The 104,721-nt window shown below is 34.3% G+C and carries 93 protein-coding genes and 1 pseudogene; 56 read left to right on the top strand and 38 right to left on the bottom strand.

Annotation, left to right across the window (positions count from 1 at the left end):
- Nucleotides 1–92 precede the first annotated feature (92 nt).
- A complete protein-coding gene (locus tag ACNQGN_RS12930) occupies nucleotides 93–521 on the top strand; it encodes a fasciclin domain-containing protein (RefSeq protein ID WP_417988248.1) in 429 nt (142 codons plus the stop codon).
- 148 nt (nucleotides 522–669) lie between these two features.
- Here the strand turns inward: ACNQGN_RS12930 and pheT are convergent, their stop codons facing one another.
- Nucleotides 670–3,090: a phenylalanine--tRNA ligase subunit beta gene (pheT, locus tag ACNQGN_RS12925; protein WP_417988247.1), complete on the bottom strand. Its 2,421-nt coding sequence runs from the start codon at nucleotides 3,088–3,090 to the stop codon at nucleotides 670–672.
- 263 nt (nucleotides 3,091–3,353) lie between these two features.
- On the opposite strand from pheT, the gene ACNQGN_RS12920 reads away from it, so the two are divergent.
- The gene (locus ACNQGN_RS12920) at nucleotides 3,354–4,859 is read left to right on the top strand and encodes an aldehyde dehydrogenase family protein (protein WP_417988246.1); all 1,506 of its coding nucleotides are present in this window, start codon (nucleotides 3,354–3,356) and stop codon (nucleotides 4,857–4,859) included.
- Between the two features lie 74 nt (nucleotides 4,860–4,933).
- A complete protein-coding gene (locus ACNQGN_RS12915) occupies nucleotides 4,934–5,308 on the top strand; it encodes a DUF779 domain-containing protein (RefSeq protein WP_417988245.1) in 375 nt (124 codons plus the stop codon).
- Between the two features lies 1 nt (nucleotide 5,309).
- On the opposite strand, the gene ACNQGN_RS12910 is transcribed toward ACNQGN_RS12915, so the two are convergent.
- The 8 genes from ACNQGN_RS12910 to recG form a co-directional block, all read right to left on the bottom strand.
- Entirely contained in the window at nucleotides 5,310–6,233 is a 924-nt protein-coding gene (locus ACNQGN_RS12910) for an AraC family transcriptional regulator (RefSeq protein WP_417988244.1), read from the bottom strand.
- 74 nt (nucleotides 6,234–6,307) lie between these two features.
- Nucleotides 6,308–7,171: a bestrophin family protein gene (locus ACNQGN_RS12905; protein ID WP_417988243.1), complete on the bottom strand. Its 864-nt coding sequence runs from the start codon at nucleotides 7,169–7,171 to the stop codon at nucleotides 6,308–6,310.
- 27 nt (nucleotides 7,172–7,198) lie between these two features.
- Nucleotides 7,199–8,512, bottom strand: coding sequence for a TolC family protein (locus ACNQGN_RS12900; protein WP_417988242.1), 1,314 nt, complete (start codon nucleotides 8,510–8,512; stop codon nucleotides 7,199–7,201).
- A 2-nt stretch (nucleotides 8,513–8,514) separates the two neighbouring features.
- A complete protein-coding gene (locus ACNQGN_RS12895; RefSeq protein WP_417988241.1) occupies nucleotides 8,515–11,610 on the bottom strand; it encodes an efflux RND transporter permease subunit in 3,096 nt (1,031 codons plus the stop codon).
- 102 nt (nucleotides 11,611–11,712) lie between these two features.
- Nucleotides 11,713–12,771, bottom strand: coding sequence for an efflux RND transporter periplasmic adaptor subunit (locus tag ACNQGN_RS12890; RefSeq protein WP_417988240.1), 1,059 nt, complete (start codon nucleotides 12,769–12,771; stop codon nucleotides 11,713–11,715).
- A 316-nt stretch (nucleotides 12,772–13,087) separates the two neighbouring features.
- The gene (locus ACNQGN_RS12885; RefSeq protein ID WP_417988239.1) at nucleotides 13,088–14,473 is read right to left on the bottom strand and encodes a membrane dipeptidase; all 1,386 of its coding nucleotides are present in this window, start codon (nucleotides 14,471–14,473) and stop codon (nucleotides 13,088–13,090) included.
- A gap of 6 nt (nucleotides 14,474–14,479) precedes the next feature.
- Nucleotides 14,480–15,571: a fatty acid desaturase family protein gene (locus ACNQGN_RS12880; RefSeq protein WP_417988238.1), complete on the bottom strand. Its 1,092-nt coding sequence runs from the start codon at nucleotides 15,569–15,571 to the stop codon at nucleotides 14,480–14,482.
- 75 nt (nucleotides 15,572–15,646) lie between these two features.
- Nucleotides 15,647–17,755 (bottom strand): ATP-dependent DNA helicase RecG, encoded by a 2,109-nt coding sequence (recG, locus tag ACNQGN_RS12875; RefSeq protein WP_417988237.1) that lies wholly within the window; start codon nucleotides 17,753–17,755, stop codon nucleotides 15,647–15,649.
- A 134-nt stretch (nucleotides 17,756–17,889) separates the two neighbouring features.
- Here recG and ACNQGN_RS12870 point away from each other — a divergent pair, with 134 nt between their 5' ends.
- From ACNQGN_RS12870 to ACNQGN_RS12860, 3 genes are all read left to right on the top strand, one after another.
- The gene (locus ACNQGN_RS12870) at nucleotides 17,890–18,435 is read left to right on the top strand and encodes a DUF1697 domain-containing protein (protein WP_417988236.1); all 546 of its coding nucleotides are present in this window, start codon (nucleotides 17,890–17,892) and stop codon (nucleotides 18,433–18,435) included.
- Nucleotides 18,436–18,580: 145 nt separating this feature from the next.
- Nucleotides 18,581–19,003: a hypothetical protein gene (locus ACNQGN_RS12865; RefSeq protein ID WP_417988235.1), complete on the top strand. Its 423-nt coding sequence runs from the start codon at nucleotides 18,581–18,583 to the stop codon at nucleotides 19,001–19,003.
- A 247-nt stretch (nucleotides 19,004–19,250) separates the two neighbouring features.
- The gene (locus ACNQGN_RS12860; protein ID WP_417988234.1) at nucleotides 19,251–20,732 is read left to right on the top strand and encodes an aminopeptidase P N-terminal domain-containing protein; all 1,482 of its coding nucleotides are present in this window, start codon (nucleotides 19,251–19,253) and stop codon (nucleotides 20,730–20,732) included.
- Nucleotides 20,733–20,807: 75 nt separating this feature from the next.
- Here ACNQGN_RS12860 and ACNQGN_RS12855 read toward each other — a convergent pair whose 3' ends face one another.
- The gene (locus tag ACNQGN_RS12855) at nucleotides 20,808–21,545 is read right to left on the bottom strand and encodes a Dph6-related ATP pyrophosphatase (RefSeq protein WP_417988233.1); all 738 of its coding nucleotides are present in this window, start codon (nucleotides 21,543–21,545) and stop codon (nucleotides 20,808–20,810) included.
- Between the two features lie 101 nt (nucleotides 21,546–21,646).
- Between ACNQGN_RS12855 and ACNQGN_RS12850 the strand changes: the two genes are divergently transcribed.
- Nucleotides 21,647–23,710, top strand: coding sequence for a M1 family metallopeptidase (locus ACNQGN_RS12850; protein ID WP_417988232.1), 2,064 nt, complete (start codon nucleotides 21,647–21,649; stop codon nucleotides 23,708–23,710).
- A 7-nt stretch (nucleotides 23,711–23,717) separates the two neighbouring features.
- Here the strand turns inward: ACNQGN_RS12850 and ACNQGN_RS12845 are convergent, their stop codons facing one another.
- Complete coding sequence (locus tag ACNQGN_RS12845) at nucleotides 23,718–24,239, bottom strand: DUF7935 family protein (protein WP_417988231.1); 522 nt, start codon at nucleotides 24,237–24,239, stop codon at nucleotides 23,718–23,720.
- Between the two features lie 131 nt (nucleotides 24,240–24,370).
- Between ACNQGN_RS12845 and ACNQGN_RS12840 the strand changes: the two genes are divergently transcribed.
- The 3 genes from ACNQGN_RS12840 (at nucleotide 24,371) to ACNQGN_RS12830 (ending at nucleotide 28,264) form a co-directional block, all read left to right on the top strand.
- A complete protein-coding gene (locus ACNQGN_RS12840; RefSeq protein WP_417988230.1) occupies nucleotides 24,371–25,138 on the top strand; it encodes a sulfite exporter TauE/SafE family protein in 768 nt (255 codons plus the stop codon).
- 117 nt (nucleotides 25,139–25,255) lie between these two features.
- Nucleotides 25,256–27,592, top strand: a complete 2,337-nt coding sequence (locus ACNQGN_RS12835; protein ID WP_417988229.1) for an ATP-dependent helicase — start codon at nucleotides 25,256–25,258, stop codon at nucleotides 27,590–27,592.
- A 51-nt stretch (nucleotides 27,593–27,643) separates the two neighbouring features.
- On the top strand, nucleotides 27,644–28,264 hold the full coding sequence (locus ACNQGN_RS12830) for an L-threonylcarbamoyladenylate synthase (protein ID WP_417988228.1): 621 nt from the start codon (nucleotides 27,644–27,646) through the stop codon (nucleotides 28,262–28,264).
- A gap of 131 nt (nucleotides 28,265–28,395) precedes the next feature.
- Here the strand turns inward: ACNQGN_RS12830 and ACNQGN_RS12825 are convergent, their stop codons facing one another.
- The 3 genes from ACNQGN_RS12825 to ACNQGN_RS12815 all read right to left on the bottom strand — a co-directional run bounded on the left by ACNQGN_RS12825 (nucleotide 28,396) and on the right by ACNQGN_RS12815 (nucleotide 30,754).
- Nucleotides 28,396–29,229, bottom strand: coding sequence for an OmpA/MotB family protein (locus ACNQGN_RS12825; RefSeq protein ID WP_417988227.1), 834 nt, complete (start codon nucleotides 29,227–29,229; stop codon nucleotides 28,396–28,398).
- A 75-nt stretch (nucleotides 29,230–29,304) separates the two neighbouring features.
- Entirely contained in the window at nucleotides 29,305–30,291 is a 987-nt protein-coding gene (locus ACNQGN_RS12820) for a glycosyltransferase family 2 protein (protein ID WP_417988226.1), read from the bottom strand.
- A gap of 13 nt (nucleotides 30,292–30,304) precedes the next feature.
- On the bottom strand, nucleotides 30,305–30,754 hold the full coding sequence (locus tag ACNQGN_RS12815) for a type I restriction enzyme HsdR N-terminal domain-containing protein (protein ID WP_417988225.1): 450 nt from the start codon (nucleotides 30,752–30,754) through the stop codon (nucleotides 30,305–30,307).
- 91 nt (nucleotides 30,755–30,845) lie between these two features.
- Here ACNQGN_RS12815 and holA point away from each other — a divergent pair, with 91 nt between their 5' ends.
- Genes holA through ettA form a run of 3 tightly spaced genes read left to right on the top strand, consistent with a single transcriptional unit; the run spans nucleotide 30,846 to nucleotide 33,821 of the window.
- Complete coding sequence (holA, locus tag ACNQGN_RS12810; protein ID WP_417988224.1) at nucleotides 30,846–31,850, top strand: DNA polymerase III subunit delta; 1,005 nt, start codon at nucleotides 30,846–30,848, stop codon at nucleotides 31,848–31,850.
- Nucleotides 31,851–31,900: 50 nt separating this feature from the next.
- Nucleotides 31,901–32,083, top strand: coding sequence for a CAL67264 family membrane protein (locus tag ACNQGN_RS12805; protein ID WP_416858481.1), 183 nt, complete (start codon nucleotides 31,901–31,903; stop codon nucleotides 32,081–32,083).
- 43 nt (nucleotides 32,084–32,126) lie between these two features.
- Nucleotides 32,127–33,821, top strand: a complete 1,695-nt coding sequence (gene ettA / locus ACNQGN_RS12800; RefSeq protein WP_417988223.1) for an energy-dependent translational throttle protein EttA — start codon at nucleotides 32,127–32,129, stop codon at nucleotides 33,819–33,821.
- 64 nt (nucleotides 33,822–33,885) lie between these two features.
- Here ettA and ACNQGN_RS12795 read toward each other — a convergent pair whose 3' ends face one another.
- The 3 genes from ACNQGN_RS12795 to ACNQGN_RS12785 form a co-directional block, all read right to left on the bottom strand.
- Nucleotides 33,886–34,011, bottom strand: a complete 126-nt coding sequence (locus ACNQGN_RS12795) for a hypothetical protein (RefSeq protein WP_417988222.1) — start codon at nucleotides 34,009–34,011, stop codon at nucleotides 33,886–33,888.
- A gap of 75 nt (nucleotides 34,012–34,086) precedes the next feature.
- A complete protein-coding gene (locus tag ACNQGN_RS12790; protein WP_417988221.1) occupies nucleotides 34,087–34,503 on the bottom strand; it encodes a thiol-disulfide oxidoreductase DCC family protein in 417 nt (138 codons plus the stop codon).
- A 130-nt stretch (nucleotides 34,504–34,633) separates the two neighbouring features.
- A complete protein-coding gene (locus ACNQGN_RS12785) occupies nucleotides 34,634–36,799 on the bottom strand; it encodes an endonuclease MutS2 (RefSeq protein WP_417988220.1) in 2,166 nt (721 codons plus the stop codon).
- 113 nt (nucleotides 36,800–36,912) lie between these two features.
- Here ACNQGN_RS12785 and ung point away from each other — a divergent pair, with 113 nt between their 5' ends.
- Complete coding sequence (gene ung / locus ACNQGN_RS12780; RefSeq protein WP_417988219.1) at nucleotides 36,913–37,584, top strand: uracil-DNA glycosylase; 672 nt, start codon at nucleotides 36,913–36,915, stop codon at nucleotides 37,582–37,584.
- Nucleotides 37,585–37,613: 29 nt separating this feature from the next.
- On the opposite strand, the gene ACNQGN_RS12775 is transcribed toward ung, so the two are convergent.
- The 5 genes from ACNQGN_RS12775 to porX form a co-directional block, all read right to left on the bottom strand.
- Complete coding sequence (locus ACNQGN_RS12775; RefSeq protein ID WP_417988218.1) at nucleotides 37,614–37,994, bottom strand: DUF4258 domain-containing protein; 381 nt, start codon at nucleotides 37,992–37,994, stop codon at nucleotides 37,614–37,616.
- A gap of 36 nt (nucleotides 37,995–38,030) precedes the next feature.
- Entirely contained in the window at nucleotides 38,031–39,230 is a 1,200-nt protein-coding gene (locus ACNQGN_RS12770; protein ID WP_417988217.1) for an alanine dehydrogenase, read from the bottom strand.
- A 93-nt stretch (nucleotides 39,231–39,323) separates the two neighbouring features.
- Nucleotides 39,324–39,797 (bottom strand): GNAT family N-acetyltransferase, encoded by a 474-nt coding sequence (locus ACNQGN_RS12765; protein WP_417988216.1) that lies wholly within the window; start codon nucleotides 39,795–39,797, stop codon nucleotides 39,324–39,326.
- Nucleotides 39,798–39,804: 7 nt separating this feature from the next.
- Nucleotides 39,805–40,212, bottom strand: coding sequence for a tRNA (adenosine(37)-N6)-threonylcarbamoyltransferase complex ATPase subunit type 1 TsaE (gene tsaE, locus ACNQGN_RS12760; RefSeq protein ID WP_417988250.1), 408 nt, complete (start codon nucleotides 40,210–40,212; stop codon nucleotides 39,805–39,807).
- Between the two features lie 79 nt (nucleotides 40,213–40,291).
- On the bottom strand, nucleotides 40,292–41,845 hold the full coding sequence (gene porX, locus ACNQGN_RS12755) for a T9SS response regulator signal transducer PorX (RefSeq protein WP_417988215.1): 1,554 nt from the start codon (nucleotides 41,843–41,845) through the stop codon (nucleotides 40,292–40,294).
- A gap of 557 nt (nucleotides 41,846–42,402) precedes the next feature.
- On the opposite strand from porX, the gene ACNQGN_RS12750 reads away from it, so the two are divergent.
- From ACNQGN_RS12750 to ACNQGN_RS12665, 18 genes and pseudogenes are all read left to right on the top strand, one after another.
- A complete protein-coding gene (locus ACNQGN_RS12750; protein WP_417988214.1) occupies nucleotides 42,403–42,687 on the top strand; it encodes a toxin-antitoxin system YwqK family antitoxin in 285 nt (94 codons plus the stop codon).
- A pseudogene (locus tag ACNQGN_RS12745) lies at nucleotides 42,684–43,223 on the top strand (GNAT family N-acetyltransferase). Before ACNQGN_RS12750 ends, ACNQGN_RS12745 begins: the two are co-directional and overlap by 4 nt.
- A 32-nt stretch (nucleotides 43,224–43,255) precedes the next feature.
- Nucleotides 43,256–43,735 carry a GyrI-like domain-containing protein gene (locus ACNQGN_RS12740; RefSeq protein ID WP_417988213.1) on the top strand — a complete coding sequence of 160 codons (480 nt, stop codon included), beginning with the start codon at nucleotides 43,256–43,258 and terminating at the stop codon, nucleotides 43,733–43,735.
- Nucleotides 43,736–44,100: 365 nt separating this feature from the next.
- Nucleotides 44,101–44,895 (top strand): 3-keto-disaccharide hydrolase, encoded by a 795-nt coding sequence (locus ACNQGN_RS12735; protein ID WP_417988212.1) that lies wholly within the window; start codon nucleotides 44,101–44,103, stop codon nucleotides 44,893–44,895.
- Nucleotides 44,896–45,041: 146 nt separating this feature from the next.
- The gene (locus tag ACNQGN_RS12730) at nucleotides 45,042–46,271 is read left to right on the top strand and encodes an HD domain-containing protein (RefSeq protein WP_417988211.1); all 1,230 of its coding nucleotides are present in this window, start codon (nucleotides 45,042–45,044) and stop codon (nucleotides 46,269–46,271) included.
- Between the two features lie 40 nt (nucleotides 46,272–46,311).
- Nucleotides 46,312–47,355 (top strand): UDP-3-O-(3-hydroxymyristoyl)glucosamine N-acyltransferase, encoded by a 1,044-nt coding sequence (gene lpxD / locus ACNQGN_RS12725; RefSeq protein WP_417988210.1) that lies wholly within the window; start codon nucleotides 46,312–46,314, stop codon nucleotides 47,353–47,355.
- Nucleotides 47,348–48,736, top strand: coding sequence for a bifunctional UDP-3-O-[3-hydroxymyristoyl] N-acetylglucosamine deacetylase/3-hydroxyacyl-ACP dehydratase (locus ACNQGN_RS12720; protein WP_417988249.1), 1,389 nt, complete (start codon nucleotides 47,348–47,350; stop codon nucleotides 48,734–48,736). Before lpxD ends, ACNQGN_RS12720 begins: the two co-directional genes overlap by 8 nt.
- A gap of 85 nt (nucleotides 48,737–48,821) precedes the next feature.
- Nucleotides 48,822–49,607 carry an acyl-ACP--UDP-N-acetylglucosamine O-acyltransferase gene (gene lpxA, locus ACNQGN_RS12715; RefSeq protein ID WP_417988209.1) on the top strand — a complete coding sequence of 262 codons (786 nt, stop codon included), beginning with the start codon at nucleotides 48,822–48,824 and terminating at the stop codon, nucleotides 49,605–49,607.
- 53 nt (nucleotides 49,608–49,660) lie between these two features.
- Nucleotides 49,661–50,227 (top strand): elongation factor P, encoded by a 567-nt coding sequence (efp, locus tag ACNQGN_RS12710; protein WP_417988208.1) that lies wholly within the window; start codon nucleotides 49,661–49,663, stop codon nucleotides 50,225–50,227.
- A 69-nt stretch (nucleotides 50,228–50,296) separates the two neighbouring features.
- Complete coding sequence (locus ACNQGN_RS12705; RefSeq protein WP_417988207.1) at nucleotides 50,297–51,226, top strand: UDP-3-O-(3-hydroxymyristoyl)glucosamine N-acyltransferase; 930 nt, start codon at nucleotides 50,297–50,299, stop codon at nucleotides 51,224–51,226.
- Between the two features lie 2 nt (nucleotides 51,227–51,228).
- A complete protein-coding gene (locus tag ACNQGN_RS12700; protein ID WP_417988206.1) occupies nucleotides 51,229–51,591 on the top strand; it encodes a nuclear transport factor 2-like protein in 363 nt (120 codons plus the stop codon).
- Nucleotides 51,592–51,677: 86 nt separating this feature from the next.
- Entirely contained in the window at nucleotides 51,678–52,550 is an 873-nt protein-coding gene (gene sucD / locus ACNQGN_RS12695) for a succinate--CoA ligase subunit alpha (RefSeq protein ID WP_091207776.1), read from the top strand.
- Nucleotides 52,551–52,767: 217 nt separating this feature from the next.
- Nucleotides 52,768–53,190 (top strand): hypothetical protein, encoded by a 423-nt coding sequence (locus tag ACNQGN_RS12690; RefSeq protein WP_417988205.1) that lies wholly within the window; start codon nucleotides 52,768–52,770, stop codon nucleotides 53,188–53,190.
- A 137-nt stretch (nucleotides 53,191–53,327) separates the two neighbouring features.
- A complete protein-coding gene (gene fabG / locus ACNQGN_RS12685) occupies nucleotides 53,328–54,074 on the top strand; it encodes a 3-oxoacyl-[acyl-carrier-protein] reductase (RefSeq protein ID WP_417988204.1) in 747 nt (248 codons plus the stop codon).
- A gap of 64 nt (nucleotides 54,075–54,138) precedes the next feature.
- A complete protein-coding gene (locus ACNQGN_RS12680) occupies nucleotides 54,139–56,166 on the top strand; it encodes a hypothetical protein (protein WP_417988203.1) in 2,028 nt (675 codons plus the stop codon).
- Between the two features lie 31 nt (nucleotides 56,167–56,197).
- A complete protein-coding gene (locus ACNQGN_RS12675) occupies nucleotides 56,198–57,094 on the top strand; it encodes a LysR family transcriptional regulator (protein ID WP_417988202.1) in 897 nt (298 codons plus the stop codon).
- A gap of 76 nt (nucleotides 57,095–57,170) precedes the next feature.
- Nucleotides 57,171–58,148 carry a YeiH family protein gene (locus tag ACNQGN_RS12670; protein WP_417988201.1) on the top strand — a complete coding sequence of 326 codons (978 nt, stop codon included), beginning with the start codon at nucleotides 57,171–57,173 and terminating at the stop codon, nucleotides 58,146–58,148.
- Nucleotides 58,149–58,416: 268 nt separating this feature from the next.
- On the top strand, nucleotides 58,417–59,415 hold the full coding sequence (locus ACNQGN_RS12665; RefSeq protein WP_417988200.1) for a zinc dependent phospholipase C family protein: 999 nt from the start codon (nucleotides 58,417–58,419) through the stop codon (nucleotides 59,413–59,415).
- Between the two features lie 39 nt (nucleotides 59,416–59,454).
- Here ACNQGN_RS12665 and ACNQGN_RS12660 read toward each other — a convergent pair whose 3' ends face one another.
- Nucleotides 59,455–61,569: an LTA synthase family protein gene (locus tag ACNQGN_RS12660; RefSeq protein ID WP_417988199.1), complete on the bottom strand. Its 2,115-nt coding sequence runs from the start codon at nucleotides 61,567–61,569 to the stop codon at nucleotides 59,455–59,457.
- A 164-nt stretch (nucleotides 61,570–61,733) separates the two neighbouring features.
- Between ACNQGN_RS12660 and ACNQGN_RS12655 the strand changes: the two genes are divergently transcribed.
- The 23 genes from ACNQGN_RS12655 (at nucleotide 61,734) to ACNQGN_RS12545 (ending at nucleotide 87,717) form a co-directional block, all read left to right on the top strand.
- A complete protein-coding gene (locus ACNQGN_RS12655) occupies nucleotides 61,734–62,168 on the top strand; it encodes a thioredoxin family protein (RefSeq protein ID WP_417988198.1) in 435 nt (144 codons plus the stop codon).
- Nucleotides 62,168–63,154: an FAD:protein FMN transferase gene (locus ACNQGN_RS12650; RefSeq protein WP_417988197.1), complete on the top strand. Its 987-nt coding sequence runs from the start codon at nucleotides 62,168–62,170 to the stop codon at nucleotides 63,152–63,154. The genes ACNQGN_RS12655 and ACNQGN_RS12650 overlap by 1 nt, the downstream gene beginning before the upstream one ends.
- Before the next feature lie 14 nt (nucleotides 63,155–63,168).
- Nucleotides 63,169–63,381 carry a DUF4266 domain-containing protein gene (locus ACNQGN_RS12645; protein ID WP_417988196.1) on the top strand — a complete coding sequence of 71 codons (213 nt, stop codon included), beginning with the start codon at nucleotides 63,169–63,171 and terminating at the stop codon, nucleotides 63,379–63,381.
- 43 nt (nucleotides 63,382–63,424) lie between these two features.
- Nucleotides 63,425–64,852 carry a DUF3570 domain-containing protein gene (locus tag ACNQGN_RS12640; protein WP_417988195.1) on the top strand — a complete coding sequence of 476 codons (1,428 nt, stop codon included), beginning with the start codon at nucleotides 63,425–63,427 and terminating at the stop codon, nucleotides 64,850–64,852.
- 3 nt (nucleotides 64,853–64,855) lie between these two features.
- Entirely contained in the window at nucleotides 64,856–65,530 is a 675-nt protein-coding gene (locus ACNQGN_RS12635) for a response regulator transcription factor (RefSeq protein WP_417988194.1), read from the top strand.
- A 3-nt stretch (nucleotides 65,531–65,533) separates the two neighbouring features.
- Complete coding sequence (locus ACNQGN_RS12630; RefSeq protein ID WP_417988193.1) at nucleotides 65,534–66,913, top strand: sensor histidine kinase; 1,380 nt, start codon at nucleotides 65,534–65,536, stop codon at nucleotides 66,911–66,913.
- Between the two features lie 88 nt (nucleotides 66,914–67,001).
- Nucleotides 67,002–71,333, top strand: coding sequence for a CusA/CzcA family heavy metal efflux RND transporter (locus ACNQGN_RS12625; protein ID WP_417988192.1), 4,332 nt, complete (start codon nucleotides 67,002–67,004; stop codon nucleotides 71,331–71,333).
- 10 nt (nucleotides 71,334–71,343) lie between these two features.
- On the top strand, nucleotides 71,344–72,459 hold the full coding sequence (locus ACNQGN_RS12620; protein WP_417988191.1) for an efflux RND transporter periplasmic adaptor subunit: 1,116 nt from the start codon (nucleotides 71,344–71,346) through the stop codon (nucleotides 72,457–72,459).
- Nucleotides 72,460–72,470: 11 nt separating this feature from the next.
- Entirely contained in the window at nucleotides 72,471–73,589 is a 1,119-nt protein-coding gene (locus ACNQGN_RS12615) for a VIT1/CCC1 transporter family protein (RefSeq protein WP_417988190.1), read from the top strand.
- Between the two features lie 59 nt (nucleotides 73,590–73,648).
- Complete coding sequence (locus ACNQGN_RS12610) at nucleotides 73,649–74,104, top strand: hypothetical protein (RefSeq protein ID WP_417988189.1); 456 nt, start codon at nucleotides 73,649–73,651, stop codon at nucleotides 74,102–74,104.
- Nucleotides 74,105–74,441: 337 nt separating this feature from the next.
- A complete protein-coding gene (gene hisG, locus ACNQGN_RS12605) occupies nucleotides 74,442–75,299 on the top strand; it encodes an ATP phosphoribosyltransferase (protein ID WP_417988188.1) in 858 nt (285 codons plus the stop codon).
- 88 nt (nucleotides 75,300–75,387) lie between these two features.
- On the top strand, nucleotides 75,388–76,680 hold the full coding sequence (gene hisD / locus ACNQGN_RS12600) for a histidinol dehydrogenase (RefSeq protein WP_417988187.1): 1,293 nt from the start codon (nucleotides 75,388–75,390) through the stop codon (nucleotides 76,678–76,680).
- Nucleotides 76,670–77,725 (top strand): histidinol-phosphate transaminase, encoded by a 1,056-nt coding sequence (gene hisC, locus ACNQGN_RS12595; protein ID WP_417988186.1) that lies wholly within the window; start codon nucleotides 76,670–76,672, stop codon nucleotides 77,723–77,725. Before hisD ends, hisC begins: the two co-directional genes overlap by 11 nt.
- A gap of 16 nt (nucleotides 77,726–77,741) precedes the next feature.
- Complete coding sequence (gene hisB / locus ACNQGN_RS12590) at nucleotides 77,742–78,878, top strand: bifunctional histidinol-phosphatase/imidazoleglycerol-phosphate dehydratase HisB (protein ID WP_417988185.1); 1,137 nt, start codon at nucleotides 77,742–77,744, stop codon at nucleotides 78,876–78,878.
- Nucleotides 78,879–78,909: 31 nt separating this feature from the next.
- Nucleotides 78,910–79,491, top strand: a complete 582-nt coding sequence (gene hisH / locus ACNQGN_RS12585; RefSeq protein WP_417988184.1) for an imidazole glycerol phosphate synthase subunit HisH — start codon at nucleotides 78,910–78,912, stop codon at nucleotides 79,489–79,491.
- 39 nt (nucleotides 79,492–79,530) lie between these two features.
- Nucleotides 79,531–80,259, top strand: a complete 729-nt coding sequence (gene hisA / locus ACNQGN_RS12580; RefSeq protein WP_417988183.1) for a 1-(5-phosphoribosyl)-5-[(5-phosphoribosylamino)methylideneamino]imidazole-4-carboxamide isomerase — start codon at nucleotides 79,531–79,533, stop codon at nucleotides 80,257–80,259.
- Between the two features lie 30 nt (nucleotides 80,260–80,289).
- Entirely contained in the window at nucleotides 80,290–80,580 is a 291-nt protein-coding gene (locus tag ACNQGN_RS12575; protein ID WP_417988182.1) for an NIPSNAP family protein, read from the top strand.
- Nucleotides 80,581–80,602: 22 nt separating this feature from the next.
- Nucleotides 80,603–81,358 (top strand): imidazole glycerol phosphate synthase subunit HisF, encoded by a 756-nt coding sequence (gene hisF, locus ACNQGN_RS12570; RefSeq protein ID WP_417988181.1) that lies wholly within the window; start codon nucleotides 80,603–80,605, stop codon nucleotides 81,356–81,358.
- 47 nt (nucleotides 81,359–81,405) lie between these two features.
- Nucleotides 81,406–82,005: a bifunctional phosphoribosyl-AMP cyclohydrolase/phosphoribosyl-ATP diphosphatase HisIE gene (gene hisIE / locus ACNQGN_RS12565; RefSeq protein WP_417988180.1), complete on the top strand. Its 600-nt coding sequence runs from the start codon at nucleotides 81,406–81,408 to the stop codon at nucleotides 82,003–82,005.
- Nucleotides 82,006–82,144: 139 nt separating this feature from the next.
- Nucleotides 82,145–83,281: an alpha/beta hydrolase gene (locus tag ACNQGN_RS12560; RefSeq protein ID WP_417988179.1), complete on the top strand. Its 1,137-nt coding sequence runs from the start codon at nucleotides 82,145–82,147 to the stop codon at nucleotides 83,279–83,281.
- Nucleotides 83,282–83,356: 75 nt separating this feature from the next.
- Nucleotides 83,357–84,790, top strand: a complete 1,434-nt coding sequence (locus ACNQGN_RS12555; RefSeq protein ID WP_417988178.1) for a leucyl aminopeptidase family protein — start codon at nucleotides 83,357–83,359, stop codon at nucleotides 84,788–84,790.
- A gap of 3 nt (nucleotides 84,791–84,793) precedes the next feature.
- Nucleotides 84,794–86,008, top strand: coding sequence for an ATP-grasp domain-containing protein (locus ACNQGN_RS12550; RefSeq protein WP_417988177.1), 1,215 nt, complete (start codon nucleotides 84,794–84,796; stop codon nucleotides 86,006–86,008).
- 53 nt (nucleotides 86,009–86,061) lie between these two features.
- On the top strand, nucleotides 86,062–87,717 hold the full coding sequence (locus ACNQGN_RS12545; protein WP_417988176.1) for a M1 family metallopeptidase: 1,656 nt from the start codon (nucleotides 86,062–86,064) through the stop codon (nucleotides 87,715–87,717).
- A gap of 182 nt (nucleotides 87,718–87,899) precedes the next feature.
- Here ACNQGN_RS12545 and ACNQGN_RS12540 read toward each other — a convergent pair whose 3' ends face one another.
- The 15 genes from ACNQGN_RS12540 to ACNQGN_RS12470 form a co-directional block, all read right to left on the bottom strand.
- On the bottom strand, nucleotides 87,900–88,772 hold the full coding sequence (locus ACNQGN_RS12540) for a sugar phosphate isomerase/epimerase family protein (RefSeq protein ID WP_417988175.1): 873 nt from the start codon (nucleotides 88,770–88,772) through the stop codon (nucleotides 87,900–87,902).
- 22 nt (nucleotides 88,773–88,794) lie between these two features.
- Nucleotides 88,795–89,688, bottom strand: coding sequence for a hydroxypyruvate isomerase family protein (locus tag ACNQGN_RS12535; protein ID WP_417988174.1), 894 nt, complete (start codon nucleotides 89,686–89,688; stop codon nucleotides 88,795–88,797).
- 10 nt (nucleotides 89,689–89,698) lie between these two features.
- Entirely contained in the window at nucleotides 89,699–90,949 is a 1,251-nt protein-coding gene (locus tag ACNQGN_RS12530) for a nucleoside permease (RefSeq protein WP_417988173.1), read from the bottom strand.
- A 66-nt stretch (nucleotides 90,950–91,015) separates the two neighbouring features.
- Nucleotides 91,016–91,699, bottom strand: coding sequence for a 3-keto-disaccharide hydrolase (locus ACNQGN_RS12525; RefSeq protein WP_417988172.1), 684 nt, complete (start codon nucleotides 91,697–91,699; stop codon nucleotides 91,016–91,018).
- A gap of 21 nt (nucleotides 91,700–91,720) precedes the next feature.
- The gene (locus ACNQGN_RS12520; RefSeq protein ID WP_417988171.1) at nucleotides 91,721–93,187 is read right to left on the bottom strand and encodes a Gfo/Idh/MocA family protein; all 1,467 of its coding nucleotides are present in this window, start codon (nucleotides 93,185–93,187) and stop codon (nucleotides 91,721–91,723) included.
- A gap of 97 nt (nucleotides 93,188–93,284) precedes the next feature.
- Nucleotides 93,285–94,337 (bottom strand): sugar phosphate isomerase/epimerase family protein, encoded by a 1,053-nt coding sequence (locus ACNQGN_RS12515; protein ID WP_417988170.1) that lies wholly within the window; start codon nucleotides 94,335–94,337, stop codon nucleotides 93,285–93,287.
- A 32-nt stretch (nucleotides 94,338–94,369) separates the two neighbouring features.
- Nucleotides 94,370–95,533 (bottom strand): Gfo/Idh/MocA family protein, encoded by a 1,164-nt coding sequence (locus ACNQGN_RS12510; protein WP_417988169.1) that lies wholly within the window; start codon nucleotides 95,531–95,533, stop codon nucleotides 94,370–94,372.
- A 9-nt stretch (nucleotides 95,534–95,542) separates the two neighbouring features.
- Complete coding sequence (locus ACNQGN_RS12505; protein ID WP_417988168.1) at nucleotides 95,543–97,246, bottom strand: GMC oxidoreductase; 1,704 nt, start codon at nucleotides 97,244–97,246, stop codon at nucleotides 95,543–95,545.
- A 106-nt stretch (nucleotides 97,247–97,352) separates the two neighbouring features.
- Complete coding sequence (locus ACNQGN_RS12500; RefSeq protein WP_417988167.1) at nucleotides 97,353–97,913, bottom strand: gluconate 2-dehydrogenase subunit 3 family protein; 561 nt, start codon at nucleotides 97,911–97,913, stop codon at nucleotides 97,353–97,355.
- A gap of 526 nt (nucleotides 97,914–98,439) precedes the next feature.
- Entirely contained in the window at nucleotides 98,440–99,630 is a 1,191-nt protein-coding gene (locus ACNQGN_RS12495) for a hypothetical protein (protein ID WP_417988166.1), read from the bottom strand.
- A gap of 15 nt (nucleotides 99,631–99,645) precedes the next feature.
- A complete protein-coding gene (locus ACNQGN_RS12490) occupies nucleotides 99,646–100,476 on the bottom strand; it encodes a type 1 glutamine amidotransferase (protein WP_417988165.1) in 831 nt (276 codons plus the stop codon).
- 40 nt (nucleotides 100,477–100,516) lie between these two features.
- On the bottom strand, nucleotides 100,517–101,623 hold the full coding sequence (locus ACNQGN_RS12485; protein ID WP_417988164.1) for a carboxylate-amine ligase: 1,107 nt from the start codon (nucleotides 101,621–101,623) through the stop codon (nucleotides 100,517–100,519).
- A gap of 118 nt (nucleotides 101,624–101,741) precedes the next feature.
- The gene (locus ACNQGN_RS12480) at nucleotides 101,742–102,689 is read right to left on the bottom strand and encodes an ATP-grasp domain-containing protein (RefSeq protein ID WP_417988163.1); all 948 of its coding nucleotides are present in this window, start codon (nucleotides 102,687–102,689) and stop codon (nucleotides 101,742–101,744) included.
- 18 nt (nucleotides 102,690–102,707) lie between these two features.
- Complete coding sequence (locus tag ACNQGN_RS12475) at nucleotides 102,708–103,421, bottom strand: esterase family protein (RefSeq protein ID WP_417988162.1); 714 nt, start codon at nucleotides 103,419–103,421, stop codon at nucleotides 102,708–102,710.
- Between the two features lie 211 nt (nucleotides 103,422–103,632).
- Nucleotides 103,633–104,037 (bottom strand): glyoxalase, encoded by a 405-nt coding sequence (locus ACNQGN_RS12470; RefSeq protein ID WP_417988161.1) that lies wholly within the window; start codon nucleotides 104,035–104,037, stop codon nucleotides 103,633–103,635.
- Between the two features lie 68 nt (nucleotides 104,038–104,105).
- On the opposite strand from ACNQGN_RS12470, the gene ACNQGN_RS12465 reads away from it, so the two are divergent.
- Nucleotides 104,106–104,489: an acyl-CoA thioesterase gene (locus ACNQGN_RS12465; protein ID WP_417956631.1), complete on the top strand. Its 384-nt coding sequence runs from the start codon at nucleotides 104,106–104,108 to the stop codon at nucleotides 104,487–104,489.
- The last annotated feature ends 232 nt before the right edge of the window (nucleotides 104,490–104,721 follow it).

The following is a 104,721-nucleotide window of genomic DNA, read 5'->3' as shown; positions in this document are numbered from 1 at the left end:
TATTCATTCTTGCCAATAATCCTGCACTTATTCTTGCTGATTATCGTGCACTATTCTTGCCAATTATCCTGCACTCTTAATTGCCAAAAATCGTGTACTTTTATTTACCGTTCACAACATTGGTTGCAGCTGTAAAAGCCGCAGGTTTGGTTGAAACTTTACAAAGTAAAGGGCCGTTCACCGTTTTTGCTCCTACAAATGAAGCCTTTGATAAATTACCAAAAGGTACCGTTGAAACATTATTAAAACCTGAAAATTTAAAAATGTTACAAACAATTCTTACCTACCATGTAGTAGCAGGAAAAATGAATGCTGCTGCTATAGCAAAAGTTATAAAAATGGGAAAAGGAAAAGCAACACTGAAAACGGTTAGCGGTGGAACTTTGACAGCATGGATGAAAGGTAAAGATTTATATATTTCAGATGAAAATAGAAACAAAGCTAAAGTTACAATAGCGAATGTGAACCAATCAAATGGTGTGATTCATGTAATTGACGCAGTGGTATTGCCAAAAAAATAATTTTTTAATAAGAGGTTTGATTTTGTTAGTTGAAAAAGTCCTGCAATTTTGCAGGGCTTTTTGAAAAAAATCCCAATTCTAAATTTGTCTAAACTCTTGAGTTCAGTCTAAATTTAGAATCAGGATTTTTAATCTTTATAAAATAGGACTATCTCAAACTTGCTCCAAGCTCTGTTTCAAAATTATTTTGCAGTTTACTCATGATTTTATCTATTTGAGCATCAGTCAGCGTTTTTGAATTGTCTTGGATTGTAAAGCTTAAAGCGTATGATTTTTTACCTTCCGGCAGATTTTGTCCTTCATAAACATCAAATAAATTAATGTCTTTTAAGAGCACTTTCTCTGTTTGACGTGCAATATTGTAAATACTATCGTAGGTTACGTTTTGATCGATTAGTAAAGCCAAATCCCTGCGTACTTCAGGATACTTAGGAATTTCCGTATACTTTATTTTGGTAGTAATCAATTTCAGAATTAGAGCCCAATTAAAATCAGCAAAAAAGACTTCTTGTTTGATACCAAAATGTTTCAATATGGATTTTTTGACCACTCCTAATTCTACGATTATATCTTGATCACATCCAATTGCAATTCCTTCAGAAAACACATCCGAAGTTACCGGTAAATTTTGTGTCTTTTGAATTCCTAATCTTGAAAGTATTCCCGTTACATACCCTTTGAATAAAAAGAAATCAGAAGGCTTTTGAACAGAGGTCCAATTTTCCTGATTCCTGCTGCCAGAAAGGAATAAACTTAAATGCTTTTTTTCTTCATAACCAGAGAGATAGTTATGATACGTTTTTCCAAATTCAAATAATTTTAAATCGGCATTTTTACGATTGATATTGTAAGAAACTGCTTCCAGTCCAGAAAACAATAAGGATTGACGCATCGTGGCTAAATCTGTACTTAGTGGATTAAGCATTGTAACATTATGAGCTGAATTTAATTGATCAGAAAGTTCAGTATAAGATGCTGTAGTCAATGAATTGGCCATCATTTCATGAAAACCTTGTGAATTCAATTGTGTGGCAATCGTATTTTGTATTTTATAATCTTCGTTTCTGGGAGAATTAGAAACCGTAGCGTTTAGTTTTTTCGAAAAATTAATGTTGTTGTATCCATACACTCTCAGTATCTCCTCAATAACATCTATTTCTCTTTGTACATCAACGCGATAGGCAGGAATGATTAATCCTAATCCGGCATCTGAAACACTATTTACTTTGATGTCCAATGAAACTAATATTTTCTTAATTGTATCTTTCGACAATTCCTGACCAATGATTTTGGCTACTTTGCTGAAGCTTAAAAATACTGAAAAGTCCTCCATTTTCTTTGGATACACATCAATCACATCTGATGTTATTTCTCCACCAGCCACTTCTTGAATCAGTAAAGCAGCTCGTTTCAATGCATATTCAGTAATAGTTGGGTCAATTCCTCTTTCAAAACGAAAAGATGCATCGGTGTTCAATTGATGCCTTTTGGCTGTTTTACGAATACTTACGGGATTGAAATATGCACTTTCTAAGAAAATAGAATTAGTGTTTTCTGATACTCCTGATTTTTTTCCACCAAAAACGCCAGCGATACACAAAGCTCCTTTTTCATCACAAATCATTAGATCTTCTTCGTGTAAGGTTCTTTCAACGTCATCAAGAGTCGTAAATTTAGTTCCGGCAGCAAGTGTTTTTACAATTATTTTTCCATTGATTTTTGAAGCATCAAAGGCATGAAGCGGCTGGCCTAATTCATGTAAAACATAATTGGTTACATCAACTATATTATTCTTTGGATTTATTCCAATGGCTTTCAGTCGGTTTTGCAACCAAGCAGGAGAGGGTTTTACGGTAATTCCGGAAATGGTAACTCCACAATATCTAGGAGCAAGCTTAGGTTCTTTAACATCAATATCAATTTTCAGAATTCTTTTATCTACTCTAAAATTACTTACTGATGGTGTAATTAATTCTACACTAACACCGCTTTGCAACATTCCTGCTCTTAAATCACGGGCTGTTCCCAAATGACTCATAGCATCTGCACGATTTGGTGTTAGTCCAATTTCGAAAACTTCGTCATTTTCAATTTTAAAAACGGTTGCTGCTGGAGTTCCTGGTACTAAAGCATCGTCCAATATCATAATTCCATCATGACTTTCACCAAGACCTAATTCATCTTCGGCACAAATCATTCCGTGACTTTCCTGTCCACGTATTTTTCCTTTTTTTATCGAAAACGAAACTCCCTCTTTATCATATAATGTAGTACCTATTGTGGCAACAGGAACTTTTTGTCCTGCAGCAACATTACTGGCTCCACATACAATTTGTACAGGAACTCCGTTGCCTAAATCTACAGTAGTTATTTTTAGCCTGTCAGCATCTGGATGTTGAATACAAGTAAGAACATGTCCTACAACAATGCCTTCTAATCCGCCTTTTACCGATTGGTATTTTTCAACAATTTCCACTTCAAGACCTAAATCTGTTAGCAATGCTGCCGTTTCTTCGGATTTCCAATCTATTTTAATGAATTGTTTTAACCAGTTGTAAGATATTTTCATCTGTCAATTTTAATGAGATTGCAAATATAAGGATTGCAGGTTGGAGTAAAAACAATTTTTTTGGTTTTTTATAACTGATTTGTCACATTTCAGGAGTGTTTGAAATAGAGATTTAGTACTGTTTAGTATAAATATTTAGGAATTAAATAATAAAATTGCGTTAAAAAAACACATATGAAAATTTAATGCTATTAGTTGAATGAATTGTGCTATTGTAACGATAAATAGGAAACTATTTTTGATAAAATAAAATAGATAACACCATGGACAACATAGTAAAAAGACCTGAATTCAAGGCAACGTATGATAATTATATAGGAGGGGAATTTGTTGCACCAATCGGTGGACAGTATTTTGATGTTGTTTCTCCAATTGATGGAAAAGTATTTACAAGGGCTGCACATTCCACTAAAGTTGATATAGATGTGGCTGTTGACAAAGCGCATGAAGCTTTTCAAACATGGGGAAAAACGTCCGTTACAGAACGGAGCATACTATTGAATAAAATTGCACAGGTTATTGAAGATAATCTGGAGTATATTGCTACCGTTGAAACCATAGATAACGGGAAAGCAATCCGTGAAACTTTAGCTGCAGACATTCCTTTGGCAATAGATCATTTTAGATATTTTGCAGGGGTAATTCGAGCAGAGGAAAGTTCTATTGCTGAGCTGGATTCACAAACAGTTTCGATTGCTTTGAGTGAACCATTAGGTGTAATTGCCCAGATTATTCCTTGGAATTTTCCAATTTTAATGGCTGTATGGAAATTAGCGCCGGCATTGGCAGCAGGCAATACAGTGGTTTTAAAGCCAGCGGAAAGTACTCCAATTTCTATTTTGGTATTGATGGAATTGATAGGGGATATCCTTCCTCCTGGAGTAATAAATATTGTTAATGGTTTTGGTGCTGAGCTGGGAAGGGCTTTGGTAACGAATAAAAAAGTGTCAAAGGCCGCATTTACGGGTTCTACACCAACCGGTCGTTTAGTAATGCAATATGCTACGGAAAATATTATTCCCGTAACATTGGAATTGGGCGGAAAATCTCCCAATATCTTCATGAAATCTGTTGGAGATGCTGACGATGATTTCTTTGATAAAGCAGTGGAAGGTGCAGTACTTTTTGCGTTAAATCAAGGGGAGATTTGCACTTGTCCTTCTAGACTACTAATTCATGAAGATATCTATGATAAATTTATTGCCCGAGTAATTGAAAGAACAGCAGCCATCAAACTAGGAAATCCGTTGGATAGAACAACGATGATGGGAGCTCAGACTTCATTGGTTCAAAAAGAAAAAATTCTGTCCTATATTAAATTAGGAAAAGAGGAAGGTGCCGAAGTGTTAACTGGCGGTGAAGAAAACCATTTGAATGGAGAACTTGCTGGAGGTTATTATATCAAACCAACTCTTTTTAAAGGACATAATAAAATGCGTATTTTTCAAGAAGAAATTTTCGGGCCTGTTTTAGCGGTTACCACTTTTAAAACAACAGAAGAAGCGATAGCAATTGCAAATGATTCGATGTATGGTTTGGGAGCTGGAGTCTGGACCCGCGATGCACATGAAATTTATCAGGTTCCAAGAGCAATCCAGGCAGGTCGTGTTTGGATTAATCAGTATCATTCTTATCCAGCCGGTGCCCCTTTTGGTGGCTACAAACAATCAGGAATTGGTCGTGAAAACCATAAAATGATGCTTGGTCACTATCGTCAAACAAAAAATATGTTGATTTCTTACGATAAAAAGAAGTTAGGTTTCTTTTAATAGTGCAGAGTATTGGTTAATTTTAAACCTGACAGATTGTATTATTTGTCAGGTTTTATTTTAAAGCAAAAAAGATGATAAAAAGAATTGACGCAACGGAAAAAGCAATAGAATTAATCAAAATTTTGCAGGAAAAACATGGTGATTTGATGTTTTATCAAGCAGGAGGATGTTGTGAAGGCACACAGCCACAATGTTTTGAAAAGGGTGGATTCTACCAGAGAATGGGGGATGTATGTATCGGTACAATAGAAAACACTGAATTTTGGGTGGATAAGGATTTATTCGAATATTGGAAACACGCTCATTTTACTTTGGATGTAATTGATGCTTTTGGAGTAGGAGGGTTTTCTTTGGAAACACCGTTAAAGAAAACTTTTCGAATTGAATACCGGATTTTTTTGCCAGAAGAGGAGCATTCACTTGCCCCAGTTAAATTTATCGAATAATTTAATTTACATACAATAATTGGTACTGCTTCGGAGTAATTCCTTCGTGTTTTTTGAACAAGCGACTGAAGTAATTGGAATCCTCAAATCCAGATAAATAGCACACTTCATTGATTTGTATTGTAGGATTTTTGAGCAATTGTTTAGCGCATCTTATTTTTTCACTTATTACAAATTCTATTGGACTCATACCTACTTCTCTTTTGAAAAGTCTGTAGAATGATGCAGTACTCATACACGCCTTTTCACTCAAGTTTTTCATGCTTATATTTTCTTTCAGATTCAGTCTTATGAATTCTACTACTTGGGTAATTGGATTTTTTGGATCTGTATACAAACCGTCATCAATTGCTTTTACAGTTTGCGTTTGAATAATTCGAATTAGTAATTCTTGTAAAGTTAAATCTGCCAAAGCATCTTTTGTAATCGAAGTACTCATACATTCTTTGATTAACTTGTTGATGGTTGCAGCTAATTCTACATTGTTATAAAAAAAATAATTTTGATAATTTAACTGCCAGAATTGGGAATTGCCTTCTTTGGGATACCGCTCGTTTAAGAACTGTAATGTATCACTAATTTTAGTTTGATCTATCGCCAAAGCTAAACATTGTGTTGGATTGCTTTTCGTAGCTTCAGGAAAGTCTATTTTCATTTCCACATTTGAAGGAATAACAACCGTTTCACCTGGCAGATACTCAAAACTTGGGTCATCAAAAAGATGCATTACTTTTTTGCCTCTTAACATACTCGTCACCACAAAATCATTAAATTTCAAAGGAACCAGCGAAGAAGATTCGTAGGTTTCAAAAAGATTCAGTTCACAATGATTTAAGGAATAGACCGTTCTATTTTCTACTAATGTTTTTAACGATTTTTCGTTTGATAAATGCGGAGGGTTAATAAAAATACGATTACTATTCATAGGTTTCAAACTTAAAAAAGACAAAGCTTAAATTTAATGAAAATAATTAGAACCTGAACACTCTTTAACAAATTTTAAATTAATTCTTCGACGTTTTTTTTAATATTTTCTGCCATTTTATGAGTAGGCAAATCATTTTCGTCGCTTCCAAAAGGATCTTCTATTTCCTCGGCAATTAGCTCTAAACTTGCTAAAACATAAAAAATAAATACGACAACCGGAACCACATAATAACCCAAACTAAAAGAATATCCAAAAGGCAAAGTCATTACATAAAAGAAGATAAATTTTTTCAAGAAAGCACTGTAGGAGTAGGGAATAGGCGTATTTTTAATTCTCTCGCAAGCTCCGCAAATTTCGGTAAACGAAAGTATTTCGGCATTTAAAATGATTAATTGATCTCCTGTTATTTTTTTGGAATCGTATAAATCATTGATTTTATGAAACAACATTTTCGCTACCTGATTGGGTTTGTGCTTGTGATGGTCAACTTCCAAATCCACATCGTCAAACAACTGCATGCTGGTATCATTGTCGTTTAAATGTTTGTGTAAAATAGAGGCGTAACCCGGAATCATTTTACGAAAATAATTTCGATCTTTTTCATCCTGTAATATGGCCGATAATTTGATAGCAAGATTGCGGCTGTTATTGACTAAAGCACCCCACATTTTACGACCTTCCCACCAACGATCGTAGGCTGTATTAGTTCTGAAAACGAGCAATAACGAAATTACGAAACCTAACATTCCATGCATAATGGTAATGTTTTTCACATAACTAGTATCTGCTAATTTCCAATATTCAACTTCCAAATAACCTATAATTCCAGAATAAAGTCCAATGGCAAGCATTATTGGCATTAGTGTTCTGAAGGTATCCGCTTTATGAAAACGAAAAATAAATGTAAACCAGTCCTTTGTATTATATGAAATCATTTCCGCTAATTTTTTAGCAAAAATATATTAAAAATTTAGATTACCAGCTAATTCTCTAAGTGCAATTTCGGATAATTTGGCAAGAAACTGGGCGTTGCTGTACCGTACTTTGGCATTAACATAATTCAATTGCGCAGTTCTGAATTCTAGTGTTGTTATGGTTCCTATACGAAATTTATCTAAGGTGATATCCAAATTTTGTTTGGCGATAGCTTTGTTTTTTTCTTCTAAAGTAATCAGTTCTAAATTCGTCAAATACGTTTGATAGGAAGTGGCTAATTGCGTGTGTAATGTTAAATTTTGCTGTTCGACTGTCAATTTAGAATTCTCAATCTGAATTTTGGCGATTTTTTCGTTTCGATTTTGTGCAAAGCCATCAAATATATTCAAAGAAGCACTGAATCCGTAATTCAGTCCTCTGGATGAGGATTGCGAAACAAACCCAAGACTGGACTGGCTTTCAGAAAAATTGTATCCTGTGTTTACTTTTATCGTAGGATAGCGTCCCGCTTTGATTTGTTTTAATTCTAATTCGGCTACTTTTTTATTAATAATTTGCGCTTCCAATTGCGGATTTTGTTTTTCGGCTAAAGCGGTGAGTTCCGGAAGTAATAATTGCTTGTCAACTGCAACAGCATCAATCACTTTGAAATCAGTTGCAAGATCTCTGGCCAGTATTTGATTCAATAAAATTTTACTATTGGCATACAATTCCTTTTGTCTCAACACTGCAACCTGATCTGTATTCAGATCTACCTGTGCATTTAAAACCTCTAATTTAGACGCTTTTCCTATGGTGAACCTGTTTTGTGCCAAAGATAAGCGTTGGTTCGAAATTACAATTGTGGTATCTAGTGCCACTAATTGCTGCTGTTGCTGTACCAGATCGTAATAAGCTGCATGTACATCACTTATTTTAGTGATTAATGTTAGTTTTAGTTGTGCTTCTCCTAATTTTTGTAATTCCTTAAGCTGATCTAGTCTGGCAAACATACGCATGCCGTCAAAAATAGTCCAATCCAATCCAACACCATAATTCAAACTGTTGTTCTTAGCATTGTCTAACTCTGTTTGCGTTCCATCCTGACGAGTTTGTGAACTGTTTTGAACACTATTATTGTCTACAATTGTTGCAGTGACTTTTGGAAACATACCGGCATTTCCAATTGTTGCGTTTGTTTTTTCAATGTCTAAATTGTTTGTAGCAATTTTGATTTCATAATTGTTTTCTAATGCTATTTTTACAGCACTTTGCAATGTCAAAACTTCTTGTGCATTGGTTTTTGCAACACAAAACAAGAGTAGTATCAGACTTTGAAATAGTATTTTAAAATGTGTCATAATTAGTTGCTTTCTTTTTCATATTCTGCAATATGATCAAATTCAGGATAATGTTTTCGGGCTTTCGACCACATAAGGTACATGGAAGGAATTACAAACAAGGTTAACACCAAAGAGAAAATAGTACCTCCTACGATTACAACCCCCATTCCAATTCTACTCGTTGAAGCGGCTCCCAGAGACATTGCAATAGGCAATGCACCCAGTGAGATGGCTAAACTGGTCATTAAGATCGGTCTAAGTCGTGCTTCGGAAGCTTCCAATATTGCATCCGCTTTCGATTTGCCCTGTTCTCGCAGTTGATTGGCAAATTCGACAATCAGAATTCCGTTCTTGGTGACCAGTCCAATAAGCATTACGGTTCCAATTTGGCTAAAGATATTCCAAGTTTGATCGAAGAGCCATAGCGAAAATAATGCACCGGCAACTGCCATCGGTACAGTCAAAATGATAATAAAGGGGTCTATAAAACTTTCAAATTGTGCGGCCAGAATTAAAAATATCAATAATAAAGCCAAGCCGAATGCAAATGTAGTATTCGAACTGCTTTCAACAAAATCTCGTGATTCTCCACCTAAATCGGTGGTAAAAGTATCATCTAGTACTTTAGTCTTAATTTCGTTCATTGCGTCAATCCCGTCACTGATACTTTTACCGGGAGCGAGACCAGCGGAAATAGTTGCCGACATATATCTGTTATTATGGTACAATTGGGGAGGATTACTCTTCTCTTCAATAGTAACGACATTGTCCATTTGAATTAATTCCCCTTTGTTATTTTTTACATACATAGAGGTTAAATCAAGCGGTTTTGAACGGTCTTTTTGATCGAATTGACCAATCACCTGATATTGTTTTCCGTTTCTCATAAAATAACCAAATCGCTGACCGCTCAGCGAAAGTTGTAAGGTTTGTGCAATGTCAATTACTGATATTCCCAAACTTTCGGCTTTCTCACGGATGATGGTTACGTTAACTTCAGGTTTATTGAATTTTAAATTCACATCACTTACTGCGAAAGTTGGATTCTTGGCTACTTCATCCATAAATAATGGAATCTTTTCTTCTAGTTTTTTGAAATTTGTTGCCTGAATAATGTATTGAATTGGTAAACCACCACGTCTGTTTACCGCAATTGTAGGTTGTTCAATAACCGAAGTCTTTGCATCAGGATATCTTTTGGTCCATTTGGTTAGTTTCTCAGCAATTTCTTTTTGTGAATCCTCTCTTTCATTAGGTTCTACTAAGGAAACACGAATGAAACCACTATTTACCGAAGAGGATCCAAAACCTGGTGAAGTGATAACCAAACTTACTTTTTTTCCGGGAATAGAATCATCTACGAGTTTTGAAACTTCCTGCATAAATCGATCAGTATATTCATAGGAAGAGCCTTCGGGTGTGGACATCCGCATAACAAATCCACTTCGGTCATCATAAGGCGCTGTTTCTTTTTGCAAAAGATTGAAAAATAAATAAATTAATCCAAAACAGGCGATAAGAATAGGGAAACTCAACCATTTTCTTTTCATAAAATGTTGTAATGCATCGGCATAACCACTGTTTAGCTTTTGAAAATACGGTTCGGTTTGGATATAGAATTTTGATTTTTTTTGTTCACCGCCTTTCATTAAGTACGCATTCAGCATAGGTGTTAAGGTAAGCGAAACAAAAGCAGATATCAATACTGCTGCACCAATGACCACGCCAAATTCCCTAAACAATCGTCCAACAAATCCTTCGAGAAAAATCACAGGAAGAAATACAGCTGCTAAGGTGATTGAAATCGAAATTACCGCAAAAAAGATTTCATTTGAGCCTTTTATCGCGGCTTCAATTGGAGACATTCCTTCTTCTACTTTTTTATAAATATTCTCTGTAACTACAATTCCGTCATCAACAACTAGACCTGTTGCTAAAACAATAGCCAGTAAAGTCAATACATTTATAGAAAATCCAAAAAGCCACATAATGAAGAAAGTCGCTATGAGCGAAACAGGAATGTCAATTAGCGGTCTAAATGCTATTGCCCAATCCCTAAAGAACAAATAGATAATTAAAATTACCAGAATAATTGAAATCCCTAGGGTTTCCGCTACTTCAATAACTGACTTTTTTACAAAAACGGTAGTATCAATAGCTATGTTTAATTGGATGTCTTTGGGTAGATCCTTTTTTAATTTTTCAAATTCTTTATAAAAAGCAGTTGAAATATCTAAGTAATTAGCCCCGGGAAGAGGAACAATCGCTACACCAACTAATGGAGTTCCTGACTGGGTCATTTGTGTTTCTGTATTCTCAGGGCCCAAACTTGCTATTCCTATATCGCTCAATCGAACCACTTTTTCGCCGTCTGAACGAATAATTATATTATTGAATTCCGCTGCTGAGGATAGGTTACCAACAGTTTTAACCGTTAATTCTGTGTTTTTTCCTGTCAGTTTCCCTGAAGGTAATTCTACATTTTGCTTGTTTAGGGCTTCTCTAACTTCCGAAACCGTACAGCCGTAAGAAGCTAATTTCACGGGATCAATCCACAAACGCATTGCATATCTTTTTTGCCCCCAAATTTGAACCCCACTTACCCCCGGAATGGTTTCCAATCGTTGGGAAATTACATTTTCGGCATAATCACTCAATTCTAAGGCGCTTCTGGAATCACTTTGCACCGTCATTGAAATAATTGCTTCACCATTGGCATCAGCTTTAGAAACAACGGGAGGAGCATCAATGTCCTGCGGCAAGTTTCTGACGGCTTGAGAAACTTTATCACGGACATCATTTGCCGCTTCTTCCAGATCTTTATCTAAATTAAATTCGATAGTAATATTACTGCTTCCTTGCGCACTTGAAGAAGTTACATTTCGAATTCCATCAATGGAATTGATTGCTTTTTCAAGTGGTTCCGTAATTTGGGATTCAATAATATCAGCATTGGCTCCGGTATAATTAGTTCTAATCGAAACTTGTGCCGGATCAATTGACGGAAATTCACGAACGCCAAGAAAACTGTAACCAATGATTCCAAATAACACGATGGCTAAATTGATAACTATGGTAAATACGGGTCTTCTTATACTTGTGGTTGATATACTCATTTTGTTGAATTATAAATTAGTAGTTATGAATTATGAAAGTATTGGTTTTGAATTATAATTTTGATTGTAGTTGCAAAACGTATAATTCATCACTTAAATAACTCATAACTTTACTTTTACCTTCACAGGAGTTTCATTTTTTAAAGACATTACACCACTTGTTATAACAGTGTCTCCAGCTTTTAAACCAGAAAGCACAAGAATTGTAGCATCTGTACGCGTGGCAGTTTCTACCATAACTTCTTTGGCTTGACCATTGCTGGAGATAAAAACTTTCTTCCCATTTTGAACCGGAATAATCGCTTCAGTTGGAACTACGACGGCATCTTTAATAATATCTAAAGGCAATTCAACATTAGCAAACGTACCTGGTAATAATTTTCCATCTCTGTTTTCAGCAATGGCACGAACTTGTAATGTTCTGGTAGCAATTGCTACTTCGGGCTCAATTGCATATACTTTAGCAGTATATTTTTCATTTGATCCGGCAACCATAAAAGTCAAAATGGTATTTGTTTTTACCTGATTGGCATATTTTTCTGGAATTGAAAAAGTGATTTTCAATTTACCGGTATTAACTAATTTGGCAACTAAAATTGTTGGTGTAATATAGGTTCCTGGAGAAATGGAACGCAATCCTATTTTTCCTGAAAAAGGTGCTCTAACCGACGTTTTTGCAATCTGCGCTTTTATTAATTCACTTTGTGCTTGCGCCGATCTCAAATCTGCTCTTGCGATATCGTATTCTTCCTGGCTTATAGCTTCTTTTTGCAGTAGAAGTTTTGCTCTTCTTTCGTTTTCAGAGGCTAAACCCTCTTTTGTAGCAGTTTGTCGCAATTGCGCTTTTAATTCTAAATCGTTTACTTTGAAAAGCACTTGACCTTTGCTTACATTACTTCCTTCCTGAAAATAAATACCCTCAACAATTCCAGAAACTTCACTTCGAATCTCCACTTGCTCATTTGCTTCAATAGATCCTGAAAGTGAGAGGTTATTATCGAAAGTTTGTGGCGCAACAACAATTCCGCTTACATTCATGGCTTTATTCATTCCTTTATCTTTTGAATTTTCATTCTTTGCACTGTTTGATGAAATGCGATAAGCTATAAAACCACCAATTCCGACTAACAATAAGGTGTAAACAAGGTATTTTATTTTCATGTGTAGATAATATTTATTTTGTAATGAAATAGGAGTAAAACTAGAATTAATTGCTTCTTTTTTTTAGTGCTTTAACAAATTTAGGTTTTAGAATTGGGAATAATAGTTTTGTTAATTTTTTTTTAACGTTTGTACATACAAATATTAACATTAACATAAAAATTTAGATAATGAGAATCAAAAAAAAACAGACTAGCACTATGACTTTAGAAAAATGAAAAGGTTTAATCCATTAATTAAAAAAGAATAATTATTCAGCATATGTTAAAAAAAACAGATCAAATCTTTTTCAAGCAAAACCATTTTGGAGTTTGTTTTAGAATTTATCAGAATAAAAAAAATACAAGTTGTCATAACAAAATTGATTTACGATTGTTTCTGGAGTTACCATTTTATTATACTCATTTTTGAAATTATAATACGATAAAAAGTGCGCGGCTAATTGCAATAAATTATTTGCTAATTGCGGTAAATCAGAAGCGCTATAAATACCGGGTAAAGGGTTTATAGTACCATCAAAATCACTTCCTATACAAGTACAATTCCATGAATTCAAATCATTTTTATCTAAAAGAATTGCAATATGTTCTAAATGTTTCCATATGATTTCTGCTGAGGCAAACGCCTTGTTTTTTTGCGAATTTAATTTCTTCAAAATACTTTTTTTTACCAATCTCCTGCCATCGAGCTGAACTGCAAAAAGGCCATTACTTTTTGCTATTGCTACTAATTCTTCATCATAGAAATTAATATCTGTAGTACAGAAAATGGATTCGTCAACAAATAATTCCGGATTATCCCAGGAAGTTCCTGTCACCGCTCCATGACTTACAATAATGGGAATGTTTTTGTTTTTGAAGTTAATGTCTAAAAAATTGTAGTATTCTTTCCTGGATTGCAAACACATGTGCTTTAAATCCGGATAAATAATTTTACCGTTTTTATCGTCCAATAATGCCATTACAACCTTTAATCCTAAGTCTGTAAAACCATGGTTTAGCATTTCATTTTGATTGACTAATGGACCTAAAGCATCTAAACTTCTCGCATGACCGCAAAAATCATTACTGAAATTATGAGCAAAAGTGATAGTAATAGGAGTGATTTCCCAATTCTTAACTTTGTAAATATTTTCAAGAACTTCATTTTCCGCGGTTTCTCTTCCGTATTTTTTTAATCCGGAATTAAATACGTGAGCACCTTCAATTGCGAAGATTATAGCTGTTTTGTTTGCATCCTTAATTAATTTAAAATCTTCTGATTTTTTGGGGAAAAACAATTCGGTTTCACGATCCCGATGAATGGATTCCAATAAAAATGAATGTTCTTTTTCGAGGTCTTCAAAATAATTTATATGCTGCTGAATGTTTCTGATTCTGGAATAACTGATTCCGGTTATAATATCTGCAAAAAAAGCAGAAACAAAACCACTACCTAACGAATTTATAAAAAAACCTTTTTCAAAAGGATAGAGTGAAGCAGTTACAATTTTGACATTTCCATTTTTTAAGGTTGTAAAATCAGCTTGTGAAAATTTAGTCAAACCAAGATATTTACTGATAAGTTTTCGAAAAAAACTATTTTCCTGCTGATACCAAATATTTCTTCTTTTCACACTATAAGCACTGTCTTCAAATGTATGTCCATAGGTTTTTAGTGTAGGATGGCAATGCAGGTCGGCAAATTTGAATTCGTTTTTCATGTTTGATTACATTGTTTCTTCAAAAATGCTTACAGGTTTAATAGCATTCTTTTTTACTAGTTGGTAATGAAGTTGAAAAGCTTTTAATAAGGAATAACTTTTATAAGGAAAGTGATATTCTTTGGCAAACTGTTTAATAATTTCAGTTGCTTGTATGGCTTGTGAAGCACTGATGTTTGGAAATAAATGATGTGCCAAATGAAAATTAAAATTATTCATTATATGTTTTGAGATGAAATTTTCTCCATGCACATCATTTGTTGTTATAAATTGATGTCTAAGCCAAGTAGTAGGGAGTTGGTAATTTGCATTTGGTATTGGAAACTCATTACCAACATTAGCATGTGAAGGGATTAATATTATCAGCCCTACTAAACTGCCACATATCATCTGTAATAAAAATCCCAATAAGGCTTGACCTATATTCACATTAAAAACTAAAATAGGAATTAGAATGGTATAAGAGATAAATAACAATTTAAAAAACCATAATTTAAAATACTCTATACGAGGAATTTGAATAAACTTCCTGATGTATCGTTTAGCCGAATAAAAATCTCTAAAATCCCTTACCAGTAACCAATTTAAAAGGAATAATGGATAGAGAAGGAATGCCCAATAATGCTGGTATTTTTGAATAAATAAATGATTGTCTGATGGGAAAAGTTTTAGTGGCCCGCCTTGCTCAATATCCGTATCCCAACCAATAGTGTTGGGGTAGTTGTGGTGCATTTTTATATGTCTGTTAATCCAAATAAAACTATTTGCTCCAATACAATCAAAAAGATACATGATAGCTTTATTTTTTCCTCTCTCTTTAAATAAGGTATAATGACAAGCTTCGTGGATTAGATTTACAAAAATTAAAGTCACAAGAACCCCCATTAGTCCATAAAAAAGATAGTACAAAAAAGGAAATGACGCGTATTGCATAGCAATAAACCAAAATAGAAAATAGAGAGAAGGTAATAGAAAAGCTTTAAATTGGTTTTGATAATTCTTTTCTTCAGTACCCAAGTGTTCTTTAACCGCCTCTTTTAATAGAATAAAATGCCGGTCCTCTTCTATTGATTTTGCAAAACTTGGCTTTCTAGACATTTTGATAAATGTTTAAAATTAGAACACACAAATTTACAAAATAAAAAAATACATAAATAATTGATTATTAGATATTTAACTTATATAATTCCAGATGTTTTTCTTTTTGGTCATCTCAATAAAAACCGATCTAAGTGTACTGTGCTCCGGTTTTTGCATTCCGGCATCTTCTTTAAGCAAGGCTGCAGCATAATTTCTGGCTAACATTAACGTGTCTCTATCTCTAACAATATCCGCAATTTGAAGGTTGAGTACACCACTTTGTTGTGTTCCCATTAAATCTCCCGGACCACGAAGTTTCAAGTCAACTTCGGCAATTTCAAAACCGTCATTGGTTTGTACCATCGTTTCCATTCGGGTTTTACTGTCGGAGCTCAATTTATGACTCGTCATCAGGATACAATAACTTTGCTCGGCACCGCGACCAACGCGACCCCTAAGCTGATGCAACTGCGACAATCCAAAACGCTCTGCACTTTCAATGATCATCACACTGGCATTAGGGACATTCACGCCGACTTCAATTACGGTTGTAGCGACCATGATATTAGTTTTCCCTTCCGAAAAGCGTTTCATTTCAACATCTTTATCGGCTGGCTTCATTTTCCCATGCAAGATTGAAATAGAATAGTGTGGCAACGGAAAATCTCTGGAAATACTTTCATAACCGTCCATTAAATCTTTGAAATCCATTTTTTCAGATTCCTGAATCAAAGGATATACAATATAGATTTGTCGGCCCAAAGCGATTTCATCCCGAAGAAATTTCCAAACTTTCAAACGGTTGCTGTCAAATCGATGTACTGTTTGAATTGGTTTTCGTCCCGGGGGCAATTCATCAATCACTGATATGTCTAAATCTCCATACAAACTCATCGCCAAAGTTCTGGGAATAGGAGTGGCTGTCATCACTAAAACGTGTGGTGGAATCGTATTTTTCTTCCACAATTTAGAGCGTTGCTCTACTCCAAAACGATGTTGTTCATCAATTACTGCCAACCCCAAATTCTTGAATTTTACTTTTTCTTCTAATAAAGCATGCGTTCCGATAAGAATATGTAAGGTGCCGTTTTCCAGTTCTTCATGAATAATTCTTCTCGCAGCTATTTTAGTGGAACCCGTCAGTATTCGGATGTTGATGTTTAGTGTTTGTGCTAATTCGAACAAACCGATAAAATGCTGGTTGGCTAAGATTTCCGTGGGAGCCATCAGACACGCTTGAAAACCATTGTCAAGTGCTAAGAGCATGCTCATAAAGGCCACAATTGTTTTTCCGGAACCTACGTCACCTTGTAATAATCGGTTCATTTGGGCATTGCTACCCATGTCGGTTCTTATTTCTTTGATTACTCTTTTCTGGGCATTAGTCAATTCAAAAGGCAAATGATTTTGATAAAAATCATTAAAATATTGGCCGACTGTGGTAAAAGGGTGTCCTTTTATTTTGTGCTTTCGGATTAGATTTTTCGTAATTAATTGCAATTGAATAAAGAACAATTCTTCAAAGATTAATCGGAATTTGGCTTTCGCCAAAACTTCAGTACTTTTTGGAAAATGAATGTTGAATAAAGCTGCTTTTTTAGGAATGAGTTTAAGTTCCTGGATTAAATAATCCGGTAAGGTTTCCGTGAACAAAGTTTGTGTTTCCAGAAACAATTGTTGCATTAGTTTATTAATAACTCTGTTCGAAATTCCACGATTCGTCAGTGTTTCGGTAGAAGGATAGACGGGCTGCATAGCAGAACGCAAACTTTGTTCGTGCTCACTCATTAGCTCAATTTCTGGATGCGCCATACTGAATGTACTCCCAAAAGAATTGCATTTTCCGAAAATAACACAGATTTCATTAAGCTTCAAACTCTCCCGAATCCATTTGTGACCTTGAAACCAAACAAGTTCCATCTGGCCGGTATCATCCACAAAAGTGGCTACCAATCTTTTTTGGTTTCTGCCAAATTCAACGGTTTTGATGTTGATGATTTTGCCAATAATCTGAACTTCAGCAAAGTTATTTTGCAGTTCGTTAATCTTGTAATACCGCGTTCGGTCAATGTATCTGTTGGGAAAAAAATTAACCAAATCCCCATACTTATGAATTCCCAATTCCTTACGGAGCAGTTCGCCCCGATTGGGACCAACGCCTTTTAGATATTCTATGGGAGTTAATAGTAGGTTTTGCTGCATAGTGCGAAGATAGTTTTTTGTTTGGAAATTTCGAAATGGAGCAATACTGACTTTAGAAAATATAATTTCAAGAAAATATAATTTTAAAAATTAGCTTTAAACATAATATCTTCGCATAATAAAAAGCTAAAATAATGACAACTCATCTAGCATTGCTTCGCGGCATCAATGTTTCCGGTCACAACATGATAAAAATGGAAGCGCTGAAAACGACTTTAGAATCTATTGGTTTTACAAATGTGGAAACCTATATACAGTCAGGAAATGTTTTTGTGGATGCTGAAGAAGAAAGCCCTGCAAAAGTTGGATTTCAAATTAAACAGGAAATTTTCAAAATTTTTGGTCATGATGTGCCTATTGTGGTAGTTGCCAAAGATGAATTGGAAGCGTGTTTCAAGAACAATCCTTTTTTGAAAGCGGCCGATATCGATCACAAAAAATTATACGTGGCCTTTATTTCTGCTGCCTTACGTAGCGAAAATATCAACGATTTAAAAATTAGTCAGTTTAAACCGGATGAAGCAAGTATTGATGATAGCAGAATTTATATTAAGTATGCCATTGGAGCTGGAAAAACACGATTTGACCAAAAATACATTGAGAAAAAACTGAATGTAACAGCAACCATCAGGAACTGGAATACGGTTACGCAGTTGTTGAAAATGTACGAGGAAAGATAATGAAAATCAGCTAAAAAATAGAGTCCCGAATTTCTCTGGTTCGGGCAGGTTAATATTCGCATGAAAAAAAAAAAAAAAATAATTATAATTTGACGCAACCTTTTATAGGATAGATCATCCTTACAATATCTGTAAAAACTGAAAAATGAGATGTCTTACTATCCTAGTCGCTTTCCTTTCTATTTTCAATTCCTGCTCAAAAGACACTGTAGCGACTGACGGTGCAGATTATCATGGAAAATGGACCTTGATTAAAATGTCTGGTTCTATGGTTGATTCCGAAACTACAGGTTTAGCTATGGAATGGCAAGAATTTTACTTGTTGAATGCTAACGGGACATTCACGAAATCCAGAAAAAGAAACGCTATTAATACAACAATTTCTGGAACCTATACGACTTCAAATCATCCGGACGGGATTTATTTTGAATTAACGTATCCCAATGACAGCGAGATTATAGGAAGCTGTTATGGAAATTTAAAAGAAGAACTTTATATTTCAGAGGACAACATCTTATCAAGTACCTGGAAGAATTGTGATGGTCCCGGATTAGAATACAAAAAGTAAATCATAGTGCATTTTACATTTTTTATAAAATTTGATTAGGGTTAATTTTAGAATTATGTAGCACTTCTGAAATAGAGTACTCCGAAGTTGAAAAACTTTTGTGTGCTCTTTTTCTTTTTTATACTAAAATCCTAAGCAACTCTACAATGAAAAAATTGGATTGTAAATACAAAAATATTTATATTTACTCATAATTAACGATCGAGAATCGTTGTGTATGGCTTTAAATCATAAAATCTATAAATAGATGGCTTCTAGACTTTCTTTTATCTTCACAGTATTTTTTGTTTGTTTTTCGTTTGCTCAAAATGGAAATCCAAACGATTATTTGTCAGCTCAATTTCACAAAGAACGAAGAGAAGCGTTACGGGCTAAAATGCCGAAAAATAGTGTGGCGGTATTTTTTGGTAATCCCATTCGAAATCGTGCAAATGATGTGGATTATGTGTACCATCAAGATCCTGATTTTTATTACTTAACTGGGTATAAAGAACCGAATTCTGTTTTGGTCGTATTTGCTGATAATCAAACGGCAGACGGAAAATCATTTAATGAGTTGCTTTATGTTCAGGAAAAAAATCCAAAAGAGGAGCAATGGACGGGAATACGCTTGGGAACTGAAGGCGCTAAGAAGGATTTAGGTTTTAATTTTGCATTGAATGGAAAAGAGTTTCTCAACTCTGGAATAGATTATGGAACCTATAGCAATGTCATGTTTAAGGAATTTGAAGAGGATATCAGAAATTCAAAAAAAGAAAAAGCCGATTTGTATAAATTAATTGGAGCCTTTAAATCCCAAATTGGTTACGATGAAAAAGGAAAGTCACAAACTTATTCGAATGTACAAAATGAAATTAATCTTAAAAAAAGAATCACATCAAAAATAGCTACTATCGATACCAAATCGATTTTAACCTATATGGCCAGTTTACGTGAGATTAAGTCAAAAGAGGAAATGGTTTTATTGACAAAAGCGATTCGAATATCCGCAATGGGTCAACGTGAAATTATGAAAGCGATGCATCCCGGAATGTCAGAAACCGAAATACAAGGGATACATGAATTTGTTTATAAAAAGTACGGTAGTGAATACGAAGGTTATCCTTCTATAGTGGGCGCCGGTAATAACGGCTGCGTATTGCATTATATTGAAAATAGCAAAATGAAAGTGGAGAATGATTTGGTTCTAATGGATTTAGGCGCAGAATATCACGGTTATACTGCCGATGTAACCCGAACAATTCCTGCTAACGGAAAATTTTCCACGGAACAAAAGATAATCTATGATTTAGTATATGAAGCCCAGGAAGTAGGAATAGCTAACGCAAAAATAGGAAATGCCTTTGGTGCTACTGATGCAGCTGCACGCAAGGTAATCAATGAAGGTTTGGTAAAGCTGGGAATTGCTAAAACTGAAAATGAATCCAGAAAATATTTCCCGCATGGGACTTCACATCACATTGGCTTAGACGTTCATGATCCAGGTTTGTATAACAATTTAGAAGCCGGTATGGTTATTACTGTTGAACCGGGAATTTATATTCCTAACGGAAGTGATTGTGATAAAAAATGGTGGGGAATAGCTGTGAGAATTGAAGATGATATTTTAATAACGGAAAATGGCCCCGTTAATTTGTCTGGTGAGGCACCCAGAAAATCAAATGAAATTGAACTATTGATGACTGAAAAAAGTGTTTTAGATAGTTTTTCTTTACCAAAATTAGATTAGTATCTTTTTTAAGATTCTGTAAATAGTAAAACTCCGAAGTTCAGTCTAGTATGAACTTCGGAGTTTTTATTTAAATTATTTCGCAACCAAATCGCAATACCAGAATCCAAAATCAAAGGCGTCAGAAGCACTCGTGTCACAAGCGGTACCGGAGGTGTCTTCTTTTTCTGGTTTTTCATATTTGCGATACACAACCTCGCCAATTTCAAAATGGAGGGGTTTAGAGAAAATCGGGCCGTCAAAAGTAAACGTATGAAATTCGCCATTTTCTCCACAAACGTCTACATTTTCGGGTAAATCGTTGATAAAACTTTGATCAATAACGCGACCTACAAAGCTTTTATCCAGAAAACGTTCGTTTACACAAACCACAATGGTTTTAAAACCTAAATCCAAAAATTCTTGAATAAGCTCATGAGTTGGGATTTTCCAAAGTGGAAAAATGCCTTCGAAACCTATTTCGGCTAATTTATCTTCTCTGTATTTTCGTAAATCTTCCAGAAAGATATCTCCAAAAATCGAATTGGTTACGCCTTGGGCTTTTAGTTTTTCCAATTTTTCGCGCATTACGTTTTCGTAAACCTCCATAGTTGGCATTTCCGGAATTTGCATGATTTCAAGCGGCAACCCGATACTTTGGGCTTGTTGTTCCAATAGTTCCAGCCGAACACCGTGCATTGAAACACGTTGATACTGCTGATTTATACTGGTTAGCAAACAAGTAATTTCAATTTCGTGATTTTGTAACATTTTGTATAAGGCCAGCGCTGAATCTTTTCCGCTGCTCCAATTAAATAGGGCTTTCTTTTTCAATGTGATTTTCTTGTGGTTTTCTGGAGGTAAACTTACAAAATTACTCGGATTAGTATGGTAAACCTTTGTAACTTTGGACATCGCAGTATAATCGCTATATAATGAAATACCTATTATTTTTTATTTCCACTTTTACATTCGGGCAACAAACCCAATTTGTTGATTTTAAATTGGTTCTGGGAAAAATTGTTATTAATCCGAGTGAAAGAACAGTTTCTGGTGCTATTGACTATGATTTCGAAGTTTTGAGATCGATTGATACTATTAAAATTGATGCGCAAAATATGGTAATTTCTGATTTAAAACTGAACGGAAATAATGTTCTATATCGCAATACCCAAAAACAATTACAAATTATTTTTCCGTTTAAAAAAGGAAAAAACAGACTGACTTTTCATTATTCGGCTAAGCCGAAGCAGACTTTATATTTCGTAGGCTCTGAGCAAGAAAACAATATACAGATTTGGACACAAGGACAAGGGAAATATACCAGTCACTGGTTTCCTAGTTTTGATGATGTTAATGAAAAAGTGATTTTCAATCTGGGAATCGCCTGCGATAAAAAGTATCAGGTAATTTCAAATGGAGTTTTGAAATTTAATTCCGAACACAATGGACTTTCGTTTTGGCAATACCAAATGCAAGAACCGATGAGTTCGTATTTGCTAATGCTCGCCATTGGAAAATTCGAAAAACAAACGCAAAAATCAAAAACTGGTGTTTCATTAGAAATGTATTTAGAACCAAAAGATTTTGCTGAATTTGAACCGACGTACCGCTATTCAAAACAGATGTTTGATTTTTTAGAAAAGGAAATAGGAGTGAAGTATCCTTGGGAACTATACAAACAAGTACCCGTTCGTGACTTTTTGTATGCGGGAATGGAGAATACCTCTGCAACACTTTTCAATACTCGTTATGTCGTGGATGCAACGGGTTTTGAAGATAGGAGCTATACGAATGTCAACGCGCATGAATTGGCACACCAATGGTTTGGGAATTTAGTTACTGCTGAAAGCGGGAAGCACCATTGGTTGCAAGAAGGATTTGCTACTTATTATGCGTTATTAGCTGAAAAAGACATTTATGGGGAAGATTATTTTTATACTAAATTATTTGAGTCGGCGCAACAATTAAAATTTGCTTCCCGAACAGATACGATTCCCGTTTTGAATGCGAAAGCCAGCTCATTGACTTTTTATCAAAAAGGCGCTTGGGCACTTTTTGTTTTACAGCAAGAAGTAGGGGACAAGCCGTTTAAAAAAGCAGTAAAAAAGTATTTAGAAAAACATGCGTTTCAGACTGTAAATACGGAAGATTTCTTTACTGAAATAAGAAAAGTATCCAATTTTGATTTGGATAATTTTAGTAAAGTATGGCTTGAAAAAAGTGTATTTAATACACAAGAAGCTAATTACTTACTGAATAAAAACAAAGGGATTCAGCAGCTGTTTGAAATCGAAAAGGTAAAGAACAAACCGTTGTCTGTTAAAAAAGATTTTTTTTCTAAAACATTGCAATCTGATGTACATTTTTCTATAAAAAAAGCGATTGTCGATCAATTGAAAGAAGAGGAATTTCAGGATAAAGTAGCACTGCTAAATTTGGCATTGGAAACCAAAAACGTGCAGGTTCGTCAAGCTGTGGCGGCAACGCTAAATAAAATCCCCGAAAGTTTTAAAGAACAATATGAGACTTTACTCAATGATAAATCCTATCAAACTCAAGAAATAGCATTGTACAATTTGTGGAATAATTTCCCGGAGCAGCGTTTTGACTATTTAGATAAATCAAAAGACTGGCGAGGTTTCAATGATTATAATTTAAGAACGCTATGGTTGTCTCTAGCACTATCTACCACAGATTATGCTTCGGACAAAGAAGCCTTGGTAGAAGAATTAATAAGTTATTCGTCAATTAATTATGAGGCAAATACGAGACAAAATGCCTTGGAAAAATTATTGGCTTTTAGAATAATTAACGATACCGTTTTGAAAAATTTGGTGAATGCAACAACGCATCATATGTGGCAATTTTCCAAGGTAGGAAGAGACAATATTAGAAAACTATTGAAAAATAAGGAAATGAGAATTTCTTTCGAAAGAATGTTGCCGAATTTTAATGAAACGGAACAATTTCAATTGAATCGATTACTGAAAGAATAGTTCGCAACTACCACAATTGCCCTACTTCGTTTTTAATATAAGCTAAAGCTGCACTACTTGGAGATTGTTTTTCCATTAAATCACTTAGAATCACTTCACGCAATTTATCGGAGCTGTCGACACGATCACTCATGTTGGCTTTGCGAATCATTTGAATAGTAGCGTTTTTAGCAGTAACTAGAATGGTCCAACATTCATCCGACATGTAAATTTGTTGCGTTAAATTATGTTCAAATTCCTGTTCGATTTGCGCAATTATGAGATTTTCATAATCATTTTTATCTTGTGAAAGAGGAGCAATGCGAATCAATAATTTAGTAGGATTGATACGTTCCATATACAATACCATACGTTCAAATGCCTGTAAACGCAGAGGCAAGGCATTTTTTTGTGCTTCTTTGTGTAATAAATAACGACGTCTTCCTTCTTCGTTTTTAGTATGAAGATCAAAAAAATAATAGGCGACAACCCCTGTGACAACTGCTGGTAAAGTATAACTTAGTAATTCTATGATTTGTGTTGATTCCATTTTGTTTGTAAGTTTTATCAAAAACAAAAATATACTTTTTTGATTATAAATCAACTTGATTTTATTAGCAATAATTCAATCCGAATAGTATTTTTACGATTTAGTACCCAGAATGTTTAAATAGATTAAGAATGGAAACGTATGTATTGGTTTTACTTTGCTTGGCCGCTTTTGCCGCAGGATTTATAGATGCTATTGTGGGCGGTGGGGGACTGATACAGACGCCTATGGGGTTGATTTTATTACCTAATTTTCCAGTTTCAACAGTTATCGGAACCTTAAAAGTCCCCGCTTTTAGCGGCACTTCCTTTGCAGCGTACCAGTATCTTAAAAAGGTTGATATGAACTGGAAATTACTTGGAATTATGATGCTTTTGGCTTTTCCTTCAGCATTTTTAGGATCTACATTATTAACCTACGTGAGTAATGATTTTATGAAACCATTATTGTTAATTGTTCTTTCATTTTTAGTGGTTTACACCTATGCAAAGAAAAATTTTGGGCAACATGTTGAAAAAACTCATTCTCCTAGAACGCAGCTATTAAATGCTATAGGAATTAGTTTCATAGTGGGCTTGTATGATGGATTTATTGGTCCCGGAACCGGAAGTTTTTTAGTGGTCGCCTTTATTGCTCTAATGGGATTTGATTTTTTACATGCTTCCGCAAACGCAAAAATGGTGAATCTATCAACTAACTTTGGGTCCATTTGTCTCTTTGTTTTAAAAGGCAAAATTATTTGGGCAATCGCAATACCGATGGCTTTGAGCAATGCGCTCGGCGGATGGATCGGAGCAAAATTAGCCATCAATAAAGGAAATAGTTTTATTCGAATTTTCTTTCTGGTAGTTGTAATAGGTACTTTACTCCGCTTCGCTTACGATGTGTTTTTCAAATAATTAATTACAGAACATCGGATTAAATTGACCGCAAAATTAATAGCCAATTGTTGGTTTTTGGTACTGAAAACCTCGTTCAAAATTGCTATTTTTGCATAATATAATTTAAAAAGTTCCATGCATAAATATATCGATCAACTTAACGAAGCGCAACGCGAACCTGTTCTCCAAAAAGACGGGCCTATGATAATTATTGCAGGTGCAGGTTCTGGTAAAACACGTGTGTTGACTATTAGAATTGCTTATTTAATGAATCAGGGAGTTGATGCGTTTAGCATTTTGTCACTTACTTTTACCAACAAAGCAGCTCGTGAAATGAAAAAACGTATCTCTGATATTGTTGGTGCCGGCGAAGCTAAAAATCTTTGGATGGGAACCTTTCACTCGGTTTTTGCTCGAATTCTTCGGTCAGAAGCGGAACATTTAGGGTATCCTTCAAATTTTACCATATATGATTCTCAAGATTCACTTCGTGCAATTTCAGGTATTATCAAAGAAATGCAATTGGACAGAGATGTGTACAAACCAAAACAGGTTTTAAGCAGAATTTCTAATTTCAAAAACAGTTTGATTACGGTAAAAGCTTATTTCAATGATCCTGATTTACAAGAAGCAGATGCCATGTCCAAGAAGCCTAGGATGGGGGAAATTTATCAAAATTATGTAGACCGATGCTTCAAAGCAGGAGCAATGGATTTTGATGATTTGTTGTTGAAAACTAATGAACTGCTGACTCGTTTCCCAGAAGTTTTGGCTAAATATCAAAACCGTTTCCGTTACATATTGGTGGATGAGTACCAAGATACGAATCACTCACAGTATTTGATTGTTAGAGCATTGTCTGATAAATTTCAGAATATCTGTGTAGTCGGTGATGATGCACAAAGTATCTATGCATTTCGTGGGGCAAACATCAATAATATCCTGAATTTCCAGAAAGATTACGAAGGTGTTAAAACTTTTAGATTGGAACAAAATTACCGTTCTACAAAAAATATTGTAGAAGCGGCCAACACCATCATCGATAAAAATAAAGTCAAGCTTGATAAGATAGTTTGGACAGCCAATGATTTTGGCCCAAAAATAAAAGTGCATCGCAGTTTAACAGATAATGAGGAAGGCCGATTTGTAGCAAGTACTATCTGGGAAGAAAAAATGCAGAATCAGTTGCATAATGGCGCATTCGCTATTTTATATCGTACTAATGCACAATCTCGCGCTATGGAAGATGCATTGAGAAAAAGAGATATTCCTTATCGAATTTACGGTGGACTTTCGTTCTATCAAAGAAAGGAAGTTAAGGATGTACTGTGTTATCTGCGATTGGTTATCAATCCAAAAGATGAAGAAGCATTAGTACGGGTAATCAATTATCCAGCACGTGGAATTGGCAATACAACTATCGAGAAGTTAACCATAGCAGCCAATCATTACAAGCGTTCCATTTTTGAGGTAATGCAGAATATTGAAAGAATTGATTTAAAACTAAATTCGGGAACTAAACAAAAACTACTTGATTTTGTTACTATGATTCAAAGTTTTCAAGCAATAAATGAAAACCAAGATGCCTTTTATATTACTGATCACGTCGCTAAAAAAACAGGATTGGTTCAAGAATTAAAGAAAGATGCGACTCCTGAGGGAATGGCTAAAATTCAGAACATTGAGGAATTATTAAACGGTATTAAAGATTTTACCGAAGGTCAAAAGGAAGTTGATGGTGCTCGAGGTGCTTTATCTGAGTTTATGGAAGATGTGGCTTTGGCAACAGATTTAGATAAAGATACAAGTGATGAAGATCGTGTGGCATTGATGACCATTCACTTAGCCAAAGGATTGGAATTTCCCCATGTTTTTGTGGTAGGAATGGAAGAAGACTTATTTCCAAGTGCTATGAGTATGAGTACGAGAAGTGAATTAGAGGAAGAACGTCGCTTATTTTATGTAGCTTTGACAAGAGCTGAACATCAGGCCTATTTGACATACGCACAATCCCGATATCGCTGGGGGAAATTAACAGATAGCGAACCTTCCCGTTTTATTGAGGAAATCGACAGCCAGTATTTAGAATATATGACACCTCCTGAAAACAACTACCGTTATAAACCTATGATTGATAGTGATATTTTTGGGGATGTCGATAAATCTAAATTGCGTCTGGCAAAACCAATAGGTGGTGCACCTCCAAAATCTAATACCGATAACGAACCTAAATCGGATATAAATATTCGAAAACTAAAACCAGTGCTTGCAGGTAATTCTTCGTCTGGAACCGCCAATTTGTTTGATAACAAACTGCTGCCAGGAAATGTGGTTATGCACGAACGCTTTGGAAAAGGAATAGTTGTTAACATGGAAGGAGTAGGAGCTGATAAAAAAGCTGAAATCAAATTTGAGGTGGGCGGAATAAAGAAATTGTTACTGCGATTTGCAAAATTGGATATTATTGGATAAAAGGGAAGCGTTTTTAAAAAACCTAATCCTTAAACTTTTTAAACTAAAAAAATGGCTCAATTTATAAAAATATACTCGGATAAACCAAACGAAGCAGCGATTGCCAAAGTAGTGAAGGTTTTAAAAGAGGGAGGTTTGGTTATTTATCCGACAGATACCGTTTACGGATTGGGATGTGATATTACCAATACCAAAGCACTTGAACGTATCGCCAAGATAAAAGGAATTAAGCTGGACAAAGCTAATTTCTCTTTTGTTTGTCACGATTTGAGTAATTTGTCCGATTATGTGAAACAAATTGATACTGCTACTTTTAAACTGTTAAAAAGAGCATTGCCAGGGCCATATACTTTTATTTTACCGGGAAATAATAACTTGCCTAAAGAATTCAAAAAGAAAACGACAGTCGGAATTAGGGTTCCTGATAATTCGATTGCATTGGAAATTGTTCGCCAATTAGGGAATCCGATTGTTTCAACTTCCATTCACGATGATGATGATGTGATTGAATATACCACTGATCCGGAGCTCATTTTTGAGAAATGGCAAAACCTTGTTGACTTGGTTATCGATGGTGGGTATGGCGACAATATGGGATCTACTATTATAGATTTGTCTGGTGATGAACCTATTGTAGTCAGAGAAGGTAAAGGGAGTTTGGATATTCTTTAAGTGATAGTTCAAGTTGCACAGTAGGAATGTTAAAATCCTTAAAAAAAGGGCAAAAAAAAGCGTCTTGATTTTCTCAAGACGTTTTTTTTATGGTACAATTTGTATATGCAAATTGCTATGAAATCTAAAAACTATTGTTTTTGTTTTTTCATTTCTTTTTCAATCATTTCATAGAATTGATCAATTTTTGGTAAAACAACAATACGAGTTCTTCTGTTACGAGCTCTGTTTTCTGCAGAATCATTCGCAACTAAAGGAACGTAAGAACTTCTTCCTGCAGCAATTAATTGTTCTGGTTTAACACCTAATTGATTTGTCAATACACGAATAATTGAAGTAGAACGTTTCACACTTAAATCCCAGTTGTCAAGTAAAATACCTGAACCGTTATAAGGAACACTATCAGTATGACCTTCAACCATACATTCAAAATCCGGTTTGTCATTTACCACCTTAGCTACTTTAGCTAAAACACTTTTTGCTCTGTCTGTTACGTCATAACTTCCAGTTTTAAACAACAATTTGTCAGCAATAGATATAAATACAACTCCTTTTTCAACATTTATTTCAATATCTGGATCAGAAATTCCTACAGCACTTTTCAAACTAGTTACAACAGCAAGTGTAACACTGTCTTTTTTAGTTAAAGCATCTTGCATTCTGCTGATTTTTAAATCTTTTTCTTTGATTGATTCTAAAGCTTTCTCAATATTTTCAGCACCTTTCGTAGACAATATAGTCATGTCTTTTGAAACACTTATTAAACCTTGATTTTGCTCTTTTAAAGTAGCGGCAGTTGCAGCAAGTCCAGCTTTTTCTTCCAAGCAAGAATTTAGTTTAACAGTGCAGCTATTCAATAAATCTTGGGTTTCTTTATTTCTAGCTTCTAAATCGGTATATTTCTTTTTAGAAACACAAGATGTTAAAAGTGCCAATACTGATAAGGCGATTACAATTTTTTTCATAAATTTTTTTAATTAAGATTCAATTACAAAGTTAGTTTTTAAAGATTAGAAATTATATATAAATTAATGTTAAAACTATTTAACAAATATCTTGCCATTTTTAACATAATAATTAAAAACGATACTTTTTATAGTGTAGTATTTTTTAGTTTGAAATCGGTCTCTTTTTTTATAATTAGCAGCATAAAGACGGTAAAACGAACCATGCGCTTTTAGTATCGCTAAAAAGTGGTTGAGTTTTCCGTGCAAAAGAAACTGCAATCCTGCAATTGCATCCAAAACCATTCTGCAAAATAGAATCCAGTAAAGCTTATTTTTGGGTAAATTTTTGGTAAGCATTAACAATGAATTTCTAAAATTCAAATAGGTTTTTTTTGGATTTCCTTGCTGCAAAGTGGCTCCGCCTACATGATAGACAACTGATTGTGAAATGTATTTTATTTTATGGCCTTTATTAAATGCACGCCAGCACAAATCAATTTCTTCCTGATGGGCGAAAAAATCGGCATCAAAACCTTTCAGTTCCTTATAAACTGAGCTTCTAATGAAAAAACAAGCTCCTGAAGCCCAGAATATTTCACAATTGTCATTGTACTGTCCAGTATCTCTTTCTAAAGTATCAAAAATACGCCCACGACAGTAAGGATAACCATATTGATCTATGAATCCTCCGGCAGCACCAGCATATTCAAAGTATTCCTTCCGTTTGAAATCTAATATTTTAGGTTGGATAATGGCTGTTTCAGGTGTGTTTTCGAATGTTTTAACGATGGGCTGCAGCCAATTTTCAGTGACTTCAATGTCGGAATTGACCAAAGCATAAATTTCGGCACTAATGCGTTTCAACGCTTCATTATAACCACCGGCAAAGCCTAAATTACCATCGTTTTTCACAATTTTAATGGAGGGGAAATTAGCTAATACAAATGAAATGCTATCATCTGTTGATGCATTATCAGCAATGTAAATTGTAGCTTCGGGCGAATATTTCACAATCGAAGGTAAAAATTGTTCTAATAATTGTACTCCATTCCAATTGAGTATGACAACAGCTATTTTCATTTAGATGATTTGATTATTGGATTTTATATATTGGCAATTCAGGTAAAAAATTGTACTTTTCATTTTCAAAATCCATTTGACAAAAGTAATGATTCAATCCATTGGTCACCATCAGAAATTGGGCTTTCATAGTCATATTGTAACGGGCGATTTGATCGAAAGTCGCTTGAGCAATTTTTATTTCAGGTGCTTTACATTCTATTAAAATAAAAATAGAACCATCGGGATTGAAAACGACAACATCGTATCTTTTACGCAAGCCATTGACTTTCAGAACTTTTTCTACATTAATCAATGATTTAGGGTATTTTTTTTCTTCCAGTAAAAATTGAACTACATGCTGACGAACCCATTCTTCCGGAGTAAGAATGATAAATTTTTTCCTGATTTCATCAAAAATGGATACTTTATTTTCGCTATTTTTGAACCGAAAGTTATAAAGTTGAAAATTTAATTTTTGCATGCAGCAAAAGTATTAAATAAGTTTAAAATTTAGAGTTTAAAGTTTCATTCGAAGCAACAAACTTTAAACGTCAAACTTTAAACAAAGAGAAATGGACGAGGTTGTAAAAATTGTAAGTGATATAAAAAATGGCACCATTAAGCCCATCTATTTTTTAATGGGAGAAGAACCCTATTATATTGACAAACTATCTGATTATATAGAAGAAAAAGTATTAACAGAAGAGGAAAAAGGCTTCAATCAGACTGTTTTATACGGTAGAGATGTTTCTATAGAAGATATTATATCAACCGCCAAGCGCTATCCTATGATGTCAGAACGCCAAGTTGTGATTGTAAAAGAAGCACAAGATTTGATTCGGACGATTGATAAATTGGAAAGTTACGCTGAAAGCCCGATGCCATCAACCGTTTTGGTTTTCTGTTACAAATATAAAACCTTGGACAAACGTAAGAAGCTTACCAAATTATTGGCCAAGCACGGTGTCGTTTATGAGAGCAAAAAATTGTATGAAAACCAAGTAGGCGAGTGGATCAAACGAGTTTTATCAGGTAAAAAATATTCGATTGAACCCAAAGCAACTGCCATGTTAGTGGAATTTCTGGGAACTGACTTAAGTAAAATTAACAACGAACTCGAAAAATTACAGATTATACTGCCTGTTGGTAGCACTATCACTCCGAAGCATATTGAGGAAAATATAGGTTTCAGCAAAGACTTCAATGTATTTGAATTGCGAAAAGCACTTGGAGAACGCAATCAATTAAAAGCCTATACTATTGCCGAAAATTTTGCACAAAATCCAAAGGACAATCCGATGGTGGTTACTACAAGTTTAGTTTTTGGATTTTTTATTCAATTGTTGAAATACCATGGATTGAAAGACAAAAACCCAAAAAATGTTGCATCAGTATTAGGTGTTAATCCATTCTTTTTAAAAGAGTATGATGTGGCTTTGAAAAATTACCCGATGAAAAAAGTAAGTCAAATTATTGGCGCATTAAGAGATATTGATGTAAAAAGTAAAGGTGTTGGCGCCAATGCGTTGTCACAATCGGATTTATTAAGAGAAATGCTTTATAAAATATTTAATTAGCGACTAAAATTACCGATATTTGCATCTCTAAAATATAATATTACCTAAATATGGGAATGAATAAAAATACTATCTTAGGTTGGGCTACTTTAATAATGATTATAATGGGTTTATTGCTTATCGCATTAGGCGCTTTTAGATATGATGACGTAGCTGGTTGGGGATTTGCAGCCGTAGGTGTTGGTTTTTTGGCTAATGCATGGGTTTTTAGTTCGCTTAAGGGTAGACTTTAATAGTTATTTTAAATGTTGAATTTTAAATTTTAAATTAAAAAGAATGGCAGACGATAAAAAAGTGATATTCTCAATGTCAAAATTGAGTAAAACGTATTCAAGCAGTGATAAGCAGGTGTTGAAAAATATTTATTTAAGTTTCTTCTACGGAGCTAAAATTGGTATTTTGGGTCTAAATGGCTCAGGAAAATCTTCTTTGTTAAAAATCATAGCGGGTGTTGATAAAAACTACCAAGGTGATGTAGTGTTTGCACCAGGCTATACTGTGGGTTATTTGGAGCAAGAGCCAATTTTGGATGATAGTAAAACGGTTATTGAAATTGTAAGAGAAGGAGTTGCTGAAACAATGGCAGTTCTAGAAGAATTCAACCAAATCAATGATAGTTTCGGTTTGCCGGAAGTATATGAAAATGCGGAAAAAATGGAGCAATTGATGGATCGTCAAGCGCTTTTACAAGATAAAATTGATGCTTTAGGTGCTTGGGAAATCGATACTAAATTAGAAATCGCTATGGATGCGTTGCGTACTCCGGAAGGTGATACTCCAATTAAAAATTTATCTGGTGGAGAGCGTCGTCGTGTAGCCTTATGTCGCTTGTTGTTGCAACAACCTGATGTGTTACTTCTGGATGAGCCTACGAATCACTTGGATGCGGAAAGCGTACTTTGGTTAGAACAGCATTTAGCACAATATGCCGGAACTGTAATTGCAGTAACGCACGATAGATACTTTTTAGATAATGTTGCTGGTTGGATTTTGGAATTGGACAGAGGCGAGGGAATTCCTTGGAAAGGGAATTACTCCTCTTGGTTAGACCAAAAATCAAGCCGTATGGCACTTGAAGAAAAAGTAGCCTCAAAACGCAGAAAAACATTAGAGCGTGAGTTGGACTGGGTTCGTCAAGGTGCCAAAGGCCGTCAAACGAAACAAAAAGCCCGTTTACAGAACTACGATAAATTATTGAATGAAGACCAGAAACAATTGGATGAAAATCTGGAAATCTACATTCCAAATGGTCCGCGTTTAGGAACTAATGTGATTGAAGCTAAAAATGTAGCTAAAGCATTTGGCGATAAATTACTATATGATAATTTAAATTTTACGCTGCCGCAAGCAGGAATTGTTGGGATTATTGGACCAAATGGTGCAGGTAAATCAACAATTTTTAAAATGATTATGGGTGAAGAAAAACCAGATGCAGGAGAGTTTTTAATTGGGGATACCGTAAAGATTGCTTATGTAGATCAAGCGCACTCTAACATAAATCCTGAAAAATCAATTTGGGAAAACTTCGCTGACGGTCAGGAAATGATTATGATGGGAGGAAAACAAGTAAACTCTAGAGCCTATTTGTCACGATTTAATTTTGGTGGCGGAGAGCAAAATAAGAAAGTTTCAATGCTTTCAGGTGGAGAGAGAAACCGTTTGCATCTTGCAATGACTTTAAAAGAAGAAGGAAACGTACTTTTATTAGATGAGCCTACCAATGATTTGGATATCAACACGCTGCGTGCTTTGGAAGAGGGATTAGAGAACTTTGCTGGTTGTGCTGTAATAATTTCTCACGACAGATGGTTCTTAGATAGAATTTGTACACACATTCTAGCTTTCGAAGGAAACTCCGAAGTGTATTATTTTGAAGGTGGTTTTTCTGATTATGAAGAGAACAAGAAAAAACGTTTGGGTGGTGATTTAACTCCAAAGCGATTGAAATACAGAAAATTAATCAGAAGTTAGTATAACTTCCGAATACAGTTAATAATTCAAGAGGATGCCCGCAACGGCGTCCTCTTTTTGGATATTATTTCTTTTTATCAAATTTCATCATAATTATCACGGTGGCAACTAGTCCTATTATTACCAAACCAAATACGACAATCATTATAAACGAACCGTTATCCCAAGAAAAAAGTGATGTGTCTTTCATAATTCAATTTTTAAGGTTGTTCAAATATAATATTACCGTTGAAACTAATATATGATAAATATCATGATAATCACGCTACTCTAAAAACTTAGCTTTTATCTCTTTTGTCGGAATTAGACAGCTTTCCTTTTTTCCATACCATTTGTAACGGTTTGAAGCAATGTAATCGTAAATACGATTATTAAATGAAGTAGGGAAAATGGAAAATAAAGTGACAAAATAATAAATTCCACCTAAACTTTTAGCAATCTCCAAGATTGCTTCCGACTTGTAATAATAGGCAATTCCAGCTTGATAGAGAATTATACTATCAACTTTTTCAGTATCGATTCCAACGTGTTTAATTACTTCCTGTCCTAAATTAGATTGTAGGGACATAAATCTAAAAATATCTTTTTTATCATGCGTGATGATAAATTGCACCGCCGCGTCGCAGAGATTACAAACGCCGTCAAAGAGGATGATTTTTTTATCTTTAGGAAGGTTTAGCATTTTGTTGTCTAGTTTTGGAATAATGTTTCAGTCGAAAAAAACGTAACTTTTTATGCCATTCTACCGGTCGAACACATACAGCTGTGAACGGGCGTAGAAATGGATTAGATTGACACAGTAAAATGTAACGTTACTTTTTACCAGCTTCAACGAATTCCAGAGCATCCAAACTTACTTTCGAAGTGAATATGCCATAGTTTACTGTTGCTTTATTTTTTTCAATAGCATCAATACTGCCTACCGCTTTACCATCGAACATTCGTACTCGATCACCTACTTTTAATATCGGTTTTGGTTTTTCAATAACTACTTTTAATTTCTTTTCTTTCTTTTCTTTTCGAATTTCTTCGACCTGAACAGTAACTTCCTCGATTACTACTTTTTTCTGTTCTATAAGGGCTTTTGTTTCTTTTGGTGTAGCTTTTTTACGTTTTGAATTTTCAATTTCAATAATTTTCAAAAACTCACCGATCAGGTCTTTTTTGTTTTTGTTATTAAAATATTTTTCCGCTATATCTTCAATTTTTTGACCAATGTATATCGTTTTCTGATTGCTGTCATACAATTCCTGATAACTTTCCAGTTTTTGCTTGATTTTTACATTGATGGTTTCCATTTTCTTGCCTTCTTCACGTGCTTTTGTTTCTTCTTCTTTCAGTGTTTGCGAAGTTTTCTCCATCTTAGACCGCTCTTTCTGAAGGGTAGCAATTGTTTTGTCAAAACGCACTTTTCCAACTTCAATTTTCTTTTTTGCACGATTTATTAAACTAAATGGGATTCCATTTTTTAAAGCGACTTCAAATGTAAAAGAACTTCCGGCTTGGCCTAAAACCAATTTATACAAAGGCTCTAATGTTTTTTCGTCAAAAAGCATATTTGCATTAGTGGCAAAAGGCAATTCATTAGCGAGAATTTTTAAATTCGAATAATGCGTTGTAATAATGCCGAAGGCTTCCCTATGATAGAACTCTTCTAAGAATATTTCAGCTAATGCGCCACCCAATTCAGGATCAGAACCAGTACCAAATTCATCTATAAGGAACATTGTTTTTTTATTACACTTCTTCAGAAAGTAGTTCATGTTTTTTAATCGGTAGCTATAGGTACTAAGGTGATTTTCAATAGATTGATTGTCTCCTATATCGGTTAGAATTCGATCAAATAAAAATGTTTCACTACGTTCGTGTACGGGAATTAACATACCAGACTGCAACATTAACTGGAGTAGTCCGACGGTTTTCAATGAGATGGTTTTCCCGCCTGCATTCGGACCTGAAATAACGATAATCCTACTTTCCTGTTTTAATTCGATGGTTTGTGGATGTGTAATTTCATTTTTTTGTTTGTTATTCAAATACAAGATAGGATGGAAGGCATCTCTAAAATAAAGTCGGCGATTTTCTGTAATTGCTGGTAAAATTCCATTTATTTTGTTAGCATATTTTGCCTTGGCAGCTATCACATCAATATCGCTTAAGAAATCCTGGTACTGAATAAGCAATGGTAAAAAAGGACGAATTTTATTAGACAACTGCTTTAATATTCGAGTGATTTCCTCTTTTTCCTCATACTCTAAATTACTTAGTTCACGCGAATATTTAAGTGTAGTTTCAGGTTCGATATAGGCAATACTTCCCGTTTTTGAACTGCCCAGAATCGATCCTTTTACTTTACGGCGATACATTGCCAGAACGGCTAAAACCCTTCTATTTTGAACGAAACTTTCTTTAATATCATCTAAATAGCCTAAGGCGTTATATTGCGTTAAAGCAGTTCCGAAACTTTGGTTGACTTTACCTCGAACCACATTCATATTTCTCCGGATATCCAAAAGATCAGATGAAGCATTGTCTTTTATTTCACCATATTTATCGACTACTTCATCGATCATGGTGATGATATCTTTAGTAAATTCAACTTGTGAAGCCCTTATGTATAGATTAGGATAATAGTCTTCGAATTTTCTTAAGAAATTCAAAAGGAAATTAGCAGTTGATGAAATAGTGGCAATTTTTCTAAAACTACCCACTTCAAGAAAACTGTCTTCTATGGCTAAGAATTTAATTTCATGCGTAATAGCGTCAAATCCATGATTGGGAATGGCATTGTTATTCTGGAAAGAGGAAACATATTCTGAGGTTTGCATTAATGCTTGCATCAAAGTTTCCTTATCCTTAAAAGGAGTTATTTCTAATGCTTTTTGTTTTCCAATATCGGTATTACAAATCGTCGAAATGGTTTCGAGAACGGTTGGAAATTGTAAGTCTTGTAATGTTTTTTCAGTGATGGATATCATTTTATAAGCTAAGTTGTAAAGTTTCAAAGTTACAAAGATTCAAAGTGAAAAGTGTTAATTTTTTTAGCGGACTTTTTGAAAAACTTTGCGAACTTTGTACTAAAATAAATTATATGCAAATCAATCTCAATCAGGAATGGCAAACTATTTTATCAGATGAAATTGGAAAGCCCTATTTTAAGGATTTAATGGAAACCGTTTCACAAGAATGCAAAGAGCATACTTGTTATCCTCCAAAAGAATTGATTTTTGCGGCCTTTAACTACTGTAGTTTCAAAGATTTAAAGGTGGTTATTATTGGTCAGGATCCATATCATGGAAAAGGAGAGGCTAACGGTTTGTGTTTCTCTGTAAATGATGGAGTTCGAATTCCACCTTCTCTGCGAAATATTTTTCGAGAAATGAGTACTGACCTGGATACTATCTTTATGCCTACTTCCGGCAATTTAGAAGCTTGGGCAAAACAAGGCGTTTTACTTTTAAATGCTTCTTTGACCGTGCGAGAAGACAATCCTAACAGTCATAAACATCTAAAATGGAACGTTTTTACTGACGCCGTAATCCAAAAAATTTCTGAAAAAAAAGAGCACGTTGTCTTTTTACTTTGGGGTAATTTTGCTCACAAAAAAGGACTTAAAATAGATAGAAACAAACATTTGGTATTAGAATCAGGTCATCCATCGCCAATGAGTGCTAATCAGGGAAAATGGTTTGACAATAAACACTTTACTGTAACTAATAGCTACTTAAAACAAAACGGAATAGATCCGATTCATTGGATTTAAGATTCAAATATTAAAAAGTTAATGGGGGATTATTTATCTTTTTTTACAATATCTTCTAAAACTGCTTTGTCCGAATAATTAATCACTTTTAGCGTGATTTCCTCGTTTTTACTCGTTTTCCCTTCAATAATATACAGCTTGCCTTTTTTGAGTTCGATATTACTTTTGTCAAAATCAACATCACCATATTTCAAAGTGTTTTTTATATCAATGGTATCGATCCATTTTTCGGACAGGATTTGTGATGCCTTTTCAGAATAGTTAAAGGGTTTATTTCTTAAGTCGTTTAACACTCTGGCATTTGGAAAATAATTGCAACGAGTATCTTTACCGGTAAAAATTGCGGCAACAACAAACAATCCTAATATTAATCCGACAAGGTAATAAGCAAAGCGATGTACAAACTTCATGGTTTAATTTTTTGGCAAAGGTAAAAGAAAGTTTGCTTAAAAAACAATTAAATTAATATCGTTATCCGGGATGTCAAACCAATCTCCAATTGCTTTATTGGTGAGGATTCCATGGTAGAGATAAACTCCATTTTTCAATCCTTTATTACATCGCAAAGCACTTTCAATTCCGCCATCTTCAGCAATTTGTAACAAATAGGGGGTAATTATATTACTTATAGATAACGAAGCCGTTTTTGAATACCTGGAAGGAATATTGGGTACGCAATAATGTAAAACATTATTCTTTATAAAGGTGGGCTTTTCATGTGAAGTCACTTCCGATGTCTCAAAGCAACCACCGGTATCGATACTTACGTCAACAATAACGGCTCCCTTTTTCATGTATTCTACCATAGTTTCAGTAACTACAACCGGGCAACGTTCCTGACCTCTCATGGCACCTATCGCAACATCACATCGCCTCAATGCCTTCAATAAAGATTTGGGTTGAATGGTGGAAGTAAAAACACGCTGATTCAGATTGTTTTGCAATCGGCGAAGTTTGGTAATGGAATTATCAAATACTTTAACAGTGGCACCTAAGCCAATAGCAGTTCTAGCTGCAAATTCACCAACGGTTCCTGCACCCAAAATAACTACCTCAGTAGGGGGAACTCCGGTAATATTTCCGAATAATAATCCTTTTCCAAATTCATTGGTAATCATTAATTCGGCTGCAATTAAAATCGAGGCCGTCCCTGCAATTTCACTCAATGATTTGACTGCTGGATACGTACCGTCTTCATCTTTTATATATTCAAATGCAAGTGCTGTAATTTTCTTTTTGGTCAAGGCTTCAAAATAGGTCTTTTTCCTTGTTTTCAATTGAATGGCCGATATTAGAATCGTTTCAGGATTCATCATTTCAATTTCCGCTAGGGTAGCAGGTTCTACTTTAAGTATCATTGGACAGCTAAATACCTTTTTTATATCATTGGTAATTTCAGCACCTGCTTCAAAATATTCTTTGTCTGAATAACTCGAACTTTCACCTGCACCCGCCTCAATCATTACTCTATGACCATGGTAAGTCAACGTATTTACAGCATCAGGTGTCAGGCAAATACGGCGTTCTTGATAGCTGGTTTCCTTTGGAATACCAATAAAAAGCTCACTTTTTCGTCTTCTTATCTCAAGTTTTTCTTCTTGAGGTAATAACTGCTGCTTAGTAAATGGTGTTATGGTTATTGACATTAGTGTTATAAAATTTAGGGTACAATTTACGGAAAAAGTTTTAAAAAAATACAATTGAGCAGCTGGAAAGCATGCTGAAGTCTAAACTTTAAATTAAGTGATGTATTTTTCCATTTTAATATCGGCTCTGTCATAAACTCCGTCTTCTAAAGATATTTCCACAAAACCAAATTTTTCGTACAAATGAATCGCCGGAAGCAATTTCCTGTTGGAATATAAAATAAGCTTTTTTATACCTTTCTGTTCTGCAACAGCGAGACAATGAACCATCAGTTTTTTTCCTACTCCAAGTCCCTGAATGCCGTCCTTAACTGCCATTTTACTCAATTCAAACGTCGTAGCATCGATTTTTATCAAAGAAACTGTGCCTATTATTTCAGTATTGTATTTTGCATAGAAAATCATTCCGCCTTTCTCGATAATTTCACCCTGCGGATTTGATAGTACAATTTCGTCTTTGGGTTCTACCTTGAAATATTTTGTAAGCCATTCTATATTCAAAGTTTTTATAGGGGCTGCTAAAGCTGTTGTAAAAGGAATAATTTCAACTGTATCGTTTATACTCATAGTGTTTTTATCTTAAATCTAAAGAGCGTTTCCCATCAGCAAGTAAGGTAATTGTAATCACAGAATGCTCGTCAGGAATCAAATTCGGAATCTTTTCAGCCCATTCTATAAAACACCAATTACCAGAATATAAATAATCATCAACACCCATGTCCAATGCTTCTTCTTCCTTGTTTAATCTATAGAAATCAAAATGATAAACAATTTGATTATCAATAGTTTGATATTCATTAACTAAAGAAAAAGTTGGACTACTTGTAGCGCCACTAACTCCAAGATTCTTGCACAATTGTTTGATCAAAGTAGTTTTCCCAACGCCCATTTCTCCATGAAAAAGAATCACTTTATTGGGTTTTTCGGTAATGATTTTTTGCGCAACTTGTTCAAGTTGGTCTAAAGAAAAAACAACATTCATTCTTCTTTTTTGTTTAAAGTTTAAATTTTTCATCCAAACCTGCTATTTATAATTTATTTTCTGCAACCTACAATGTAATTTATTTCGGATTAAAAACTAAAAACGGAATAATCATTTCTTCTAATGAAATTCCACCGTGCTGATACGTGTTTTTATAATAACTCACATAATGATTGTAATTGTTGACATATGCCAAAAACAAATCATTTTTTGCAAAAATATAAGAACTACTCATATTTATGGTAGGCAAACCAATATTTTTCGGTTCTTTCACAGCATAAACATCTTTGTGCTCATAGGTCAAACTGCGTCCTGTTTTGTAACGTAAATTCAAACTAGTATTTTTATCACCTACCACTTTCGATGGATTTTTCACGTTTATAGTTCCGTGATCCGTAGTTAAAATCAACTTAAATCCCATTTTCTGAGCTTGTTGAATAATTTCTAGCAATGGAGAATTTTTAAACCAGCTCAACGTCAGCGAGCGATATGCTTTATCGTCTGATGCAAGTTCTTTAACTACATCCATTTCCGTTTTAGCGTGCGAAAGCATATCAACAAAATTGTAAACTACGGTAACTAAATCATTGTTTTTCAAGGCTTTAAAACCTTCAACTAATTTTTTACCTCCGGCAAGATTGGTGATTTTGAAATAATCTTCTTTAATGTGTAATCCCAAACGTTTCAATTGTGCTGATAAAAATTCCGCTTCATACAGGTTTTTCCCGCCTTCTTCCGGATCGTTTTTCCAATATTGCGGGAATTGCTTTTCCATTTCAAGTGGTGTCAAACCAGAGAAAATAGCATTTCTGGCATATTGTGTAGCCGTTGGTAAAATAGCGTAATATGGAACTTCTTTTTCCAGTTTATAATAATTAGCCACCACGCTTTCAAAAGCTTTCCACTGATCGTAACGCAAATTATCAATCACCACAAAAAGAACCGGTTTGTCTTTTTTTAGAATTTCAGGAACCACTAACTCTTTGAACAAAGTGTGCGATTGAACCGGCTTATCTGCTTTTGGTGCAAACCAATCCTCATAATTACGCTCAATAAATTTTCCAAATTGCGAATTGGCTTCCGTTTTCTGGGATTCCAGAATTTCAACCATACTCTGATCGTTGATATTCTCCAATTCCAGTTCCCAAAAAATCAATTTTTTATACAATTCGATCCAGTCTTCATACGAATTCACCATCGCCATTTCCATGGTGATTTTTCTAAATTCTTTCTGATAATCCAATGTTGTTTTTTGCGAAATCAATCGGGAATGATCCAGGTTTTTCTTCAGGCTCAACAAAATCTGATTCGGATTCACTGGTTTTATCAAGTAATCAGCAATTTTAGAACCAATTGCTTCCTCCATAATGTATTCTTCCTCACTTTTAGTAATCATAATCATGGGAACCGAAGATTTTTTTTCTTTCATCTCCGACAGCGTTTCCAGACCGCTCATTCCTGGCATATTTTCGTCCAGGAAAACAATATCAAAATTGTTTTCCTCAAAAATATCAATTGCATCACGACCATTATTACAAGTAGTAACTTCGTAATTTTTCTTTTCCAGAAATAATATATGAGGTTTTAAAAGGTCGATTTCATCATCCACCCAAAGTATTTTTATTTTATCCATAAGTCGTATTAACAAGTATTCAAAAGTTGTAATTGAAAGTGCCAATTTACTGCTTTTTGCAACGGTTAGTTGCTAATATTATGATAATTTTTCGCGCAATAGCGGGGAGTATTGCCAAACAAAGGTAAGTATTTTTTGTTCTGAAATCACTTCTGAACAGGAGTCACTCTCCAAAAAATCCATGTGTGTTACGCTATATATTGTATCTTCCTTTTTAAAGAAAAAAGAGAAGGATGCCGATTCCATTCTTCCCGTTGTTGCGATAGTACTTTACTTTTACAACTACAATTTAGATAAGAAAAGTTTACAGAAAGTAAAATGTATTAGTCGAATTTGTGTTGTTTTTTTATAAATTCGTAATACAATTGCGGTAGCAATTTCGCTTTACAATTAACCCAAAATAAGATTGATTTAGATAGTTTTTTTTGCAAAATTTCTTAAATTTGAAAAGGTATCTGACCTACAAATCTATGGAATACTTCAATTTTATAATAGGCATCTTATTAAAACATATCATCAGGTAAACGGAGAAAAGTCAAGCCTAAATAAAATAAATTATGTTAGATAAAAAATACTTTGTGAACGGACAAATTGCCCATGAGCTAATTGGGGACAAATTGACTTATTTTTTCAAAAATGGAAAAATAAAGGCTAAAGGCCCTTTTATTAAAGGACTAATGGAAGGGGAATGGATATTTTATCGTGAGACTGGACAGCTTTGGCAAATCGGAAATTTCAAAAACGGAAAGAAACATGGTTCTTTTATTCGCTATGACAGAAATGATCAAGTAGAATATCAAGAGACTTTTGAAAACGAGAAAATTATTAAAAACAAAAAATGAACACTATAATTCTCAAAACAGAACGATTAATCGTAAGACCAATTACAGTATTTGACTTGGATTATATTCACGATTTACATTCTTTGAAAGAAACAGACGAATTCAATACTTTAGGAATTCCTGTAAATATTCAAGAAACAAAACTACTTTTAGAAAAGTGGATTTTTGAAAATAACAAAGAGCTGCCAACTAATTTTTCTTTTGTTGTCAAATTAAATACTGAAAACCAAGTTATAGGATTAATTGGAATCAATTTGGGGAAAGTAAAATATAAAAATGCCGAAGTTTGGTTCAAATTCCATAAAGACCATTGAAATAAAGGCTACGCTACCGAATCTTTAAAAGAGATACTTCGGTTTGGTTTCAAGGAACTTAATTTGCACCGAATTGAAGCAGGTTGTGCGGTGGGAAATTTCGGTTCCATCAACGTTTTGGAAAAAACCGGAATGATAAGAGAAGCGCATACCAGAAAATTGTTGCCATTGCAATCCGGCTGGTCGGATAATTATGGATACGCTATTTTAGCGACAGATTAGTTATTTGCTCAATCTAAAAAAAGAAATTTTATATGAATCCAAGAATTGAAACGCTAGCGGAGAAAAAATTGATGGGCAAACGAATAACACTGTCACTATCCAATAATAAAACGGCAGAACTTTGGCAAAGCTTTATGCCAAGACGGAAAGAAATTCATAACATAATAGGAGCTGATTTGTATTCTATGCAAAAATATGACGCTTCTTATTTTAGTGCTTTTAATCCAAATACTGAATTTGAAAAATGGGCGGCCGTTGCTGTAACTGATTTTAATCTAATTCCAGACGAAATGGAATACATAACCTTGGCTGGAGGCTTGTACGCCGTTTTTGTTCACAAAGGGGACGTAACGACTGCCTCAAAAACATTTCATCATATTTTTGGAACCTGGTTGCCTAACGCTGAATATATACTGGATGATAGGATACATTTTGAACTATTAGGAGAAAAATACAAGCATAACGATCCGAGTTCAGAAGAGGAAATTTGGATTCCAATCCAACTAAAATAAGAATACCTATACCGTATCAAAGGCCCAAACAGGATAAAAGACAAAACCACTGTCTAAACGACAACACTGGTTTTGAATAACCAAATATCAACAATAAGGCAAAGACCAACGCATCTAGAACTTCTTTTCCTGCTGTCGGCAAATCCGTGGTTGACAAGTCACCGAACTAGCCGAGCTTAAATATATATTAAAAATCATATAAGAGAGCTTTTTTTTGGAGATAGTACCCAAAGCATGAATTATGTATTAAATAATCTAAAGTTTAGAAACCGATCCGTTATAAGTTAGTTCTTGAAAAAAATGCTTAATATTGAAACCAGAAAAAAAAAACCATAATTTAATACTATTAGCAAACCAAATTATTTATGAAATCAAATAAAAAAACCAATTATTTTTTAAGCATAGCCTTGTTTTCGGCTACTGTCGTAATGGCACAACATGATTATGTTAATACACCTCCAGCGGTTTCACCAATGCCTATGAAACCAGAAATGACCGAAATTTGGGAACCACAAGTAAAAGTAATCACTCCTGCCAAAAAGCTAGGAGAAGCGCCCTCTGATGCAATTGTTTTATTTGACGGGAAAAATTTGAATCAATGGGTGAGTCAAAAAGACGTTACCAAACCTGCTGCCTGGAAAATAGTGAACAACGACTATATGGAGGTGATTCCAGGTTCAGGAGCTATTCAGACGAAAATGCAATTTGGGGATTGTCAACTGCATATTGAATGGAGCGCACCTGATGTTGTTCTAGATGGTGGACAATGGAGAGGAAATAGCGGTGTGTTTTTCCAAAACAGGTACGAACTTCAAGTATTGGATTCCTATAACAACAGAACCTACAGTAATGGTCAGGCAGGAAGTATATACAAGGATCATCCACCTTTAGTTAATGCCATGAAAGGGCCGTCAGAATGGAACACATACGATGTTATTTATACTGCTCCGCGCTTCAAAGCCGACGGAAAAATAGATGCTCCGGCAAGAATCACAGTATTTCACAATGGAGTTCTAGTTCAAAATAATACTACCATCAATGGACTGACACTTTATGCAGGCTTGCACAATTATCCTTCCGGTCATGGAGACGATGTGATTGCATTGCAAGATCATGATTGCAAAAATCAATTCAGAAACATCTGGATTAGAAAACTTTAAAAATTGAATAAAAAGGAGAGCTGCATAACTCTCCTTTTTTTATATACAGTAGGATCGCTATTTTATTTGAGTCGAAAGCACCTAAGTGAGCGTTTCTGATTTAAAATCTAATTTCCTTATATTTGTTGACCAAAAAGAAAGTTATAGTGAATCACGTTAATAAGCTAAAAATATTCAATGATCCCATTTATGGGTTTATTACCATCCCCAACGCCTTAATTTACGATTTAGTTCAGCATCCTTATTTTCAACGTTTGCGCCGTATTTCTCAAATGGGATTGTCCTATTTAGTGTATCCCGGAGCGAATCACACTCGTTTTCACCATGCTTTAGGTTGCATGCACTTAATGCAAAAGGCGGTTGATGTATTGCGTTTTAAAGGTGTTTCTATTTCGCATGAAGAAGAAAACGCATTATATATTGCTATTTTATTGCACGATATAGGTCACGGTCCCTTTTCGCATGCAATGGAAAAAAGCATTGTCGAGGATGTGCATCATGAAGAGATATCATTGTTATTCATGAATCAACTGAATGTGGAATTCGATGGTCAATTGAGTTTAGCAATTCAGGTTTTTAAAGGAGACTATGACAGAAAATTCATGTTGCAATTGATTTCCAGTCAATTGGATATGGATCGGATGGATTATTTGAAACGCGATAGTTTTTATTCAGGTGTGGCAGAAGGAAATGTCAATTCGGAGCGACTTATTCAAATGATGAATGTGGTCGATGATTTCCTGGTAATTGAAGAAAAAGGAATCTACTCTGTAGAAAAATTTTTGATGTCCAGACGCTTAATGTATTGGCAGGCGTATTTGCATAAAACGAGTTTGGTAGCAGAGTTAATTTTGACGAAAATCTTAAAACGCGCCAAAGAATTGACATTAAAAGGAGTTCAATTGCCTTGTAGTGAGCCTTTGCTGTTTTTCATGCAAAATAGAGTTACCTTAGACACTTTTGATACTGAAAATTTAGATTTATTTTCTCAATTGGATGATTTTGATATCATTAGTGCTTTGAAATCTTGGCAGAAGCAGGATGATTTTATACTGTCATCCTTAAGCAAAATGATTGTAAACAGAGATTTGTTAAAAATAAAACTGACCAGCGAAAAAGTTGACATTGAAGAGTTGCAACCGCTGAAAGAACGCTTTGCGCAGGAGAATAATATTTCATTAGTAGAGACTAATTATTTTATTTTTAAAGGGAAAATAAAAAACCAAGCATACAGTAAAGAGGCCGAACCGATACGTATTTTGAAAAAAGACCGAACAATTGAGGACGTTATTGAATCTTCGGATCAGCTGAATTTAAAATCGTTATCTAAATTGGTGACCAAATATTATATATGTTTTCCAAAACAACTTGGATAAAATCAACATTTAAAATCTATTTTTTTATATTTTTGTCGCAATGAAATTTACAGCAGAACAAATAGCGGGGATATTAGATGGGGAAGTTGTGGGGAATCCTATGGCTGAAGTTTCTAGATTGTCAAAAATTGAGGAGGGTGCTGAAGGATCGCTTACTTTTTTATCAAATCCTAAATACCAGAATTATATTTATTCTACAAGAGCCTCTGTAACAATTGTTAATAATACTTTTACTTCTGACGCACCTCTTAGTACGACATTAATAAAAGTGGATGACGCCTATGCTTCATTTACTAAATTATTAGAGTTTTACAATCAGGTTAAATTAAATAAGAGTGGGATAGAGCAGCCTTCGTTTATTGCAGAAAACGCAAAAATCGGAGATAATTTGTATTTGGGCAGTTTCAGCTACATTGGACAAAATGTCGTTTTAGGTGAAAATGTAAAAATATATCCTAATTGTTTCATTGGGGATAATGTAGTATTAGGAAATAATGTGATACTATTTGCTGGTGCAAAAATTTATTCAGAGACTATTATTGGGAATAATTGCACGATACATTCCGGAGCAATAATTGGAGCTGACGGTTTTGGTTTTGCTCCAAATCCAGATGGAACCTATACTAAAATTCCACAAATAGGAAATGTAATTATTGAAGATAATGTTGATATAGGCTCATGCACTACAATTGACAGGGCCACAATGGGGTCCACAATTATAAGAAAAGGAGTGAAGCTTGACAACCAAATTCAGATTGCCCATAATGTAGAAATTGGAGAAAATACTGTAATTGCCGCTCAAACAGGTGTCGCAGGTTCTACAAAAATCGGCAAAAATGGGATGATTGGTGGTCAGGTGGGAATATCGGGACATTTAACTATCGGAAATAACGTCCGAATTCAGGCTCAATCCGGCGTGGGAAGAAATATAAAAGACGATGAAGTCTTGCAAGGAAGTCCTGCATTTGGATACAATGATTTTAGTAAATCATACGTTCATTTCAAGAATTTGCCTAAAATTGTTGCAGAAATAGAAGAATTAAAAAAACAAATATCAAACCAAAAAAATGGAAAAAATGGTTAAACAGAAGACCATCAAAGCAGAAATCTCACTAACTGGAGTTGGATTACACACAGGAAAAGAAGTTAAAATGACTTTTAAACCTGCTCCAGTAAATAATGGTTTTACTTTTGTTCGAGTAGATCTAGAAGGACAGCCTGTTATTGAAGCTGATGCAAATTATGTTGTAAACACACAAAGAGGAACCAATTTAGAAAAGCTAGGTGTGAAAATTCAAACGCCAGAGCATGTTTTAGCGGCATTAATTGGTTGCGATTTAGATAATGTTATCATCGAACTAAATGCTTCGGAGCTTCCCATAATGGATGGCTCTTCAAAATATTTTGTTGAAGCTCTTGAGAAAGCAGGAATCGAAGAACAAAATGCAAAAAGAAATGTATATGTGGTAAAAGAAGTTATTTCTTTTACTGATGAAGCAACAGGGAGTGAAATTTTAGTGATGCCAAGTGACCATTATTCTGTTACTGCAATGGTTGATTTTGGAACTAAAATTTTAGGAACCCAAAATGCTAACATGAAAAACATTTCAGAATTTAAAACTGAAATATCTGAATCCAGAACGTTTAGTTTTTTACATGAATTAGAATCATTGTTAGAAAACGGCTTAATAAAAGGTGGTGATTTAAATAATGCTATTGTATATGTTGATAAAGAAATATCAGCCGCGACAATGGAGAATTTAAAAGTAGCTTTTGGAAAAGAGGAGTTAACTGTTAAGCCTAATGGCATTTTAGATAATCTTACGTTACATTATCCAAATGAAGCTGCAAGACATAAATTACTGGATGTTGTAGGTGATTTAGCTTTAATTGGAACAAGAATACAAGGTAAAGTAATTGCTAATAAACCAGGTCACTTTGTTAACACTCAATTTGCAAAAAAAATGGCTAAAATTATAAAGATAGAACAAAGAAATTATGTTCCTGTTTATGATTTAAATCAAGAGCCTTTGATGGATATCCATAAAATCATGGCTGTTCTTCCTCATAGACCTCCATTTTTGTTGATTGACAGAATCATCGAAATGTCTGAAAGTCATGTTGTAGGTATGAAAAATGTTACAATGAATGAAAATTTCTTTGTTGGGCATTTTCCCGAAGCTCCAGTTATGCCGGGAGTTTTAATTGTTGAAGCAATGGCACAAACAGGTGGGATTTTAGTATTAAGTACAGTTCCGGATCCTGAAAATTATTTGACTTATTTTATGAAAATAGACAATGTCAAATTCAAGCAAAAAGTATTGCCAGGTGATACTTTAATTTTTAAATGTGATTTAATAACGCCTATCAGAAGAGGAATTTGTCATATGCAAGCAAATGCTTACGCAAATGGGAAACTAGTTGCAGAAGCGGAGTTAATGGCTCAAATCGCAAAAAAACAATAAATTTAGATTCAAAACTGTAGTATTCATTTGCAAGGATGGATTTGCAGTTTTTTTATTCTAATTAATAAAAAACAAAAAAAAGCAGATGAATCAACCACTAGCATATGTTCATCCTGGCGCCAAAATCGCCAAAAATGTTGTTATAGAACCTTTTACGACGATTCACAATAATGTTATTATTGGTGATGGAACTTGGATTGGTTCAAATGTTACCATTATGGAAGGAGCAAGGATTGGAAAAAATTGTAATATATTCCCTGGTGCAGTAATCTCAGCAGTTCCACAAGATTTGAAATTCGGGGGAGAAGATTCTCTAGCAATAATTGGTGACAATTGTACAATTAGAGAATGTGTAACTATCAATAGAGGCACAATAGCATCCGGACAAACTACTTTAGGCAAGAATTGTCTGGTAATGGCAACGGCGCACATAGCGCACGATTGTCATATAGGTGATAATGCTATTATTGTTAACGGAGTAGCGTTGGCTGGCCACGTTACTGTAGGTAATTATGCAGTTATTGGTGGTTTGGCAGCAATACATCAATTTATCAGTATAGGAGATCATGCGATGATATCAGGAGGTTCTTTGGTAAGGAAAGATGTTCCGCCGTATACAAAAGCGGCTAAAGAGCCTTTATCTTATGTTGGAATTAATTCGGTTGGATTAAGAAGACGTGGTTTTACAACTGAAAAAATCAGAGAAATTCAGGACATCTACAGAATTCTGTATCAGAAAAATTATAATACTTCTCAGGCACTGGATATTATTGAAGCAGAGATGGAAGCAACAACGGAAAGAGATGAGATTATTGACTTTATCAGAAATTCATCAAGAGGAATAATGAAAGGATATTCTGGAAACTACTAAAACTATCTTGAGTTATCATAAAATAAAAATATTAATAAAAAATAAACAATATAATGGCATCTACATCAGACATCAAAAACGGATTATGTATTAAATACAACAATGACATATACAAGATCATAGAATTTCTTCACGTAAAACCAGGAAAAGGCCCAGCTTTTGTTCGAACAAAATTAAGAAGTTTAACCAATGGGAAAGTCTTGGACAATACTTTTTCTGCAGGACATAAAATCGAAGAAGTTCGAGTAGAAAACCATAAATTTCAGTTTTTATATCCAGAAGGTGATTTGTTTCATTTCATGAATACGGAAACTTTTGAGCAGATTTCTTTGAATAAAAATATATTGGATTCGCCAGGATTGTTGAAGGAAGGTGAAAATGTAATGGTTAGTATTAATACGGAGACTGATTTACCTCTTTCAGTAGATATGCCGGCTTCAGTAGTTCTTGAAGTGACATATGCTGAACCGGGAATTAAGGGAAATACTGCTACAAATGCTACGAAATCAGCAACTGTTGAAACAGGTGCAACTGTAAATGTCCCTTTGTTTATAAATGAAGGAGATAAAATTAAAATAGATACTACATCAGGTTCTTACATGGAACGTGTAAAAGAATAGATTTCAAATTTCAGTATTCAGTTTGGAGTCAAACTGAATACTGATCATTGAATACCGAATACTAAATTTATGAAATTCCAAAAAGTTTACTCTTTAGAAGAAATTGCAAATATCATCAACTGCGAATATATTGGTGATAAAAATTTTGCAGTAACCGGTATGAATGAAATTCATGTTGTTGAAGCTGGCGATATTGTTTTTGTTGATCACCCAAAGTATTATGATAAAGCATTGAATTCAGCTGCAACTATAATTTTAATAAATAAAAATGTAGAATGCCCCGAAGGAAAAGCATTGCTGATTTCTGATGATCCATTTAGAGATTTCAATAAATTGACCAATCATTTCAAACCATTTCAGTTTTCTAGTGTCTCAATAGCTACTTCAGCTTCTATAGGTTCAGGAACTGTAATACAACCTAATACATTTATTGGAAATCATGTTGTTATTGGGGAAAATTGCTTGATACATTCCAATGTTTCAATTTATGATTATACTATAATCGGGGACAATGTAATAATTCATGCAGGAACTGTTATTGGTGCCGATGCATTTTATTATAAAAAACGCTCGGAAGGATACGATCAGTTACTTTCTGGAGGAAGAGTGGTTATTAAAGATAATGTAGGAATAGGAGCACTATGTACCATTGATAAAGGAGTTACGGGTGATACGACCATTGGTGAAGGTACAAAAATTGACAATCAAGTTCATGTAGGTCATGATACCGTGATTGGAAAAAAATGTTTAATAGCTTCTCAAACAGGTATTGCAGGTTGCGTTATTATTGAAGATGAAGTCACGATTTGGGGACAGGTAGGAACTACTAGTGGAATTACAATAGGAACGAAGGCAGTCATTCTTGGTCAAACAGGCGTTACAAAATCAGTGGAAGGCGGTAAATCGTACTTTGGCACCCCAATTGAAGAATCAAGAGAAAAATTGAAACAGCTGGCTAATATCAAAAAGATCCCAGAAATTTTAAATAAACTAAAATAATTATGTCAGCTAAAGAAATCGTTCAGAAATTTTATAAATCTGATGCTCTAATTGATAGTGAAGTCATGAAAGATTTTTTGCATCCAGACATAATTGTTGAATGGAATAGTAGTAAAGGATTTATTGAACTTAATTATGAATCTTTACTCAATTTAGCTAATGATTTAAGCAAAGCATATGTCCGTTCTAAAGTTAGAATAAGTCATATTATTGCAGAAAACGATTTAATTTCAGTTCGTTATTCTCATTTTGTCAAAACAATAGAAAATCCACGTGAAGAAATGTTGTTGGCACATTTTATTGCTATTTGGCAAATAAAAGATAATAAATTGTTCAGAGGGTATCAAATGAGCCAATTATCGTGATATATTTTGACAATAAAAGGCTTCAAAATAATTTACAAAACCTTACTTTTGCATCACAATTTTAAAAACTACATAAAATATATATCATGAGTGTTTTAGTTAATAAAGATTCCAAAATAATTGTTCAAGGATTTACAGGAAGCGAAGGAACTTTCCATGCTTCTCAAATGATTGAGTACGGTACTAACGTTGTTGGTGGTGTAACTCCAGGAAAAGGTGGGACCACTCACTTAGATAGACCGGTTTTTAATACTGTAAAAGATGCTGTAGAACAAGCGGGAGCTGACACTACTATTATTTTTGTACCGCCAGCTTTTGCTGCTGATGCAATTATGGAAGCTGCAGATGCAGGAATAAAAGTAATCATTGCGATTACGGAAGGAATTCCTGTTGCTGACATGATAAAAGCAAATAGTTATGTTAAAGAAAGAAATGCTCGATTAATAGGACCTAACTGTCCGGGGATAATAACTCCAGGTGAAGCTAAAGTTGGTATTATGCCAGGTTTTGTTTTCAAAAAAGGAACTGTTGGTATTGTTTCTAAATCAGGAACATTAACTTACGAAGCAGCTGATCAGGTTGTAAAACAAGGATTAGGGATTACTACTGCAATTGGTATTGGTGGAGATCCAATCATTGGAACTACTACAAAAGAAGCTGTTGAATTATTGATGAATGATCCAGAAACAGAATGTATTGTAATGATAGGTGAAATAGGTGGGCAATTAGAAGCTGATGCTGCTCATTGGATTAAAGCTGATGGTAACCGTAAACCAGTTGTAGGTTTTATTGCAGGAGTTACGGCTCCAGCAGGGCGTACAATGGGACATGCTGGTGCTATTGTTGGTGGGTCTGACGATACTGCTGAAGCAAAAAAACAAATCATGAGAGAATGTGGAATACACGTTGTGGATTCTCCAGCTGAAATTGGAAAAAAAGTAAAAGAAGTTTTAGGTTAAGGAAACCGAGAATTAAATATTTTAAAAGCCTCACAATTTGTGGGGCTTTTTTATTATTAATTGAATTAAAGAAATATCTTTGCACTTTATTAAATTGATCTGTTTTTTCAGATGTAATCGTAATAAGAGCAAACATAAACGAATGGTTTCTAATTGGTCCTCACGATTTTGTGGGGTATTTTTTTGGAGAAGCCAATTCAAATAAAAATAAAATAGTATGTACAAAGAGTTAAAAAAATTCAAAGTTACCAATCAATTTTCATTTACTACAGATGATAGCTTAGAAGAAGTATGCAATGCTTCAGATGGATCTGGAGTATTCCTAGTCTATTCAGTAGCAGAAGAGAAAGAGTTGATTATGGTTGGTTCTACAGGAACTGTTCAAAATGACGGAACTTTGAAAATTAAAAATGGTGGCTTGAAAGATAAAATTGTTGAAGGGCATCAATTTGCAAAAACAGGAAGAAAATATTCTTGGCCAGCACAAATGAAAATAGAAGAGATTAGTACGCTAGAAGTAGTGTGGTATGAAACATTCAATGATAAGACAAAAGCTATTCCTACATTCGTAGAAGGACAGGTTTTGCAAAACTTCCTTGATGAGAATGGAAGATTACCAAAATGGAATGTGGCTTTTTAGTACATCTCAAAAAAAAATATAACGCAATATTTAAAAGCTTTACTTCGGTAGGGCTTTTTTTGTACTACAAATTTCATAAAACGCCTAAATAATCTATATTTGTACATCAAATTAATAAACATACTTATCATTATAATATGAAATTACTAGAAGGAAAAGTTGCCATAATTACAGGTGCAAGCCGCGGAATTGGAAAAGGAATTGCAGAAGTTTTTGCAAAACACGGTGCAAATATTGCATTTACCTATAGTTCATCGGTAGAGTCTGCTTTGGCTCTTGAAAACGAATTAAATACTTTAGGGATTAAAGCTAAAGGGTACCAATCCGATGCCGCCAATTTTAATGAAGCACAGGTTTTTATAGATGCTGTTTTAGCTGAATTTGGAGCTATTGACGTTCTGATTAACAATGCAGGAATTACAAAAGACAACCTTTTGATGCGCATGTCCGAAGAAGATTTTGATAAAGTAATTGATGTGAATTTGAAATCAGTTTTTAATATGACCAAAGCGGTTCAAAGAACTTTTTTGAAGCAACGTTCTGGTTCAATCATAAATATGAGTAGTGTAGTAGGAGTGAAAGGTAATGCGGGACAGACTAATTATGCTGCGTCAAAAGCTGGAGTTATAGGATTTACAAAATCAATAGCGCTTGAATTAGGTTCTCGTAATATTCGTTGTAACGCAATTGCACCTGGATTCATTGAAACGGAGATGACAGCAAAGTTAAGCGATGATGTTGTGCAAGGCTGGAGAGACGGTATTCCATTGAAACGTGGTGGTACAACAGAAGATGTTGCTAATGCGTGTCTTTTCTTTGCTTCAGATATGAGCGCTTATGTAACTGGACAAGTTATGAATGTTTGTGGTGGAATGCTTACTTAATATTTATAAATTATAGATGATGAAGGAATTAAAGATTTAAATTCATCATTTAAAATAAAAAAGAATGACTACAACTACCATTTTATTAATAGTACTTTCTTTAGTAGTAGCCGGTAGTTTGTCATTTTATCACTATTTGTATAAAGCCAAAAACAAATCGAAAGTTAGTTTGTTTTTGGCTTTTTTACGTTTTTCGTCCATTTTTGGAATATTGTTGTTGCTGATTAATCCAGTAATTACAAAAAACACGTTGGAAATTGTAAAAACTCCGCTACCAATTGTTGTGGATAACTCCAGTTCTATCTCGTTTCTGGACGCAAAAGAAAAAGTATTGGAGTTGCATAAGAAATTGATTTCAAATTCAGATTTGCAAGATAAATTCGAGATGCAATCGTATCAATTTGATAGTGAATTTCAACAATCGGAAAAATTTGATTTTACAGGAGCGCAAACCAATCTCGATGCCGTAGCCAAAAACCTGAAAAGCAGCAATAAGAACGTTATTTTTCCAACAGTAATAATAACTGACGGAAATCAGACTTCGGGTAATGATTATGTTTATGGTTTTGATGTAGTTAACAAAGTGTTTCCGTTAGTCGTAGGGGACACGACTACTTTTTTAGATTTTAAAATCAACCAGCTGAATGTCAATAAATATGCTTTTTATAAAAATAAATTCCCTGTAGAAGTTTTTTTAAGCTATTCAGGAACCAAGAATATAACTGCGAATTTTACTATTTCACGAGGCAATTCAGTTTTTAGTAAACAAACTATTTCATTTTCACCATCGAACAAAACAGCGATTGTTAATATACTTTTACCTGCTAATAAAGTGGGGTTACAAGTTTTTAAAGCGAGTATTTCATCTAAAGAAAAAGAGAAAAACACATACAATAATACTAAGAATTTTGCCGTAGAAGTTATTGATCAAAAGACTAACGTTGCGATTGTTTCTGCCATAAATCATCCGGATATTGGCGCTTTAAAAAATGCAATTGAAGCTAATTTACAACGCAAGGTAACTATAGTTAAACCTAATATTATCAAATCATTACAGGATTATAATATTTTGATTTTATACCAGCCATCAAATGAGTTTAAATCGATTTTTGATACGGCGAAACTAGCAGGAATTAACACCTTTATTATTACTGGAAATAATACCGATTTTAATTTTTTAAACCAACAGCAAAACAGTCTTCTATTCAAAATGAGCGGACAAAAGGAAGATTATTTGGCAGAATTTAATTCTCAATTTAATCTATTTGCAATTGATAATTTTGGTTTTGAAAATTTACCTCCCTTGCAAAACACATTTGGAAATATCGTTACAAATGGAAATGTATCGATTTTGCTTTCTTCTAAAATAAGAAATATAAATACCAATGCCCCTATGTTAGCTTTTGCAGAGAGCCAAGGCAGACGTACGGCATATCTTTTGGGGGAGAATAGTTGGAAATGGCGTATGCAAAGTCATATCGAGAATCGATCTTTTGAGAAGTTTGATCTGTTTATAGACAAGATTATTCAGTTTTTGGCTTCTGATAATTCAAAAAAATCATTGGTGGTTGAACATGAAAGTTTCTATAATTCAGGTGAGCCAATTGAAATTACGGCACAATATTTCAACAAAAATTTTGAGTTTGATGAAAAGGCACGTTTAAGTATTGCTATAACTAATTCTAAAACGAAGCAAACTAAAAATTACGATTTATTAAAAAGTAATAATTCCTATAAAGTCAATTTAGACGGACTTACTGCAGGAAATTACGATTTTTCTGTAAAAGAGTTGAATTCGAAAACTACGTATTCTAGTCATTTTGAAATTCTTGATTTTGATATTGAAAAACAATTCGTTAACCCTGACGTTGAAAAGCTGACGCAATTAGCTACGCAAACACAAGGGAAAGCCTATTTCCCTGATACAATAGAAGAACTAATAAAATCACTTTTGAATAATGAAGAATACAAAGCAGTTCAAAAGAATACTATAACGAAAACACCTTTGATTGACTGGGTGTGGTTACTTGTTCTAATTTCTGTTTTTCTTTCGACGGAGTGGTTTGTCAGAAAATATAATGGATTGTTGTAAATTTAAAATCAGTTTAATAAAAATATAAAGCATGGATTTTAGATTAAAAGTATTCTTTACGGTCGCCAATAGATTGAGCTTTACGAAAGCAGCAACGGAATTATTTATTACGCAGCCTGCCATTTCTAAACATATTCAAGAGCTGGAAGAACAATATAAAATCAAACTTTTTGAAAGAAGTGGTTCAAAAATCGCTCTTACCAATGCTGGTGAAATATTGCTTAAACACACCAAAAACATATTTAAAATTTATAGAGAAATTGATTTTGATATGAGTACGCTGATAAATAAGCAACGAGGGCTACTTCGATTGGGAGCCAGCACAACGATTTCCCAGTATATAATTCCGCCTATTTTAGCTCGTTTTCATCAAAAATTGCAGGATATTAAAGTAAATTTACTCAACGGAAATACGGAGCAAATTGAAAATGCATTACTAAATAAAGAGATTGAAATAGGAATTGTAGAGGGCCAATCTAAAAACCAGTCGATCAAATATACCGAATTTTTGAAAGATGAATTAGTTCTGGTTTGCAACAGTGGCAATGCTTTGATCAATAAAGAACAAGTTGTGTTAGAGGATTTGAAAGCGTTGCAATTTGTCACTCGGGAACAAGGCTCTGGAACACTTGAAGTTATTGAACATGCCTTAAAGCCTTTTGGTCTTAAACTTTCACAATTGAAAATTGAAATGCAGTTAGGTAGTACCGAAAGTATAAAATCCTATTTAATGAATTCCGATTGTGTTGCTTTTATTTCCGTTCATGCTATAGAAAAGGAGCTTAATAATAATGAATTAGTTATTCTTGATATCGATAATTTTGAGATAGAACGTTTTTTCTATATTATTACTTTGCAAGGAAAAATTGATGCGCTTTCAGAATTATTTATAAAAAACATATCAAATCATTATAATTTAAAGTTATAGCGGATTGTTTTTTGCGATTGGTTAATACAGATTAATCGAACCACCTTTGTAGTAGTAATAATCCAATTACTTTACAATGGAATCAAGTCAAAAAACAATTCTGAAACAGACACCACTTTTTTTCAAAATTAGTGCACTACAGCAACAAATTATTTTTGTCGCCTTGCTACTGTTTTGCATGACCTCCATTGTTTCTCCACCAATCGCGTTGTTATTGGGATTAATTGTAGCGAATCTTTCAGGTCATCCTTTCTTGGATCTCAACCATAAGGCAACGAATATTCTGCTACAGGTTTCTGTTGTAGGGTTAGGTTTTGGAATGAATCTTAACAGTGCTTTATCGGCGGGCAAAGAAGGTTTTTTATTTACCATCGGATCTATTTCTAGTACTTTAATTTTAGGAATATTTCTGGGTAGATGGCTAAAACTTGAAAATAAGACAGCACATCTGATTTCTTGTGGAACTGCAATTTGTGGAGGAAGTGCTATTGCTGCAATTGCTCCGGTAATTAAATCAGATGAAAAACAAACTTCAGTTGCTTTAGGAGTAATATTTATTTTAAATTCGGTTGGTTTGTTTTTATTTCCTGCGGTGGGAGATTGGTTGGATTTGTCGCAAAAAGAGTTTGGATTGTGGTGCGCCATCGCTATACATGATACGAGTTCTGTGGTTGGTGCCGCTAGTAAATTTGGACCAGAGGCATTGCAAATAGCTACCACCGTGAAGTTAGCACGAGCGTTATGGATTATTCCGGTGGCTTTACTTACAGCTGTTATTTTCAAAAACAAATCCAGCAAAATTAAGATTCCTTATTTTATTGGATTATTTATTTTGGCAACGGCCATGAATACTTATGTTCCGCAAACAGCTATTATCGCGCCGTATTTGGTTGTAATTGCCAAAATTGGACTCACACTAACGTTGTTTTTAATTGGAGCAGGATTGAACAGGAATATTTTGAAATCAGTTGGAGTGAAACCATTTTTTCAAGGGCTGCTACTTTGGATATTTATAGCGATTTTAACCTTAGTGACGATACTGTACTTCAATTAAGTAGAAATAGATTCCGATTAGTAGCGCTTTTTTTATTAACGTCATACTAAGTGGAGCCTCCTTCATCAGACGATAAATTTGAAAATTTTGCTAAAACTAATTTCCATTACAAGCTAAAAAAAAACGGAAATTGTGAATGAAAATTCTATTTTTTTTCTTTGCGCCGAAGCGTTTTTATTTAATTTCTTTAAATTAACATAATCTTAAAACAGATTTCTTTGAATTATATTTAAAAAAAATACATTTGCACTTCTAATAAATAAATATAATGAAAAATTTTAAATTTAGACCTACACTTATTGGGCTAGCTACAATTGGAATTGCTTTTTTTCTTTTATCATGGGGAGTTATTGGACATGAACGCATCAATAGAGCTGCGGTGATGGCATTACCAAAACCATTGCAAACTTTTTTCTACAATCATATCGATTTCATTACGCAAGAATCTACTGTTCCAGATTTGAGAAGAAATGTTTTGAATGACAAAAATGAACCGCCTCGACATTATTTTGACATGGAGAATTTTGGTGCTGTTACAACGTTCCCTAAAACTATGGAAGAAGCAAAGCTGAAGTACGATGATAAATTTTTGACTAAAAACGGAATATTGCCATGGTACATTCAGGATCTGATGGCAAAATTAACCAAGGCTTTTAAGGATAAAAGAAAAAACGAAATATTATTCATTGCGGGGGATCTGGGTCATTACATTGCAGATGCTCACATGCCTTTGCATACTTCAGACAATCATGACGGACAAAATACCAATCAAAAAGGAATTCATTCTTTGTGGGAAAGCCGCTTGCCTGAATTGTTTGTTAAAGATTATAAATTAAATGCAACTGAAGGAAAATATATTGAGAATGTTGACCAGGCAACTTGGGATATTATTTTTGACACACACAGTCTGGTAGAGCCTTTATTAGCGGCAGATAAAAAACTAAGAATAGGAACATCCGAAAATAAAATGTATGTTACCGATGCAGCTGGAAACATTGTAAAAAACAAATACAACGGTCTGCTTTATTCTGACCAATACGCTGGTAAATTCCACGTAGAGTTGAATGGAATGGTTGAAAAACAAATGAAAAAAGCGATTACTGCTACGGCAAGTTTTTGGTATACGGCTTGGGTAAATGCAGGCAAACCGGATTTGAGTACTCTGGATGCTAAGGAACTTACAAAACGCAATAAAAAAGGGTTAAAGCAAGATTCCAAATTATTTAAAAAAGGAAAGCTTTTCGGGTTGGTCAACGATAAAGAATAGTTTTTACAACTAAAAGATGAAACGGGTACGATATTAATCTCACCCGTTTTTATGTAAATTAATTTTCTGGTATTTCTTTTTATTCAACATATCCGAAGCCGTTTGGTAATATGAAATGGTTTGATTCACTAAATCGGTTCTTTCTTTCATTAGAGGATGTTGATCGTAATAAATTTGAAAATCAGCTGCTGTTTTTTGGTTTGATTTTAATGTTAATTGAAATTGTTTCACTTGCTGTTTTGGTGAAATAACAGTTAGAACATTATCTTTTATCAATCCTAAATCCTGATAGGTTGCAATTAAAGCTCTGGGTTTATAGTCTGTTTTTAAAACGTCCTGACCATAGAATTTACTTTGATAATTAAAGTTTAACAATCCAAATAACGTAGGCATAATATCGATTTGAGACATTAAATTCGTGTAATGCTTTGGGTGAACATAACCCGGACTGTAAATCATTGCCGGTATCCTGTATTTATCTATTGGAAGCTCTGTTTTTCCAGCACTGGAAGCACAATGATCCGCGAGAATCACAAAAACGGTATTCGCAAACCAAGACTGTCTGCTCGCCATAGCGAAAAACTTTTTCAGAGCAAAATCAGTATATTTTACGCCACCGTCACGAGATTTAGCATCGCCGGGAATATCAATTTTATTATTGGGATATGTGAAAGGCCTGTGATTACTAACTGTCATAATGTGGTTGAAAAATGGTTTATTTTTCTTCGCCTCATCGTTCATGACCTCTATTGCCTTATTGTACATATCTTCGTCACAAACGCCCCATACATTTGAGAAAGTGATTTCTTCAGGAGTGAACGTTTTTTTGTCTACAATTCCATAATTATTTCCAGTAAAAAAATCTTCCATATTATCAAAGAAAGCATCTCCTCCGTAAAGATATTTTACAGTATATCCTTTCTGCTTGAAGATGTTTTCAGTTGAAAATTTATTTTTATTATCTTTTCTTTTAACTACACTTTCACCCGCAGTAGGAGGTAGACATAACGTTACGGCTTCAAGACCACGAACAGTTCGGTTCCCAACGGCGTAGAGATTGGTAAACAAACAACTTTTGGTTGCTAAACTATCCAGGAAAGGTGTAAGATTATGATCGTTTCCATACATTTTCATAAAATCAGCACTGTAACTTTCGATGGTAATTAAAACTACATTTTTATGATTTTCAGCAGCTTCACTATGGATTTTTCTTAAGGTAGTTACCCCTGAAATTCCAGGAATTTGCTGTTGTAGCAAGGCATAGGCTTCTTTTTCAGGAAGCGTTCGATAGAATTTAAAATAGTCTAACTCACTATTTTTAAATGCCAAATAGAACTTGTATATCCCATTGGCCTCTAATTCATTGGCAAAAACATTCGAAGAATTTTCCTGATCAGATAAAAATGGGATTGATACTAAGGATAGTCCAAATAGAATACCATAAATTGCTAAAATCTGTACTTTTTGAACAAACGTAGGAATGCTGTCAATGTAAATTTTTGAACGTCTTACAATCCAATATGTTATTAAACAAGCTACCATAAACAATGCGGTAAAGATTGGAATTACAGGATATGATTGCATGATGTTGCCGATTACTTCATTAGTGTAAACCAAATAATTCACAGCGATGAAATTGTATTTTACACCAAATTCGTTCCAAAAAAAGTATTCACTAATTCCATTTTGCAAAATTAAAAAGACATACAGGAAAATAACAAACGAGAACAACCACAATCGTATTTGACTTCTATATTTAGGTAGAAAAAGTAATAAACCAAATAAGATTGTTTTTACAGCGATAAAAATTATTGCAATTGTAGGCAATGCTCCCCCATACTCATTAAGGAGAGTGTTGCCAAATGATGTATATATCAACAAGGAAACTAAAAGGCCAAAAAACAAGTAACCATAAGGTTTTACGTATTTTGAATTAGATATAAAAAGAAGATATAACCATAGAAAACCACTAAATAGTACAAAAATGAAAAAATCAGATAACAATCCAAAAACAAATATTTGAATAACATCAGTAAAATTAAAGGAACTTTGAGTAATGGGATGAAATAATAAAACCATCCTTAAAATTATACTCACAGTAATATAAAAAAGCATAAGATTGTAAAATGGCGATACTTTCTTTAAAAGATTCATAACTAAATATTTAAATACAAATGTAAGTTGCATCTAGCCAATTGTTTTTTAAGATTTACTTAATTTTTTGTTCAAATTAATATTCGCTTAAAATCTATTACTAAGTATTGAATTTAATAATAAATGAATAATTTTACTTAGTAATTTACAAATACAGGATTCAAATGAAAAAAATGTTGGTGCTACTGTTTATTTTTACAGGGACTTTAGGTTATGCTCAAAAATGGAAAGCAAGTTTTGATGATGCAAAAAGTGAAGCCTTAAAAGAAAATAAAAACGTTCTTTTAGTGTTTTCAGGCTCAGACTGGTGTGCACCATGCATAAAATTGGAAAAAGTAGTATGGGAATCAGAAGAATTTCAAATGGAAGCTGAAAAGAAATGGATTTTATACAAAGCCGATTTTCCTAAGAAAAAAGCGAACCAATTATCCCCTGAATTATCTGAAAGTAATATAAAACTGGCTGAAAAATACAATAAAAACGGAAGCTTCCCATTAGTTGTTCTTTTAGATAAAACAGGGAAAGTCATTGGAATGACCGGTTTCAAAAACGTAAGTGCTTCAGATTATATCAAACTTATTCATTCGTTCGAAAAATAATGAAAAAAGGAATATTCATTAGTGTTTTATTAATCTCATTCGCCTCTTTTGGACAAACTATTCATAAAAGAAAATTGTCCATGTTGGGAAGTCCGTTTGAAGTTACCGCAGTCGCAAGTGATACGGTAAAAGCAGATCAATACATTGATTTGGCTGTAGCTGAAGTGAAACGTATAGAAAGTTTAATTTCCGATTGGATTCCTGCCTCGCAAATATCTGAAGTAAATAGAAATGCGGGAATCAAGGCAATTAAAGTAGACACAGAAGTCTTTGATTTAGTTGGCAGAGCAATTAAGATTTCTCAAATAACCTCTGGCGCTTTTGATATCTCGTATGCATCAATGGATAAAATCTGGAAATTTGATGGGAGTATGAAAACCATGCCCACAGCGGAAGCGATTAAAAAATCCGTTGCTAAAATTGGTTATAAAAATATTATACTCGACAAAAAAGAGCAAACTATTTTCCTGAAATTGGAAGGAATGAAATTAGGTCTTGGCGGTATTGGTCAAGGATATATTGCTGATAAAGTTAAAGAGTTATTACTCTCGAAAGGATGTCTTTCAGGAATTGTTAATGTTTCAGGCGACATTAATACCTGGGGAAAACAACCTGATGGAAAACCTTGGACGGTAGGTATTGTAAATCCCTTAAATAAAAATAAAATATTTGCTACTTTTCCTTTGGAAGACAGCGCAGTGGAAACTTCCGGCAGCTATGAGAAATATGTTGTTTTTAACGGAATACGCTATTCCCATATCATTGATCCCAGAACAGGTTATCCGGCAGCGGGAATTGCAAGTGTATCTGTTTTTGCAAAACAAACGGAGATTGCAGATGCTTTGGCAACAGGAATTTTTGTTCTTGGAGTAGAAGTGGGGTTGGATTTGGTAAACCAAATGAAAGGAATTGAGTGTATTATTGTTGATGACAAAGGAAAAATTCATTCTTCAAAGGGAATAGATGTAAGAAAATTGGAATACTAAAAACAAAAACAGAAATGATAAAGAAAATAGCTTTTGCGTTTTTAATACTGCTGGGGTTTCAATCGTGTACTGCTGTAAAAGAATATGATAAAGTAGCCATCAATGATCCTGATATGAAACTTTCGGCTAGAACTTCAGAAAGATACGAGACTGCTTTTCAGGTATATCGAGAAGCTGCAGCGGGAGCTAATGGAGGCAAGTCTGGTGGTGGTTGCGGTTGTAACTAGGAGTTAAGGGTCCTAACTAAAATTTAATACCAAGATATTTCACATGAAAATAAAAATTATTTTCCTTTTCGTTCTCTTAACGACAATTGCTTTTGGTCAAGAAGTTGACACTGCTGTTGTTTTCAAAAAAAGAGTTTTAGAAAGTAATGAAGTCGATTTTCTGTCCAGTTACTATAAACAAGATGGAAAAAAATCAGCTGTTTCAGGAGGTGTTGGTTCTGAAAAATTGACCGATATTACTTCAAATATTGTTGTAGCAATGCCTTTGAATGATGATGCTATTCTGACTGTTGATTTAGGGATATCCGCTTACTCATCAGCTTCCTCAAGTAATATAAATCCATTTAATGCTACTGGTGCTTCAGGAGGAGATGATTCTAGCGATGATGATGAAAACAGAGCGCCTTACGGAACGCCATGGCAAGCTTCTTCCGGGGCTTCAAAAAGTGATCAATTAGTATCAATTACGGCTAATTACAATCATAGCAGTGATTCCAGAAATTTTATCTGGAACGCTGATCTTTCTTTCTCAAATGAATATGACTATACGTCTGTAGGTTTTGGTGGTGGAATTGCAGCACTTTTCAATGAAAAAAACACGGAACTGAGTTTGAAGGCTAATACATATCTTGATCAGTGGAGACCAATCTATCCAACAGAATTGGACGAATATTCAAATTATGGTGCTAATTTTTTGAATCAGGGCTATTTTAGTGGTGTAACCGTTTTAGATCAAAACGGACAGTCATCAAACGCTTATTTGCCTTCCGCATTTAAAACGGTTACTAGTGTTAATCGGAACTCCTATTCGGTATCGTTTGGCTTTTCACAGGTGTTGTCCAAAAAAATGCAATTTTCCATTTTCTTTGATGTCTTGCAGCAGCAAGGATTATTATCCTCCCCGTACAACCGAATCTATTTTGCGGATAAAGCCAATTATTATATTGGACAACCACAGTATATCAGTAATTATGAAAGCCCGAGCAATGTAGGAGTTTATAAATTAGCCGATGATATTGAAAGATTACCGGATTCTCGTTTTAAATTGCCACTTGGAGCGCGATTGAATTACTATATTAGCGAACGATTCGTTGTTCGAACCTATTATCGTTTTTATACAGACAATTGGGATATCCAGTCACATACTGCCAGTATTGAACTTCCTGTAAAATTATCAGATAAGTTTACCATTTTTCCAATGTATCGCTATTATACGCAAGTAGCGTCAAAATATTATGCGCCTTATGAAACCCATATATCAACGCAAGAATTCTATACATCTGATGCTGATTTAGCAACATTTAATGCTCATCAATATGGTTTCGGAATAAATTATACTGATATTTTTACCGGAGCTAAAATCTGGAAATTTGGTTTAAAAAATATTGATTTCAGGTTTAATCACTACAGAAGGAGTGATGATTTAACCGCAAATATTGCCACCATTGGCTTTAAGTTTATACAGCAATAGACAATGAAAATTCTAATAGTTGAAGACGAAATAGGAATTGCCAATTTTCTAAAGCAAGGTTTAGAAGAAGACGGTTATGATGTTTTGGTCGCTAACGACGGAAAAACAGGCTATGAATTGGCTTTAAGCCAAAAAGTAAATGTAATTTTATTGGATTGGATTTTACCAAAAATGACAGGAATTGAGGTCTGCAAATCCATTCGAAAAACGGACTCAAAAACTCCAATTATTTTTCTTACCGCCAAAGATACTGTTCAGGAAACTATTGAAGGTTTAAAAGCCGGTGCTAATGATTACATCAAAAAACCATTCAGTTTTGATGAACTGCTGGAGCGTATAAAAATTCATTTCAGAAATGAAAATGAAAATGAAAATGATGAAATGAGTCTTGGCAACATTAAAATTATTAAGTCAAAGCACCAAATTCTCGTCGATAATCACGAAATTAGCTTTACCCAAAGAGAATATGAATTATTGGTTTACCTTATCAAAAATAAAGGAAAAGTATGCACCCGAAGCCAAATTATTGAAGATGTTTGGAACATACATTTCGAATACGATACTGGTGTAATTGATGTTTTTATGAATGCTATCCGGAGAAAACTCAACCTGAATAAAGATGAAGAGCTTATTAAAACTATCCGTGGTGTGGGCTATATTGCTAATGATTTAAATTAATATATGTTTTCATTTTCATACAAAAACAGAATCGCTTTCAATTATATCCTCAGTACAGGATTATTGATTTCAGTGGTCTTTTTTGTCATTTATCAAATTATTGATTTTAGTGTCAACACACACATCAATGAAGATATTCAAATGGAAGTGGAAAAACATCTTGAAGAAATTGAAATTGACAGAAACAACACCTATTTAATTCAGGTGGATCAATGGAGAGCCAGAGAACACAATACGGTAAATGTCAGTCCTGTGTTCGTACAGTTTTTTGATATTAATGATAAACTTATTGATAAGTCCCCAAATCTTAAAGGACTTCAACTGAAATTGTATGATTATAAATTAGATAATAAATTCATTGATACCTATCTCAACAATAAACCAATACGGCAAATACAAGTCCCGCTTTTTGACAATAAAAGAATTGTTGGGCATCTTTTTGTAGCTATGTCTCTTGACGATGCCACAATGATTCTGACCAATTTGAGAAATACTCTTTTTATTGCATTTCCGTTAATATTAATTGTTTTATTTCTAATTGCACGATTTATTGCCGGCAGAAGTATTAAACCCGTAGCCATAATTACTGAAACTTCCAGTAGAATTACAAAAGACAATCTGATAGATCGTATCGAATTGCCCAATTACAAGGACGAGTTGTATGTGCTTTCTAAAACAATAAACGATTTATTGGATCGTATAGAAAATGCCGTAGAACGAGAAAAACAGTTTACTTCAGACGCGTCCCATGAGCTTAGAACTCCTCTTACCGTACTAAAAGGAACACTCGAAGTATTGGTTCGAAAACCCAGAAGTCAAGCAGAATACGAAGAAAAAATAAACTATAGTATCGCCGAAGTTAACCGTTTAAATAATTTGGTCGATCAATTGCTTTTATTGGCTCGGTTCGAAAACCAAAAACTAAGTTTAAAAAATGAAAAAGTGTATTTGAATGCTGTAATACTCGATACTTTAACACTATATTCCGGTAAAATCAACGCTAAAAAAATCATTATTAAACATTCCTTTTTAGATCATTATTACATTAATTCCGATAATTATCTGGTTTCAATTATCATCAGTAATCTTATTTCAAACGCTATTAAATATTCTAATGAAAATGGCGTAATATCGATACAGCTTTCACACCACAATGATAAAATAATTTGTTCCATTTCAGATAATGGAATTGGAATTGCCAGAGATGACTTGGATAAAATTTTCAACCCCTTTTATCGTTCCGATCCAACCAATCATCCCGAAATCAAAGGTTCAGGTTTGGGCCTCTCAATAGTAAAACGAATTGTCCAATTACTCCATATCAAATTTGAAATACACAGTGAAGTCAATACGGGAACTACTGTTGTTTTAAGTTTCGATTGAGTAGTATTTACAGGAAGTCTTTAAGGAGTTCTTAAGATAATCCTTATATTTATAGCTTACTTTTGATTTAATTAATAGTAAGGTCAAAATGCTTGAAAAAATTATAGCTTTTAGTTTAAAAAACAAACTCATTATTTTACTCTTCACCCTTGGAGTATTTGGGTTTGGATTGTTTTCTATTTTCCAAATTTCTATTGGAGCAGTACCAGATGTGACTAATAATCAAGTACAAGTCATTACCACTTCACGCAATCTTTCTACGCAAGATATTGAGCAATTTATAACGTATCCTGTAGAAATTGAAATGGCTAATTTGCCTGGCGTACAAGAAATTCGTTCTATTTCTAAATTTGGTCTATCAGTAGTTACTATCGTTTTTGATGAAAATCTTGGGACGTTTCTTCCCCGACAACTCATCGCCGAGAAAATTAAAACAGCGTCCGAAAAAATCCCACAGGGTTTTGGGACACCTGAAATGGGGCCCATTACCACGGGATTAGGCGAAATTTACCAATACACATTAGAGGTAAAACCAGCATTCAAAAACAACTACACCGTTACCGATTTGCGCACGATTCAGGATTGGGTGGTTAAGCGTCAATTGTCCGGTATAAAAGGAGTAGTAGAAATCAATACTTGGGGTGGTTATTTAAAACAATATGAAATAGCCATCAATCCGGCAAGTCTGAAAGCGATGAATATCACTACAACAGAGGTCTTTACTGCTTTGGAAAAAAATAACAGTATTGCTGGTGGCGCTTATATTGAAAAAGTGAATCAAAGTTATTTTATTCGTGCAGAAGGAAAAGTGGGTTCACTGCAAGATATTGAAAATATTGTAGTTAAGAATACAAATGGGGTTCCTGTCTATGTCAAGAATATAGCTCAAGTTCGTTTTGGGCATGCCAATCGTTTTGGAGCCATTACCGGAAATGGTGAGGGCGAAAAAGTATTGGGCCAGGTGATGATGCTGAAAGGGGGGGATTCAAAACAGGTAATCAGTGATGTGAAAGACCGAGTTGCCGAGATTGAGAAATCATTACCAGAAGGTGTTTATATCAATGGTTTTTTGGAACGTAGCGAATTAGTTGCAAAAACTACTTTTACTGTAGCTGAAAACTTGATTTTAGGTTGTTTAATCGTGATTTTTGTTGTAATTCTACTATTAGGAAACTGGCGTTCCGGACTGGTTGTTGCTTCGGTAATTCCGCTGTGTTTGTTATTTGCAATTTCATTCATGAATATTTTTGGTATTGATGCAAATTTGATGAGTTTAGGTGCTATCGATTTTGGTATTATCATTGATGGAGCCGTAATTATTGTTGAGTTTATCGCTTTCCAGATTGCGAATAAATCGGCTCATCTGGTTAATATGCCCAAAGAAGATCGCCAGTTGGAAATTGATAAAATCACTTACAAAAGCGCTTCCAAAATGATGAATTCGGCTATTTTTGGTCAATTGATTATTTTGATTGTTTTTATTCCCATCCTGTCTTTATCAGGAATCGAAGGAAAAATGTTTAAGCCTATGGCAATGACGTTTAGTTTTGCCTTGATTGGAGCCATGATTTTCTGTTTTACCTACGTTCCGGTGGTTGCTTCATTATTTTTAAAACCGACCGACGAAAATCTAAATTCACTCTCAAGCAAACTAATTAGCAAACTCAATTCTTGGTATTTACCCGTAATTACGTGGGCCTTGAATAATACTAAAAAAGTATTGTATGGTGCATTGGGACTTTTACTGCTGGCTGTTGGATTATTTGCAACAATGGGAGGTGAGTTTATCCCTACGCTTGATGAGGGTGATTTTGTGATACAGCCGGTTCTCAAAACTGGAACTTCATTGACAAAAACGATTGCAACAACGACAAAAATTGAAAGTATTATTCTAAAAAAATTTCCTGAAGTGGATCAAGTAGTTAGCAGGATAGGAGCGGCTGAAGTGCCAACAGACCCTATGTCTATGGAAGAAAGCGATATTATCGTAAAACTTAAACCTAAGTCTGAGTGGACATCGGCAACGAGCAAAGATGAACTGGCCGATAAAATCAAAGCTGCTATTGAAAACCAAATTCCCAATATGGAAATTGAGTTTACACAACCTATCGAAATGCGTTTTAATGAATTGATTTCAGGCACACGATCAGATGTGGCAATTAAAATCTTTGGAGAGGATTTAGATGTTTTGGCTCAAAAAGCACATGAAGTAGAAAAGGCTATCAAAAATGTAGCAGGCGCATCGGATATTATTATTGAAAAAACTGAAGGTTTGCCACAAATGTTTGTACAATACGACCGCTTCAAAATCGCTCGATATGGACTCAATATTTCTGATTTGAATGAAATGATTGCACTGGGATTTGCCGGAAAAACGGTTGGAAATGTTTTTGAAGGCGAAAAGCGTTTTGATATGGTTATTCGGTTGGATGAAACGAATCGTCGTGCTATTGAAGATCTGCGAAATCTATACGTTTCGGTTCCAAATGGTTCTCAAATCCCACTGAGTGAGTTGGCTAAAATTGAATATACAGAAGGTCCTGCAAAAATTTCACGAGACAATACGCATAGAAGAATTGTCGTTGGAGTTAATGTGAGAAACCGCGATCTGCAAAGTGTTGTATCCGATATTCAAAAAATTATAGATGCAAAAATTAAACTTCCCACCGGATATTATATGAAATATGGCGGGCAATTTGAGAATCTTGAAAGTGCCAAGGCGCGATTAATGATTGCCGTTCCTATTGCTTTAGTACTAATTTTCATTCTGTTATACTTTGCCTTTGGTTCAATCAAAGAAGCTTTAATGGTGTATTCAGCCATTCCGCTTTCAGCAGTTGGTGGCGTACTATTTTTATGGATGCGTGATCTGCCTTTTAGTATTTCTGCAGGTGTTGGTTTTATTGCCCTTTTTGGAATTGCCGTATTGAATGGAATTGTACTTATTGAGCACTTTAAAGAACTTAAAGACCAGGGGATGGTAGATATGGAAGAACTGATTTTAAAGGGAACAACGGATAGATTACGTCCCGTTTTATTAACGGCATCAGCAGCAGCATTAGGCTTTTTACCAATGGCTGTATCTTTTTCGGCAGGAGCAGAGGTGCAAAGACCATTAGCAACAGTTGTTATTGGCGGATTATTTACGGCGACCATTTTAACCATGGTAGTCTTGCCTACTTTATATAAAGTATTTGCAGGAAAAGACTTCAAAAAAACAAAATTTAAATTGGACAAAAAAGCATTACTTATTTTATTGTTATTAAGTACTACGATTTCATTTTCTCAAAATACTAATCCAGAATTGGATCGTTTAATTGTAATAGCATTAGAAAACAATAAAGGTATGAAAGCGTCTCAGCTTCAGACAGATAAGATGAACGCCAATATAAAATCGGCCTACACATTTGATAAAACCAATGTCTATTATAGTTTTGATCAAAATAATTTAGCTTACAATAATGAACCTTTACGAGTATTTGGCGTTCAGCAGCGATTTGCTTTTCCAACCCTTTATGGAGTGCAAAAAAAAGTTTATATGTCTGAATATGAAAAGGAAAAAGCCAATTATAATCTTCAAAAAAATAAACTCGTCGTAGCAATTTCTAAAGTCTATGAACAGATTGTGTACCTCCAAAATCAAGAAAAACTCTATTTTTATTTGGATAGCTTATATCAAAATTTTTCGAAAGCCAGCGAAAGACGTTTTGAATTAGGTGAAACGAACTATTTGGAAAAAATTACGGCGCAATCTAAATTCCGGCAAATCAGATCAAAGCTTTCCCAAATTGATATGGAGAAAAAAGCGCAATATGAACGATTACAATCATACTTGCAAACGGAGGAGAAACTAGCAATAAAAAGCAGTATAATTGTACCATTAAACGGTTTGACCAACGAAACAAGTAAGTTGCTTTATACAACTTATTTAGAAAGTGTTACGAAAAATCACCAAACTCAGCTTGCATTGCAGAAACAACAATGGCTTCCTGATATTAATTTGGATTATTTTCAAGGTAAAAATACCGGTTTATCACAGTCTTTATATGGCTTTCAGATTGGATTAGCGATTCCTGTACTGTTCTCGGGAACTGTTTCCAAAACGAAAGTAGCACAGCTCGAATTACAAAGTTGGGAGCAATTGAAGCAAAATGAAGAACAAAAAATAGACAGATACATCAGCCAAAAAAGAAATGAATTAGCGAAATATCAAGAAGCCATGAATTACTATGAAGAATATGGCAAAAAACTGTCGGAGGAGATTATAAAGGTGGCCAACAGTAGTTATAGACATGGAGAAATAGATTTCTTTCAATACATCCAAAGTTTAGAAAATGCCACAACAATTCAAGTAGATCATTTAGAAACTATTTTGCAATTTAACACCACGCAATTGGATTTACAATACCTTAATTTTTAATATGTTCGAGATGAAAAACATCATATATAGCCTAGTATTAATTTCTTTACTCTTCTCTTGCAAGGATAGTAAAAAAGAAGAGGCGACAACCAAAGACGATGGCTTAATTTCAATTACTGCATCGCAATTTCAATCTTCAGCAATGAAAATTGCGACCCCAACTGAGCAAGATTTTGATGTAACAATACTAACTTCAGGTAAGATTGATGTTCCACCACAAAATAGGGCGACAGTAACTACTTTCATGGGAGGTTATGTAAAATCAACAATACTTTTAGTTGGAAATAGAGTTACTAAGGGTCAAGCTTTATTAACATTGGAAAATACGGCATTCCTAGATATTCAGAAAGACTATCTTGAAATAGCAGAACAACTCAAGTATTTAAAATCCGAATACGAACGCCAGAAAACATTGTATGATGAGAAAATAACCTCTCAAAAAAACTACTTAAAAGCAGAGAGCGAGTATCGAAGAGCAAAAGCGATGTATCAAAATTTAAAGGAAAAACTAATACTGCTGAAAATTACCCCAACCAATGTTGAAAAAGGAAAATTAACCTCTGTTATTACTGTCTATTCTCCAATATCAGGGGATATTGTGATAATGAATGCTAATGTGGGAATGTACGTTGCGCCTTCAGATGTGATCTTAGAAATAGTGGATACCGATCATTTGCATTTGGAATTAGCTGTTTTTGAAAAAGATATTTTAAATGTAAAAATAGGACAGAAAATTAATTTTAAAGTGCCGGAAGCTTCCAAGGAGATTTTCAAAGCAGAAGTACATTTGGTAGGAAAATCGATTGAAGGTACTGATAGGACAATTAATGTTCATGGACACTTAGATGATTCTATAAGACAACAACTGCTGACAGGCATGTTTGTAGAAGCGGGAATTGTTGTTAAGTCGAAAAAAGGTTTAGCCATTCCAAGTGAAGCCTTAATTACTGAAAACAACAAAAAGTTCGTGCTTTTAGCAGTGCATGATCTAAATGGATATTCCTTTAGAAAGACAAGTGTCGATTTAGGTGAAAAATCCGAAAATTTTGTAGAAATAATTCCAAATAACACTGTCAATTCATCATCCAAAATACTTATAAAAGGAGTTTTTGATTTGGTAAATTAAACAACTAAATTATGGATTTAAGAAAATTAAAAGAGCAATTACAAACGGAAGTAGATACTGCTTTTTTGTATGATAGTATTGCTGCAATTCAATCCGATGATACCCTTAGTAGAGTATTACAAAGTCTTGGCGAAATAGAAAAAGGACATGCTAAACATTTGTTTGACAAAGTATTGACTTTCGAGTCTGATTATAAGCTGCCTTCGCCTTCTTCAAGAGCTAAATTACAATTGAGATTGGGAAGAATTTTTGGCTATAGCTCAATTATTAGCAACCTTTCCAGCATCGAGAAACAGTTTGCCGTAAATACACTAAAAAATAAAATCGAACAGGGTAAAAAACCTACCGGTTTTGAGCACAATCATCTAAATATCATTGAAGCAGTTAACAATAATGCCGCTTTAAATGTATCGGGAGGCTTCTTGTCAAAATTTGAAAGCCGGCATAAGTCTGTTGGCGGAAATGCTTTACGTGCTGCTGTTTTAGGGTCAAATGACGGTTTAGTATCTAATATGAGTTTAGTGATGGGAGTTGCGGGCGCTGCAGTTTCTAATGATACGATATTACTGACCGGCATAGCTGGACTTTTGGCAGGTGCAATATCCATGGCACTAGGGGAATGGCTATCAGTACAAAGTTCAAGAGAGCTCAATCTGCATCAAATTGAATTAGAAACAGAAGAGCTGCAGGCATCACCAGAAGAAGAAAAAAAAGAGCTCATATTATTATACCAAGCTAAAGGGATGAATGTCGAAGAAGCTAAAAAATTAGCTGAAAAAGCGTTTGAAAACCCTCAAACTGCCATTGATGCAATCATACAAGAGGAATTAGGTATTGATAAAGAAGAATTAGGAGGTTCAGCCTGGGAAGCTGCAACTGCATCTTTTGTACTTTTTGCTATTGGCGCAGTAATTCCATTATACCCATTTATGTTTTTAAATGGTCAAAATGCAATATTATTGAGTGTTGGAAGCAGTGTTGTAGGCCTTTTTGCAATAGGTGCTGCAATAACCTTACTAACTGGTAAAAATATTATGTTCTCGGGACTTAGACAGGTAGGTTTTGGATTGGCTGCAGCAGCGGTAACCTATGGAATCGGTTCTTTAATTGGAGTTTCACTAGCCGGATAATATAAACTAATCTTAACTGTACGGACAAGGCTTAGCTTGTTCCTTAAACAAATTACATTATGAACGACGCGCATTTACACATGATAGTAAACCATTTTCCAATTATCGGAACAATTTTAGGACTTGGTATTTTAATTTCGGGACTGATTTTAAAGAATAGTACATTAAAAAATACCGCATATGTTCTATTTATAATTGCTGCCATTTTTGCTGCATTCAGCATGGGAACCGGTGAAGGAGCAGAGGAATTAGTTGAAGATATGCCTGATATTGGGAAAGAGATCATTCATGAGCATGAAGAACTGGCCGAAAAACTAGCATTCCTTTTATATGTTTTAGGAGGTTTTTCTCTTCTAGCATTGGTTTTAAATTTAAAAAACAATCCTAAAGAAAAATTGGTTTCCTTTTTTGTTCTGGGGATAGCCACGGCAAGTCTCTTTTTAATACAAAAGGTCGGAACTTCGGGAGGTGAGATTCGACATACAGAGATTAGGGAAGTTAGTACTGATTTATAATTTACTAATGAAAGTTCTACTGCAAGCTGTGGATAAAGAAAGCGATATTGATTAGTTTTTAACAATTTGATATTATTAAGTTAAATTAAAAATTGCATTGTAAATATATTATCTCTTATATTTGCAAAAGAATTTAAGATAATTACAATTACAGAAATCATGTTAACAAATCAATTGCATCATCATCATTTTCATTATTGCTCTCAAGCGATGTGTTAATGTTATGTGTGTAAATCATCATAATCTAAAAACCCGTTTGAGTACATCAAGCGGGTTTTTTATTGCCTAAAATTTGTACTCAATCATAATATTCTAAAAAAAAACTAAAACAAAAAAAATGAGTACACTAAAAATTGCAATTCAAAAATCAGGGCGTTTAAACGAAGACAGTATTCAGATTCTAAAAGATTGCGGAATTTCTATAAATAATGGAAATGATCAGCTAAAAGCGGAAGCGACTAATTTTCCATTGGAAGTTTTATACCTTCGAAATTCCGATATACCACAATATTTAATAGATGGAGTTGTGGATATTGCTATTGTAGGTGACAATTTATTAGTTGAAAAAGGGAAAAATATCAGGATTGCTCAGAAACTGGGTTTTTCTAAATGTAAAGTCTCTGTTGCCGTACCGAAGACATTCGAATATAATTCAATAAAAGATTTAGATGGTATGCGTATCGCAACTTCTTATCCCAATACAGTTAACGAATATTTTAATTCATTTGGATTGACAGTAGATATTCACCAAATTTCTGGATCTGTAGAAATTGCACCAAATATTGGTTTAGCAGATGCTATTGTTGATATTGTTTCAAGCGGAAGTACTTTATTTAAAAATAATCTTAAAGAAGTAGAAGTAATTTTGAAAAGTGAAGCAGTGTTAGCCGTTTCTCCAAAAGTTACACCAGAAATCCAAAAAATAATTGACATCCTTCAGTTTAGAATTGAATCGGTTTTGAGAGCAAGAAAATCAAAATATATTTTGATGAACGTTCCAAACGATAAAATAGAGGCCATTGGTAAGATATTACCGGTATTAAAAAGTCTTACTGTTTTGCCGTTGGCAGAAGAAGGTTGGAGTAGTGTACACTCCGTAATCGATAAAGACACCTTTTGGGATGTTATTGATCAATTAAAAGATGCAGGAGCCGAAGGGATTCTAGTTTGTCCAATTGAAAAAATGGTTTTGTAGCGCTTTAGCCCAGAAGCTGAAAGTAAATACGTTAATTAATTCTGAAATAGCCTAAAGCAACTAACTTAAGGCTTAAAGTATAAATAAAATGAATAAAATATACAATCCAAAACCGGAAACTTGGTCTTCTATTTTGGAAAGACCTACCAAGACTCTTGATGATATTGAAGCAACAGTAAAAGAAATTTTCAAGGAAGTACAAAAGAAAGGTGATGTTGCTGTTGCAAAATACACTTCGCTTTTTGACGGTGTATCTTTAAATGAAATAGAAGTTACTAAAGCAGAAATCGACAAGGCTATCGCTTCAATTTCTTCTGAATTAAAAGAAGCGATTGCACTTGCAAAATCAAATATTAAAAAATTCCACAGTGCGCAACAAACGGAAAGAGTAGAAGTAGAAACTATTGAAGGAGTAAATTGTTGGCAGGAAAAAAGGCCTATTCAAAAAATTGGCTTATACATTCCTGGAGGAACTGCTCCCTTGTTCTCTACAGTGTTGATGCTTGCTGTCCCAGCAAAAATTGCAGGTTCTAACGAAATTGTTTTGTGCTCACCTCCAGATAAAAATGGAAATATAAATCCAGCTATTTTATATACTGCTAATTTGTGTGGAGTAACCAAAATTTTAAAAGTTGGTGGTATTCAGGCTATTGCGGGAATGACATTTGGAACGGAGACGATTCCTAAAGTATATAAGATTTTTGGTCCTGGAAATCAATTTGTAACCGTTGCTAAACAATTGGCAACTCAATTTGGTGTAGCAATCGATATGCCTGCCGGGCCATCGGAATTATTGATTGTGGCTGATGATACGGCAGTTCCTGCTTTTGTAGCCTCTGATTTATTATCTCAAGCAGAACATGGGGCTGATAGCCAGGTTATTTTGGTTTCAACATCTAAAATATTAATTGATGCTGTTGAAAACGAAATCCAAGTACAGCTAGATTTACTTCCAAGAAAAGCCATCGCAGAAAAGGCCATTGCCAATTCTAAATTAATATTTGTTGAAAACGATAAAATTGCCTTAGAATTAATCAATGAATATGGTCCTGAACATTTCATCATTTGCTCTCAATACGACGATTTCTATAGCAATGGAGTTCATAACGCGGGTTCGGTTTTTATAGGGAATTATACCCCTGAAAGCGCTGGTGATTATGCGTCAGGAACTAATCATACCTTACCTACAAACGGTTATGCAAAGAATTATAGCGGTGTGAATTTGGATAGTTTTACTAAAACAATGACTTTTCAAAAAATAACTAAAAAAGGAATCCAAAATATAGGTAAAGCCATCGAAATCATGGCAGAAGCGGAAGGATTACAAGCACACAAAAATGCAGTTACAGTACGATTAAAAGCGATTGAAGATGGAAAATAATTTTGATATAAATAATTTAGTTAGAGAAAACGTTAAGCAATTAAAACCATATTCTTCCGCTCGTGATGAATTTGAGGATTTTGACACTGCAGATATGATTTTTTTGGATGCCAATGAAAATCCGTTTGAAAATGGTGTTAACCGCTACCCTGATCCCCAACAAATGAGCGTGAAGGGGATTTTGGCAAAACAAAAAAATGTCAAAACCAATCAAATTTTACTGGGCAACGGAAGTGATGAAGTATTGGATTTATTATTTAGAGCTTTTTGTGAACCAAAGACGGATAATGTAATTACTTTGCCGCCAACATACGGAATGTATGGCGTTTTGGCTAATATCAATGCCATTGAAAATATAGAAGTCTTACTTTCAGAGGATTTTCAACCGCAAATTGATAAAATCATGAAAGCCATTACTGAAAAAACCAAAATTATCTTTTTGTGTTCTCCAAATAACCCGACAGGAAATTCATTTTCAGATGAGAGTGTGGCGTATTTACTAAAAAACTTCAAAGGTTTAGTTGTGATTGATGAAGCTTATATCGACTTTTCTAAAAAGGAAAGTTGGATTAATGAATTGGACGAATATCCAAATTTGGTTATTACTCAAACATTATCAAAAGCATATGGTTTAGCAGGAATACGATTAGGAGTTTGTTATGCGTCTGCGCAAGTAATTTCAGTTTTAAACAAAATAAAACCACCCTATAATGTTAATGAATTGACTCAAAAAAGAGCGTTGAACAGATTAGAGGATATAGAAAAAATAAAATCTGAAATTGAATCAATAATAGAGCAAAGAGAGAAGTTATTTAAAGTATTACTTAATGTGAATTTTGTTAAATTTATCTATCCAACGGAAGCTAATTTTATTCTGATAAAAGTAGATGATGCTACTAAAAGATACAATGAATTGATTGCAAAAGGTATTGTAATCCGAAACAGAACAACGCAACCTTTATGCGATAATTGTTTGCGGTTAACTGTTGGAACAGAATTGGAAAATAAAAAATTAATAGCAGAATTACAAGGCCTAGGCGCTTAGTTTAAATAATTATATAATGAAAAAAGTACTTTTTATAGATCGTGATGGAACAATGGTTTTGGAACCAAATGATTATCAATTAGACAGTTTCGAAAAATTAGAATTTTATCCCAAAGCATTTCAATTCCTTGGTAAAATTGCTTTGGAATTAGATTTTGAACTTGTGATGGTTACGAATCAAGATGGTTTGGGAACTGATTCTCACCCGGAAATTAATTTTTGGCCAGTTCATAATTTAATTATGAAAGCTTTTGAAAATGAAGGGGTTGTTTTCAAAGAAGTGTTCATTGATAAAACATTTCCGCATGAAAATGCGCTAACTCGCAAACCGGCAATTGGGATGTTGACAAAATATATTAACAATCCAGAGTATGATTTAGAAAATTCATTTGTAATAGGTGATCGTATAACTGACGTTGAATTAGCAAAAAATTTGGGTTCAAAAGCAATTTTCATCAATAGAGATGAAGCTTTGGGAAGTGCCGAAATTGCTTCAAAAAGAGAAGACCTCGATTCAGTTATCGCTTTACAAACAACAGATTGGAAAGAAATTTATGAGTTCTTGAAATTAGAGGAACGTTCTGCTTCGATCGAAAGAAAAACCAACGAAACTGATATATACATCAGTTTAAACCTTGATGGGACCGGAAAGAGCAAAATTGAAACTGGAATTGCCTTTTTTGATCACATGCTGGATCAAATTGCCCGTCATGGACAAATGGATCTAGAAATCCTTGTAAAAGGAGATTTAGAAGTGGATGAACATCATACCATTGAAGATACAGCCATTGCTTTAGGAGAAGTTTTTGCAAAAGCATTAGGGAATAAATTAGGCATTGAGCGTTACGGTTTTTGTTTGCCAATGGATGATTGTCTAGCGCAAGTAGCTATTGATTTTGGTGGTAGAAACTGGTTGGTTTGGGAAACCGAATTTAAACGGGAGATGGTTGGGAAAATGCCAACAGAGATGTTTTATCATTTCTTCAAATCTTTCTCGGATGGGGCCAAAGCGAACATTAACATCAAAGCAGAAGGAACAAACGAACATCATAAGATTGAGGCCATCTTTAAAGCTTTTGCAAAAGCAATAAAAGTAGCTGTAAAACGAGATACCGAGAAAATGATTTTGCCTTCAACAAAAGGAATGCTTTAGAGAATTATAAATTTTGAATTAGAAGTTATAAATGAAAATTGTCATAATAAATTACGGAGCAGGAAATATTCAAAGTATTATGTTTGCCATTGAAAGATTGGGATTCAAAGCGGTTTTGAGTAATAATCCTGATGAAATTAAGGCAGCAGATAAAGTTATTTTTCCAGGTGTTGGTGAAGCAAGCTATGCGATGCGGATGCTTCAGGAAAGTGGTTTGGATTCCTTGATTCCAAATTTAAAGCAACCCGTTTTAGGAATTTGTTTGGGCATGCAATTGATGTGCAACAAATCAGAGGAAGGCAATACAAAAGGATTGGAAATTTTTGATGTTGATGTGATCAAATTCACACCAAAAGTAAAAGTGCCTCAAATGGGCTGGAACCAGATATACAATTTGAAATCGCCTTTATTTAAAGGAATTAATGATAATGAATATATGTATTTGGTACATAGTTATTATGCGCCAAATTGTGTTGAATCAATTGCTACAACTAATTACGAAGTTGAATATGCATCAGCATTGCAAAAGAATAATTTTTATGGAACTCAATTTCACCCTGAGAAAAGTGGCGATATCGGAGAACAAATTTTGGCTAATTTTTTAAAACTTTAAGTTGAGTCTTTTAGACTTTAGACTTTCAAACCGATTATAATGAGAATAATACCCGCAATAGATATCATAGAAGGAAAATGCGTTCGCTTATCAAAAGGTGATTATAATACCAAAATTATATACAATGAAAATCCGCTGGAAGTGGCAAAATCATTTGAAGCGCACGGAATAGAATATTTACACTTGGTTGATTTAGACGGAGCAAAGTCTAGCCAAATTGTTAATTATAAAATACTGGAGCAAATCGCTACACAAACCAAATTGAAAATTGATTTTGGTGGTGGGTTAAAATCAGACTCCGATTTGAAAATTGCCTTCGAAAGCGGTGCAAATCAAATTACAGGCGGAAGTATTGCTGTTAAAAACAGAGCACTATTCGAGAAATGGATTGGAGAATACGGTGCTGATAAAATCATTTTAGGAGCGGATGCTACTAATGAAAAAGTAGCTGTTTCTGGTTGGCTGGAAGATTCAAATGAAGATTTGATTCCATTTATCCAAGCGTATCAAAGCAAAGGAATTCAGTACGTTATTTGTACAGATATAGCTAAAGACGGTATGCTGGAAGGGCCATCTTTTGATTTGTATACTAAAATTCTAGAGCAAGCCGGGGGCATAAAATTGATTGCTTCGGGGGGAATTTCCACTTTTGATGAATTGCCAAAACTAGCCGAATCGGGTTGTGAAGGAACGATAATAGGGAAGGCAATTTACGAAGGACGTATCTCGTTGAAACAATTGGAACACTATATAATTAGCAATAGTTAAATTCGGAATATCAATATGATAACTTGTTATTTGAAATACACGATCGATCCTTTTCAGTTGGATATTTTTGAAGAATATGGCAAAAGGTGGATTAAATTAGTTAATCGATTTGGAGGACAGCATCATGGTTATTTTATGCCTTCTGAAGGCGCTAATACTATAGCATTTGCATTGTTTTCGTTTCCTAGCTTATCAGAATATGAAAAGTATAGAACACTGATTTTGGAAGATCAAGAATGTAAAGAGGCTTTTAAACTTGCAGAAGACACAAAATGTGTATTAAGTTATGAAAGAACCTTTCTACGTCCAGTATTTGAATAATAAGACTTTAATACTAAATAAAATGCTTACAAAAAGAATTATTCCCTGTTTGGATATAAAAAATGGAAGAACCGTAAAAGGTGTTAATTTTGTGGACCTACGTGATGCTGGAGATCCGGTAGAACTAGCCAAAATATATTCCGATGAAGGTGCTGATGAATTGGTTTTCTTGGATATTTCGGCAACGGAAGAAAGAAGAAAAACTTTAATTGATTTAGTTCGCAAAGTAGCTTCTACGATTAATATTCCGTTTACCGTTGGTGGTGGAATTTCATCGGTCAGTGATGTTGAAGTATTATTGCAAAATGGAGCAGACAAGGTATCTATTAATTCATCGGCTGTGAAAAACCCGCAGTTAATTAATGATTTGGCACAGAAATTTGGAAGTCAATGCGTAGTTATTGCTATAGATGCCAAACAAATTAATGGACAATGGATTGTTCACTTAGTAGGAGGAAAAGTACCTACCGAATTGAGTTTGTTTGATTGGGCCAAAGAAGTGGAACAAAGAGGAGCGGGTGAAATCTTGTTTACCTCAATGGATAATGATGGAACTAAGAACGGATTTGCAAATGAAGCTTTAGCTAAACTTTCTGAATTAGTTAATATCCCTATTATTGCATCTGGCGGAGCGGGCAACATTCAACATTTTGTTGATGCTTTTCAGAAAGGAAAAGCAGATGCAGCATTAGCAGCAAGTGTATTTCATTTTAAAGAAATTGAAATCAAAACATTAAAAAAAGAGCTTAAAAATAACAATATTGAGGTACGAATCTAGCTATTTCTCAGTAGAACATTCGCCTTTAAAACTTTAGATAAAAAATTATGAATATAGATTTCTCAAAAAATACAGACGGGTTAATTCCGGCCATAATTCAAGATAGCGAAACCAAAACCGTTTTGATGCTTGGTTTTATGAATGCCGAAGCCTATCAAAAAACAGTAGACACTAAAAAAGTTACTTTTTATAGTCGTACCAAACAAAGACTTTGGACAAAAGGTGAAGAAAGTGGTAATTTTTTGAATTTGATTGACATTAAAAATGACTGTGATAATGATACTTTATTACTACAGGTAAAACCAGAAGGACCAACCTGTCATAAAGGCACAGATACATGTTGGGCTGATGAAAACAAGGCAGACTATGGCTTTATTTCAAATTTAGAAGATACAATTCAACTTCGAAAAGAAAATGCCGATTCTGAAAAAAGTTATGTCGCTTCCTTATTCAAATTAGGAATAAACAAAATTGCTCAAAAAGTAGGCGAAGAGGCGATAGAAGTAGTTATTGAAGCGAAAGACAACAATGATGATTTGTTTTTAAGTGAAAGTGCCGATTTGCTTTTTCATTACCTTATTTTGTTACAAGCTAAAGGATTTAAGTTGGACGATGTTGTTGAAGTGTTAAAAAGTCGTCAAAAGTAAAATACATTAATTTTTTTTTTAACCGATACGAACCCAATAGAAAATTCATTTACTATTGGGTTTTCTTTTTTCTTTTATTTTAAATCGCAATCGCTATATTTACTATTTATTTTAAAATACAAGTACAACAATGCAAGTGATGAATTCAGATAATACCACATTTAAGAAAGATTTAAATACTCCAATTATAAATACAGGGCTATATATAATCCTTACAACAGATGAAGATGATGCGCGACCTGTTTATATTTCAGGGAATTTCAATAATTGGCGTACACAGGATAAAGATTTTGTTATGGAAAAAATTGGAAATAGTTTATACCATTATAAATTCCCACATGATTTTCACTATCCTACGGAGCTTTTGTATAAATTTACGAAAGGGGATTGGAGTGCAGTAGAAATTGACAGCCATGGAAATCGTACTGAAAACCGTTCGACACATAATCATATTGGCATTCAAAAAGAGCACGTTGTCAGATGGAGAAAAAACTGGTTGCCATTCAAGCAGTCATTTTTACCCCAAGTTCAGTTGATTTCAGATGAATTTAAAATTCCTCAACTCAACAAAACAAGAAAGATTTGGGCACTGTTACCGCACGATTATGACAATTCAAATGAAAGTTATCCCGTTATGTATTTGCAGGATGCCCAAAATTTATTCAATGAAGCTGCAGAATTTGGCAATTGGGAAATTGATAAAAAGCTGGCGGTTATGTCCGAGTATAAAATTGGAAAAATTATTGTAATTGCTATCGAACATGCAGCAGAAGATCGCATAAAAGAATACAATGTTGGCAAGACAGTTTTAGGAAAAGGGCAGGGAAAAAAATACATCCGTTTTGTGACAGACACCTTAAAACCATTTGTAGATAGTAATTTCAGAACTAAAAAAGAACGTGAATTTACAGGAATAGGAGGAAGCTCAATGGGCGGACTTGTTAGTATTTTTAGTGGATTGAGAAATCCGGAAGTTTATGGTAAATTAATGATTTTTTCACCATCCCTTTGGGTAGTTCCTGTACTAAAAATCAATTCTAAAAAAGCGAACTCATCAGATACAAAAATCTACTTATATGCAGGTGGAGATGAAAGTGATACAATGATAGCGCATGTGAAAAAGTTTCAGGAAGATTTGATTTCAACTGAATTTGTTAAAGACAAATCTAAAATTAATTTAAGCATTAACAGGCAAGGAAAACATAGCGAAACGTATTGGAGTGATGAATTTCCTAAAGCAATAGAATGGTTATTTTTTAATTCAAAAGAAGTGTAGAGATAAGATCTATGGTGTCTCAAAATTACTTTTAATACAAAACTGCAGAAATTAAATCTTTTGAAAAAAGAAAAAATGAAAACAAATACAGTAGTAAATTTAGATGATTTTTCAGGAACAATATTAATTCCGGTTTTTGAAACCTATTCAAAAAGTATCATTCCAATTGCATTTAATGGATTGGAAATTGCTGCAAAAGTTTTTTTCGGTAAAAAAGATGCTTGCTACTTAGCAGAAAAAGACAACAGTGTTTATCTTTTTATTGGTTTGGGAAAAACGATAGATTATAAATCTCTGAAAACCGTTTTCCGTCGTATTTCAGCTAAGCAAAAAGATAATTTAACTTCGAATGTAGCTTTAGTTATACCTGAACAATTTACTCAGGATCAAGTAGAAGCAATGGTTTCTGGATTGCTTTTAGGAACATATGATTTAGGTCATTTTAAATCAGAAAAAGAAAGACATCCATTTCTAGATCCGGATTTTACGTTAAATTTAGTTTCTGAAAAGGATTATTTGGCTGTAGCCAAAAAAGGAATTAAAATCGCCAAAGCGCAATTGGCAACCTATAATTTAGTCGATTTACCACCTAATACCATTAATCCAAAATACTTAGCAACATGGGCGAAGGAGACTGGTGAAAAATATGGTTTTGATGTAGAAGTTCTTGGTTATGAAGCTTCAAAAATAATTGGACTTGGCGCATTTTTGGCAGTAGGGAAAGGAAGTGAAAATGAACCTCAATTTATCATTATGAATTATACTCCTAAAGAAGGGGGGAAACATACAAAACACGTTGGACTGGTGGGGAAAGGAATAACCTTTGATACCGGTGGACTAAATATAAAAACGGCAGGAATGGTCCATATGAAATGCGATATGGCCGGCGGTGGAGCTGTTCTGGGAGCCATGCAACTTATAGCTGATTTGCAATTGCCTGTAAAAGTAACTGCTATTGTACCTTGTGCGGAAAATTCGGTTGATGCCAAATCATTTTTGCCCAGCGATGTGATTCATAGTTACAGCGGACATTCCATAGAAATTATTGATACTGATGCTGAGGGAAGACTTGTATTAGCGGATGGATTATCGTATTTAATAAAGAATTTCAAACCGGAATATATTGTAGATATCGCAACGCTTACAGGAAGTAGCGTCAGCACTTTTGGTTATGAATGTGGTGCTTTATTTACCAAAAATGAAGAAATGACAAAGAAATTGCAAGAAACCGGAGATGCAATTGGAGAACGTTTATGGCCTTTACCGCTTTGGGACGCCTATAAGCAGGATATTGAAAGTGATATTGCCGATGTAAAAAATTATAGTGGAAAAGCAGTTGCCGGAGCAATTAGTGCGGCTAAATTTTTAGAATATTTTACCCAAGAGCACAAAGGCTGGGCGCATCTTGATGTCGCAGGTGTTGCATTTGGCGATGATGAATTTGCTAAAAGCAAACATGCAACGGCTTATGGAGTTCATTTATTAACTAAATTCATAGAAAATTTATAACGTATGGAAAACTCTAAAACCTTCCTTTGTATTTCAAATTATTTTAAGGGTGCCGATTTTTTAATTAATTTAAAAAAATTAGGTAACAAAGTCTATTTAGTGACGAGTGAAAAACTGCGGGACAAACCATGGCCACATCAATATATTGATGAGATTTTTTATATGGAAGGGCAAGATGTCGACTGGAATTTAGAGCATTTATTATTAGGGGTTGGAAATTTTATGAGGTCAACTAAAATTGATGCTATTATCGCACTTGATGATTATGATGTCGAAAAAGCAACTTATCTTAGAGAAAATCTCCGAATTGATGGGATGGGACAAACAACAGGACGTTATTTCAGAGATAAATTAGCCATGAGAATGAGAGCAAAAAGTTGTGGCATTCCAATTCCTGCTTTTTGTTCGTTATTTAATGATCATGATATTAATACTTTTGCAGATACGATTCCTTCTCCATGGGTGTTGAAACCGCGCTCTGAAGCTTCGGCCGCAGGGATTTTAAAAGTATATGACAAAGAGACTTTATGGATCCAGATCAATGAAATGGGAAATAATAGATTTAAGTATTTATTAGAACAATTTAAACCTGGAGACGTATACCATTGTGATAGTTTAATTTTAGATAGTAAAGTAATATTTAGCTTGACTTCAAGATATTTGGCTACACCAATGGAAATTTCGCAAGGTGGAGGCGTTTTTCGTTCTGCCAATATTCCTTATAATTCGGAAGATGATAAAGCTATAAAAAAATTAAATGAACTGGTATTGAAAGGCTTTGGATTGAAACATGGCGCAGCGCATACTGAGTTCATAAAAAGCACTGAAAATGGGCAAATCTATTTTCTGGAAACTTCATCCCGAGTAGGAGGAGCACATCTGGCGGAAATGGTTGCTGAAGCCTCAAACATTAATTTATGGAAGGAATGGGCAGCAATTGAAGATGCATTTGTAAAAGAGAAAAAATACACTTTACCAAAAATAAAGAAAGAGTATGCCGGAATTGTCCTGACTTTATCTAAATTTCAACATCCTGATTTAACTTCTTTTTCAGATCCGGAAGTTTGTTTCAGAGTTCCATTGGAATATCATGCGGGCCTGATTGTAAAATCGGATAAACAGGAAAGAGTGTTAGCGCTATTAGAAAACTATGGTAATCGTTTAGCTACTGATTTTACAGCTGTTGTTCCACAAAATGCAGTATCTAAATTACATTAATTTTTTATTTACTTATAAAAATAATTTATATTTTATTTCAAATTTTTAAATTCATGAAAAGGTATTTCAGTATTATTTTTTTCACATTTTGTATTTTTAATAGCTCGAATGCACAAGGTCTTCTTGGACCAAAACAAGAAATTTTTACCAGACAAGATTCATTACGAGGAAGTATTACAAAAGAAAGGGCCTGGTGGGACGTTAAGTATTATCATCTAGATGTTAAAGTAAACCCTGAAGATAGTACAATTACAGGTTCAAATACTGTCAAATATCAAGTTTTGCAGGAATACAATACTATGCAAATTGATTTGCAGAATCCAATGATGATTTACAAAGTTATTCAGGATGGGGTAGCTTTAAAATACAAAAGAGAAGGAAATGTTTTTTTTATTGAATTAACTGCTCCTCAAAAAATTGGTTCAACAAAAGAACTTACGGTGTTTTATGGAGGCAAACCTAAAGTTGCCATAAATCCACCTTGGGATGGAGGCATAACGTGGAAAAAAGACAGTAATGGAAATCCTTTTATTGCTTCCTCTTGCCAAGGATTAGGCGCCAGTGTCTGGTGGCCCAACAAAGACCATATGTATGATGAAGCGGAGAGTATGCTAATCAGTGTGAACGTTCCAAAAGGTTTGATGGATGTATCCAATGGTCGTTTGTTAAGTACAAAACAATTGAAAGATGGAACCAAAACTTATAATTGGTATGTATCAAATCCTATCAATAATTATGGTGTAAACTTAAACATAGGAGATTATGTTTCTTTTTCGGAGAAATACAAAGGGGAGAAGGGGAATTTAGATTGTACCTACTATGTATTGAGAGAAAATTTGGATAAAGCAAAAATTCAATTTAAAGAGGTGCCCCGAATGCTAAAAGCTTTCGAAAAATGGTTTGGACCGTATCCTTTTTATGAAGATAGTTATAAATTAGTTGAAGCGCCATATTTAGGAATGGAGCACCAAAGTAGCGTCACGTACGGAAATGACTTTCAAAACGGATACCGTGGCAGAGATTTAAGTGGAACGGGCTGGGGTTTAAAGTTCGATTTTATCATTATTCATGAATCTGGGCATGAGTGGTTTGCAAATAATATCACCTGTAAAGATATTGCTGACATGTGGATTCACGAAAGTTTTACCAACTATTCTGAAAGTCTTTTCCTTGAATATTATTACGGTAAGGAAGCGGGATATACCTATTTAAGAGGAATTAGAAAAAAAATTATAAATGATAAACCGATTATCGGAAAATATGATGTGAACAATGAAGGCTCCGGCGATATGTACTATAAGGGGTCAAATATGTTACATACTTTACGTCAAATTGTAAATGAAGATGAGAAATGGAGAACTATTTTAAGAGGTCTGAATAGCACTTTTTATCATCAAACAGTTACAACCAAACAAATTGAAGCGTACTTAAGCCAACAGGTTGGAACGGATTTAAATCCATTCTTTAATCAATACTTGAGAGATAGCCGAATTCCTACATTAGAGTATTTTTTCAAAGATAACCAACTCGGATATCGCTGGACAAATTGTGTTCCAGGTTTCAATATGCCTGTAAAAGTAACTTTGAATGGCACAGGGGAATTACTAAAACCAAAAACCGAATGGAATACTATTCCTTCCAAAAACGAAAATTCAAAATTAGAAATTGATCCTAATTTTTATGTCGCGGGATTTAATATCACGGAGTAAAAATAGATAAAGGCTGTGTTTGTAAAATAAAGTCTGGACGTGAACCTCTTAGCACAAAATAGAGGTATTAATAAATAATAAAAACATAAAAAAAGATTTTCAAATAGTTCATAGACTTTTTAGCTATATGAACTCTTTGAAAATCTCTTTTTTAAGTACCAAAAGTACAGTAAATACTAGTATTAGAGTAAATTCTCCTTAACATACGCACAACTAGTTTTCACTGATTCAATAGGATTAGGATAATAATTTGTTTCATGTTCTACAAAAAAATGTTTCATTCCCGAAAGTTTTGCTTCAGCAAAAATGGATTTAAAGTCAATTGATCCTTTTCCGATTTCAGTATTCAATTTTGGATCATTTCTGTCCATGTCTTTAACGTGCCACATTTTAAAACGCCCAGGATTATCTTTGAATAATTGCAAAGGGTTATTTCCAGAACGTACTACCCAGTACAAATCCAATTCAAAATCTACTAAATTTTTATCTGTTTCGTTTAATAGAATTTCAAAGCCTGTAGTTGCTCCAAATTTAGTAAACTCAAAATCATGGTTATGATAGGCCAATCTTAGTCCGGCCTCTTTACAAAGAACAGCTGCTTCATTAACTTTTAAAGCAATTCTTTTGTAATCATCAGCACTTCTTCTAACCGGCTCTTCAAGATATGGAACGGTATAGAAATCGCTACCCAGTGTTTTTGCAGCTTCAATAGATGCTTTTACAAAATCAGAATTACTTCCTTTTAAGTACGAACTGAAATCATAATGGCCACTTGGCGCTTTTAATCCATTATCGCACAACATACTTTTAAAATCTTTTACGGAAGTTCCGAAAAAACCTTTTTCACCTGAAAAACCAAACGTTTCGACCTCGCTAAAACCAGCTTTAGCTACCTGTTCCAAAACTCCTTTTACATCCTTAGGGAAGGAGTCTCTTAAGGAATAAAGTTGCAATCCTACATCTTTTTTTCTTGTTCCAAAGGCAAATGAAGGTGCTATAGCTAATGCTCCTAATGCCAAACCACTGTTTATTAAAAAAGCTCTTCTTTTTATCATGAGTTAATTTTTTTTAGATTAGTTAAATATCGCAAATAGCGATAGCCTGTTTCAACGAAGCTAGCTTGTCCGGATTTAGAGGAATAAATTCCTGTCCAACAAAACCCTTAAAACCTGTTGAGGCTATTGCTTTCATTATTGCACTATAATTTAGTTCTTGCGTCTCGTCAATTTCATTTCGGCCCGGAACGCCGGCCGTGTGATAATGTGTAATGTATTGATGGTTTTCTTTGATTGTTCTAATCACATCTCCTTCATCAATTTGCATATGGTAAATATCATAAAGCAACTTGAAATTTTCAGAGCCCAAACGCTTTGCTAATTCTACTCCCCATTCAGTTCTGTCACACTGATAATCTTTATGGTTTATTTTACTGTTTAACAATTCCATTACCAGTATTACATTATGCTTTTCCGCCAGTGGTAGTAGTTTTTTTAAACCGATTACGCAATTATTCCAACCTTCCTCATCTGTTATCCCTCTTCTGCTTCCGCTAAAGCAAATTAAGTTTTTGTAGCCTGCTTTAGCGACACGTGGAATCATTTCAGTATAATTTTTTATCAGTGTTTCATGAAATTGAACATCATTAAAACCGTCAACTAAATTTAGCTCTGCTCCATTACACATGGTAGATACCATCCCGTATTTCTTTAAAGTCGGCCAAGATTCAGGCCCGACTAAATCAATGCCTGTGATTCCAAGTTTTTTGGATTCTATACAAAGCGTATCCAAATCGATATCATTAAAGCACCAGCGAGAAACCGAGTGGTTAATATTTCCTTTTAACATACCCAATTGCATTTTTGTTTCGTTATTTGGCATCGCCAAAGCAGAGAATCCTGATGGAATACCTAAAGCCGCTGTTCCGGCAAGAATTCCTTTTATTGCGGATCTTCTATTTAAATTAGTACTCATTTTTTTGTTTTTAAATTGCTGAAACTTCTTCTTTTTCAATTTCAGTTTTGCTTTTATCATTAAATAATAATGCAAAAAGTAAAAATACTGCAAGAGCAATTCCTGCAGGAATAATCCAAACCATATTCCAGTCTATAGAACCATCGATAGTTTTGTAATTGTCAGTTATCCAACCCGCAACTCCGAAACCAACTAACATTCCCACACCATAAGTAGCCAATGTTATTAAGCCTTGCGCGGAACTTTTATATTTTTCTCCTGCTTTTGAGTTTGTATAAATTTGTCCTGATACAAAAAAGAAATCATAACAAATACCATGTAACGCGATACCAATAATAAGCATAAAGCTTAAATCGTCACCATTTCCATAAGCAAACAAAACATAACGAACAGCCCAAGCCAACATACCTACCAAAATGGTTTTCTTAAAACCAAAACGAGTGAAAAATACAGGAATTAGCAATAAGAATAGAGCTTCTGATATTTGACCAATAGCCATTTTTCCAGTAGGGTTTTCAATACCTGCCTGAGTTAAAAAGGGATGTGCATTTTGATAATAGAAAGCTAGTGGAATACAAATTAGAATCGATGAGATAAAAAAGATAGCAAAATTTTTGTCTTTTAGCAATCTTAAAGCGTCGAAGCCTAATATATCTCCAATTTTAATTTTTTCTGAAGCAGCAACTTTAGGAGGTGTTTTAGGTAATGAAAAACTAAACAATCCTAAAATTAAAGCAGCAACACCTGCCAAAAGAAAAGTATTTTTTAGCAATCCCTGAGAAACACCTTCGGCAGAATCCCAATGAAACAGGAAACTTATTGATAATCCAGCTAGAATCCAACCTATTGTTCCCCAAACTCTAATATTTGCAAATTCTTTTTCGGGATCTTTCATCTGATTAAAAGAAACTGAATTTACAAGTGCCAATGTTGGCATATATAAAATCATATACCCTAAAACATAAGAATAAAAAATGCTAACATCATCAGAAACATACATTTGATACATCAAAAAAGCTCCAATAAGGTGAAGAATCCCTAAAATTTTCTCGGCATTAAAATAGCGGTCTGCAATTAAACCAATAATAAAGGGAGCAATTATGGCACCCCAAGATTGGGTTGAAAAAACAGAAGCAGTTTCTGATCCTGAAGCATGTAAATTGTTTGCCAGAAAAGTGCCTAATGTTACAAACCATGAGCCCCAGATAAAAAATTCTAGGAACATCATTACAGATAATTTAATTCGGATTGTGGTATTCATTGGTTTTAGGTTAGTTAATATAATTTTTGATTTTTAATACTAATTTAAATAGATATTCTAATGGAATTATAATTCTTTAATTACGATATTTCTGTACCATACATTATCGCCATGGTCTTGCAAGGCTATTTTTCCTGTTTTGAATGTTGCAAAATCTTTCCAGGCTTTGAATTTACTTCCAGCAACAAGTGTTTTCCAATTGTCATCCCAAAGTGTCGTTTTTACAACTGTGATACCGTTTAAAATAAGGGTCAATTCACCTTTATTACTGATTATTTCAGCTGTATTCCATTCTCCAACAGCTTTCACAGGCTCCAGATCACTTTTTATCAAATCATATAGATTTCCCGCTCTGTGTTTGGTTATTTTTCCATCAGGATGTCCTTCGTTATCAAGAACCTGCATTTCCAAACCTGTTTCATAGGTGTTTTTGTATTTTTTAGAATCTTCATGAACATAAAAAATAATTCCGCTATTTGATTTTGGCGCTACTTTCCAGTCTATTTTTAAATGAAAATTAGAATATTCGTTGTTAGTTACTAAGTCGCCGCCCTGATCATTTTCTTTTGCAGTTGGATCAAAATGTAAGACTCCATCCTCAATTTTCCATGCCGCACCAACCGTACTTTTTCCATATGTATGCCATCCTTGCGTAGTTTTACCGTCAAACAGAGGTTTAAATTCTTTTTGAGCATTTACAATCTGTACCATCGCAATGAGAATTAATGAGGTTGCAATATTTTTTATCATTCTAGAATGTATCAGGTTTAATTATAAAGTTAAATTTTTCCAGCCTTGGCGGTATTCGCGTTTAACAAATTGATTTACATCATCAAAATTAGTGATTTTCATATTGTCATTATCCCAAAGCAATTTTACAGATCGTCCAGGATATCTAATTTTTCCAATTACTTCTTTTTGGATATCGTATCCTCTGATGGCTAAATTTGCCATTAATAGAGCCTCGGTTAAAGGTCCTGCAATTTCAAAAGGAGAACTTACTTCCTGTTTTCCATGACCTGCAATAGATGCTTCAACCCATTGTTTATAATGACCATTAGCGCCCTCACTTACTCTTGCGAATTTTTGTGCAACATTGATGTTTTCATTTTTACTAAGTGGGAGCAAACGAGGATTTAAACCGTAAGTATCACAAACCATTTTTCCTTTTGTACCAACAAATAATGTACCATTTCCTCCATCTCCAAAAATTTCGTTTGCCCCTAATTCCAAAGGACGCTCTGGCTGAATTCCTCCATCCATCCAATGCAATGTTACATCTCCATTGGTTTTATTTGTTTTGGGAAAAGTTAACGTTACATGACTTGAAGGTGGACAGCTTTCCGGGAAATAACCGCGTTTAAATTCATCAACATATACAGATCCAACACTGCATTGTACATCTTTTGCATATTTTAAGTTTAGTACACTAAATGGAGCTTCAATAAGATGGCACCCCATGTCTCCCAATGCACCTGTTCCATAGTCCCACCAACCACGCCAGTTGAAAGGCACTAATTTATCTACATAATCTCTTTTTGGAGCTGTTCCTAACCATAAATCCCAATCTAATGCCGCAGGAATTTCTGCTTTTGCAGTAGGCCAGGGGATACCCTGTGGCCAAACTGGACGGTCTGTCCAGGCATAGACAGTATGTACATCTCCGATTAAATCGGCGTTATACCATTCTTTCATTATTCGGGTTCCATCGTTTGAAGCCCCTTGATTTCCCATTTGGGTCACTACCTTGTATTTCTTTGCTGCTTGCGTTAAAATACGCGCTTCATAAATATCATGCGTTAAGGGTTTCTGAACATAAACATGCTTACCCAGCTGCATCGCAGCCAGAGTTTGTATAGCATGATTGTGGTCCGGAGTTGCTACTGAAACTGCATCGAAATTTTTATGCTCTTTGTCAAACATCTCACGCCAGTCTTTGTAATATTTAGCTTTTGGAAATGCAATTACACTTTTAGATGCTCTTCTATCGTCAACATCACAAAGGAAAGCGATATTCGCTTTTCCACTCTTATCAAACATGGCGATATCAGATTGCCCTTTACCGCCCACACCAATACTTGCTATTAGTAAACGATCGCTGGGAGCCACAAAACCTCTTCCTAGAACATGTCTGGGAACAATCATAAATGCAGCAGCAGCTAAAGCACTTGTCTTTATAAAATCACGACGGTTCGTTATGATTCTATTTTCTTTATCGTCTTCTTTTTTCATACTCATTATAAGATTTTTATTGTTTTATTATGAAATACAGAAATTTGCTATTGGTGTTCTAGATTTTACTAATAACTAAGTAGAGTAGGTCTTCGATTATTTTTTATAATCCAAGATTTTTTTTATTAAAAGCTTTATTTGTTTCGATAGCTGCAAAATCATCAAAAGCTTTATCTGTTACTTTTATGATATGATTTTTTATAAATTCAGCTCCTTCACGTGCTCCATCTTCTTGGTTTTTCAGACAACATTCCCATTCCATAACTGCCCAGCCTTTATAATCATACTGTGTCAGTTTACTGAAAATGGTTTTAAAATCAATTTGTCCGTCGCCAGGAGAACGATAGCGTCCTGCACGATTTGCCCAGCTTTGGTAACCTCCAAAAGTTCCTTGTTTCCCCGTTGGATTGAATTCGGCATCCTTAACATGAAAAGCTTTTATTCGTTCATGGTAAAAATCGATATATTGAATGTAATCTAATTGCTGTAATACAAAATGGGAGGGATCGTACAAAATACAAGCTCTGGAATGATTGTTTACTGCCTTTAAGAACATCTCATAGGTTTCACCGTCAAACAAATCTTCTCCTGGATGAATTTCATAACAAAGGTCAACACCGTTTTGATCAAATTCATTTAAGATAGGCAACCAGCGTTTGGCTAATTCCGCAAAGCCATCTTCAACTAAACCTGGTGGTCGCTGAGGCCATGGGTGAAAATATTGCCAAAGTAAAGATCCGCTAAAAGTGGCATGTGCATTTAAACCTAAATTATTAGAAGCTTTCGCAGCATATTTCAGCTGTTGAACGGCCCATTCTTGTCTTGCTTTTGAATTACCATGTACATTTTTAGGTGCAAAAGCATCAAAAAAATCATCATAAGCAGGATGAACCGCTACTAATTGGCCTTGTAAATGAGTTGATAACTCCGTAATTTCTAATCCGTATGATGCGATTGTACCTTTCAATTCATCAGCATAGGTTTTACTTTCTGCTGCTTTTTGCAAATCGATGAATCGAGTATCTAATGTTGGCATCTGGATGCCCTTAAAACCTAAATCAGCCGCCCATTTACAAATCCCGTCTAAGGAATTAAAAGGAGCTTCATCGCCGATAAACTGTGCTAAAAATACTGCTGGACCTTGTATTGTTGTCATTTAATTTTTTTAATTTTTTTTGGAACCTTGTGCTACAAAACGTAAGGAGTCCATTTTTTATCGGAATGCGCTGAAGTTACTACGTTATCAATAAACGCCATGCCTCTTAATCCATCTTCAATAGAAGGGAAGTCTAACATTTCTGCAGTAGGTTCTTTACCTTCTAACTTACAACCTAGTGTTAATGCAAAGTTACGATAGATATTAGCGAATGCTTCTAAATATCCCTCGGGATGCCCACCTGGAGTGCGGCAATTATGTGTTGCAAATGATGATAAATGCGCATAATTAGACCCTGCTCTTAAAATTTGAGTAGGCTCATCTAACCATTTTACTATTAAAGTATTAGGATCATGTTGTAGCCATTCTATACCACCTTTTTCACCATATACTCTAATTTTCAAAGCATTTTCCTCACCGGCAGCTACTTGTGATGCCATTAAAACACCTTTCGCATCATTGTCAAATTTTAGCATTACTGCTCCATCATCATCCATTACACGTCCTTCAACTAATGTATTTAATTCTGCGCAAACAGCTGTAATCTTAGCTCCGGTAATATATTCTGCTAAATGAGCTGCATGTGTTCCAATATCTCCCATTACAGAACTTTTCCCTGCTTTTGTGGGATCTGTTCTCCACGCAGCTTGTGCATTTCCTTCTCTTTCTGATAATTTACTTAACCATCCCTGTGGATATTCTACCCAGACTTTTCGAATTTTTCCCAGTTTCCCCTCTCTTACCATAGCTTTGGCTTGCTTGACCATTGGGTAACCAGAGTAGGTATGGGTCAGACAAAGTAGTAGTCCTGTTTCGTCCAATTTTTCTTTCAATAACTTTGCTTCCTCTAATGAAAAAGTGATTGGTTTCTCTATTACGACATTAAAACCGTAATCCAGAGCCATCATGGCTGGTGCAAAATGTGCAAAATTTGGTGTAACAATAGTAACAAAATCAATCCTTTCGTCAGCAGGTAGCGCTGCTTCAGCTTTAATCATTTCTTCATAGGTCAAATAAGTTCTTGATTCCGGAAGAAATAAAGCTTTACCAGATGCTATAGCTGTTTCTGGTTTTATACTCAATGCCCCACAACTTAATTCTATTAGTCCATCCATATTGGCGGCTAAACGGTGAATGGCACCTATAAAAGCATCTTGGCCACCACCAATCATACCCATTTTTAATTTTCTAATCATCTTTTTATACTAAATATTTCCTTTATTTAATTCTTTTACAGCATAATCGCAAGCTCGTGCCGTCAATGCCATAAAGGTCAATGATGGGTTCTGACAAGCAATTGAAGGCATACAAGAACCATCGGTAACAAATACATTGCTGACCTCATGCATTTGATTCCATTTGTTTAAAACTGAAGTTTTTGGGTCATTACCCATTCTGGCAGTACCCATTTCGTGTATGGCCATTCCAGGATAACACTCATTGTCATAGGTTTGTACATTTTTGATTCCTGATGCTTCAAGCATTTCTGCAGCATCATTCATCATGTCAATACGCATTTTTTTCTCATTCTCTTTGTATTCGCAATCAATTGCCAAAACTGGCTGACCCCATTTGTCTTTTTTGTCGTGGTTGATGTACACTTTATTTTCATAATACGGCAACATCTCACCAAATCCACCTAAGCCCATGTTCCATGTGTCAGCTGGATGACTCATTTTATCTTTAAAATCACCACCAAAAGCTAATTCGGCAACTTCCTCGTGCCAAGGATTTCTACTGGCACCACCCTGATAACCGAAACCTCTTAAATAATCTCTTTTATCTCCGCTGACATTCTGATATCTTGGAATATAAATACCATTTGCTCTTCGTCCGTAAGTGTATTTATCTTCAAAGCCTTCCGCACTTCCTGAAGCTCCACATCGGAAATGATGATCCATCAGATTATGTCCCAGTTGACCACTAGCATTACCTAATCCTTCCGGATGTGCCTCTGAAGTTGAATTTAATAAAATAAATGTTGATCCTAAAGTAGAACCATTTACAAAAACAATTTTAGCATAAAACTCCATTGTTTCATTAGTTTCTGCATCAATCACCATAACCCCTTTTGCTTTTTTAGTGTCTTTATCATAAATAATATGATTGACAATAGAATAAGGTCTTACCGTTAATCTTTTGGTTGCCATTGCAGCAGGAAGGGTAGAGGATTGTGTACTGAAATAAGCACCAAACGGACAGCCACGGCTGCATAAATTTCTATATTGACAACTTCCACGACCATTATGAGGAACCGTTAAGTTTGCGGTACGTCCAATAGTAAGAATTCTTGTTCTGTTATAATGTTTTTCCATTCTTTCCTTAACCGACTTCTCCACACAGTTCAAATCCATTGGTGGTAAAAAAACACCGTCCGGTAAAAGAGGCCAGTTTTCTGCCTGCCCACTTATTCCAGCAAATTTTTCAGCGTAATCATACCATGGCGCGATATCTTTATAGCGAATAGGCCAATCATTACCATGACCGTCTTTTGCATTGTCTTCAAAATTATGGTCGCTAAAACGGTAACTTTGGCGACCCCACATTAAGGATTTTCCACCTACATGAAATCCTCTATACCAGTCAAAACGCTTGTCTTCTGTGTAGGGACATTCCAAATCATTTACCCACCATTTTTCGGTAGCTTCATTATAAGGATAATCTCTTGTTTGAACTGGGTGTGTTCTTTTTTGTTCTTCAGTGAGTTTACCGGCATGTTTAAATTCCCATGGGTTTTTCATCGCGGATTCATAATCCTTGATATGTTCAATGTTCATTCCGCGTTCTAACATTAAAACTCTTAATCCTTTCTCGGTTAGTTCTTTTGCAGCCCAACCACCACTTATTCCTGAACCTACAACAATTGCGTCATAAGTATTTTCTTCTTTTAAATTTGAATTTATATTCATTCTAGGTGAGTTCTATTTGGTTAATTTGAAGATAATATTTCGAAAAAATAAAGACGATTTGGTCCACAATGATTTACAAAAGGGATTTTATTTCGCCATTGATTTCTTAGGTAGCCCAAGCTTTTTGCCCAGGTTTGTAATCGGCATTGCCATCGTATCTACCAGGGACAGGAAGGTATTCACGTGCTTGTGTACAACCAATTTCTGATGAGAAATACCCCAGAATAGTTAAATCTCTGGCGAGAATAAAAAAGGAAGGCTTTTTAATATCTACAAGTGATTCGGTTCTTAGCGCTTCCATTATTTTAACACGTTGCTCCGGAGACAATGCAGTGAAATTTTTGTTATATTGTTCTTGACATTTTTCTTCCATTTCTTTCATTCCCGTTGCAAAAGTTTGTTGCAAATCGGCAGGATAGCAATCTTTAATCATCATAGGAATAAAAGCTCCCAAACCGGCCGCTTTAGCTCCAGGTGCTGCTTTTGTAGTTGGAATAATAATGTCCGCAAATTCAGCTAAAAGTTCTTCGTCGGTAGCAGAAAATGATACGTTACTATTTTCATTGTCAGGAATTATAATATCTTTAATTAAAATTCCAACTGTTGTGGCTGAGATGACACCTCCTAGCACCAATGCCAAGTTTTTGATTGCTCTACGTCTATCCATTTACTAAATTATTAAAAGTATTAATGATTATTGAATAATATACATTTATTATAACAATACAATAATAAATAAAAATAAGATAGATTCATTTTTTTAATGTTAATTTCTTGATAGAATTAAATAATTTGTAAATTATTAAGGGAATCACTTTAAAAAATTCATTAAAGAGTATCTGTTAGCTATTAAAACAAAAAATAAAATAAGTTTTGGGAATATCAGCCGCTGTGAAAATCATTTCAAAAGAAAGTTATGACATGTTTTTATGCGTTTTTTACTACAAAAAAGCAGTTACTATTTATTTGACACAACATCAATGCGTTAAAATGACATATAATTCTCGTAAAGTGATTTTAAAAAGTGTTGAAAACACATGAAATAATACAACAGAGACTTATTGTAAGAAAGACGCTTCTATAATAAGTAACCGCTATGAAAATTTAAATAGTCTAAAATTAAAAAAGAATGTATTTTAATACAAGAAACATAAAGTAAAAAGGATCTGTTTGTCTTTAGAAATAAAACTAATTTATCTTTCAAACAATCCTAATGTACCGCCAACCCAATCTTTATCTTTATTGAATTTGACACCTATCATTTCACCACGACTCAATCGGACTAAGTTACAAAGTAGAGTAGGAGCTTTGTCTTCTTTCTTCCAAACACAAAGTACGCGCACTTCAGCTTTTACTTTTCCCTCTGGAGATTGTACAATAGGAATATAGTTGACCTTTTTTTGAAGGATATAAAGTTCTTTTTCAACTACCGCTTCAATGTCTTCTTTTTTTACATGAAAAATAACGCCTGTTCCTGAAAAAGAGAACAAAGGCTTTAAAACATAATTTTCCAAATCCTCCGGAATTTCCTTGAGTTCACTCAATAATGTAGTCTCGATGAAATATTTTCCTTTTAAGAAAGGCAAAATAAACTTACTGATTCTGAAAAACCAATTGGGATGCCCTGCCCATTCTACATCAAGCTCATCTGAGAAATGAAAATCTAATTTTAAATCGGTTCGCAAATCCAGTTCATCAAAAATGACCCGGTTATAGATTCTTTTTACATGAATTTCAACCCCATCTTCGTTCTTATAGAATAGTTGTTTCCCTTTTTTTATAAGGTCAGTAACGCATACAATTGGTATACCAATATCCCTTCTGCAATAATAAAAATCAATTTTGGTGTTTTGCTTTTCGGGTTCTATTTCAAGAAGAATAACATTTTCTTTGGAATGATTATTGCAGATTGCTTCTTCCAGAATATTCAGATATTCCTGCGGCTCAATGCCATTAATAAAAGGGGTTAATTTGCTAAGAAAAGGATAATGATTCCTGAATTTTTCATACAAATTAATCTGATAATTATACAAAGAGGGAAAACCTTGGACTTCAATTAGTTTTGGAACAACAGCTCCGTCCTCTTCACAAATCCCAAAATCAATAGCCAGAAAAGTGGTATGCTCATCCTCATTCGGAACTTTATGATTAAGCTCTAATGATTTAGCTGTAAGTGACTTAAAGCTATCTTTTTGAATAAGAGCTATAACTTCATTACTACCTTCAACCAGTTTCTCTTTTAAATCATTCGAAATGAAAAAAGGGGTTTCACCTAATCGAAAAGTAGGTATATAGTTAAAATCGGAAGCAATATCATCTTTAAATTCTTGATATTTTTTTTCTGTAAATTGAGCATTAAATAACTCCCGATATTTTGAAATCATTTGGAATGGATTGTATTAATTAGAAAGCATTTTCTTTGTTTTCATCAAGTCATTAATCGCTATTCTAAGGAAGTTTGGAATCAAAGTTTCATTAGTTCTGTATATTTTATCATCGTCCAATAAATCTTCCAGCATATTTCTAAACTTTCTTTTTCCTTTCATTGCTCTAATTTTTTCTTTCGCCTCTTTATTTCTCAAATGAGAGACAAAGCTTATTGGATCAGCTTCCGGATGAAATTGGGTACCTACAAAATAATCTGTAAAACGAACTGCCATGATAGCACGTTCGTATTGTATATGGTCTCTGATTTTTTCTAAAGAAATAATTTTGGCTCCTTTTTTAGCAAAAATACTGAGCTTCGGCTGAATAACTTGATAATCCCTAGAATCGATTGCATAAAAGGGATCCGCTAATCCTTCAAAAAGGGGATCAACAAGTCCTTCTTTAGTTTTGTGAATGGTCATAACACCAAAAGAAGTATCGTTTCGTTTTGTAACTGTAGCTAGACCAAAATGCAAGCATGCCATTTGAAAAGAATGACAAATAAACAATACATGCTTTTTAACCGTGTTTTCAGTATTCCATCTGTTCACTGAATCAATAAATTCATAATATTTTACATCCCAATTCCCATCGCCAATTAATGGATTTCCAGGTCCGCCAGTTGAAATATAAATATCAAACTTATTAATATCCGGCAATTCGCACTTTACCCGTACATCAAATATTTCGAAACTTATAACCGGACTAAACCTGCTGACAACATCAATTATACAACGCATTCCTTGGTTAGGTTCACCGTTGTACATATCTAAAATGGCTATTTTTATAATTTTATTGGACATAAACTATTTTTAAAAAACAATAGGCAAAGGTAGTTATATTTTACAATCCCTTGGTAAATTCATCAGTTATAAAGTCCACAACTCTGCAAAGATCTCCAGTTTCTTCAAAAACAGCCAATTGTTTATCGGCTCCTGTTCCGTTTTTTAAAATTTCATGAACATAATTAATATCTTCACGGCTTCCCAATTCATCAACAACATCATCAATAAAATCAAGCAGTTCAAGTATCAGCATCTTAGTTTCGACTTCTTTTTGCAATCCAAAATCAATCATATTATTATCAATTCCATAACGAGCTGCACGAAATTTATTCTCCTTTATCAATGCCAATCTGTATATATTAAAACTAGTATTATTCATGTTCAATTTGTAGAGTTTAGCTACAATTGCCTGAATAATAGCGACGATACAAATTGTCTCATCAACGGTTAAACACATGTCACAAATCCTAAATTCGATAGTATTATAAAATGGATGCAGTCGTAAATCCCACCATATTTTCTTTGGATTATCGATGCAATTGGTCTTTACCAAAGTCTCCAAATAATTCTCATACGATCCCACCGAATCAAAATATTCCGGTAATCCAGTTCTAGGAAACTTATCAAAAACTTTGGTTCTAAATGATTTATAGCCTGTTTTTCTTCCTTCCCAAAAAGGTGAATTTGTGGAAAGTGCAAAAATATGAGGTAAGAAATAGGTAGCCTGATTCATTAATTGCAAGCCAATTTCACGGTTTTCAATACCGACGTGACAATGCATTCCGAAAATCAAATTAGAGCGTGCAGCATCCTGCAATTCATTGACAATATCATGGTAACGCGGATCATCGGTTATGGGCTGGTCCTGCCATTTCGAGAAAGGATGTGTTCCGGCACCACCTACAATCAAATCTTGTTTAGCGGCTAATTCCACAATTTTGGAACGCAAAAATCTAATTTCGTTTTTAGCATCATTGACACTATTACAAATGTTAGTACCAACTTCAACAACAGATTGGTGCATTTCTGCCTTTACCTGTTCATTTAAAATTATTTTGGCACCATCCACTATTTTAGATAAATGCGAACGCAGATCCCTTGTTACCGGATCAATAATTTGATATTCTTCTTCTACACCAAGTGTGAAAACTGGTAATTTTTTCATTATTATTTTTTTAGGGCCTATTTCCAGATTATCGTTTAAATCATTCCTCTTCTGAAAAAAACTCAGAACAAGAAAGGACACTCTCTACAATCGGGGTTAGGACCATTTATAAATCTAACTATTTTACAGCTGCGGCATCTTTAATAAAAGTTCCCCAAGTAAGGTTAATTTTACCTGGCTTTTGTTTTTTTGCGGCGGCGATAGCCATTTTTGCTGCTTCTTCAACCACCCATTCAAAATTTTCAGCACCTACCGAAGTCAATTCAGCATCAGGCGCAGGGTTTCCGAAATCGATCGCGTAGGGTATTCCGTCGCGGACCGCAAACTCTACTGTATTAAAATCATAACCTAATCCTTTACAAAGCCTTAAAGTATAGTCTTTTATAGTGGCTAATAATTTTTTGTCTACTGGTGGACCATCAATTACATACCGCAAATGATGTGGATTTCTTGGTTCGTATTGCATAATTCGGACTGCTTTACAACCTAAACAATACACTCTGAAATATTCCGTAAAAACAATTTCTTCTTGTAACATCATAACCAATTGCCCTGTTTCCTGATGTTTCTCCCAAAACTCTTCTTTATTTTCCAATCGATAAACGTTTTTCCAACCGCCACCGGCGTACGGTTTCATATAAGCCGGAAATCCAATATAATCGAAGATCCCTTCCCAATCCATTGGGTATTTTAGATTTCGGAACGATTTTCCCGTAGTATCTGTTGGGTGTTCTGCAGAAGGAAGAATTACCGTATTTGGAAGCGGGACTCCAAGTGTATCCGCCAAAGCATTATTGAAAAACTTATCATCTGCACTCCACCAAAAAGGATTATTGATAACGTTCGTTCCTGTTAAAGCAGCATTTTTTAGATAAGCGCGATAAAAAGGAACGTCTTGTGAAATTCGATCAATAATTACAGCGTATTCACCATCTTGGTTCTGAACTACTTTATCTATAGCAACTGCCTCGGCAATGATTCCTTTTTCTTTTTTTGAATTTACGCGGTCTATAAATGCTTGGGGGAAGGTGTCTTCCATTCCAAATAAGATTCCTATTTTTTTCATCTTGATACGTTTATAATTTTAAAAAAATTTAATTCTTGACAAATAATGCGGAAACATTTCTTGCCAAACAGGCCAATCGTGTTTTCTGTCCTGGCGAATATCCAGCCAGTGATGTATATTTCTTTCACTTAAAACTTTACTTAATTTTAGATTTGCATCAAAACAAATGTCCCAGTTTGAAGTTCCAAGAATGACATCCATATTCCACAACTCATGATCGTGAAGTCCATATAAATAATCTTCAGGACTGTTGTAAAACACATCGTCATTATGAAAACCATCCATAAAACTCTTGATATTAAACGCACCACTCAGAGAAAACATATGGCTTACATACCCAGGGTGTCGAAACGCAAAATTAGCAGCATGATATCCACCAAAACTGCAACCCGCAACAACAACTTTACCGGAAGAAGTATTATTTTTTACTTTCTCAACGATTTCATGGCAAATCATTTTATCATATCTAACGTGATTTTCAATACGATGTACAGGGTGAATTTGTTTATTATAGAAACTGTCTTTGTCAATGCTGTCGGGGCAAAAGATCTGGATTAAGCCTTGTTCAATATACCATTTTGCGGAATCAATTAAGCCCATATCTTTATTTTCATGGAAAGTGCCCATAGAAGTAGGGAATAAGATTACAGGATATCCTGCGTGTCCAAAAACCAGCATTTCAATATCTCTATTCAGATTTGGTGAATACCATTTGAAATATTCTTCCTTCATATTCTTTATTTTTAACAATTATAATGAAAAAATCCGAGCAAATGGTATAAATAATTTTACTTAACTAATATTTATTATATAAAACAATGCGATTATCAAAACGTAATTAAATTGTAATATTTAGAGCAATAAAAGGCTTTTTTTTAAATTATAGACAACTAATCGAGCTGATTAAACATTGGATTATCTCTAAAAAAGAAATTAAATCGAATTATATCTTTTGACTGATGTCAAACAACTGAACTTGGCTTTTTAATCTTTCGATAAGCATACTCATCATTCTTTTGTTTATGTTAGAAGAGTTTTTGATATACGAAGCATATTCATCAGCTGTAAATAACCCAATTATCATTCCTTTTAACGCATTTCTGAATTTGATGTCTTTCTGAATTGCATTTTCTATAACTGATAATTTTTTTTCGGTACTATAGGTATAAAAATCAGTTTTGTTTTTTGCAACATAATTACTAAAGGAAGCAACAAACAAATCGTTTTGCAATTTCAAAATCGGCCTAATCACTTCATTTTGAAACGATTCCTCAGTCGAAGATTGAGATGTTACAGTGCCTATAGTTTGTCCACGGAATTCTTCTAAAAAAGTATCTCTTTGATTCATTTTTTTTTCTTAAAAATAAAGAAAATAGCCATAAGAAAAGTTTATTTTTGCATTTATAAAGAAAAATTATGAGATTTCACACTAGAAAGTGGGTAAAACCGGAAGACTTGAACCCAAACGGAACTTTATTTGGAGGTAAATTATTAGCATGGATCGATGAGGAACTGGCTTTGTATACTATCATTCAATTAGAAAACACAAGAATAGTCACCAAGCATATGTCTGAAATCAACTTTAGAAGTTCAGCAAAACAAGGTGACATTATAGAAATTGGTATTGATGTTGTAAAATTTGGAAATTCTTCACTTACGCTAAAATGTGAAGCTAGAAATATGATGACACGAGAAACGATTATTACAATTGATCATACTACAATGGTAAGTTTGGGATCAGATGGTAAACCAAAAGCTCACGGAAAAACAGAAATTGAATTTGTTAAGGATCGTTTGTAATTAAATAGCAATTTACGATAATTTTTCAAGAAAGCCCCCATACACTTGGGTCTTTAGATGGGGGATGAATTGAAAATGCAAATACTTCTAATCATTTTAGATATACAAGTGACAGTTAAATACTTTTTTTATATATTTGTTTAATGGAAAAGCGATGGAGGAAAAGCAGAAGTGCTACATACAATATAGCCTATCATTTGATATGGTGTCCAAAATACCGTAGAAAGGTATT

The organism is Flavobacterium rhamnosi (genome assembly GCF_048286515.1).
In the GTDB taxonomy this organism is placed as follows: Bacteria; Bacteroidota; Bacteroidia; order Flavobacteriales; family Flavobacteriaceae; genus Flavobacterium.
Note: the sequence above shows the minus strand (reverse complement) of the source record. Positions and strands in the feature narration are given on the sequence as shown.

Coding starts and splice junctions, on each gene's coding strand:
- ACNQGN_RS12770 (WP_417988217.1), bottom strand. CDS start 39,230: ATGTCAATAACCATAACACCATTTACTAAGCAGCAGTTATTACCTCAA.
- ACNQGN_RS12920 (WP_417988246.1), top strand. CDS start 3,354: ATGGACAACATAGTAAAAAGACCTGAATTCAAGGCAACGTATGATAAT.
- ACNQGN_RS12835 (WP_417988229.1), top strand. CDS start 25,256: ATGCATAAATATATCGATCAACTTAACGAAGCGCAACGCGAACCTGTT.
- ACNQGN_RS12635 (WP_417988194.1), top strand. CDS start 64,856: ATGAAAATTCTAATAGTTGAAGACGAAATAGGAATTGCCAATTTTCTA.
- ung (WP_417988219.1), top strand. CDS start 36,913: ATGCAAATCAATCTCAATCAGGAATGGCAAACTATTTTATCAGATGAA.
- ACNQGN_RS12495 (WP_417988166.1), bottom strand. CDS start 99,630: ATGATTTCAAAATATCGGGAGTTATTTAATGCTCAATTTACAGAAAAA.
- ACNQGN_RS12690 (WP_417988205.1), top strand. CDS start 52,768: ATGTACAAAGAGTTAAAAAAATTCAAAGTTACCAATCAATTTTCATTT.
- lpxA (WP_417988209.1), top strand. CDS start 48,822: ATGAATCAACCACTAGCATATGTTCATCCTGGCGCCAAAATCGCCAAA.
- ACNQGN_RS12680 (WP_417988203.1), top strand. CDS start 54,139: ATGACTACAACTACCATTTTATTAATAGTACTTTCTTTAGTAGTAGCC.
- ettA (WP_417988223.1), top strand. CDS start 32,127: ATGGCAGACGATAAAAAAGTGATATTCTCAATGTCAAAATTGAGTAAA.
- ACNQGN_RS12645 (WP_417988196.1), top strand. CDS start 63,169: ATGATAAAGAAAATAGCTTTTGCGTTTTTAATACTGCTGGGGTTTCAA.
- ACNQGN_RS12675 (WP_417988202.1), top strand. CDS start 56,198: ATGGATTTTAGATTAAAAGTATTCTTTACGGTCGCCAATAGATTGAGC.
- ACNQGN_RS12530 (WP_417988173.1), bottom strand. CDS start 90,949: ATGAATACCACAATCCGAATTAAATTATCTGTAATGATGTTCCTAGAA.
- ACNQGN_RS12560 (WP_417988179.1), top strand. CDS start 82,145: ATGAATTCAGATAATACCACATTTAAGAAAGATTTAAATACTCCAATT.
- recG (WP_417988237.1), bottom strand. CDS start 17,755: ATGCAGCAAAACCTACTATTAACTCCCATAGAATATCTAAAAGGCGTT.
- ACNQGN_RS12840 (WP_417988230.1), top strand. CDS start 24,371: ATGGAAACGTATGTATTGGTTTTACTTTGCTTGGCCGCTTTTGCCGCA.
- ACNQGN_RS12850 (WP_417988232.1), top strand. CDS start 21,647: ATGAAATACCTATTATTTTTTATTTCCACTTTTACATTCGGGCAACAA.
- sucD (WP_091207776.1), top strand. CDS start 51,678: ATGAGTGTTTTAGTTAATAAAGATTCCAAAATAATTGTTCAAGGATTT.
- ACNQGN_RS12865 (WP_417988235.1), top strand. CDS start 18,581: ATGAGATGTCTTACTATCCTAGTCGCTTTCCTTTCTATTTTCAATTCC.
- ACNQGN_RS12905 (WP_417988243.1), bottom strand. CDS start 7,171: ATGATTTCATATAATACAAAGGACTGGTTTACATTTATTTTTCGTTTT.
- ACNQGN_RS12870 (WP_417988236.1), top strand. CDS start 17,890: ATGACAACTCATCTAGCATTGCTTCGCGGCATCAATGTTTCCGGTCAC.
- ACNQGN_RS12515 (WP_417988170.1), bottom strand. CDS start 94,337: ATGACAACAATACAAGGTCCAGCAGTATTTTTAGCACAGTTTATCGGC.
- ACNQGN_RS12825 (WP_417988227.1), bottom strand. CDS start 29,229: ATGAAAAAAATTGTAATCGCCTTATCAGTATTGGCACTTTTAACATCT.
- ACNQGN_RS12500 (WP_417988167.1), bottom strand. CDS start 97,913: ATGGATAGACGTAGAGCAATCAAAAACTTGGCATTGGTGCTAGGAGGT.
- ACNQGN_RS12820 (WP_417988226.1), bottom strand. CDS start 30,291: ATGAAAATAGCTGTTGTCATACTCAATTGGAATGGAGTACAATTATTA.
- ACNQGN_RS12490 (WP_417988165.1), bottom strand. CDS start 100,476: ATGTCCAATAAAATTATAAAAATAGCCATTTTAGATATGTACAACGGT.
- holA (WP_417988224.1), top strand. CDS start 30,846: ATGGACGAGGTTGTAAAAATTGTAAGTGATATAAAAAATGGCACCATT.
- ACNQGN_RS12805 (WP_416858481.1), top strand. CDS start 31,901: ATGGGAATGAATAAAAATACTATCTTAGGTTGGGCTACTTTAATAATG.
- ACNQGN_RS12525 (WP_417988172.1), bottom strand. CDS start 91,699: ATGATAAAAAATATTGCAACCTCATTAATTCTCATTGCGATGGTACAG.
- ACNQGN_RS12900 (WP_417988242.1), bottom strand. CDS start 8,512: ATGACACATTTTAAAATACTATTTCAAAGTCTGATACTACTCTTGTTT.
- ACNQGN_RS12505 (WP_417988168.1), bottom strand. CDS start 97,246: ATGAATATAAATTCAAATTTAAAAGAAGAAAATACTTATGACGCAATT.
- ACNQGN_RS12860 (WP_417988234.1), top strand. CDS start 19,251: ATGGCTTCTAGACTTTCTTTTATCTTCACAGTATTTTTTGTTTGTTTT.
- hisB (WP_417988185.1), top strand. CDS start 77,742: ATGAAAAAAGTACTTTTTATAGATCGTGATGGAACAATGGTTTTGGAA.
- hisH (WP_417988184.1), top strand. CDS start 78,910: ATGAAAATTGTCATAATAAATTACGGAGCAGGAAATATTCAAAGTATT.
- ACNQGN_RS12640 (WP_417988195.1), top strand. CDS start 63,425: ATGAAAATAAAAATTATTTTCCTTTTCGTTCTCTTAACGACAATTGCT.
- tsaE (WP_417988250.1), bottom strand. CDS start 40,212: ATGAATGTTGTTTTTTCTTTAGACCAACTTGAACAAGTTGCGCAAAAA.
- lpxD (WP_417988210.1), top strand. CDS start 46,312: ATGAAATTTACAGCAGAACAAATAGCGGGGATATTAGATGGGGAAGTT.
- ACNQGN_RS12815 (WP_417988225.1), bottom strand. CDS start 30,754: ATGCAAAAATTAAATTTTCAACTTTATAACTTTCGGTTCAAAAATAGC.
- ACNQGN_RS12775 (WP_417988218.1), bottom strand. CDS start 37,994: ATGAAGTTTGTACATCGCTTTGCTTATTACCTTGTCGGATTAATATTA.
- ACNQGN_RS12880 (WP_417988238.1), bottom strand. CDS start 15,571: ATGTCTAGAAAGCCAAGTTTTGCAAAATCAATAGAAGAGGACCGGCAT.
- ACNQGN_RS12545 (WP_417988176.1), top strand. CDS start 86,062: ATGAAAAGGTATTTCAGTATTATTTTTTTCACATTTTGTATTTTTAAT.
- ACNQGN_RS12750 (WP_417988214.1), top strand. CDS start 42,403: ATGTTAGATAAAAAATACTTTGTGAACGGACAAATTGCCCATGAGCTA.
- ACNQGN_RS12535 (WP_417988174.1), bottom strand. CDS start 89,688: ATGAGTACTAATTTAAATAGAAGATCCGCAATAAAAGGAATTCTTGCC.
- ACNQGN_RS12550 (WP_417988177.1), top strand. CDS start 84,794: ATGGAAAACTCTAAAACCTTCCTTTGTATTTCAAATTATTTTAAGGGT.
- pheT (WP_417988247.1), bottom strand. CDS start 3,090: ATGAAAATATCTTACAACTGGTTAAAACAATTCATTAAAATAGATTGG.
- ACNQGN_RS12700 (WP_417988206.1), top strand. CDS start 51,229: ATGTCAGCTAAAGAAATCGTTCAGAAATTTTATAAATCTGATGCTCTA.
- ACNQGN_RS12785 (WP_417988220.1), bottom strand. CDS start 36,799: ATGATATCCATCACTGAAAAAACATTACAAGACTTACAATTTCCAACC.
- ACNQGN_RS12765 (WP_417988216.1), bottom strand. CDS start 39,797: ATGAGTATAAACGATACAGTTGAAATTATTCCTTTTACAACAGCTTTA.
- ACNQGN_RS12670 (WP_417988201.1), top strand. CDS start 57,171: ATGGAATCAAGTCAAAAAACAATTCTGAAACAGACACCACTTTTTTTC.
- ACNQGN_RS12520 (WP_417988171.1), bottom strand. CDS start 93,187: ATGAGTATGAAAAAAGAAGACGATAAAGAAAATAGAATCATAACGAAC.
- ACNQGN_RS12795 (WP_417988222.1), bottom strand. CDS start 34,011: ATGAAAGACACATCACTTTTTTCTTGGGATAACGGTTCGTTTATAATG.
- ACNQGN_RS12740 (WP_417988213.1), top strand. CDS start 43,256: ATGAATCCAAGAATTGAAACGCTAGCGGAGAAAAAATTGATGGGCAAA.
- ACNQGN_RS12470 (WP_417988161.1), bottom strand. CDS start 104,037: ATGAATCAAAGAGATACTTTTTTAGAAGAATTCCGTGGACAAACTATA.
- hisD (WP_417988187.1), top strand. CDS start 75,388: ATGAATAAAATATACAATCCAAAACCGGAAACTTGGTCTTCTATTTTG.
- ACNQGN_RS12885 (WP_417988239.1), bottom strand. CDS start 14,473: ATGAAAAACGAATTCAAATTTGCCGACCTGCATTGCCATCCTACACTA.
- ACNQGN_RS12630 (WP_417988193.1), top strand. CDS start 65,534: ATGTTTTCATTTTCATACAAAAACAGAATCGCTTTCAATTATATCCTC.
- ACNQGN_RS12660 (WP_417988199.1), bottom strand. CDS start 61,569: ATGAATCTTTTAAAGAAAGTATCGCCATTTTACAATCTTATGCTTTTT.
- ACNQGN_RS12790 (WP_417988221.1), bottom strand. CDS start 34,503: ATGCTAAACCTTCCTAAAGATAAAAAAATCATCCTCTTTGACGGCGTT.
- ACNQGN_RS12485 (WP_417988164.1), bottom strand. CDS start 101,623: ATGAAAAAATTACCAGTTTTCACACTTGGTGTAGAAGAAGAATATCAA.
- ACNQGN_RS12475 (WP_417988162.1), bottom strand. CDS start 103,421: ATGAAGGAAGAATATTTCAAATGGTATTCACCAAATCTGAATAGAGAT.
- ACNQGN_RS12845 (WP_417988231.1), bottom strand. CDS start 24,239: ATGGAATCAACACAAATCATAGAATTACTAAGTTATACTTTACCAGCA.
- ACNQGN_RS12510 (WP_417988169.1), bottom strand. CDS start 95,533: ATGATTAGAAAATTAAAAATGGGTATGATTGGTGGTGGCCAAGATGCT.
- hisIE (WP_417988180.1), top strand. CDS start 81,406: ATGAATATAGATTTCTCAAAAAATACAGACGGGTTAATTCCGGCCATA.
- ACNQGN_RS12620 (WP_417988191.1), top strand. CDS start 71,344: ATGAAAAACATCATATATAGCCTAGTATTAATTTCTTTACTCTTCTCT.
- ACNQGN_RS12830 (WP_417988228.1), top strand. CDS start 27,644: ATGGCTCAATTTATAAAAATATACTCGGATAAACCAAACGAAGCAGCG.
- ACNQGN_RS12915 (WP_417988245.1), top strand. CDS start 4,934: ATGATAAAAAGAATTGACGCAACGGAAAAAGCAATAGAATTAATCAAA.
- hisF (WP_417988181.1), top strand. CDS start 80,603: ATGCTTACAAAAAGAATTATTCCCTGTTTGGATATAAAAAATGGAAGA.
- hisA (WP_417988183.1), top strand. CDS start 79,531: ATGAGAATAATACCCGCAATAGATATCATAGAAGGAAAATGCGTTCGC.
- hisC (WP_417988186.1), top strand. CDS start 76,670: ATGGAAAATAATTTTGATATAAATAATTTAGTTAGAGAAAACGTTAAG.
- ACNQGN_RS12480 (WP_417988163.1), bottom strand. CDS start 102,689: ATGAAAAAAATAGGAATCTTATTTGGAATGGAAGACACCTTCCCCCAA.
- ACNQGN_RS12540 (WP_417988175.1), bottom strand. CDS start 88,772: ATGATAAAAAGAAGAGCTTTTTTAATAAACAGTGGTTTGGCATTAGGA.
- porX (WP_417988215.1), bottom strand. CDS start 41,845: ATGGATAAAATAAAAATACTTTGGGTGGATGATGAAATCGACCTTTTA.
- ACNQGN_RS12625 (WP_417988192.1), top strand. CDS start 67,002: ATGCTTGAAAAAATTATAGCTTTTAGTTTAAAAAACAAACTCATTATT.
- ACNQGN_RS12555 (WP_417988178.1), top strand. CDS start 83,357: ATGAAAACAAATACAGTAGTAAATTTAGATGATTTTTCAGGAACAATA.
- ACNQGN_RS12720 (WP_417988249.1), top strand. CDS start 47,348: ATGGTTAAACAGAAGACCATCAAAGCAGAAATCTCACTAACTGGAGTT.
- ACNQGN_RS12655 (WP_417988198.1), top strand. CDS start 61,734: ATGAAAAAAATGTTGGTGCTACTGTTTATTTTTACAGGGACTTTAGGT.
- ACNQGN_RS12735 (WP_417988212.1), top strand. CDS start 44,101: ATGAAATCAAATAAAAAAACCAATTATTTTTTAAGCATAGCCTTGTTT.
- hisG (WP_417988188.1), top strand. CDS start 74,442: ATGAGTACACTAAAAATTGCAATTCAAAAATCAGGGCGTTTAAACGAA.
- ACNQGN_RS12650 (WP_417988197.1), top strand. CDS start 62,168: ATGAAAAAAGGAATATTCATTAGTGTTTTATTAATCTCATTCGCCTCT.
- ACNQGN_RS12610 (WP_417988189.1), top strand. CDS start 73,649: ATGAACGACGCGCATTTACACATGATAGTAAACCATTTTCCAATTATC.
- efp (WP_417988208.1), top strand. CDS start 49,661: ATGGCATCTACATCAGACATCAAAAACGGATTATGTATTAAATACAAC.
- fabG (WP_417988204.1), top strand. CDS start 53,328: ATGAAATTACTAGAAGGAAAAGTTGCCATAATTACAGGTGCAAGCCGC.
- ACNQGN_RS12890 (WP_417988240.1), bottom strand. CDS start 12,771: ATGAAAATAAAATACCTTGTTTACACCTTATTGTTAGTCGGAATTGGT.
- ACNQGN_RS12665 (WP_417988200.1), top strand. CDS start 58,417: ATGAAAAATTTTAAATTTAGACCTACACTTATTGGGCTAGCTACAATT.
- ACNQGN_RS12465 (WP_417956631.1), top strand. CDS start 104,106: ATGAGATTTCACACTAGAAAGTGGGTAAAACCGGAAGACTTGAACCCA.
- ACNQGN_RS12910 (WP_417988244.1), bottom strand. CDS start 6,233: ATGAATAGTAATCGTATTTTTATTAACCCTCCGCATTTATCAAACGAA.
- ACNQGN_RS12895 (WP_417988241.1), bottom strand. CDS start 11,610: ATGAGTATATCAACCACAAGTATAAGAAGACCCGTATTTACCATAGTT.
- ACNQGN_RS12615 (WP_417988190.1), top strand. CDS start 72,471: ATGGATTTAAGAAAATTAAAAGAGCAATTACAAACGGAAGTAGATACT.
- ACNQGN_RS12705 (WP_417988207.1), top strand. CDS start 50,297: ATGAAATTCCAAAAAGTTTACTCTTTAGAAGAAATTGCAAATATCATC.